General features: G+C 70.1%; 107 protein-coding genes, 1 pseudogene and 1 riboswitch (2 of these 109 cut by a window edge). Of the genes and pseudogenes, 52 read left to right on the top strand and 56 right to left on the bottom strand.

What is annotated here, in order from left to right; translation table 11 throughout:
* Window positions 1-53: the 5' end (the start) of a 3-phosphoshikimate 1-carboxyvinyltransferase gene (gene aroA / locus ALI22I_RS35095; RefSeq protein ID WP_077009833.1), read on the bottom strand. The gene continues 1,243 nt to the left of window position 1, outside the view; the window shows 53 of its 1,296 coding nt (coding positions 1-53); its start codon is at window positions 51-53; the stop codon falls past the left edge of the window.
* Between the two features lie 99 nt (window positions 54-152).
* On the opposite strand from aroA, the gene ALI22I_RS35090 reads away from it, so the two are divergent.
* Both ALI22I_RS35090 and ALI22I_RS35085 read left to right on the top strand, forming a co-directional pair.
* Window positions 153-914: an SOS response-associated peptidase gene (locus ALI22I_RS35090; protein ID WP_077009832.1), complete on the top strand. Its 762-nt coding sequence runs from the start codon at window positions 153-155 to the stop codon at window positions 912-914.
* Window positions 911-1,534, top strand: a complete 624-nt coding sequence (locus ALI22I_RS35085; protein ID WP_077009831.1) for an alpha/beta hydrolase family protein — start codon at window positions 911-913, stop codon at window positions 1,532-1,534. The genes ALI22I_RS35090 and ALI22I_RS35085 overlap by 4 nt, the downstream gene beginning before the upstream one ends.
* A 48-nt stretch (window positions 1,535-1,582) precedes the next feature.
* Here ALI22I_RS35085 and ybaK read toward each other — a convergent pair whose 3' ends face one another.
* Window positions 1,583-2,059 carry a Cys-tRNA(Pro) deacylase gene (gene ybaK / locus ALI22I_RS35080; protein WP_077009830.1) on the bottom strand — a complete coding sequence of 159 codons (477 nt, stop codon included), beginning with the start codon at window positions 2,057-2,059 and terminating at the stop codon, window positions 1,583-1,585.
* Between the two features lie 227 nt (window positions 2,060-2,286).
* On the opposite strand from ybaK, the gene ALI22I_RS35075 reads away from it, so the two are divergent.
* Together ALI22I_RS35075 and rsrA are read left to right on the top strand one after the other, a co-directional pair.
* Complete coding sequence (locus ALI22I_RS35075; RefSeq protein WP_077009829.1) at window positions 2,287-2,910, top strand: sigma-70 family RNA polymerase sigma factor; 624 nt, start codon at window positions 2,287-2,289, stop codon at window positions 2,908-2,910.
* Entirely contained in the window at window positions 2,910-3,206 is a 297-nt protein-coding gene (rsrA, locus tag ALI22I_RS35070) for a mycothiol system anti-sigma-R factor (RefSeq protein WP_077009828.1), read from the top strand. Before ALI22I_RS35075 ends, rsrA begins: the two co-directional genes overlap by 1 nt.
* A gap of 63 nt (window positions 3,207-3,269) precedes the next feature.
* Here rsrA and ALI22I_RS55740 read toward each other — a convergent pair whose 3' ends face one another.
* A complete protein-coding gene (locus ALI22I_RS55740; protein WP_096498094.1) occupies window positions 3,270-3,344 on the bottom strand; it encodes a 50S ribosomal protein bL37 in 75 nt (24 codons plus the stop codon).
* A gap of 107 nt (window positions 3,345-3,451) precedes the next feature.
* Between ALI22I_RS55740 and ALI22I_RS35065 the strand changes: the two genes are divergently transcribed.
* Together ALI22I_RS35065 and ALI22I_RS35060 are read left to right on the top strand one after the other, a co-directional pair.
* A complete protein-coding gene (locus tag ALI22I_RS35065; RefSeq protein WP_077009827.1) occupies window positions 3,452-3,667 on the top strand; it encodes a biotin/lipoyl-binding carrier protein in 216 nt (71 codons plus the stop codon).
* Window positions 3,668-5,146, top strand: a complete 1,479-nt coding sequence (locus ALI22I_RS35060; protein ID WP_077009826.1) for a PAS domain-containing sensor histidine kinase — start codon at window positions 3,668-3,670, stop codon at window positions 5,144-5,146.
* Between the two features lie 131 nt (window positions 5,147-5,277).
* Here ALI22I_RS35060 and ALI22I_RS35055 read toward each other — a convergent pair whose 3' ends face one another.
* Window positions 5,278-5,532, bottom strand: coding sequence for a WhiB family transcriptional regulator (locus ALI22I_RS35055; RefSeq protein ID WP_077009825.1), 255 nt, complete (start codon window positions 5,530-5,532; stop codon window positions 5,278-5,280).
* A gap of 226 nt (window positions 5,533-5,758) precedes the next feature.
* Window positions 5,759-6,703 carry a diacylglycerol/lipid kinase family protein gene (locus tag ALI22I_RS35050; protein WP_077009824.1) on the bottom strand — a complete coding sequence of 315 codons (945 nt, stop codon included), beginning with the start codon at window positions 6,701-6,703 and terminating at the stop codon, window positions 5,759-5,761.
* 268 nt (window positions 6,704-6,971) lie between these two features.
* On the opposite strand from ALI22I_RS35050, the gene ALI22I_RS35045 reads away from it, so the two are divergent.
* From ALI22I_RS35045 to ALI22I_RS35035, 3 genes are all read left to right on the top strand, one after another.
* Complete coding sequence (locus tag ALI22I_RS35045; protein WP_077009823.1) at window positions 6,972-7,373, top strand: hypothetical protein; 402 nt, start codon at window positions 6,972-6,974, stop codon at window positions 7,371-7,373.
* A gap of 149 nt (window positions 7,374-7,522) precedes the next feature.
* Complete coding sequence (locus tag ALI22I_RS35040) at window positions 7,523-8,269, top strand: S1 family peptidase (RefSeq protein WP_077009822.1); 747 nt, start codon at window positions 7,523-7,525, stop codon at window positions 8,267-8,269.
* A 204-nt stretch (window positions 8,270-8,473) separates the two neighbouring features.
* Window positions 8,474-9,280, top strand: a complete 807-nt coding sequence (locus ALI22I_RS35035) for an SAM-dependent methyltransferase (protein WP_077009821.1) — start codon at window positions 8,474-8,476, stop codon at window positions 9,278-9,280.
* Window positions 9,281-9,289: 9 nt separating this feature from the next.
* Here the strand turns inward: ALI22I_RS35035 and ALI22I_RS35030 are convergent, their stop codons facing one another.
* The gene (locus ALI22I_RS35030) at window positions 9,290-9,508 is read right to left on the bottom strand and encodes a hypothetical protein (protein ID WP_143532597.1); all 219 of its coding nucleotides are present in this window, start codon (window positions 9,506-9,508) and stop codon (window positions 9,290-9,292) included.
* A gap of 154 nt (window positions 9,509-9,662) precedes the next feature.
* Between ALI22I_RS35030 and ALI22I_RS35025 the strand changes: the two genes are divergently transcribed.
* Window positions 9,663-10,199 (top strand): DUF4328 domain-containing protein, encoded by a 537-nt coding sequence (locus ALI22I_RS35025; RefSeq protein WP_077009819.1) that lies wholly within the window; start codon window positions 9,663-9,665, stop codon window positions 10,197-10,199.
* Here the strand turns inward: ALI22I_RS35025 and ALI22I_RS35020 are convergent.
* Window positions 10,156-10,611, bottom strand: coding sequence for a MarR family winged helix-turn-helix transcriptional regulator (locus ALI22I_RS35020; protein WP_077009818.1), 456 nt, complete (start codon window positions 10,609-10,611; stop codon window positions 10,156-10,158). The genes ALI22I_RS35025 and ALI22I_RS35020 overlap by 44 nt on opposite strands.
* Window positions 10,612-10,681: 70 nt before the next feature.
* Between ALI22I_RS35020 and ALI22I_RS35015 the strand changes: the two genes are divergently transcribed.
* Complete coding sequence (locus tag ALI22I_RS35015; RefSeq protein ID WP_077009817.1) at window positions 10,682-11,179, top strand: hypothetical protein; 498 nt, start codon at window positions 10,682-10,684, stop codon at window positions 11,177-11,179.
* Here the strand turns inward: ALI22I_RS35015 and ALI22I_RS35010 are convergent.
* The 3 genes from ALI22I_RS35010 to sodN form a co-directional block, all read right to left on the bottom strand.
* A complete protein-coding gene (locus ALI22I_RS35010; protein ID WP_077009816.1) occupies window positions 11,154-11,642 on the bottom strand; it encodes a GNAT family N-acetyltransferase in 489 nt (162 codons plus the stop codon). The two genes, ALI22I_RS35015 and ALI22I_RS35010, sit on opposite strands and share 26 nt — an antisense overlap.
* Window positions 11,632-12,237: a histidine phosphatase family protein gene (locus ALI22I_RS35005; protein WP_077009815.1), complete on the bottom strand. Its 606-nt coding sequence runs from the start codon at window positions 12,235-12,237 to the stop codon at window positions 11,632-11,634. The genes ALI22I_RS35010 and ALI22I_RS35005 overlap by 11 nt, the downstream gene beginning before the upstream one ends.
* A 239-nt stretch (window positions 12,238-12,476) precedes the next feature.
* Complete coding sequence (gene sodN / locus ALI22I_RS35000; RefSeq protein ID WP_077009814.1) at window positions 12,477-12,896, bottom strand: superoxide dismutase, Ni; 420 nt, start codon at window positions 12,894-12,896, stop codon at window positions 12,477-12,479.
* Between the two features lie 78 nt (window positions 12,897-12,974).
* Here sodN and ALI22I_RS34995 point away from each other — a divergent pair, with 78 nt between their 5' ends.
* Window positions 12,975-13,289, top strand: a complete 315-nt coding sequence (locus ALI22I_RS34995; protein ID WP_274523026.1) for a S24 family peptidase — start codon at window positions 12,975-12,977, stop codon at window positions 13,287-13,289.
* Here the strand turns inward: ALI22I_RS34995 and ALI22I_RS34990 are convergent.
* Window positions 13,286-13,879, bottom strand: coding sequence for a dTDP-4-dehydrorhamnose 3,5-epimerase family protein (locus tag ALI22I_RS34990; protein WP_077010156.1), 594 nt, complete (start codon window positions 13,877-13,879; stop codon window positions 13,286-13,288). The genes ALI22I_RS34995 and ALI22I_RS34990 overlap by 4 nt on opposite strands.
* Before the next feature lie 287 nt (window positions 13,880-14,166).
* On the opposite strand from ALI22I_RS34990, the gene ALI22I_RS34985 reads away from it, so the two are divergent.
* From ALI22I_RS34985 to ALI22I_RS34970, 4 genes are all read left to right on the top strand, one after another.
* On the top strand, window positions 14,167-15,354 hold the full coding sequence (locus ALI22I_RS34985) for an NAD(P)-dependent malic enzyme (RefSeq protein WP_077009813.1): 1,188 nt from the start codon (window positions 14,167-14,169) through the stop codon (window positions 15,352-15,354).
* Between the two features lie 241 nt (window positions 15,355-15,595).
* On the top strand, window positions 15,596-18,874 hold the full coding sequence (locus tag ALI22I_RS34980) for a sensor domain-containing protein (protein WP_077009812.1): 3,279 nt from the start codon (window positions 15,596-15,598) through the stop codon (window positions 18,872-18,874).
* A gap of 49 nt (window positions 18,875-18,923) precedes the next feature.
* Window positions 18,924-19,385, top strand: a complete 462-nt coding sequence (locus tag ALI22I_RS34975; RefSeq protein ID WP_077009811.1) for a YbaB/EbfC family nucleoid-associated protein — start codon at window positions 18,924-18,926, stop codon at window positions 19,383-19,385.
* Window positions 19,382-20,098 (top strand): hypothetical protein, encoded by a 717-nt coding sequence (locus ALI22I_RS34970; RefSeq protein WP_077009810.1) that lies wholly within the window; start codon window positions 19,382-19,384, stop codon window positions 20,096-20,098. Before ALI22I_RS34975 ends, ALI22I_RS34970 begins: the two co-directional genes overlap by 4 nt.
* Before the next feature lie 10 nt (window positions 20,099-20,108).
* Here ALI22I_RS34970 and ALI22I_RS34965 read toward each other — a convergent pair whose 3' ends face one another.
* Window positions 20,109-20,855 carry a hypothetical protein gene (locus tag ALI22I_RS34965; protein ID WP_179118463.1) on the bottom strand — a complete coding sequence of 249 codons (747 nt, stop codon included), beginning with the start codon at window positions 20,853-20,855 and terminating at the stop codon, window positions 20,109-20,111.
* 95 nt (window positions 20,856-20,950) lie between these two features.
* Window positions 20,951-22,507: a bis-aminopropyl spermidine synthase family protein gene (locus tag ALI22I_RS34960; RefSeq protein WP_143532595.1), complete on the bottom strand. Its 1,557-nt coding sequence runs from the start codon at window positions 22,505-22,507 to the stop codon at window positions 20,951-20,953.
* Window positions 22,508-22,609: 102 nt separating this feature from the next.
* Here ALI22I_RS34960 and ALI22I_RS34955 point away from each other — a divergent pair, with 102 nt between their 5' ends.
* The 4 genes from ALI22I_RS34955 to ALI22I_RS34940 are packed head-to-tail and all read left to right on the top strand — an operon-like array spanning window position 22,610 to window position 25,929.
* Window positions 22,610-23,659, top strand: coding sequence for an ABC transporter ATP-binding protein (locus ALI22I_RS34955; RefSeq protein WP_077009807.1), 1,050 nt, complete (start codon window positions 22,610-22,612; stop codon window positions 23,657-23,659).
* Between the two features lie 49 nt (window positions 23,660-23,708).
* Complete coding sequence (locus ALI22I_RS34950; RefSeq protein ID WP_179118480.1) at window positions 23,709-24,311, top strand: ABC transporter permease subunit; 603 nt, start codon at window positions 23,709-23,711, stop codon at window positions 24,309-24,311.
* The gene (locus tag ALI22I_RS34945; RefSeq protein WP_443216997.1) at window positions 24,311-25,048 is read left to right on the top strand and encodes an ABC transporter permease; all 738 of its coding nucleotides are present in this window, start codon (window positions 24,311-24,313) and stop codon (window positions 25,046-25,048) included. Before ALI22I_RS34950 ends, ALI22I_RS34945 begins: the two co-directional genes overlap by 1 nt.
* Window positions 25,045-25,929 (top strand): ABC transporter substrate-binding protein, encoded by an 885-nt coding sequence (locus tag ALI22I_RS34940; protein ID WP_077009805.1) that lies wholly within the window; start codon window positions 25,045-25,047, stop codon window positions 25,927-25,929. Before ALI22I_RS34945 ends, ALI22I_RS34940 begins: the two co-directional genes overlap by 4 nt.
* A 98-nt stretch (window positions 25,930-26,027) precedes the next feature.
* Here ALI22I_RS34940 and ALI22I_RS51455 read toward each other — a convergent pair whose 3' ends face one another.
* Entirely contained in the window at window positions 26,028-26,204 is a 177-nt protein-coding gene (locus tag ALI22I_RS51455; protein WP_179118462.1) for a hypothetical protein, read from the bottom strand.
* Between the two features lie 8 nt (window positions 26,205-26,212).
* On the bottom strand, window positions 26,213-26,992 hold the full coding sequence (locus tag ALI22I_RS34935; protein ID WP_077010154.1) for an IclR family transcriptional regulator: 780 nt from the start codon (window positions 26,990-26,992) through the stop codon (window positions 26,213-26,215).
* Between the two features lie 45 nt (window positions 26,993-27,037).
* On the opposite strand from ALI22I_RS34935, the gene ALI22I_RS34930 reads away from it, so the two are divergent.
* The 7 genes from ALI22I_RS34930 (at window position 27,038) to hutI (ending at window position 35,384) form a co-directional block, all read left to right on the top strand.
* Window positions 27,038-27,517, top strand: coding sequence for a SigE family RNA polymerase sigma factor (locus tag ALI22I_RS34930; protein WP_077009804.1), 480 nt, complete (start codon window positions 27,038-27,040; stop codon window positions 27,515-27,517).
* Window positions 27,517-28,581, top strand: a complete 1,065-nt coding sequence (locus tag ALI22I_RS34925; RefSeq protein WP_077009803.1) for a hypothetical protein — start codon at window positions 27,517-27,519, stop codon at window positions 28,579-28,581. Before ALI22I_RS34930 ends, ALI22I_RS34925 begins: the two co-directional genes overlap by 1 nt.
* 64 nt (window positions 28,582-28,645) lie before the next feature.
* Window positions 28,646-30,151, top strand: coding sequence for a histidine ammonia-lyase (gene hutH / locus ALI22I_RS34920; RefSeq protein WP_077009802.1), 1,506 nt, complete (start codon window positions 28,646-28,648; stop codon window positions 30,149-30,151).
* Window positions 30,151-31,800, top strand: a complete 1,650-nt coding sequence (gene hutU / locus ALI22I_RS34915; protein WP_077009801.1) for a urocanate hydratase — start codon at window positions 30,151-30,153, stop codon at window positions 31,798-31,800. The genes hutH and hutU overlap by 1 nt, the downstream gene beginning before the upstream one ends.
* Window positions 31,793-32,971, top strand: coding sequence for an allantoate amidohydrolase (locus tag ALI22I_RS34910; RefSeq protein ID WP_077009800.1), 1,179 nt, complete (start codon window positions 31,793-31,795; stop codon window positions 32,969-32,971). Before hutU ends, ALI22I_RS34910 begins: the two co-directional genes overlap by 8 nt.
* Complete coding sequence (locus ALI22I_RS34905; protein ID WP_077009799.1) at window positions 32,968-34,239, top strand: formimidoylglutamate deiminase; 1,272 nt, start codon at window positions 32,968-32,970, stop codon at window positions 34,237-34,239. Before ALI22I_RS34910 ends, ALI22I_RS34905 begins: the two co-directional genes overlap by 4 nt.
* Window positions 34,236-35,384 carry an imidazolonepropionase gene (gene hutI / locus ALI22I_RS34900; RefSeq protein ID WP_077009798.1) on the top strand — a complete coding sequence of 383 codons (1,149 nt, stop codon included), beginning with the start codon at window positions 34,236-34,238 and terminating at the stop codon, window positions 35,382-35,384. The genes ALI22I_RS34905 and hutI overlap by 4 nt, the downstream gene beginning before the upstream one ends.
* Here the strand turns inward: hutI and ALI22I_RS34895 are convergent.
* Entirely contained in the window at window positions 35,344-36,231 is an 888-nt protein-coding gene (locus tag ALI22I_RS34895) for a dihydrodipicolinate synthase family protein (RefSeq protein WP_077010153.1), read from the bottom strand. The genes hutI and ALI22I_RS34895 overlap by 41 nt on opposite strands.
* 71 nt (window positions 36,232-36,302) lie before the next feature.
* Between ALI22I_RS34895 and ALI22I_RS34890 the strand changes: the two genes are divergently transcribed.
* Window positions 36,303-37,199: a LysR family transcriptional regulator gene (locus tag ALI22I_RS34890; RefSeq protein WP_077009797.1), complete on the top strand. Its 897-nt coding sequence runs from the start codon at window positions 36,303-36,305 to the stop codon at window positions 37,197-37,199.
* A 65-nt stretch (window positions 37,200-37,264) separates the two neighbouring features.
* A complete protein-coding gene (locus tag ALI22I_RS51450; protein ID WP_179118441.1) occupies window positions 37,265-37,435 on the top strand; it encodes a hypothetical protein in 171 nt (56 codons plus the stop codon).
* Here ALI22I_RS51450 and ALI22I_RS34885 read toward each other — a convergent pair.
* Window positions 37,425-37,862, bottom strand: a complete 438-nt coding sequence (locus tag ALI22I_RS34885; protein ID WP_077009796.1) for a hypothetical protein — start codon at window positions 37,860-37,862, stop codon at window positions 37,425-37,427. The two genes, ALI22I_RS51450 and ALI22I_RS34885, sit on opposite strands and share 11 nt — an antisense overlap.
* Entirely contained in the window at window positions 37,859-39,280 is a 1,422-nt protein-coding gene (locus ALI22I_RS34880; protein WP_143532594.1) for an O-antigen ligase family protein, read from the bottom strand. The genes ALI22I_RS34885 and ALI22I_RS34880 overlap by 4 nt, the downstream gene beginning before the upstream one ends.
* Before the next feature lie 204 nt (window positions 39,281-39,484).
* On the opposite strand from ALI22I_RS34880, the gene ALI22I_RS34875 reads away from it, so the two are divergent.
* Window positions 39,485-40,477, top strand: a complete 993-nt coding sequence (locus tag ALI22I_RS34875; RefSeq protein ID WP_077009794.1) for an aldo/keto reductase — start codon at window positions 39,485-39,487, stop codon at window positions 40,475-40,477.
* A 106-nt stretch (window positions 40,478-40,583) separates the two neighbouring features.
* Here ALI22I_RS34875 and ALI22I_RS34870 read toward each other — a convergent pair whose 3' ends face one another.
* Together ALI22I_RS34870 and ALI22I_RS34865 are read right to left on the bottom strand one after the other, a co-directional pair.
* The gene (locus tag ALI22I_RS34870) at window positions 40,584-40,763 is read right to left on the bottom strand and encodes a DUF6104 family protein (RefSeq protein WP_077009793.1); all 180 of its coding nucleotides are present in this window, start codon (window positions 40,761-40,763) and stop codon (window positions 40,584-40,586) included.
* Between the two features lie 99 nt (window positions 40,764-40,862).
* Window positions 40,863-44,534 carry a multifunctional oxoglutarate decarboxylase/oxoglutarate dehydrogenase thiamine pyrophosphate-binding subunit/dihydrolipoyllysine-residue succinyltransferase subunit gene (locus ALI22I_RS34865; RefSeq protein WP_077009792.1) on the bottom strand — a complete coding sequence of 1,224 codons (3,672 nt, stop codon included), beginning with the start codon at window positions 44,532-44,534 and terminating at the stop codon, window positions 40,863-40,865.
* Between the two features lie 375 nt (window positions 44,535-44,909).
* On the opposite strand from ALI22I_RS34865, the gene ALI22I_RS34860 reads away from it, so the two are divergent.
* Window positions 44,910-45,290, top strand: a complete 381-nt coding sequence (locus ALI22I_RS34860; RefSeq protein ID WP_202971141.1) for an ArsR/SmtB family transcription factor — start codon at window positions 44,910-44,912, stop codon at window positions 45,288-45,290.
* A complete protein-coding gene (locus tag ALI22I_RS34855) occupies window positions 45,287-45,772 on the top strand; it encodes an SRPBCC family protein (RefSeq protein WP_077009791.1) in 486 nt (161 codons plus the stop codon). Before ALI22I_RS34860 ends, ALI22I_RS34855 begins: the two co-directional genes overlap by 4 nt.
* A 114-nt stretch (window positions 45,773-45,886) precedes the next feature.
* On the opposite strand, the gene ALI22I_RS34850 is transcribed toward ALI22I_RS34855, so the two are convergent.
* From ALI22I_RS34850 to ald, 5 genes are all read right to left on the bottom strand, one after another.
* Complete coding sequence (locus ALI22I_RS34850) at window positions 45,887-49,633, bottom strand: ABC transporter ATP-binding protein (protein WP_077009790.1); 3,747 nt, start codon at window positions 49,631-49,633, stop codon at window positions 45,887-45,889.
* A 106-nt stretch (window positions 49,634-49,739) separates the two neighbouring features.
* Window positions 49,740-50,618: an ABC transporter permease subunit gene (locus ALI22I_RS34845; protein WP_077010151.1), complete on the bottom strand. Its 879-nt coding sequence runs from the start codon at window positions 50,616-50,618 to the stop codon at window positions 49,740-49,742.
* Window positions 50,618-51,853 carry an ABC transporter ATP-binding protein gene (locus ALI22I_RS34840; protein WP_077009789.1) on the bottom strand — a complete coding sequence of 412 codons (1,236 nt, stop codon included), beginning with the start codon at window positions 51,851-51,853 and terminating at the stop codon, window positions 50,618-50,620. The genes ALI22I_RS34845 and ALI22I_RS34840 overlap by 1 nt, the downstream gene beginning before the upstream one ends.
* Window positions 51,854-51,903: 50 nt before the next feature.
* Window positions 51,904-52,278: a hypothetical protein gene (locus tag ALI22I_RS34835; protein ID WP_077009788.1), complete on the bottom strand. Its 375-nt coding sequence runs from the start codon at window positions 52,276-52,278 to the stop codon at window positions 51,904-51,906.
* A gap of 590 nt (window positions 52,279-52,868) precedes the next feature.
* The gene (gene ald / locus ALI22I_RS34825) at window positions 52,869-53,975 is read right to left on the bottom strand and encodes an alanine dehydrogenase (RefSeq protein ID WP_077009786.1); all 1,107 of its coding nucleotides are present in this window, start codon (window positions 53,973-53,975) and stop codon (window positions 52,869-52,871) included.
* Between the two features lie 194 nt (window positions 53,976-54,169).
* A riboswitch (glycine riboswitch) is annotated at window positions 54,170-54,264 on the top strand.
* Between the two features lie 137 nt (window positions 54,265-54,401).
* Here ald and gcvH point away from each other — a divergent pair.
* Window positions 54,402-54,782: a glycine cleavage system protein GcvH gene (gene gcvH, locus ALI22I_RS34820; protein ID WP_077009785.1), complete on the top strand. Its 381-nt coding sequence runs from the start codon at window positions 54,402-54,404 to the stop codon at window positions 54,780-54,782.
* Between the two features lie 4 nt (window positions 54,783-54,786).
* Complete coding sequence (locus ALI22I_RS34815; protein WP_077009784.1) at window positions 54,787-56,151, top strand: L-serine ammonia-lyase; 1,365 nt, start codon at window positions 54,787-54,789, stop codon at window positions 56,149-56,151.
* Window positions 56,152-56,270: 119 nt separating this feature from the next.
* On the opposite strand, the gene ALI22I_RS34810 is transcribed toward ALI22I_RS34815, so the two are convergent.
* The 5 genes from ALI22I_RS34810 to ALI22I_RS34790 all read right to left on the bottom strand — a co-directional run bounded on the left by ALI22I_RS34810 (window position 56,271) and on the right by ALI22I_RS34790 (window position 59,526).
* The gene (locus ALI22I_RS34810; RefSeq protein ID WP_077009783.1) at window positions 56,271-56,756 is read right to left on the bottom strand and encodes a glutathione peroxidase; all 486 of its coding nucleotides are present in this window, start codon (window positions 56,754-56,756) and stop codon (window positions 56,271-56,273) included.
* Window positions 56,753-57,067, bottom strand: a complete 315-nt coding sequence (locus tag ALI22I_RS34805) for a winged helix-turn-helix domain-containing protein (protein WP_077009782.1) — start codon at window positions 57,065-57,067, stop codon at window positions 56,753-56,755. The genes ALI22I_RS34810 and ALI22I_RS34805 overlap by 4 nt, the downstream gene beginning before the upstream one ends.
* Window positions 57,060-57,827, bottom strand: coding sequence for a hypothetical protein (locus ALI22I_RS34800; RefSeq protein ID WP_077009781.1), 768 nt, complete (start codon window positions 57,825-57,827; stop codon window positions 57,060-57,062). Before ALI22I_RS34800 ends, ALI22I_RS34805 begins: the two co-directional genes overlap by 8 nt.
* 355 nt (window positions 57,828-58,182) lie before the next feature.
* On the bottom strand, window positions 58,183-58,536 hold the full coding sequence (locus ALI22I_RS34795; protein WP_077009780.1) for an SSI family serine proteinase inhibitor: 354 nt from the start codon (window positions 58,534-58,536) through the stop codon (window positions 58,183-58,185).
* A 117-nt stretch (window positions 58,537-58,653) separates the two neighbouring features.
* Window positions 58,654-59,526 (bottom strand): SGNH/GDSL hydrolase family protein, encoded by an 873-nt coding sequence (locus ALI22I_RS34790; RefSeq protein ID WP_077009779.1) that lies wholly within the window; start codon window positions 59,524-59,526, stop codon window positions 58,654-58,656.
* Between the two features lie 103 nt (window positions 59,527-59,629).
* Between ALI22I_RS34790 and ALI22I_RS34785 the strand changes: the two genes are divergently transcribed.
* Window positions 59,630-60,913 (top strand): MFS transporter, encoded by a 1,284-nt coding sequence (locus ALI22I_RS34785; RefSeq protein WP_077009778.1) that lies wholly within the window; start codon window positions 59,630-59,632, stop codon window positions 60,911-60,913.
* A 38-nt stretch (window positions 60,914-60,951) separates the two neighbouring features.
* On the opposite strand, the gene rdmE is transcribed toward ALI22I_RS34785, so the two are convergent.
* From rdmE to ALI22I_RS34770, 3 genes are all read right to left on the bottom strand, one after another.
* Window positions 60,952-62,490 carry an aklavinone 12-hydroxylase RdmE gene (gene rdmE / locus ALI22I_RS34780; protein WP_077009777.1) on the bottom strand — a complete coding sequence of 513 codons (1,539 nt, stop codon included), beginning with the start codon at window positions 62,488-62,490 and terminating at the stop codon, window positions 60,952-60,954.
* Window positions 62,491-62,520: 30 nt separating this feature from the next.
* Window positions 62,521-63,537, bottom strand: a complete 1,017-nt coding sequence (locus tag ALI22I_RS34775; RefSeq protein ID WP_077009776.1) for a Gfo/Idh/MocA family oxidoreductase — start codon at window positions 63,535-63,537, stop codon at window positions 62,521-62,523.
* A gap of 284 nt (window positions 63,538-63,821) precedes the next feature.
* Complete coding sequence (locus ALI22I_RS34770; RefSeq protein ID WP_077009775.1) at window positions 63,822-64,322, bottom strand: hypothetical protein; 501 nt, start codon at window positions 64,320-64,322, stop codon at window positions 63,822-63,824.
* 199 nt (window positions 64,323-64,521) lie between these two features.
* On the opposite strand from ALI22I_RS34770, the gene ALI22I_RS34765 reads away from it, so the two are divergent.
* The 4 genes and pseudogenes from ALI22I_RS34765 to ALI22I_RS55735 all read left to right on the top strand — a co-directional run.
* Window positions 64,522-65,649, top strand: a complete 1,128-nt coding sequence (locus ALI22I_RS34765; protein WP_077009774.1) for a sensor histidine kinase — start codon at window positions 64,522-64,524, stop codon at window positions 65,647-65,649.
* The gene (locus tag ALI22I_RS34760; protein WP_077009773.1) at window positions 65,646-66,293 is read left to right on the top strand and encodes a response regulator; all 648 of its coding nucleotides are present in this window, start codon (window positions 65,646-65,648) and stop codon (window positions 66,291-66,293) included. The genes ALI22I_RS34765 and ALI22I_RS34760 overlap by 4 nt, the downstream gene beginning before the upstream one ends.
* A gap of 63 nt (window positions 66,294-66,356) precedes the next feature.
* Window positions 66,357-67,031 (top strand): alpha/beta hydrolase, encoded by a 675-nt coding sequence (locus tag ALI22I_RS34755; RefSeq protein ID WP_077009772.1) that lies wholly within the window; start codon window positions 66,357-66,359, stop codon window positions 67,029-67,031.
* Window positions 67,028-67,861 (top strand): annotated as a pseudogene (locus ALI22I_RS55735) (acyltransferase family protein); the annotation flags it as partial. The gene ALI22I_RS34755 and the pseudogene ALI22I_RS55735, both read left to right, overlap by 4 nt.
* A 42-nt stretch (window positions 67,862-67,903) precedes the next feature.
* Here ALI22I_RS55735 and ALI22I_RS34745 read toward each other — a convergent pair.
* Both ALI22I_RS34745 and ALI22I_RS34740 read right to left on the bottom strand, forming a co-directional pair.
* Window positions 67,904-69,985: a phospholipase A2 gene (locus ALI22I_RS34745; protein ID WP_238598731.1), complete on the bottom strand. Its 2,082-nt coding sequence runs from the start codon at window positions 69,983-69,985 to the stop codon at window positions 67,904-67,906.
* A gap of 144 nt (window positions 69,986-70,129) precedes the next feature.
* Window positions 70,130-70,723, bottom strand: a complete 594-nt coding sequence (locus tag ALI22I_RS34740; protein WP_238598730.1) for an SACE_7040 family transcriptional regulator — start codon at window positions 70,721-70,723, stop codon at window positions 70,130-70,132.
* A gap of 190 nt (window positions 70,724-70,913) precedes the next feature.
* On the opposite strand from ALI22I_RS34740, the gene ALI22I_RS34735 reads away from it, so the two are divergent.
* From ALI22I_RS34735 to ALI22I_RS34720, 4 genes are all read left to right on the top strand, one after another.
* Window positions 70,914-71,702 (top strand): SGNH/GDSL hydrolase family protein, encoded by a 789-nt coding sequence (locus tag ALI22I_RS34735; protein WP_077009768.1) that lies wholly within the window; start codon window positions 70,914-70,916, stop codon window positions 71,700-71,702.
* 110 nt (window positions 71,703-71,812) lie between these two features.
* A complete protein-coding gene (locus tag ALI22I_RS34730; protein ID WP_077009767.1) occupies window positions 71,813-73,417 on the top strand; it encodes a carboxyl transferase domain-containing protein in 1,605 nt (534 codons plus the stop codon).
* A gap of 35 nt (window positions 73,418-73,452) precedes the next feature.
* The gene (locus ALI22I_RS34725) at window positions 73,453-75,369 is read left to right on the top strand and encodes an acetyl/propionyl/methylcrotonyl-CoA carboxylase subunit alpha (protein WP_077010150.1); all 1,917 of its coding nucleotides are present in this window, start codon (window positions 73,453-73,455) and stop codon (window positions 75,367-75,369) included.
* A gap of 3 nt (window positions 75,370-75,372) precedes the next feature.
* The gene (locus tag ALI22I_RS34720) at window positions 75,373-76,527 is read left to right on the top strand and encodes an acyl-CoA dehydrogenase family protein (RefSeq protein ID WP_077009766.1); all 1,155 of its coding nucleotides are present in this window, start codon (window positions 75,373-75,375) and stop codon (window positions 76,525-76,527) included.
* A 218-nt stretch (window positions 76,528-76,745) separates the two neighbouring features.
* On the opposite strand, the gene ALI22I_RS34715 is transcribed toward ALI22I_RS34720, so the two are convergent.
* Window positions 76,746-77,501 carry a crotonase/enoyl-CoA hydratase family protein gene (locus tag ALI22I_RS34715; RefSeq protein ID WP_077009765.1) on the bottom strand — a complete coding sequence of 252 codons (756 nt, stop codon included), beginning with the start codon at window positions 77,499-77,501 and terminating at the stop codon, window positions 76,746-76,748.
* Window positions 77,498-79,090: an acyl-CoA dehydrogenase family protein gene (locus ALI22I_RS34710; RefSeq protein ID WP_077009764.1), complete on the bottom strand. Its 1,593-nt coding sequence runs from the start codon at window positions 79,088-79,090 to the stop codon at window positions 77,498-77,500. Before ALI22I_RS34710 ends, ALI22I_RS34715 begins: the two co-directional genes overlap by 4 nt.
* An 88-nt stretch (window positions 79,091-79,178) precedes the next feature.
* Here ALI22I_RS34710 and ALI22I_RS34705 point away from each other — a divergent pair, with 88 nt between their 5' ends.
* The gene (locus tag ALI22I_RS34705; protein ID WP_077009763.1) at window positions 79,179-80,540 is read left to right on the top strand and encodes an FAD-binding oxidoreductase; all 1,362 of its coding nucleotides are present in this window, start codon (window positions 79,179-79,181) and stop codon (window positions 80,538-80,540) included.
* Between the two features lie 14 nt (window positions 80,541-80,554).
* On the top strand, window positions 80,555-81,790 hold the full coding sequence (locus tag ALI22I_RS34700) for a class I SAM-dependent methyltransferase (RefSeq protein ID WP_077009762.1): 1,236 nt from the start codon (window positions 80,555-80,557) through the stop codon (window positions 81,788-81,790).
* Between the two features lie 194 nt (window positions 81,791-81,984).
* Here the strand turns inward: ALI22I_RS34700 and ALI22I_RS34695 are convergent, their stop codons facing one another.
* From ALI22I_RS34695 to ALI22I_RS34675, 6 genes are all read right to left on the bottom strand, one after another.
* Window positions 81,985-82,821 carry a S1C family serine protease gene (locus ALI22I_RS34695; RefSeq protein WP_077009761.1) on the bottom strand — a complete coding sequence of 279 codons (837 nt, stop codon included), beginning with the start codon at window positions 82,819-82,821 and terminating at the stop codon, window positions 81,985-81,987.
* Between the two features lie 45 nt (window positions 82,822-82,866).
* Entirely contained in the window at window positions 82,867-84,984 is a 2,118-nt protein-coding gene (locus ALI22I_RS34690) for a putative bifunctional diguanylate cyclase/phosphodiesterase (protein WP_179118461.1), read from the bottom strand.
* Between the two features lie 299 nt (window positions 84,985-85,283).
* On the bottom strand, window positions 85,284-85,451 hold the full coding sequence (locus tag ALI22I_RS51445) for a hypothetical protein (protein ID WP_179118460.1): 168 nt from the start codon (window positions 85,449-85,451) through the stop codon (window positions 85,284-85,286).
* Window positions 85,452-86,192: 741 nt separating this feature from the next.
* Entirely contained in the window at window positions 86,193-86,960 is a 768-nt protein-coding gene (locus ALI22I_RS34685) for an ESX secretion-associated protein EspG (protein WP_077009759.1), read from the bottom strand.
* Window positions 86,957-88,603: a PPE domain-containing protein gene (locus ALI22I_RS34680; protein WP_083752229.1), complete on the bottom strand. Its 1,647-nt coding sequence runs from the start codon at window positions 88,601-88,603 to the stop codon at window positions 86,957-86,959. The genes ALI22I_RS34685 and ALI22I_RS34680 overlap by 4 nt, the downstream gene beginning before the upstream one ends.
* A 14-nt stretch (window positions 88,604-88,617) precedes the next feature.
* Complete coding sequence (locus ALI22I_RS34675) at window positions 88,618-88,965, bottom strand: hypothetical protein (protein WP_238598729.1); 348 nt, start codon at window positions 88,963-88,965, stop codon at window positions 88,618-88,620.
* 226 nt (window positions 88,966-89,191) lie between these two features.
* Here ALI22I_RS34675 and ALI22I_RS34670 point away from each other — a divergent pair, with 226 nt between their 5' ends.
* The gene (locus tag ALI22I_RS34670) at window positions 89,192-91,921 is read left to right on the top strand and encodes an AfsR/SARP family transcriptional regulator (RefSeq protein ID WP_077009756.1); all 2,730 of its coding nucleotides are present in this window, start codon (window positions 89,192-89,194) and stop codon (window positions 91,919-91,921) included.
* Window positions 91,922-92,131: 210 nt separating this feature from the next.
* Here the strand turns inward: ALI22I_RS34670 and ALI22I_RS34665 are convergent, their stop codons facing one another.
* Window positions 92,132-93,787 carry an FAD-binding dehydrogenase gene (locus ALI22I_RS34665; protein WP_077009755.1) on the bottom strand — a complete coding sequence of 552 codons (1,656 nt, stop codon included), beginning with the start codon at window positions 93,785-93,787 and terminating at the stop codon, window positions 92,132-92,134.
* A 71-nt stretch (window positions 93,788-93,858) separates the two neighbouring features.
* On the opposite strand from ALI22I_RS34665, the gene ALI22I_RS34660 reads away from it, so the two are divergent.
* Complete coding sequence (locus tag ALI22I_RS34660; protein ID WP_083752278.1) at window positions 93,859-94,332, top strand: cupin domain-containing protein; 474 nt, start codon at window positions 93,859-93,861, stop codon at window positions 94,330-94,332.
* Window positions 94,333-94,621: 289 nt separating this feature from the next.
* On the opposite strand, the gene ALI22I_RS34655 is transcribed toward ALI22I_RS34660, so the two are convergent.
* The gene (locus ALI22I_RS34655) at window positions 94,622-95,452 is read right to left on the bottom strand and encodes a hypothetical protein (protein ID WP_179118459.1); all 831 of its coding nucleotides are present in this window, start codon (window positions 95,450-95,452) and stop codon (window positions 94,622-94,624) included.
* A 216-nt stretch (window positions 95,453-95,668) separates the two neighbouring features.
* Here ALI22I_RS34655 and ALI22I_RS34650 point away from each other — a divergent pair, with 216 nt between their 5' ends.
* The gene (locus ALI22I_RS34650) at window positions 95,669-98,953 is read left to right on the top strand and encodes a S8 family serine peptidase (RefSeq protein WP_077009752.1); all 3,285 of its coding nucleotides are present in this window, start codon (window positions 95,669-95,671) and stop codon (window positions 98,951-98,953) included.
* Between the two features lie 90 nt (window positions 98,954-99,043).
* Here ALI22I_RS34650 and ALI22I_RS34645 read toward each other — a convergent pair whose 3' ends face one another.
* From ALI22I_RS34645 to ALI22I_RS51440, 7 genes are all read right to left on the bottom strand, one after another.
* On the bottom strand, window positions 99,044-100,414 hold the full coding sequence (locus ALI22I_RS34645; RefSeq protein WP_077010149.1) for an AAA family ATPase: 1,371 nt from the start codon (window positions 100,412-100,414) through the stop codon (window positions 99,044-99,046).
* A 111-nt stretch (window positions 100,415-100,525) separates the two neighbouring features.
* The gene (locus ALI22I_RS34640; protein WP_143532593.1) at window positions 100,526-100,984 is read right to left on the bottom strand and encodes a hypothetical protein; all 459 of its coding nucleotides are present in this window, start codon (window positions 100,982-100,984) and stop codon (window positions 100,526-100,528) included.
* A 73-nt stretch (window positions 100,985-101,057) separates the two neighbouring features.
* Window positions 101,058-102,185 carry a mechanosensitive ion channel family protein gene (locus ALI22I_RS34635; RefSeq protein ID WP_077009750.1) on the bottom strand — a complete coding sequence of 376 codons (1,128 nt, stop codon included), beginning with the start codon at window positions 102,183-102,185 and terminating at the stop codon, window positions 101,058-101,060.
* 388 nt (window positions 102,186-102,573) lie between these two features.
* The gene (locus ALI22I_RS34630; protein ID WP_083752227.1) at window positions 102,574-103,905 is read right to left on the bottom strand and encodes a DUF4153 domain-containing protein; all 1,332 of its coding nucleotides are present in this window, start codon (window positions 103,903-103,905) and stop codon (window positions 102,574-102,576) included.
* Window positions 103,906-104,205: 300 nt separating this feature from the next.
* Window positions 104,206-105,273, bottom strand: coding sequence for a HAMP domain-containing sensor histidine kinase (locus ALI22I_RS34625; RefSeq protein WP_077009749.1), 1,068 nt, complete (start codon window positions 105,271-105,273; stop codon window positions 104,206-104,208).
* Window positions 105,270-105,944, bottom strand: a complete 675-nt coding sequence (locus ALI22I_RS34620) for a response regulator transcription factor (RefSeq protein WP_077009748.1) — start codon at window positions 105,942-105,944, stop codon at window positions 105,270-105,272. Before ALI22I_RS34620 ends, ALI22I_RS34625 begins: the two co-directional genes overlap by 4 nt.
* Before the next feature lie 120 nt (window positions 105,945-106,064).
* Window positions 106,065-106,208: a hypothetical protein gene (locus ALI22I_RS51440; protein WP_179118458.1), complete on the bottom strand. Its 144-nt coding sequence runs from the start codon at window positions 106,206-106,208 to the stop codon at window positions 106,065-106,067.
* A gap of 22 nt (window positions 106,209-106,230) precedes the next feature.
* Here ALI22I_RS51440 and recD2 point away from each other — a divergent pair, with 22 nt between their 5' ends.
* Window positions 106,231-108,396, top strand: a complete 2,166-nt coding sequence (gene recD2 / locus ALI22I_RS34615) for an SF1B family DNA helicase RecD2 (protein WP_077009747.1) — start codon at window positions 106,231-106,233, stop codon at window positions 108,394-108,396.
* 4 nt (window positions 108,397-108,400) lie between these two features.
* Here recD2 and ALI22I_RS34610 read toward each other — a convergent pair whose 3' ends face one another.
* The gene (locus ALI22I_RS34610; RefSeq protein WP_077009746.1) at window positions 108,401-108,616 is read right to left on the bottom strand and encodes a hypothetical protein; all 216 of its coding nucleotides are present in this window, start codon (window positions 108,614-108,616) and stop codon (window positions 108,401-108,403) included.
* Between the two features lie 131 nt (window positions 108,617-108,747).
* On the opposite strand from ALI22I_RS34610, the gene ALI22I_RS34605 reads away from it, so the two are divergent.
* Window positions 108,748-109,605 carry a helix-turn-helix domain-containing protein gene (locus ALI22I_RS34605; RefSeq protein WP_238598727.1) on the top strand — a complete coding sequence of 286 codons (858 nt, stop codon included), beginning with the start codon at window positions 108,748-108,750 and terminating at the stop codon, window positions 109,603-109,605.
* Between the two features lie 19 nt (window positions 109,606-109,624).
* Complete coding sequence (locus ALI22I_RS34600) at window positions 109,625-109,813, top strand: DUF397 domain-containing protein (protein WP_077009744.1); 189 nt, start codon at window positions 109,625-109,627, stop codon at window positions 109,811-109,813.
* Here the strand turns inward: ALI22I_RS34600 and ALI22I_RS34595 are convergent.
* Window positions 109,810-110,622, bottom strand: a complete 813-nt coding sequence (locus tag ALI22I_RS34595) for a MerR family transcriptional regulator (protein ID WP_238598726.1) — start codon at window positions 110,620-110,622, stop codon at window positions 109,810-109,812. The genes ALI22I_RS34600 and ALI22I_RS34595 overlap by 4 nt on opposite strands.
* A gap of 265 nt (window positions 110,623-110,887) precedes the next feature.
* The gene (locus ALI22I_RS34590) at window positions 110,888-111,130 is read right to left on the bottom strand and encodes a DUF2630 family protein (RefSeq protein WP_077009742.1); all 243 of its coding nucleotides are present in this window, start codon (window positions 111,128-111,130) and stop codon (window positions 110,888-110,890) included.
* A 152-nt stretch (window positions 111,131-111,282) separates the two neighbouring features.
* Between ALI22I_RS34590 and ALI22I_RS34585 the strand changes: the two genes are divergently transcribed.
* The gene (locus ALI22I_RS34585; protein ID WP_077009741.1) at window positions 111,283-113,055 is read left to right on the top strand and encodes a M14 family zinc carboxypeptidase; all 1,773 of its coding nucleotides are present in this window, start codon (window positions 111,283-111,285) and stop codon (window positions 113,053-113,055) included.
* Window positions 113,056-113,269: 214 nt separating this feature from the next.
* Here the strand turns inward: ALI22I_RS34585 and ALI22I_RS34580 are convergent, their stop codons facing one another.
* Window positions 113,270-113,475, bottom strand: the 3' portion of a protein-coding gene (locus ALI22I_RS34580; RefSeq protein WP_077009740.1) for a glycosyl hydrolase family 18 protein. It continues 1,417 nt past the right edge of the window; the window shows 206 of its 1,623 coding nt (coding positions 1,418-1,623); its start codon lies beyond the right edge, outside the window; its stop codon occupies window positions 113,270-113,272.

The raw sequence follows: 113,475 nt of genomic DNA, 5'->3' as shown, positions 1-113,475 counted from the left end.
ACCGTCGCGTGCACGGGGCCGTCGGCGGTGGGAGCGGACCACTGCTGAGTCATGGCTCGATGATTCCGCATCGGGTGTGCGACAGCTCGCACCGGGCATTACGACGTGCGACGATGGCCATTCGGAACAGAGATCGGCAGAGGGGAAGAGTTGTGTGCGGCAGGTACGCCTCCACGAAGAACCCCGCCCTGCTGGCGGCGGAGTTCGACGCGGTGGACGCCACCGAGGGTGACGCCCCCAGCCCGGACTACAACGTCGCGCCCACCAAGCCGGTGTTGGCCGTCGTCGAGCGCCACCCGCGTGACGACGAGGGAAACCCCGACCCGGACACCACCGAGCGCAGCGTCCGCGTGATGCGCTGGGGCCTGGTGCCGCACTGGGCCAAGGACCTGTCCGGCGCCGCGAAGATGATCAACGCGCGGGCGGAGAGCGTGCTGGAGAAGCCCGCCTACCGCGACTCGGCGGCCAAGCGCCGGTGCATCGTCCCGGCCTCCGGCTGGTACGAGTGGCAGCCGGGCGAGGGCCGCAAGCAGCCGTACTTCATCAACCCCGGTGACGATTCCAGCATCGCGATGGCCGGCATCTGGTCGGTGTGGTGGCAGCAGGAGGGCGACGAGCGCAAGCCGATCATCACCTGCGCCGTGCTGACCACGGACGCGATCGGCGAGATGACCTCCGTGCACCACCGGATGCCGCTGGTGCTGCCGAAGGACCGCTGGGCGGCGTGGCTCGACCCGGACAACGCCGACCCGAAGGACCTGCTCGCGCCCGACCTCGACCTGGTCAACGCGCTGGAGCTGCGCCCGGTGTCGATGAAGGTCAACAGCATCAAGAACAACGACCCGTCCCTGATGGACGCGGTTCGCCTGGGGGAATCCGAGAAACCGGAGCCCACCTTGTTCGAGTTGAAATGACCTCGCGCCTGGTCGACACCCCGTACGGGCCGGCGCGGGCCGAGTTGCACTGCGCCGCCGAGGGCCGGGCGGTGCTGCTGCTCGGGCACGGCGCCGGTGGCGGGATCGCCGCGCCGGACCTGGTGGCGGCGACCCGTGCGGCGGTGGACGCCGGCGTGCACGTGGCGCTGGTCGAGCAGCCCTACCGGGTGGCAGGCCGCCGCGCGCCCGCGCCCGCCAAGCAGCTTGACGCGGCGTGGCTCGCGGTGGTGGACGAGCTGGGTACCCGCTGGTTCGACGACCTGCCGATGGTGTTCGGCGGCCGGTCGTCCGGCGCACGGGTGGCGTGCCGGACGGCGTCCGAGGGCCAGGCGGTGGCGGTGCTGTGCCTGGCGTTCCCGGTGCACCCGCCGGGCAAGCCGGAGAAGTCCCGGATGTCGGAGCTGGACGACGTCGAGGTCCCGGTCCTGGTGGTGCAGGGCGAGAACGACCCGTTCGGCCGACCCGACCCGGCGCACCACCGGCACCACCGGGACGTCGTGCTGCTGCCCGGCGACCACAACCTCAAGGCCGACGTGGACGCGGTGGGCCGCACGGTCGGCGAGTGGCTGGCCCGCGTGCTGCGGCCCCTCGAAGTCTGAGACACGACCACAGCCAACGGAGAACCGGCTCGTGGCGTCCGACCGCGCTCAGGCCGAGATCGGCGCGACGACGCCCTGCGTCAGCCTGACCAGGTCTTCGGGCGCGATCTCGACTTCCAGCCCACGCCGTCCGGCCGAGCAGTAGATGGTCGCGAAGCCCTCGGCGGATGCGTCCAACACCACCGGCAGCCGCTTCTTCTGCCCCAACGGCGAGATACCGCCCGCCACGTACCCGGTGGCCCGCTCCGCACCCGCGACGTCGGCCATCTTCGCCTTCTTCCCGCCCACGGCGGCGGCCAACGCCTTCAGGTCCAACTGCCCCGTGACCGGCACCACACCGACCGCCAGCTTCCCGTCCACGTCCGCGACCAGCGTTTTGAACACGCGTTCCGGCGCGATCCCGAGCGCTTCCGCGGCCTCCAGCCCGTACGACTCGTGGCGGGGATCGTGCTCGTACGCGTGCAGCGTGTACGCCACCTTCTGCTTGTCCAGCAACGCGGTGGCGGGCGTCCCACGTCCGGCCATGATCGCGCACCTTAGTGCAGGAACCGTGGGCGGGAATGTGCGGCGGGCTTGTCGCGTTGGTGCCGAACGTGGCTACCGAGGTGATGGATCAGCAGGTCAGCAGGACGGTCAAGGCTCGACCGCCGCGTGGCTCGGCTCACTGCCGTCCCGGCGACCGCCGCGTATCCTCGACTGCGTCCCAGACAGTTCCGTCCGCCGCGCTCACCAGCCGGTGGGAAGGGAGCGCGGTGCCAGCCACCCGAACGCAGGTCACGCCGACTGACGAGACAACGGCCGAACGCGCGGCGCGGTTCGAGCGCGACGCGATGCCGATGCTCGACCAGTTGTACTCGGCGGCCCTGCGGATGACCCGCAACCCTGCCGACGCCGAGGACCTGGTCCAAGAGACTTACCTCAAGGCATACGCCGCCTTCGCGTCCTTCTCGGCGGGCACGAACCTCAAGGCCTGGCTGTACCGCATCCTCACCAACACCTACATCAACGGCTACCGCAAGAAGCAGCGCCAGCCGATCCAGCAGCCGACGGACGAGATCACCGACTGGCAGTTGGCGCAGGCGGAGAGCCACACCTCGACCGGTCTGCGGTCGGCCGAGGTCGAGGCGATGGACCGGTTGCCGGATTCAGACGTCAAACAAGCCTTGCAGCGGCTGCCCGAGGAGTTCCGGATCGCGGTCTACCTCGCGGACGTGGAGGGCTTCGCGTACAAGGAGATCGCAGACATCATGGGCACCCCCATCGGCACCGTGATGTCCCGGTTGCACCGGGGCCGCAGGCAGCTTCGGGACCAGTTGGCGGACACCGCGCGCGAGCGCGGCTTCCTCCGCGACGGTCAGCAGGAGGTGGCGGGCTGATGAGCTGCGGGAAACCTCACGAAACGGACTGCTCCGAGGTACTGGCCGAGGTGTACCTGTTCCTCGACCACGAGTGCGACGAGAAGCGGCAGCACCTGCTCAAGACCCACCTGGAGGAGTGCCACCCGTGCCTGGAGCAGTACGGCATCGAGGAGCACCTGAAGGACCTGCTGGCCCGCAAGTGCGGCGGTGAGCACGCACCCGAGGAGCTCAAGCAGCGGCTGCGCGCGCGGCTCTACCAGACCACGGTCGAGGTCGAGATCCGCACGACGGCGCCCGAGACGTCGAGCACCTGACGCCGGAAAGTCGAAGGGCCCCGGAGCGTGTGCTCCGGGGCCCTTCGCACGCCGTGAAGTCGATCAGGCGTTGGGGCGCTTCCCGTGGTTGGCGCCACCCTTCTTGCGGTCGCGGCGCTTGCGGGCACGCTTCGACATGGGGTTCTCCTAGTGCTCGAACTACCTGACCACAGTGTGTCACGCGGTCACCTGGCCATGGCACCGGGTCTGAATCGTGGTTGGATGGGCCCGGACTAAGGAGGACCATGGCCGAGGAAATCCGGGCGGAGATCGTGGCGAACGTGGCCCAGATCGCCGTCAAAGAGGGTGACGAGGTCACGCACGAGACCACCCTCGTGGTGCTGGAGAGCATGAAGATGGAGATCCCGGTCCTCCCCGAGAGCGCCGGCAGGATCACCCGCATCGCCGTGTCCACCGGGGACGTGGTCCAAGAGGGCGACCTCATCGCGGTGGTGGAGTAGCTGTCCACGCTCACCGATCTGCTCGCCGAGCACACCAAGCTCTCCGGAGCCGCCGTCGACCACCTGCAACTGGTGGTCGCGGAGTGGCAGTTGCTCTCCGACCTCAGCTTCGCCGACTTCCTGATGTGGGTGCCGCTGGACGACACCACGTTCCTGTGCGTCGCCCAGGCCCGGCCGACGACCGCGCCGACGGCCCACCCCGAGGACGTCGTCGGCAGCATGGTCGACGTCGAGGAGCACCCCCAGTTGCGCCGGGCCATCACCGAGTCGCGGATCTGCCGCGAGGAGGACCCGCGCTGGCACCTGGGCGTGCCGGTCCGCCGTGAGGCGATTCCGGTCAAGCGGCACGACGAGGTCATCGCGGTGCTCAGCCGCAACACCAACCTGGCCGTGCCGCGCGTGCCCAGCCCGCTGGAGATCTCCTACCTGGGCAGCGCCGCCGACCTGTGCCAGATGATCTCCGACGGCACGTTCCCGACCACCGAGCCGTCCCCGGACGTGCACACCAGCCCGCGCGTCGGTGACGGCCTGATCCGGCTGGACGCCTCCGGCGCGGTGGTGTTCGCCAGCCCCAACGCGCTGAGCGCCTACCACCGCATGGGCCACGCGTCCGACCTGGTCGGCGTGCACCTGGCCCCGCTCACCCGGTCCCTGATCGGCGACCCGTTCGACGCCACCGAGGTCGCGCAGCGCATCCGGGCGGCACTGGACGGCCAGCCGAGCATGCGCATCGAGGCCGAGTCGCGTCGTGGCGCGGCGGTGCTGTTCCGCGCCCTGCCGCTGCGGCCGCGGGGCAGTGCGGCGGGCGCGCTCGTGCTCTGCCGGGACGTCACCGAGGTCCGCCGCCGCGACCGCGCCCTCATGTCCAAGGACGCGACGATCCGCGAGATCCACCACCGGGTGAAGAACAACCTCCAGACCGTGGCCGCGCTGCTGCGCCTGCAGAGCCGCCGGACCAGCAGCGAGGAAGCGCGCGAGGCGCTGGCCGAGTCGGTCCGCCGGGTGACGTCGATCGCCTTGGTGCACGAGACGCTGTCCATGTCGGTGGACGAGCGGGTGGACCTCGACGACGTCGTGGACAAGGTCATCCCGATGATGTCCGACGTCGCCGCCACCGAATCGCAGGTCGTGGTGCGCCGCGACGGGAAGTTCGGCATCGTGCCGGCCGAGCTCGCCACCCCGCTGGTGATGGTGCTGACCGAACTCGTGCAGAACGCGTTCGAGCACGCGTATGCGGCGGGCCAGCGCGGTGAGGTCGTCGTGCACTCCGAGCGCTCGGCGAAGTGGCTGGACGTGGTGATCTCGGACGACGGCCGCGGCCTGCCGCCGGGGTTCTCGCTGGAGCGCACCGACCGGCTCGGACTGCAGATCGTTCGAACGCTCGTCGAATCCGAACTCAGAGGCTCGTTGAGCTTGCGGCGCCGGCCCCGAGGCGGTACAGAGGCGGTCCTGCGCGTACCGCTCAGAGCGCGGCGTTAGACTGCTCCCGTGCACACGTGACGACCTGCCTCAGCGGAGTCACGTGGTCATGCGGGAGGGTGTGCAACGAAAGACGAAAGGCCCGACACCTGGCACGGTGTCGGGCCTTTCGTTTGTGCTCTGTGTGGCACTCAGGCGTTGGTGCGAGCCCGGGTGCGGGCGTTGCGACGCTTCAGGGCGCGACGCTCGTCTTCGCTCATCCCGCCCCACACACCGGCGTCCTGGCCGCTCTCCAACGCCCACGCGAGGCAGTCGGAGACGACGGGGCAACGGCGGCAGACGGTCTTCGCCTCGGCGATCTGCAAGAGCGCAGGACCGCTGTTCCCCACGGGGAAGAACAGCTCGGGGTCCTCGTCGCGGCAGATCGCGCGGTGGCGCCAGTCCATTGGAACTACTCCTCAGCTAGGCGCGCGCGAAGGCGCGCCACTCGTCAGCGGTCGGTTTTGGGGTGCTTGTGAATGCTTTCACGAACGGCGGGGATGTCAAGGGTTTAGCACCAACCCGGTGAGTGAACTCACCCGAAAGATCGACTAAGTTCACCTGGGGTTTCACTGAGGGGTGTCACACCAGGTTGCAAGATCGCGGACAGGTACCGAGCCGGTTACACCATGGTTACACAGCTACGGTCAGTGCACCCGGCACAGATGTGAACTCCACTTCGGTGCAGGCACCGAGCAGGTCCCCGTCCACCTGGAGGTTGACGGGGTCCGGACTCGTCACCCGAACGAACTCAACGTCGTCGCGCCGGAGCAGGTTCCCTCCTTTGGGGTTCCCGTCCGTGGCCAAAAGATGCGTGACGTAGCGAAGAACTGTCGGCAATCCCATCCCGTGCAGCGCGAACAAGCCCAGACCGCCGTCGAACGAGGTGCTCGGGTTGAGTCGGATGGCCTTGTCACCGAGGTACGTCCACGGGTCGGTGTTCGAGACGAACGCCAGCCGCACGTCCTCGAACGCCGGCTCGCCGGGGATCTGCACGGTGAGCGCGGACGGCCGCCTGCGTTCGGTGAAGTAGCTGGTCAACGCGGTGCGCACGTACAGGCCGGGCGAAGCCTGGCGGCCCTTGGCGCGCTGCTCCTCGACGCCCGCGACCACGTCGGCGTCCCAGCCGACGCCCGCGTTGAAGGTGAACCAGCGGTCGTGGTCGGTGCCCCAGCCCGTGGACGCCACGTGACCGAGGCTGACCTTGCGGCTGGTGCCGTGCTCGATGGCCTGGAGCAGGCGGTAGGTGGCCTCGACCGGGTCGCGCGGCAGACCGAGCGCGCCCGCGAACACGTTCGCCGACCCGCCGGGCACCACGCCGAGCATGGGCAGGCCCGGCTGCGCGCCCTCGCGCAGCACACCGTTGACCACCTCGTTCACGGTGCCGTCGCCGCCGTGGGCCACGACCAGGTCGTACCCGTCCACGACGGCACGCGCGGCGGCGTTCGCCGCGTGCCCGCGGTAGTCCGTCTCGACGATGTCGAGCTTCACATCACTGGCCAGCGCGTGCGCCAGCACGTCCCGGCCGGCAGGCGTGGTCGCCGTCGCCTGCGGGTTGACCACCAGAAGTGCGCGCACTACTGAAGGGTAAGACAGTGCGTGACCTCGGACAGGTCGCACGTCACCCGGTAGGCGGGTCCAGAACGCACGAAAGTGGTCCACGTCTCCTTTCCACGTCCCGTTGCCGTGAGTCTCGCGACAAGTGCACCCCGACCCGACCGCCGGCTCGCCGAAGACTTCCTTTGATCATCGCTCGTGCGGCGGCCAAAAGGGACACGCCAACCGGGTGGCCTACGATGCGTGACGAGTACGCACCGTGAGGAAAGGCCCAGCTGAGAGGTACGGCGTGTCGACGCAGAGCAAGGTCCCACCGGCGGTCCGGGCAGCCGGCGCGCTCACCGCGTTGCAGGGCTTGGCCGGATTGGCCTTCGCGGTCGCGCTGGTGGTGCGGTCGTTCAGCGCGGAGAACTCCGGTGCGGTGCTCGGCGAGGCCGCCTACTTCGTGGTGCTGTCGGCCGGTGTGGTCGCGGCGGGGGGCGGTCTGGTGCTCGGCAAGCACTGGGGGCGGACGCCGGCGGTGGTCGTGCAGCTCCTCCTGCTGGGTGTCGCCTGGTACATGTACGGGCCGTCCGGTCGCCAGCTGTGGGGCGGGCTGCTGGGCGTGTACGTCGTGGGCACGCTCGTGCTGCTGTTCACGAATCCGGTGCGCCGGTGGGCGTTGGGCGTGGACGAGGACGACGACGCCTGAGTCGGGCGCCTGATCGTCGGTAGGGCATTCGGTCGCCGACCATCGTCTGGGTGTTCGCCGACTAACGGAGGGTGCACAGCGTCACTCCAACAGGTGACGCTGTGGGTGGTGAATTCACCACTCCCTGCGTTCGTTGAGGTGACAACTCCATGCGATTCACTCGCGCCCTGTCCGCGGTGGTCGGAGCCACTACCGCGCTGCTGTCGGCGTTCGCGCTGACCGCGTTCGCGCCGACGGCCTCCGCTCAAGAGACCGACATCCAGCCGTTCATCATCGGCGGCGGCACGGCGACCAACGCCCCGTGGGCGGCCCGCCTGTTCCGCAACGGCCAGCAGAACTGCTCGGCCACCATCATCGCCCCGACCTGGATCCTGACCGCGCAGCACTGCGTGGCCGGCTCGGGCACGTACACCTTCCGGGTCGGCAGCCTCGACCAGACCACCGGCGGCACCCTGGTCACCGCCACCCAGATCATCCAGCACCCGTCGGTCGACCTGGCGCTGGCGCGGATCGACCGCTCGGTGTCGGGGACCTACGCGCCGCTCGGCACCACCAGCGCCGTGGCGGTCAACCAGACCGTGCAGCTCTACGGCTGGGGCGCCACCTGCACCAACCAGTCGGAGATCAACTGCCAGTCCCGCTACCTGAAGTACGCCGACACCCGCGTCACGTCGGTCAACGGGCGGGACTACCGCGGCGGCATCGCCATCTCGGTGACCCGCGTCAACGGAATCGCGGCGGGCGGCGACTCGGGTGGTCCGATGTTCGCCACCAGCCCGGTCGACGGTCGCCGCTACCAGGTCGGCGTGGCGTCCACCAGTGACCGCGCGACCCGGTCGAACTACACCGCCGTGACCCGTTACCGCGATTGGATCCGCTCCTACGCCGGAGTGTGACCGAACTCCCCGGCCGAGGGGGCTGACGAACCTCACCCCCTGCGCCGCCCCCTCGGCCGGGGTACCGCGGTTTGAATTTTGGGTCACTCACCAGTCACAATCACCCAGCGTGTTCACATTTGGCGGATGGACACGAACGGAGTAGCCAGCTACGGTCTGGCAGGCGTTCACGCCGCTCCGGGTGCAGGCAGGGTGAGGTGCGCAGTGCAGAACCCCCCGAGGTGGGTGTCGACCAACGGTGATGTCGAGCGCCCCAACGTGGCCCGGCTGTTCGACTACTACCTCGGCGGTGCGCACAACTTCGCGGTCGACCGGGAGTTCGCCGAGCAGTCGATGAAGCACATCCCGACCGCCGCGATGGTCCAGCACACCCGCGCGTTCCTGCGCCGGGCCGTGCGCCTGTGCGTGGCGGACGGGATCCGCCAGTTCCTCGACCTCGGCTCCGGCATCCCGACCGCGGGCAACGTGCACGAGGTCGCCCAGCAGGCCGACCCGACGTGCCGCGTGGTGTACGTGGACAACGAGCCCGCCACCGTCGCGCACAGCCGCACCATGCTGCGCGACAACCCGGGCGCCGCCATCGCCGACGCCGACATCCGGGACGTGGACGCGGTGCTGGCCACCCCCGAGGTGCGCGGCCTGCTCGACCTGTCCCGGCCGGTCGCCGTGCTGATGGTCGCGATCCTGCCGTACATCGCCGACCACGACCGCCCGGTCGAACTGGTCGCCCGCTACCGCGACGCGATCGTCGACGGCAGCTACCTGGTGATCAGCCACCTGACCGGCGACGAGCAGCCGGAGATGGTGCAGAAGCTGGTCGGCGTGGCCGCCGAGACGTTGACGCCGATCGTGGCGCGGTCCAAGACGGACGTCGAGACCATGCTCGGCGGGTTCGACCTGGTCGAGCCCGGCCTGGTGCTGGCGACGTCCTGGCGCGGTGAGGACGAGCCGGAGACCGGTGCGGAGGCAGTGGCCTACGGCGCGGTCGGCGTGAAACGTCCGAACGGCTGATTTCGCAGGTCACAGGGGCGGTCTAGGATTCGGCAACCGCATTCGCGGTGGTTCTTGCGGGGGGATCACCATGACTTGTCCGAACTGCGGCACGCCCATCTTGTCCGGTGTGTCGACCTGTAGAAGTTGCGGTATCACGCTGACGCAGCCGTCCGGGTCGGTGTACGAGGCCCCACCGGTGACCCGGGTGTCACCGGTCATGCCGAACATGCCCGCCATGCCTTCCATGCCGGACATGGCGCCCGTGACGCAGCCGCCGCACGGGCCAACGCCCGGTTACGGCCCGCCGCCGGGTTACGCACCTCAGGGTTACGCGTTGCCTCAGGGTTATGGGCCTCAGGTGTATGGGCCGCCGGCGTATCCGTCGGGCTACGGGCCGCCGATGCCGCAGCGGTGGCACAACGTCTCGGAGTTGCGGCTGCTCCTGATCATCCTGCTGGGCATCGACACGGTGTTGGCGTCGCTGATGATGGTCTCGCAGCCGGCGAGTCTCGGGTTCTTCCTGCTGTTCATCGCGACGGCCGTGGTGCTGGTGATCTGGCTCTACCGCGCGCGGCGCAATGCGTTGGGGGGCAAGCACCAGTTCTCGCCGGGGTGGGAGATCGGCGGCTGGTTCATCCCGTTCGCCAGCTGTTACATCCCGGTGCGGGTGGTGCTGGACATCGGCTGGGCGGGCGCGCCGGTGGGGCGTCGGGCGACGGTGACCGTGCCGGTCGCCGTGTGGTGGACGGCCTGGGTGCTGGCGCTCCCGACCGGTTTCCAGAAGACGAGCACCGACACGTCGTTCTACATCGGCTTCAGTCTGGGATCGACCTGGGCGAGCGCGCTGTGCCTCGCCGTGGCCGCCGCCGCGCTCGCCGTGGTCGTGCACCGGATCACGGTCGACCAGGAGCGCGCGGCGGGGTATCGCCCGCGCTGAGCAGTCGGGTCTGCTCCTTCAACACATCGACCGTGCGGACGACCCAGTCCGCGATGACCTGTTGTTCCTGCGGGCTGTAGCGCGCGACGACCTCGTCCATCGCCGCGCTCAGCCCCGCGAAGACCTGCCCGAACGCGCCGGGGATCGTGCTGATCACCACGCGCCTGCGGTCACCGGGATCGGGTTCGCGCCGCACCAGGCCCGCGCGTTCGAGTCGGTCGGCGACGCCGGTGACCGCGCCGGGCGTCAGGTTGATCTCCTTGGCCAGTTCGCCCGCCGACATCGGGCCCTTGCCGGCGATGAGCGCGAGTGCGCGCTGGTCGACCGCCGTCACGCCCAGGCGCGCGCCGACGGCCTCGTGGAACGCGACCACCGCCGTGCTCAGCTCACGTCCGAAGTCCCGCCCGTCCATGCACTCACTTTACCTCGGTCGATATTTCAGTACACTGAACTAAAAGGTTTGGTGACTGAGGGGGTTGTGGATGTCGGAGTTTCGGTTGGCGCTGGAGGTGCCGCGCTGGGCCGGGCGGTTCTACCTGCGGCACTGGGTGTTGATCGTCGGGTTGTCGCTGGTCGCGTCCGTGCAGCGGCTCGTGGTGGTGAACTGGACCGACGCGGTGCCGGGCGGGGTGGCGTTCGCCTCGGAGGTCGTCGTGATGGCCGCACGGGTGGTGCTGGTCGTCGCGATCTGGCGGTTGGCGACTCGTGGTGAGCGGCTGAGGTGGGCGAACGCTCGCGCCTTCGCGGCGCGGCACTGGCCGAGCCTGCTGTGGCAGGGCGTGCTGCTGGCGGCGGCGGTCGTGGTGTTCGACTTCGGGGCCGAGCAGGTCGTGGGCGGCCTGTTCCCCGAGACGGCGCGGCAGACCTACCTGGCCGTGCTGCTGTTCGTGAAGAACCCGACCGTCATCGCGTTCACGTTCGTGTGGTGGGTCGGGTTGATCCGGCAGGCCGCCGTCAGCCGTCCTGTCCCAGTCGGGTGAGGGAGTCGTCGGTGAGGCGGAAGACGGTCCACTCGTCCATCGGCAGCGCGCCGAGCGACTTGTAGAAGCCGATCGCGGGGGCGTTCCAGTCGAGCACCGACCACTCCAGCCGCGCGTAGCCGCGGGCGACGCACTCCTGCGCGAGAGCTCGCAGCAGCGCCAGGCCGAGGCCGCTGCCGCGTTGCGAGGGCTGGACGTAGAGGTCTTCGAGGTAGATGCCGTGGGTACCGCGCCAGGTGGAGAAGTTGAGGAACCACAAGGCCATGCCGACGACCCGACCGTCCACTTCGGCCACATGGCCGAACAGGGCGGGGGAGGGGCGGAACAGCGCGTCGTGCAGCTGCTCGGCGGTCAGGTGGCACTCGTGCCGGGCGCGTTCGTACTCGGCCAGTTCTTCGACCAGCCCGACGACGGCCGGCACGTCGTCCTCGCGGATGCGGCGAACGTGAGGATCAGTCGACATCGAAATCCCAGGCCGGGACGTTCAGCCGGCGCACCTGCGGGTCGCCGCGCTCGTCACCGAGCACCGTCGTGCCCGCCGGGTCCAGTCCGAAGTGGACACCTTCGCTCGGCGGCAGGTTCAGCCAGGTGGCGATCAGCACGCGGCTGAAGTGCCCGTGCCCGACCAGCACCACGTCACCGCTCATCAACGCGTGCCGTGCGCGCTCCAGCACCTTGGCCGCGCGCGCGTGCACCTCGTCGTGCGTCTCACCGTTCGGCACCGCGTGGCTCCAGACCGTCCAGCCCGGGTCGGTCTCCCGGATCTGCGGCGTGGTCAGGCCCTCGTAGTCGCCGTAGTTCCACTCCCCGAGCTCTTCGGTCCGCTCGACATCGTGCAACCCCGCCAGCTCAGCCGTCCGCCAAGCCCGCTGCCGAGGACTGGCAAGCACCAACGCCGGCGGCCGATCAGTCCCGCGCAGCCGAGCCAACACGGCCCCCGCGCGCCGAGCCTGCTGCACACCGGTCTCGGTCAACGGAATATCCGTCACCCCGGTATGCCGCCCACTCTCGGACCACTCGGTTTGACCGTGCCGGAGCAGGTAGACGTGTGAGATCACGGTTTCGATGGTAGTGCCGACCCGATCGAACTCCCGGCCGGTAGCCCGAACCGATGTGTGTGAACCGTCGCACTGTGCGGCCGGATCACCTTTGGCGAGTGCCGAACAGGGATGTGCTTATTGCAGCAATTGACCAATGTCGAACGATTTGCCGGATCGCCGAACGGAAAACTCCGTACGCAAAACGGCGCTGACCAGCCGAAAGGAATCCGCTGGTCAGCGCCGGTTCAAGCAGGTGATCAGGCCGCGGCCTTGGTCTCCCAGAAGATCTTGTCGATCTGGGCGATCAGGTCGAGCAGTTCCTGGCCCTTGGCCGGGTCCATCGTCCCCTTCGTGCCGGAGGCGCCGGCGGCCTTGGTGGCGCGGTTGAAGAGGTCGTGGAGTTCGGGGTACTTCTCGAAGTGCGGCGGCTTGAAGTAGTCGGTCCACAGCACCCAGAGGTGGTGCTTGACGAGCTCGCTGCGCTGCTCCTTGATCAGCACCGCCCTGGCGCGGAACTCGGGGTCCTCGTTCGCCTGGTACTTCTCCTGGACCGCCTTGACCGACTCAGCCTCGATCCGGGCCTGAGCCGGGTCGTACACACCGCACGGGAGGTCGCAGTGCGCGGTGGCCTCCAGAAGTGGGCGGCGGAGTGAACGGATGCGCGACAGAAGTCGCATCTTTCCTCCCTGACAGTGGATGCTCCGACGTGACGAACCCTACTCCGGGGCTTCGGCGTGAGCAGGTGGAGGTGATCGTTGGCACGGCCGCAAGCCAACCCGTTGCCGCTGGTTCGGGTGGTCGGACCCTCGATGGTGCCGACGCTCAGGACCGGTGACGTGGTGTTGGTCAACTACGGGAAGCCGCCGGAGTCGAACGATCTTGTGCTGGTCAGGTGGCCGGCCAGGCCGGATCAGCTGTCGGTCAAGCGGGCCGTCCGGCGGGACGGCGGGGGCTGGCACGTGGAGGGCGACAACCCGTTCGCCTCCACCGACTCCCGCACGTTGGGCGCCGCCGAGGTGCTGGGGGTGATCAGGGTCCGGGTCTGGCCGCGGCCGAGGTGGTTCCGCTAGGAACGCAGCTTCGCGTACCAGGCCACGCACTCGTCGTACGACGGCAGCAGGCCGGAGTCCCGGGCTTCCTCGAACGTCGGCGCGGCGGCGTCCTTCGGTGACAACACCGGCGTCACGTCCGCGGGCCACGGCAGGTCCAGCGACAGCGGGTGCAGCCCCCGCTCCGCCTTCGGGTTGAACCCCTCCGAGCACAGGTACGACGCGACCGTGCCGTCCTCCAGCGCCATCAGCGCGTGCCCCAACCCCTCGGCCAGGTACGTGGCGTTGAACGCCTCCGCCGACAGCTCCACCGCCTCCCACTCGCCGAACGTCGGCGAACCCACGCGCAGGTCGACCACCACGTCCAGCATCCGCCCGCGCGCGCAGTGCACGTACTTGGCCTGTCCCGGCGGCGTGTCGGCGAAGTGCACCCCGCGCACCACGCCCCGCTTGGACTCGCTGTGGTTGGTCTGGGCGACGCGCAGCGGGTGGCCGACGGCTTCGGCGAACACCGACCCCTGGAACGGCGCCACGAACAAACCGCGGTCATCGGGGAACACCGAAGGGGTGAACTCGAAAGCACCGGAAATTTTCAGCTCACGAACCTGCATGGTGCACACCCTAGAACGCGCTCGCTCTTGACCGATCCTGCCTGCGGAAACTGACCGGTCGGTGCAGAAAACCGGACGTACGTTCTGTGAAACCGCCTCTGACCTGCGGAAAAACTGTGATCCCCACCGCAGACAGCCGCCGGCGACACTGCCATGCTTGCCCGCACACCATCCCAGGGTCGCCGCGCAGACCGCGCGGCCGAGCCCACAGCCAGGCCCCGTCGACCCGCGTGACAACGCCGGTCCCGGTGCGCCGCAGGTATCGCGCACCGCAGGAGGGACTTTCCGTGACCGCATTGAACGACCCGCCCCACACGGCCACCGAATTGAGCGACGAAGAGATCTTCCGCGCACACGAGGGCGGCAAGCTCGCCATCGGCGCGACCGCGTCCCTGGCCGACCCGCGTGCGCTGGCCATCGCCTACACGCCCGGCGTGGCCAGGGTCAGCCGGGCCATCGCCGACGACCCGAGCCTCGCCGCCAAGTACACCTGGGCGCACCGGCTGGTCGCGGTGGTCAGCGACGGCACCGCCGTGCTGGGCCTGGGCGACATCGGCCCGAGCGCGTCGCTGCCGGTGATGGAGGGCAAGGCGGCGCTGTTCAAGACCTTCGGCGGCCTGGACTCCATCCCGCTGGTGCTGAACACCACGGACGTGGACGAGATCGTGGAGACGCTGGTCCGGCTGCGCCCGTCGTTCGGCGCGGTCAACCTGGAGGACGTCGCCGCGCCGCGCTGCTTCGAGCTGGAGGCCCGGCTCATCGAGGCGCTGGACGTGCCGGTCATGCACGACGACCAGCACGGCACGGCGGTCGTGGTGCTGGCCGCCCTGCGCGGTGCGAACACCGTCCTCGGCAAGGACGTCAAGAACCAGCGCGCGGTCATCTCCGGCGCCGGTGCGGCCGGTGTGGCCTGCGCGAAGATCCTGCTGGCCGCCGGCATCGGCGAGGTCACCGTGGTCGACTCGCGCGGCATCGTGCACGTCGGCAGGGACGGGCTGAACCCGGTGAAGGCCGAGCTGGCCGAGATCACCAACGGCAGCGGCCTGCGCGGGGGTATCGCCGAGGCGCTGCGCGGCGCGGACGTGTTCGTCGGCGTCTCGTCGTCCCGGGTGCCGGAAGAGCTGATCGCGAGCATGGCCGGCGACTCGATCGTGTTCGCGCTGTCCAACCCCGACCCCGAGGTGCACCCGGAGGTGGCCGGACGGCACGCCGCCGTGGTCGCCACCGGGCGCAGCGACTTCCCCAACCAGATCAACAACGTCCTCGCGTTCCCCGGCATCTTCCGCGGCGCGCTGGACGCGGGCGCGAAGAAGATCACCGAGGGCATGAAGCTCGCCGCCGCGGAGGCCATCGCCGCGGTCGCCTCGGAGGACCTCGCGGTCGACCGGATCGTGCCCAGCGCCCTCGACCCGCGGGTCGGGCCGGAAGTGGCGGCCGCTGTGGCCTTGGCAGCTCGTCAAGACGGAGTAGCCTGACCTCTGTCGGAGTTGGGAGAGCTCCGGCCGCATCCGTCCGTACCCGTCCTCAGGCAACGAAACCGCTAACGTGTTGTTTCGTTAGCCCGTTGAGGGGTGGGCGATGACGCTCCGAAGCGATACCGTCCCTCTCCTCGGGTGAATATTGCCCGTGGAGAGGGACGCCCCTGTAGGAGTAGGGGTCCGCTATCGGGTGCGGTCGGGCCGGTCATCCCTGCCGTAGACACGGGAAGGTGGGACCGTGCCCAAGCGGGTGGGACGCGCTCCAGTGGTGCTAGACCCTGCGCGTCCGCAGAACGGCGAGGTGGCGCTGGCCGGTATCGCGCTGCCCGACGCGGCCTCGCTGCTGTGCGACCGCAAGGGCGTGGTCATGCAGGCCAATTCCGCCGCGGTGACGTTGACGAAAGCCAAGTCCGCCGACGACCTGATCGGCAGATCCCTCGGCGAGTTGCTGCTCGGCAGCGCCGACGACCTCCGCCTGCACCAGGCCGACGGCTCGTTGCTGCCGGTCCGCGTGGTGCGCACCCAGGTCCCCGGCACCGGTCTGCACGCCGTGCTCATGGTCGACGTCTCCGACCTGGCCCAGGCCGCCGAAGACCTGCGTGACGAGCAGCGAAGGCTGCGCACCGTGCAGCGGGTCGCCCAGATCGGCTCGTGGGAGTACGACCCGGACACCGGCGTCACGGTGTGGTCGGAGTCGCACTACGAGATGCTGGGCATGCGGCCCGGCGAGGTCGTCCCCGGCGCGCAGGCCGTGCTCGACATCGTCCACCCCGACGACTACGAGATGGTCGCCAGTTACTGGGCGAACCGCGAACTCGACGGCAACCCGATCGACATCGTCTACCGCATCACCCGGCCGGACGGGCAGCTGCGCTGGATCCGCGGGGTGGCCGAGGCCAAGCTCAGATCGGACGGCCGGACCCAGTTCATCACCGGCTACATCCGCGATATCACCGACCAGCTGCGCTCCGACCTCGCGCTGGAGACCGAGCGCGCCCGGCTGCTGGAGGCGCAGCGCATCGCGCGCATGGGCAGCTGGAGCTACGAGATCGCGTCCGGCGCCGTGCACCGCAGCGAGGTGCTGTTGGAGATGTACGCCGAGATCGGCGTCGTCCCGGACGACAACCTGCTGTGCGGCGTGCACCCGGAGGACCGGGCCGCGGTGGGTGACCTGCGGCGACGGCTCCTGCACGCCACCGTCGGCACAGCTGACGATCAGACGGATGTCGGCAGCGCCGACAGTCGGACAGTTGTCCGCAGCGCCGACGACCGGGCGGACGACGGTGGCAACGCCAAGGAAGGCCGGACACTAGAGGCCGAGGTGCGCAGCGAGTTCGGTGACCGCGTCTACGTGTGCCGGGCGCGGGCCGAGTTCGAGGGCGGCGAGGTCAGCCGGCTGCACGGCACCATCCAGGACGTCACCGAGGCCCGCGCGCTGGAACGGCAGCTGCGCGACGACCGCCGCCGGCTCGCCGACGCGCAGAAGGCCGCGCAGCTCGGCGTCTGGGAGTGGAACCTCCAGACCGGCGACGTGGTGTGGTCGGACATGCTGACCGCCCTGTTCGGCGTGCCGCGCGACGAGGCCACCCGCTACCAGACCTACCTCGACCTGGTGCACCCCGAGGACCGCGCCTGGGTGGACGACCTGTGGCAGCAGCTGGCGACCGAAGAGGTGCCGATCCAGCTGGAGCACCGGATCGTGCGCCGTGACGGCAAGGTGCGCGTGTTCCGCAGCTACGGCGTGGTGGTCAAGGGCCCGGACGGTCGCCCGCTCGCGGTCGGCACCGCGCAGGACATCACCGAGCAGCGCGCCGCCGAGACCAGGATGAAAAGGTCCAGCCAGCGCTTCGCCGACCTGGTGTCGTTGACGCCGGTCGGCATCGGCTTGTTCGACGAGGGCGAGCAGCTGGTCGACGCCAACGACGCGCTGTGCGACCTGCTCGGCATGGACCTGGAGCAGCTGCGCGGCATGACCGCGAGTCAGCTCACCCACCCGGACGACAGCGGCAACCCGCTGCCGTCGATCAGCAGCATGTCCGCGTCGGACGCCGAGCGCACGCACAAGATCCCGCAGCGCATCCTGGTCCGCCGCGACGGCGTGCAGGTGTACTGCGAGCTGCACATCGCGCTGTCCGTGCAGGACGACGGCCGCCGGTTCTGGCTGATCGTGTTCCAGGACATCACCGAGCGCCGCCGCGCCGCCGAGGCGTTGCGCCACCAGGCCACCCACGACGAGCTGACCGGCCTGCCGAACCGGGCGCTGGTCAAGGAGATGCTGGGCGGCCTGCTGGAGTCGCCGGACCGGTCGAAGGTCGCGGTGCTGTTCTGCGATATCGACAACTTCAAGCGGGTCAACGACTCGCTGGGCCACGACGCGGGTGACGAGCTGCTGGTGGCGTTGGCGCGGCGGCTGGAAGGCGGTCTGCCGGAGGGCTGCACGGCGGCCCGGCTGTCCGGCGACGAGTACGTGATCATCTGCGAGAACATCGACAAGGTCGGCGGCGTGGACGCGCTGGCCACGAAGGTCGCGGGTCTGCTGCGGACCGCGGTGCCGGTGCACGGGCAGCTGGTCCGGGTGTCGGCGTCGATCGGCGCGGCCGTGCCGAACGGCTCCCGCGCCACCGGCAACGACCTGCTGCGGTTCGCCGACGCGGCGATGTTCGAGGCGAAGCGGTCCGGCGCGGGCCGGGTGTCGTTGGCCAGCGCGGCGCTGATCGCGTCCGCCGACCGCCAGGTGCACCTGGAAGGCCAGCTGCGGGAGGCGTTGCAGCACGACGGCCTCACCCTGCACTTCCAGCCGGTGGTCGGCGTGGACGGCGTGGTGCAGACCGCGGAGGCGCTGGTGCGCTGGCCGCACCCGGACCGGGGCCTGCTGCCGCCGGACATCTTCCTGCCCGTGGCCGAGCAGGGCGACCTGCTGCGCGAGCTGGACCGGTGGGTGCTGCGGACGGCGTTGAAGGAAGCTTCGACCTGGCCCGAACCGGGCGGTCAGCCGGTGTCGGTCGCGGTGAACCTGGCCGGTCTGGTGCCGGGCGACCCGGAGTTCGTGGACATCGTGGCCGACGCGATCGCCGAGGCGGGCATCCCGTGGGACCGCGTGGTGCTGGAGCTGGTGGAGACCGCGCTGGTGGACCTGCCGTCGCGGGTGCGCCAGACCATGGGTGAGCTGGTGGACCGGGGTATCCGGTTCGCGGTGGACGACTTCGGCACCGGCTACTCGTCGCTGGCCCGGCTCAAGGACCTCCCGGCGCAGATCATCAAGGTGGACCGGCGGTTCGTCTCCGGTGTGGGCAACGACTCGTCCGACTTCGCCGTCGCGAAGGCCGTGGTCGACATGTCCCGCGCGATGGGCCGCAAGTGCGTGGCGGAAGGCGTGGAGACCGCGACGCAGTTCCACGTGCTGCGCGGTGTCGGCGTCGACGCCTACCAGGGCTGGCTGTTCTCACGCCCGGTGCCGCCGAAGGAATTCCGCGCGGTGCTGGCACTTGGTCCGTTACACATCCCCCGCGCCGGCTGATCCGAGATACTCCTGTCCCGATGGATGTCGCAACAATGGTGACCATCCGGTGAACCCGGAACGGATGATCGCCGACCTCGAAGCAAGAGCCCGGGACCTCACCCGGCGGTCGCGCGAGATGCGGGACCGGATCCGGCGCGCGGCGGCCACGCAGCAGTCGCCGGACGGCGTGGTGACGGCGACCGTCGCGTCCAACGGGTCGTTGCAGCACATCGAGTTCTCACCGGGCGCCGCGGCGTTCTCGCACGTGGAGCTGAGCGAAGTCGTGATGGCCACGGTGCGGCGCGCGCAGGCGCAGGCCGCGCGGCAGGTGGCGTCGATCGTCGAGCCCCAGTTCGGCGGCACCGCGGCGATGGACTTCCTTACCGGCTCCATGCCGCCGGCGGAACCGGAGAAACCCGCGCGGCCCGTTGCGCCCGTGACTGTGCACTCCGGGGATTCGGACCTGCCGCTGCCGCGGAGCTTGTGGGCGCCGGATGACGAGCCCGACACCGGGACGGCGGCTCGGTGACCGGGTTCCAGGTGCTGGACTTGGCGGCGGACTCGGATTCGGGCTCAGTGGCGAGCACGCCGCGAGAGCCGGACACGCTTGAGGCGGATCTCGGCGTGCTGAGCGCGGACCTGGACCCGTTGGGGCTGCTGACCACGGCCGGGCTCGGGTGGCTGACCGAGCACGTCGACTTCCTGCGCGAGCCGCTGGACTGGTTGGCGGGTCACGGCGACCGGTTCGAGGACGCCGTCGCCACCTGGAAGCAGGTCGCCACGACGTTGGGCGGCATCGCGCGGCGACGTGCGGGCGGTGGACGGCTCGCCGTGGAGATGGCGGCGATGAGCCTGATGTGCCTCGACGTCGCGTCGCACGTCGCCGCGGCAGGCCGGATCAACGCGGCGATCCAGGGCGTGTTCCGCGACCTGATCGCGATGTTCGTGTGGGAGGTCGTGCGCAACGCCACCATCGCACTCGCGGCGGTGGAGATCAGCTCGGGCACCTCGCTGTCGGCGTTCGCGGCTTGGGCGGTCGAACGCGGCGCGGTCGTGCTCGACCGGATCACCGGGCAGCTGGTGGCGCTCGTCGGTGTGATGGCGCGAATCCTGAGCGCGCTGAAGGCCTTGTTCGGCAAGGCACGCGACATGCTCAAGGCCATCACCCGCTTCGGCGAGGACAGCGGGCCGCAGCCGGTCCGAGCGACGTTCCAGCGCCGGACCGGCTACCTCGACGACTGAGCCGCGCCGATCAACCCCACTGGCCCTGAGGCGGCGGGCCGGGAACCTGAGGCGGAGGTGGACCGGCCATCTGCGGCGGCATCTTCGGTTTCGCACCGCGCATCGCACGACCCACCGGCGGCAACGCGGCGACAAGACCCGCGATGAGCCACAACGGCAGCGCGATCACCGGCATCACCCCGAAGACGGGCGGGAGGTCCGAGATGCCGGCGAGCAGCGACCCGTAGTGCACCGCGGCCAGCAGCGAGATCAGGACCAGCGCCCAGCGCACACCGGGCACCCGGCACATGAGCAGCACGACGAGGATCAGCGCCAGCGACGGCAGCACGAACGAGATCGCTTGGAAGAGTTCGAAATTCCGGAGGAGGGAGCCGGAGAACGGCGGCATGAGCAGTCCGCGCGAGAAGGTGAACACCATCGAAGGGCCGACGACGAGCGAGATCGCGCCGAGGAAGGCGATGAGCACACCCGGCAGGTACAGCAGAGCCGCCACGATGGCCATCGCCTTGCTCGGCGGGCGCGGTCCGCCGGGGTGGGCCTGGCCGGGATACGGCGGTTGACCGGGATACGGCGGTTGACCGGGGTACGGCGGCTGGCCGGGATACGGCGGCTGGGGGTACGGCGGCTGGCCGGGGTGTTGCTGCTGGCCCGGGTACGGCTGCCCCGGGTAGAGCGGCTGGCCCTGGTACTGCTGCCGAGCCGGTGGTTGTTGACCGGGGTTGGGCTGCTGCGGCCAGCCGCCGTCGGGTTGGTTCATGAGCGCGCCTCCAGATTCGAGCGCAAGTTACCGCCGACAGCGGCCGGGACGCCGGACTTCGGCGGAATTCCGGCTGAATCCCGCCGTTTCCGCCGCTATTGAGACGCCGACGCCCGGATCAACGGCAGCAGCGCGGCGATCCGGTGCCGCGGCAAGTCGATCAGCCTCAGCTCCAGGTCGTCGTGATCACCGATCCGCTCCCGCGCCTCCCGCTTGGTCAACGCGCCGTGCGTCGCGGTGACCAACGCCTCGCGCCACACGTTCCCGAGCTTGCCGTGCGCGCGCATCAGCACCTCCCGCACGGCCAACCCGCCGACGTCCAACGTGCCCGCCAACACCTGGTCGGCCACCACCACGCAGTGCTTGCCGTCCGGAGTGGACCGCAGGAACCGCAGCGCGAACCTGGTGTCCACCAACGACCTCAGCCCTTGCTGACCCGCCCCGGAAGCCACGTCCGGGTGGTTGTTCGGCACGAGCGCCGCCATCCGACCCGGCGAGCACGCCAGCAACGTCCGCAGCAACCACGGCCCCGGATCACCGGACAGGTCCACCGCCAACGACGCCGCGCCCTTGCCGATCGGGTCGGCCCACCCCGGCGCACGCGGCTTCGGCGGCGGCGAGGACTCCGGCCTCGGCGCGAGGTCCACCAAGGCCGCCAACGCCGTCGAACCCGGCCCGGACGCCTCCACGGACTGCGGCCCGTGCGTGTAGATGGCGGTTTTCGCCGCCGCCGCGGGCGAGACCGAACGGCGGGACGTGGGCCGGCACACGTACAGGTCGGCCGCGCTGCCGATGGCCTGCGCGCCGTCGAACCGGTGGAACGCGGGCAGGATCGCCTCGAACACCAACCCCAGCCGCTGCAACTCCTGCTGCACCTTCAGCCCCAGCGCGGGCGTCCGGTCGCTGAACCCGTACGCCAGCAGCACCCGCCCGCGACCCATGTCGGCCAGGCACTCGATCGCCCGCCCGGCGAACAACGCGATGCCCTCCGGCGTGTAGGGCGGGTCGCTGAACACCAGGTCCGCCGACTCCAGGAGAGCGGGCGGCAGGCCGAACCGGAAGTCCGCGTGCACCGTCCGCACCGGCCACCCGCGTTCCTCGGCGCGCACCGAGATGTACTCCAGCAGCCGGTCGTCCACATCCACCACGACGACCTCGACGTCCGGGTTCACCGCGCACACCGCGAGTGACGTCAGGTCGTGGTCGCCCAGGCACAGCAGGGTCCGCCCGGCCAGGTCGTAGGTCGTGTTCAACCACAGCGCGCGCTTCAACGCCGTCTCCGCCGTCGCCTGCACGTGGTCCAGCGCGGACAACGGCGGCGGCACGTCCGCGATGTCGGCCAGGATCGACCGCAGGTGCGCGGTGTGCCGCGACACCAGCGCGTCCACCGGGTCGACCAGGTCGTCACCGGCGCCGAACTCCGCGTAGTCGGCGGCTTTGGCAGGTGCGAGCCGGAACCGGTCCCCGCTGGACTCCAGGTCGTCGCCGACCGCGGTCAGCAGTTCCTGCACGGTGCGCCTGGGCACGGCGGGAAGCCGGACCAACTCGGCCAAGGTGTGCCAGTCACCGGCCAGCAGATCGAGCACGCGCCGCAGCTTGCGGGCGTGCGGACCGCGTTCGGCCAGGAGAGCGCGCACTAGTTCGGTTGCCACAAACGGAGCAGCGTACTGACCGGATGCTGAAACGCTGTGCCACGGTCGGGCTAACGGGCTAGTGTCGATCGACGTTTGATCCCATCGGCAGGAGGACCACGGGTGATCGAGTTCCGCGACGTGACCAAGCGGTTCGACGACGGGACCACCGCGGTGAACGGCCTGAACCTCGTGGTCGAGGCGGGCACGATCACGGTTTTCGTCGGCCCTTCCGGGTGCGGTAAGACCACGTCCCTGCGCATGGTGAACCGGATGATCGACCCCACCTCGGGCACCGTGCTGGTGGACGGCGAGGACGTGCTGGGCGTGGACCCGCCGACATTGCGGCGCGGCATCGGGTACGTCATCCAGCAGGCGGGCCTGTTCCCGCACCGGACCGTGCTGGACAACGTCGCCACTGTGCCGTTGCTCACCGGCTGGACCCGGCGCAAGGCCAGGCAGCGCGCCGCCGAACTGTTGGAACTCGTCGGCCTGCCCGCCGAACTCGGTCGTCGCTACCCGGTGCAGCTGTCCGGCGGCCAGCAGCAGCGCGTGGGCGTGGCGCGGGCGTTGGCCGCGGACCCGCCGGTGTTGTTGATGGACGAGCCGTTCAGCGCGGTCGACCCGGTGGTGCGGGAAGGCCTTCAGGACGAGCTGCTGCGGCTGCAAGCCGAGCTGGACAAGACCATCGTGTTCGTCACGCACGACATCGACGAGGCCATCCGCATCGGCGAGAAGGTCGCGGTGATGCGCACCGGCGGCGTGCTGGCCCAGTACGCACCGCCCGCCGAACTGCTGACCCGGCCCGCGGACGACTTCGTGGCCGGCTTCGTCGGCAAGGACCGCGGCTACCGCAGCTTGTCCTTTGTGGACTCATCGGGCGTCGAGGTGGCCGAGGTCGCGACGATCGCCGAGGGCTCCGCGTTCGAGTCCACTTCGGACTGGCGGTTGGTGGTGGACGCGGACAAACGCCCGCAGGGCTGGGTCGCGCCGGACGCCTCGGTCGTGCCCGGCGGCTCGCTGTACGAGGTGGGCGCGCCGATCCGGGGCGCGCTGGACTCCGCGCTGTCCTCGCCGTCCGGACTGGGTGTCGTAGTCGATGCCGAGGGACGGCTGGCCGGCGTGGTCACGGCACGGCAGGTGCTGGACGTGATCGAGAGCCGCCGTGGGTGACATCGCGAAGTACCTGAGCGACGCCGGCACCAGGGCGGCGCTGCTGGACATGCTGCTCGACCACGTCTACCTGTCGTTGGTGCCGCTGGTCGTGTCGGTGGTGCTGGCGATCGTGCTCGGCCTGCTGTGCCACCGGTTCCGCCAGTTCAACGCGACCCTGATCGGGTTGTCGAACATCGTCTACACGATCCCGTCGCTGGCGCTGTTCGCGATCATCCCGGCGCTCATCGGCACCAGGGTGCTCGACCCGCTGAACGTGATCATCGCGTTGACCGTCTACACCACCGCGCTGCTGGTCCGGCCGGTCGCCGAAGCCCTGGCCGCCGTGCCCGCGCACGTGACCGCCGCCGCCACCGCGATGGGCTTCCGGCCGCTGCGCCGGTTCCTGACCGTGGAACTGCCGCTGTCCGTACCGGTGCTCGCGGCGGGGGTGCGGGTCGGTTCGGTGAGCAACATCAGCCTGGTCAGCGTGGGCGCGCTGATCGGCACCGGCGGTCTGGGCACGCTGTTCACCGACGGCTTCCGCCAGCGCTACCTGGCGCCGATCATCATCGGCATCGTGCTGACCCTCGTGTTGGCGCTCGTGGTCGACCTGCTGCTGGTGCTGCTGCGCAACCGGCTGACGCCGTGGGCCCGGGTGGTGAAGCCGTGATCTTCGCGGACGCCCTCGCCTGGCTGCTGGACCCGGTGAACTGGTCCGGCGGCAAGTCGATCCCGACACGGGTCGGCATCCACCTCCTCTACTGCCTCGGTGCCGTCCTCGGTGCTTCGCTGATCGCCGTGCCGCTAGGCCTGTACGTCGGCCACACCGGCCGCGGTGGCGTGGTGCTGGTCGGCGGCAGCAACGCGTTGCGGGCGTTGCCGACGTTGGGGCTGGTCACGTTCCTGTACCTGATCGCGGGCGGCGGCACGGTCGGCGTGCTCATCGGCCTGATCGTGCTGGCCGTGCCGCCGATCCTGGCCGGCGCCTACGCGGGCGTCCAGGACGTGGACCGGGGCGTGGTGGACGCCGCGCGCGGCATGGGCATGACCGGGGCGCAGCGGCTGTGGCGGGTCGAGGTGCCCAACGCGTTGCCGCTGCTCGTCGGCGGTCTGCGCAACGCCACGCTCCAGGTCGTCGCCACCGCGTCCGTGGCGGCCTACGTGGGTATCGAGACGTTGGGCCGTCCTCTGCTGGACGGCCTGCGGGTGTTGGACTACGGGCAGTTCGTCGGCGGCGCGATCCTGATCGCGCTGCTCGCGGTCGTGCTGGACGGCGTCCTCGCGGGCGTCGGCCGACTGGTCGTGCCCGCGGGCCTGCGGCTGACGGCCCGATCCCGGTCGAGAAGGACACCGCCGAGGCGCCGGGAAATGCCGGTGCCCGTCGAATCTGGAGGAAGCACGGCATGAAGCGCACGTTGGCCGTCATCGTCGCAGCGACTGCCCTGGTCGTCTCCGCGTGCGGGTCCAAGGAGGACCTGAGCGGAGCCGGCCAGCAGGCCGCGTCGGGTGAGGTCGTGGTCGGTTCGGCCGACTTCACCGAGAACAAGATCCTGGCCGAGATCTACGCCGCCGCGTTGAAGACGACCGGCGCCACCGTGTCCCTGCGGCACGGCGTCGGCGCGCGAGAGCTGATCGTGCAGGCATTGCAGGACAAGTCGCTCGGTGTGGTGCCGGAGTACACGGGCAACCTGCTCAACTACTTCGACAAGACCAACACCACCACGGAGGCGGAGGAGGTCTACACGGCGTTGAAGTCCAAGGCGCCGGCGGGCCTGGAGGTGCTGGAGAAGTCGGACGCGGAGGACAAGGACGTCCTGGTGGTCACCAAGGCGACCGCGGACGGCGGCGTGAAGTCGATCGCCGACCTCGGTTCGGGCAAGTACGTGCTCGGTGCGGCCGGTGAGTGGGCGCAGCGCTGGCAGACCAAGATCAACGAGCTGTACGGCGTGACGTTCACCGAGATCAAGACCACCGACGCGGGCGGCCCGATCACCGTGGACGCACTGAAGAACGGCACCGTCCAGGTGATCAACCTCTACACGACCTCCGCCGACATCAAGGCGAACGGTTTCGTGGAGCTCGAAGACCCGAAGACCATGTACCCGGCCCAGAACATCGTGCCGCTACTGCGCTCGGACGCCGTGGACGCCAAGGGCAAGGAAGCCCTGAACAAGGTCTCCGCCGCACTCACCACCGAGAACCTGGCCGACCTCGTCAAGCGCGTCGACGTCGACAAGGAGACCGCGGCCAACGTGGCAGCGGACTTCCTGAAGACCGTCTCCCTCTAGTTCCCGCACTCACGGCCCGGCTCCTGTTGGGGCCGGGCCGCTGTGCTGTTCGGAACGACGCGTCGAGGTCACTCCTCGTCGAGGACCGCGTCGATCTCCTAGTCGGTCACGTCGGTGACATCGAGGTGGTTGAGCAGCTTCGCCAGCCGCGGGTCGGTCTTCACGCTCGCGCGGTGGAGCTGGTACAACGTGTTGCCGTAGCAGCCGCCTTCGACCTCAGCGAGGCGTGCCTCAAGCGCGAGGATGCGACGTTCGAGCGTCTGCAAAGAAGCCATGCGACAGCCTAGGCCGGTAACCCGCGCCCGCCGATCCGAGTGGTCAGCTCGTCGGCCGCACGGCGGATCTCCGCCGCCAGCTCCGGCCACGTCTCGCCGCACTCCACCTCGCACACGTGCCGGAACGTCACCGTGATCGCCGCGATCGGCCGCTCGCCGTGATCGAAAACCGGCGCCGCCACCGAAGCGAACCCGGCCGTCACGTAACCGTCCTCCACCGCCCACCCACGCCGCCGCTCCACCGCCAACAACCGCCGCAACGCCGGCAGGTTCCGCGGCCCCCGCCCGGTCCGGTCCACAAACGAACCCGGCAACAACGCCCGCACCTGCGCCGCCGGCAACCGCCCCAACATCGCCCGCCCCGACGCGGTCAAATGCGCGGGCAGCCGCACCCCCACATCCGACACGATCGTGGTCGGCTGCCGAGGCTGCTCCCGCACCAGGTACAACGCCTCCGAACCGTGCAGCACCCCCAGGTGAGCGGTCCGACCGACGGAATCCACCAACCGCCGCAGCACCGGCCGCGCCAACCGCTCCAACGGGTCGTGCCGCAGGTACGCCGACCCGAGCTCGAACGCCGCCACACCCAGCCCGTAGCGTCGCTCCTCGGGGAAGTGCGTCGCGAACCCGGCCGCCGCCAGCTCCGCCAGCAGGTGGTACGTCGTGGACCTGGGCAGGGACAGCTCACGCGCCACCGCCGCCGCCGACAGCGGACCGGGCCTGCTGGCCAGCAGGCGCAGCACCGCGAGCCCTCGGCGCAACGCCGGCACGTCGCTGCTGCCTCCCACGAAAGCCATTCTCAACAAAACCGCGGCAAAGCGCATTGGAGGGTTATGACGACCAGCTTCGAGGACTTCGCCACCGGGCAGGTCACCCCGCTGCTGCGCTACGCCACCGTGCTGACCGGTGACCCGCACCTCGCCCAGGACGTCGTCCAGGAATGCCTGCTCAGAGCCCAACAGCGCTGGACACGCATCACCCAGGTCGACATGCCCGCCGCCTACCTGAAGAGGATGGTCACCAACGAGTACCTGAGCTGGCGCCGCCGCTGGAAGCCGCACACACCGCTGCACGACGTCGACCCGCCGAGCCCGGACCCGTCCGGTCTCTACGACGAGCGCGAAGCGATGCTCCAGCGCATCGACAAGCTCCCGCGCAAGCAGAAGGCCTGCGTCGTGCTCCGCTACTACGAGGGCTACGACGACCTCGAAATCGCCGAGACCCTGAACTGCTCCCAGGTCACGGTCCGCAGCCACATCTCCCGCGCGCTGGCCACGCTGCGCGCGAACGACCGGGTGAAGGAGGCACTGTGATGGACACCGAACGCCTGATCAGGGACGCGCTACAACTGCGTGCCGAGCAAGCCCCGCCGGAGGGCAACGTCCTGGCCGCGCTGTACCGGCCCAAGAGGAGCCGCAAGCCGCTGTTCCTCGCCATCACCGCGGCCACCGCCGCCGCGGCCGTCGCCGTCGTCGCCACCACGGTCGGCCGCCCGAGCGCCGAGGCCCCACCCGCCGGTCAGAGCACCACCATCCCGACCACGTCCGCACCCGCATCCACCACCACTACGCAGAACGGCACCTTCCGCTACAGCCCGACGTGGCTGCCCGACGGTCAGACCGAGCGGAACCGGTACGTCGGCGCGGACGGAGGGGTGCAACGCGTCTGGAAGCACCGCAGCAAGCAGGTCGACGCGTCGACGTTCGAGATGTTCGTCGTCCTGACACCCGGCGAGATGCAGGAGAGGCTGCGCCAGGAGCTGGCGAACGCGCCGGCCGCCGACCGCGTGACGATCAACGGCACGCCGGCCGTGATCAGGGACCCGTCGGCGGTCATGGCGCCCAAGTCCGGCGACACCCGACCGCCGAGCCAACCGGACGGGACCCCGCCGGACGCGGAGGTGATCCTCAACCCGGAGCCGGGCCTCTACCTCTCACTGACCCTGTGGAACGAGCCGGACGCACGCGCTTTCGCGCTGCGGATCGCCGAGTCGCTGCGGCCGGACACGACGCCGCTCCGCGCGCCGGTGTCCGTCGGCGACGCGGTCGCCTACCAGGCCCGTGCGGATGGCAACGGCGGTTGGCTCGTGTCCACGAGCGGTGAGATCGGCGGTGTCGGCTACGGGGCGAACCTGAGCACCTACATCGACCCCCCGATCGGCAACCCCGGCGTGGCGCCGGTCGCGGTCACCGCCCGCGGCGTGCCCGCCGAGTACCTCGGGCAGCTGAACGGCTACCTGCGCGTCGACTTGGGCCCGCAGCTGCACCTGCTGGTCGTGGGCTCCGGCCCGGGCACCGCGTCGGTGGAGGCGCTGATCGCCGCGGCCGAGGCGATCGAGATCGAGCCGAACCCGGACATGTCCTGGACGGCCATCTGAAATACCAGACACGATCGGCGTACCCCGGGTCGTGCGGACCCGGCTGCCGGGTTGAGATGAGCACATGCAGCAACCCGTGCAGCTGGGTCCGAAACCCCTGACCCGCGAGGACGTCCACGCCGTGGCCCGAGGCGACGCGCGCGTGGAGATCTCGGAGGCGGCCCGCGAGGCGGTCACCACCGCTCGGGCGCACATCGAACGCCTGGCCACGGCCGAGAAGCCCACCTACGGCGTCTCCACCGGGTTCGGTGCGCTGGCGGTCCGGCACATCCCGCCGGACCGCCGAGCCGCTCTCCAGCAGTCCCTGGTCCGCTCGCACGCGGCCGGCGCGGGCCCCGAGGTCGAACGCGAGGTCGTCCGCGCCCTGGTCCTGCTCCGCCTCAAGACCCTGACCAGCGGTCACACCGGTATCCGGCTGGAGACGGCCGAGACGATGGCCGCGATGCTCAACGCCGGCATCACCCCGGTCGTGCACGAGTTCGGCTCGCTCGGCTGCTCGGGCGATCTCGCGCCGCTGTCCGCCGCCGCCCTGGCCCTCACCGGTGAAGGCAACGTCCGCGACGCCGACCACAACCTGGTCCCCGCGGCACAGGCCCTCGCCAAGGCCGGTCTCCAGCCCGTCCGCCTGGCCGAGAAAGAGGGCTTGGCGCTGATCAACGGCACCGACGGCATGCTCGGCATGTTGATCCTGGCCGTGCAGGACCTGCACTACCTGCTGGACGTCGCCGACCTGACCGCCGCGATGAGCGTGGAAGCCCTCCTCGGCACCGACCGGGTCTTCGCCGCCGACCTGCAAGCCCTGCGCCCGCACCCCGGCCAGGGCCGGTCCGCCCAGCGCATGGCCGAGATCCTGCGTGATTCCGAGATCATGGACAGCCACCGCGGCCCGGACTGCACCCGTGTCCAGGACGCCTACTCGCTGCGCTGCTCACCGCAGGTCCACGGCGCCGCGCGCGACACCGTCGCCTACGCCGAGACCGTCGCCGATCGCGAGCTGGCCTCGTCCATCGACAACCCGGTGGTGCTGGCCGACGGCCGGGTCGAGTCCAACGGCAACTTCCACGGCGCCCCGATCGCCTACGTGCTGGACTTCCTGGCCATCCCGACCGCTGACGTGGCGAGCATCGCCGAACGCCGCACGGACCGGATGCTCGACGTGAACCGCTCGCACGGCCTGCCGCCGTTCCTCGCCCACGACCCGGGCGTCGACTCCGGCCACATGATCGCCCAGTACACCCAGGCCGCGATCGTCAGCGAGTTGAAGCGCCTGGCCGTGCCCGCGTCGGTCGACTCCATCCCGAGCAGCGCGATGCAGGAGGACCACGTCTCCATGGGCTGGTCCGCCGCCCGCAAGCTGCGCCAGTCCGTGGACGGCCTGCGCAAGGTCCTCGCGATCGAGTTGTTGACCGCCGCCCGCGCCCTGGACCTGCGCAAACCGCTCAACCCCGCCCCCGCGACGGCAGCGGCCGTCGCCAAGCTGCGCGAGTACGTCGAGGGCCCCGGCCCGGACCGACACCTCGCGCCCGAGATCGCCGCCGCCGAAGAACTGATCCGGAACGGAGCCCTCTGATGGTGCGTGCCGCCCGAGGAACCGACCTCACCGCCCGCAGCTGGTCGACCGAGGCCGCCTTGCGGATGTTCCACAACAACCTCGACCCCGACGTGGCGGAGCGCCCCGAAGACCTGGTCGTCTACGGCGGCACCGGCAAGGCCGCCCGCGACTGGCCGAGCTTCCACGCGATCAGCCGTGAACTCGCGAACCTCGCCGACGACGAGACCCTGCTCGTCCAGTCCGGGCGCCCGGTCGGCGTCATGCGCACCCACGAGTGGGCCCCGCGCGTGCTCATCGCGAACTCCAACCTCGTGCCGGACTGGGCCAACTGGCCCGAGTTCCGCCGCCTCGAAGCCGAGGGCCTGACCATGTACGGCCAGATGACGGCCGGTTCGTGGATCTACATCGGCACCCAGGGCATCCTCCAGGGCACCTACGAGACGTTCGCCGCCGTGGCCAACAAGCGCTTCAACGGCACCCTGCGCGGCACGCTGACCGTCACGGCCGGCCTCGGCGGCATGGGTGGCGCGCAGCCGCTCGCCGTCACCATGAACGAGGGCGTCGCGCTGTGCATCGAGGTCGACCCGCAGCGCGCTCGCCGCCGCGTCGAGACCCGCTACCTGGACGAGGTCGCCGACGACATCGACGACGCGATCGCCCGCGTGCTCAAAGCCAAGGCCGAAGGCCGGGCGCTGTCCGTGGGCCTGATCGGCAACGCCGCCGACGTGCTGCCCGAGCTGCTGCGCCGCGAGGTGCCGGTGGACATCGTCACCGACCAGACCTCCGCGCACGACCCGCTGGCGTACTGCCCGAAGGGCGTGCCGGTCGAGGACTGGCCGGACTACGCCGCCGCCAAGCCGGACGAGTTCACCGACCGCGCCCGCGAGTCGATGGCCGACCACGTCGAGGCCATGGTGGGCTTCATGGACCGCGGTGCCGAGGTCTTCGACTACGGCAACTCGATCCGCGGTGAGGCCAAGCTGGGCGGCTACGACCGCGCGTTCGACTTCCCCGGCTTCGTCCCCGCCTACATCCGGCCGCTGTTCTGCGAGGGCAAGGGCCCGTTCCGCTGGGCCGCGCTGTCCGGTGACCCGGCCGACATCGCCAAGACCGACCAGGCCATCCTCGAACTCTTCCCGGACAACGAGCAGCTGGCGCGCTGGATCAAGATGGCGGGCGAACGCGTCGAGTTCCAGGGCCTGCCCGCCCGCATCTGCTGGCTCGGCTACGGCGAGCGGCACCTGGCCGGCCTCAAGTTCAACGAGATGGTGGCGTCCGGCGAGCTGTCCGCGCCGATCGTCATCGGCCGCGACCACCTGGACTGCGGTTCGGTCGCGTCGCCGTACCGGGAGACCGAGGCGATGGCCGACGGCTCGGACGCCATCGCCGACTGGCCGCTGCTGAACGCCCTGGTCAACACCGCGTCAGGCGCCACCTGGGTGTCGCTGCACCACGGCGGTGGCGTCGGTATCGGCCGGTCCATCCACGCCGGTCAGGTGACGGTCGCCGACGGCACACCGCTGGCGGCGCAGAAGATCGAACGGGTGCTGACCAACGACCCCGCCATGGGCGTCATCCGCCACGTCGACGCCGGGTACCAGCGGGCGGTCGACGTCGCCGCGGAGAGGAACGTCCCCATCCCGATGAGCGCCGACTCCGATGACTGACCTCGCGGACATCGCCGACGTCGGCCGCGACCCCAGACGCGGCGGCTACTCGCGGCACGGCTTCGACCCGGTCGAACGCGAACTGCGCGAGTGGTTCGTGGAGGAGGCGGAGCGGCGCGATCTCGACGTCTACCCCGACCGCAACGGCAACATCTGGGCGTGGTGGGGGGAGCCGGGGCGGGACGCCGTGATCACCGGCAGCCACCTCGACTCGGTGCCCGGCGGCGGCGCGTTCGACGGTCCGCTGGGCGTGGTCTCGGCGCTGCAAGCGGTGGACTTGTTGCGCGCGCAGGGTTTCCGGCCGTCGAAGCCGCTGGCGATCGTGGTGTTCGTGGAGGAGGAGGGCGGACGTTTCGGCGTGGCCTGCCTCGGGTCCCGCCTGATGACCGGCGCGATCACCCCGGAAGCCGCGTGCAAGCTGGTCGACGCCGAGGGGATCACCTTCGGCGAGGCCGCCCACGCCGCGGGCTTCGACCCGTTGCGGATGGGGCGGGACGACCGAGCCCTGACGTCCATTGGCGCTTTCGTCGAGCTGCACGTCGAGCAAGGGCGGGGCCTGGACGTCCCGATCGGTTTGGCGAGTTCGATCCTGGCGCACGGCCGGTGGCGGTACACGTTCACCGGTGAGGGCAACCACGCCGGCGCGACCCTCATCGAGGACCGCCGCGACCCGATGCTGCCCGCCGCGCAGATGGTGCTGGCCGCGCGCCGTACGGCCACCCACGGCGCCCGCGCGACCGTCGGCCGACTCGTCCCGAACCCCGGCGGCACCAACGTCATCGCCTCGTCCGTGGACGTCTGGCTGGACGCGCGGGCCGACGACGAACAGCGCACCCGTGAGGTGGTCGAGCGGATCACGACGGCGGCTCGTGCGGCGGCGGCCGAGGAGGGCTGTTCCGTCCGAGTGACGGAGGAGAGTTGGGGCGGGACCGTGTTCTTCGATCCCAGTCTCATCTCCCACATCCGAAGTGCCCTCGGTGAGAACACCCCGACCCTGCCCACCGGGGCCGGTCACGACGCCGGAATCCTCGCCGCGCACGTGCCGACCGCCATGCTGTTCGTGCGCAACCCGACCGGGATCAGCCACGCGCCGGAGGAGTTCGCCGAGGCGGACGACTGCGCGGCGGGCGTGGTGGCGTTGGCGACGACCTTGGAGCACTTGACCCGATGAAGAGCTTCTGGTGCGAGCGGGCGTGGTTGCCGGACGGGATCGCGTCCCGGGTGCTGGTGCGGGTGGACAAGGGCGTCATCACCTCGGTGTCTACTGTGGACACCATTCCGCTGGCCGTGGAACGGCTCTACGGCTTGGTGTTCCCCGGGTTCGCCAACGCGCACTCGCACGCGTTCCACCGGGCGTTGCGCGGACGCACGCACGCGGACGGCGGCACGTTCTGGACGTGGCGTGACCGGATGTACGCGGCGGCGGAGCGGCTCACGCCCGACTCGTACCTCCGGTTGGCCACGGCCGTGTACGCGGAGATGGCCGTGGCCGGGGTGACGGCGGTGGGGGAGTTCCACTACCTGCACAACGGCGGGAACGAGATGGCGGAGGCCCTGCGGCAGGCCGCCCGTGACGCCGGGATCAGGCTCACCCTGTTGGACGCTTGCTATCTGGCGGGTGGGATCGACCAACCCGTGCGGGGGGTGCAGGAGCGGTTCTCGGACGGGACCGGGGACAGGTGGCTCGACAGGGTCGCTGAGCTGCGCGATGACGAGAACACGAGGATCGGCGCGGCGATCCACTCGGTGCGCGCTGTGCCACGTGAAACGTTGTCGCTGGTAGCGGGCGCGTTCCCCGATCGGCCGCTGCACGTCCACCTGTCGGAGCAACCGGCCGAGAACGAGGCGTGCTTGGAGTCGTACGGGCTGACGCCGACCGAGTTGCTGGCCGAAGCCGGCGCCCTGACGCCCCGGACGACGGCCGTGCACGGGACGCACTTGTCTGCAAAGGACATCGGGCTGCTGGGTTCGACGCGGACCGGGGTGTGCTTCTGCCCGACGACGGAGGCCGACCTGGCGGACGGGATCGGTCCGGCGCGGGAGTTGGCGAACGCCGGGTCGCCGTTGTCGTTGGGCAGTGACCAGCACGCCGTGCTCGATCCGCTGTTGGAGGCGCGCGCTCTGGAGCACAACGAGCGGTTGCGCACGGGACAACGCGGTCGCTTCACACCGGTCGAACTCGTTGCCGCGCTGACGAATCACGCGGCGATCGGGTGGCCGGAGGCGGGCCGGATCGCGGTCGGCTCACCGGCCGATTTCGTATCCGTTCGGGTGAATTCGGTGCGGACCACCGGGGCTGAGCCCGAGCAGGTCGTGTTGGCCGCCACGGCGTCCGACGTGGCTGTCGTCGTGGCCGGCGGGAAGGTCGTGGCACGTGACGGCGTCCACGAACAGTTGGGCGACGTCGCGCGGCTGCTGACTGGAGTACTGCTGCCATGACCAGCACGCTCATCACCGGTATCGGTGAGTTGACCACCAACGATCCCGGACTCGGTCGGCTCACCGATGCCGCGCTCGTCTTCACCGACGGCCGGGTCGAGTGGGTCGGGTCCGCGTCGTCCGCGCCGGATGCGGATTCGCGGGTCGATGTGGAGGGGCGGGCCGTCCTGCCTGGGTGGGTGGACAGCCACACCCACCTGCTGTTCGCGGGTGACCGGACCGCCGAGTTCGAAGCCCGCATGGCCGGTCAGGCTTATGCGGCGGGCGGTATCGCGGTCACCGTCGGCGCTACGCGGGCGGCGTCGGACGAGGAGCTTGCGGCGAACCTGCGTCGGCACGTTGCCGAAGCCGTTGCCCAGGGCACCACGACGATCGAGACCAAGACCGGTTACGGGCTCACTGTCGAAGACGAAGTGCGGTCTGCCCGTATCGCCGCTGGGCACGCCGATGAGGTCACCTTTCTGGGCGCGCACCTGGTGCCGCCGGGGGCTGATCCGGACTCGTATGTGTCGTTGGTGATCGGCGACATGCTCGACGCGGTCGCGCCGCACGTCCGGTGGGCGGACGTGTTCTGCGAGCAGGGCGCGTTCGACGAGGACCAGTCGCGGGCCGTGCTCGAAGCCGCTCAGGCCAAGGGGCTGGGGCTGCGGGTGCACGGCAACCAGTTGGGCGAAGGGCCGGGTGTTCGGCTGGCAGTGGAGTTGGGCGCGGCGAGCGTCGACCACTGCACGTACCTGTCCGACGCCGACATCGATGCGTTGGCGGACTCGTCCACCGTCGCCACCCTGCTCCCGGCGTGCGACCTGTCGACCCGCCAGTCGCTGCCGCCGGCCCGTCAACTGCTGGACGCGGGTGCGACGGTTGCCCTGGCCAGCAACTGCAACCCAGGCAGCTCGTACACGACCTCGATGGCCTACTGCATCACCACCGCCGTTCTCCAGATGCGCATGACCATCGAGGAAGCCGTCACCGCCGCGACTTTGAACGGCGCGAAAGCGTTGGGGCGCACCGATGTCGGCCACCTGTCACCGGGCGCGAGGGCCGACATTCACGTCCTGAACGCCCCATCAACCACCCACCTGGCTTATCGGCCGGGTGTGCCGCTCACCCACGCTGTGTGGCGAGCGGGCGTGCGACAGCGGTGACGGCGTCAAGGGCGGTCTTGGTCGTGTGCGGGTGAGCCGGTAGTAGTGGGAGTCGGACGTCCGGGGTGGGGATTTGGCCTTGGGCGTGCAGGACGGCCTTGATCACGGTGGGGTTGGGCTCGGCGAACAGTGCGGTCGACAGGGCGGCGAGTCGGCCGCCCATGAGGCGGGCCGTGGTGGTGTCGCCGGTGTGCCAGGCCTCGATCAGCCGGACGAACCCGCCGGTGGCCAGGTGTGCGGAGGCCAGGATGCCGCCGTGCGCGCCGAGCGCCAGCAGCGGCGAGATGAACGTGTCGTCGCCGCCGAGGATCGCCAGGTCGGACGGTTGGGCGAACAGGGCGATGGTGTCGGCGTTGATCCCGCCCGGCGAGTACTTCAGGCCCATCACACCGGGCACGGCGGCCAGGCGGTGCAAGGTGGCGGCGGACAGGTACTGGCCGGTTCGGTGGGGGATGTCGTAGACGACCAGTGGGACCGGGCTCTCGGCGGCCAGACGGGTGAAGTAGGCGAGTACGCCCTCCTCACCTGGGCGTACGAACGGTGGCACGACGGTCAGTGCGGCCACCACCTCCGGGCGGTCGGCCAGTGCGTCCAGGGCCTGTGCGGTGTTCGCGCCGACCAACAACTGCGCGTGGCGTTCGTGGCAGACGCGGCTGGTCACGTCCATCACCGCTTGCTGTTCTGCCGTGGTGAGGGAGGAGGGCTCGGCTGTGGTGCCCAGGGCTACCAGGCCGCGTGCGCCGGCGTCCAAGGCCTGGTGGGCGATGGTTTCCAGGGCGTCCAGGGCTACCGCACCGGACCGGTCGAACGGGGTGATCAACGGGACGTACAAACCGGAGAGGGTCATGGATCGCACTCTGCCCGCGCGATCGGTGAAGGACCAGTTCACTTTTCTCAACAGAACCGTAAGCTGAACTGATGCTCGACGTTCGACGCCTCCGCCTGCTGCGAGACCTGGCGCACCTGGGCACCATCGCGGCAGTCGCCCAGGCCCACGCCTACACGCCGTCGGCCGTGTCGCAGCAGCTCGCGGCGCTGCAACGGGAAGCGGGCGTCCCGCTGCTGGAGCACACCGGTCGGAGCGTCAGCCTCACGCCCGCCGGCGCGGCGCTCGTCCAGCACACCGAGACCATCCTCGCCGCCCTGGAAGCCGCGACCGCCACGTTGGCCGCCGCACGCACGGGACTGTCCGGAACGGTTCGCATCGGCGCGTTCCCGAGCGCGGTGCCGACGTTGTTGCCGGCGGCGCTGGTCGCGTTGGGGCGCGATCACCCGGCGCTCGACCTCATGGTCACCGAGTTGGATCCGATCGACATGCCCGACGCGCTGCGCGACGGTCGGCTCGACGTGGCGCTGTGGCACGACTACGACATCGCGCCCGTCGAACCCGACCCCGGTGTGGATTCGGTGCGGCTGCTGGACGAGACGGTGTTCCTGGCCGTGCCCGATGACGGGTGGGCCGAAGCGGGCGATCCGATCGGCGGTGCACGGCAGGCGGCTTGGATCGTCGGCAGTCCCGGCACGCTCTGCCACACCGTGGCGATGCGGGTCTGCCAGGCTTCGGGCTTCACGCCGAGGGTGCGTCACCACGCCGACGACTTCACCGCCGTTCTCGCCTTGGTCGCAGCCGGTCAAGGCGTGGCACTGGTGCCGGAACTCGGCGTGACGAACCCGGATGTCCGGCTGCTCCCGCTCGGCGTCCGCCGACGCACGCGCATCGCCTACCGGCGGGGTGCAGGCAGCCATCCGGCCGTGGCGGCGTGTGTTGCCGCGTTGGAGACCTCCACCAACGCCTACCTGGCTCCTCACTCTTGAGAGTGAGACGGAAGACCGCTGGTGCGAGCGATCAGTTCCGGCGACGGAATCCGCAGGATTGCGGCATGAGAACAGTCAGTCGACCGGCGTTCATCGCCGCCCCGCTGCTCGTCCTGGCCTACGGGGTCATCCGGATCATCGACGGGTTCGACGAGTTCGGGTTGGCGGTTCCGGGGCCCGGTGACGGGGCGGGACCCACCTGGTCGGCGGGCCCACCCCGTTGCCTCACGGGTTGACGATCGCGATCTCGCGCTCGTCGATGACCTGGCCGCCGCTCATGTTGGCGGAGGCGAAGGCGATGCCTGCCCGGAACGCGTGGTCCTCGGCGTGCAGGTTGATCGTGATCGTCTGAGGACTACCGGTGCACGTGTACTGCGCGTAGCCGTAGCCCTTCGCGATGCCGGGGCCGACGCGCTGGGTGACTCTGAGGTTGACGTAGTTCGCCCAGTTGACCGGGCAGACCACCGACACGTCGACGCTGATGGCCGCACCGCGGGCCAGTCGTTGAGCAGGTGACTGGACCTGGAGTGCCGGCTGGGACGGGGACTGGGCGCTGACGTCGGCCGCGGAAGGCAGCACGGACGCGAACACCGCGCCCGCGACCACGGCGAGGACGGCGAGGACCTTCGCCGGGCCGACGGTCCGGAACGAGGGAAGCTTCACGGATTCTCCTTTGCATCAGTTGTGGGGACTGCGGCTGCTTCCACGGGTGTTTCGGCAGCGGGTGGGGGAGCTGTGTGGTCGCGGGCCGGCGGTGCGGCCAGGCCGGCGAGCAGCCCGGCGGTCAGGACGATCACGGGCAGGTGCCACAGGAAGTCGAAGCCGCTGTGCACGAGCAGCACGACCAGTGCGGCGGCGGCACCGGCCCACAGCGGCCGTGAGGCGTCCGCCCGACCGCGCCAGACCGTGACGGCCAACGCCACCAGCACCAGCAGCAGGAGGCCCAGGCCGATCGCGCCCAGTTCGACCAGCACCTGGAGGTATTCGTTGTGCACGTACCGCATGACGCGGGCCTCGCCGGTGGGCCCGGTGAACACGAACCACCCGCGACCCGGTCCCGTGCCCGCCCACGGCTGCGCGGCGACGTGGTCCAGTGCCGCCCGCGTCGCGCCGCTGCGGTCCGGTGAACTCGTCGAGATCCGGCCTTCGAGCAGCGTGGTGAGGTCACGGCGGTAGACGACGAGCCCGCCGACGACGGTGGCGGCGAACCCGACCACCACGGCGAACAGCCGGAACACCGCGCCCGCCCGGCTCAGGCCGAGAGTGACCGCCAGACCGACGACGAGCCCGAGCACCGCCAGCCCGGTGTTGGCGGGTTCGGCGACCGGGAACGACGGCATGAGCGTGCCGAAGGCGATCAACGCGCCCAGGCCGGCCGGACCGGCGTGCCGCAGGGTCGGGCGGACACCGGCGAACACGGCCAGCGCCACCAAGCCCGCGAGCAGGGCCAGCAGACCGGCCCGGCTGAGCGTCGCGCCGACACCGATCAGCAGCGCGTACACCGCACCAGCCAGCGGCAACGAATGCGGCCGTGTGATGTTCAGGGCGATCGCCAGGACGGCGAGCGCGGCGAGCAACGCGGCGGCGGCGTTCGGGTAGGTGAGGGTCGATGCTGCGCGGGTCAGGCCATCGGCGACCATGGACCACGACGGGATGCGCCACACGACGGCGGCCCAGCCGGTCAGCGCCACCAGCACGCCGACGCCGACGACCACCGAGGCGCACAGCTCCCGTTGCCCCGCGTCCGCGCGTTGGGCCACGAGTGCCGCCGCGGCCAGGCAGCCGACGGCCGCGACAGTGGGCAGGGCGTTGGAGAAGGTGCCGTTCAGGATCGCCCGCAGGACGGCCCACGCGGCGAACCCGGCGCACGCAAGCGGCAGGATTCCCAGGCTGACCGGACGGCTGCGCAAGGCCAGGACCAGGGCTGACCCGACCAGTGCGGCGGTGAAGAGGCGTCCGGGCAGGTAGTAGCCGCCCTGGGCGACGACGGCGGCGGCGATCGCGGCGAGGAGGAGCAGCACGCCGTGCGGAAGAGAGACCCCGTCCGGTGCCACGACACGGTCGTGCGCAACTCCCCCCATGCAAGCCCTCCCCGGCTTCGAACCTGCCTGAGCAGGGTCGGGCGGATCTTAACCGCGGATCCCGTTGCCACGGAGCGGTTTGACGCGAACACGTCCTTAACAGCGGGCTTTGCCGTTGACCTGCCACCAGCCCTCGGCGACCCGTCAACCGACCACCGGATCAAGGTTGGCCGAACAGGGTCGAGTTGAGGCAGGGTGGTCGGTATGGAGTACACGCAGCTCGGCCGTTCCGGCCTGTCCGTGTCCCGTCTGTGCCTGGGGACGATGAACTTCGGGCCGGAGACGTCCGAGGACGACAGTCACAAGATCATGGACCGCGCCCACGAGCACGGCATCAACTTCTTCGACACCGCTGACGTGTACGGGTGGCAGCGGGGAGAGGGCATCACCGAGCAGATCATCGGCCGGTGGTTCGCGCAGGGCGGCGGGCGGCGGGAGAAGACCGTGCTCGCCACCAAGCTGTACGGCGACATGGGGGACTGGCCGAACGAGAAGCGGCTGTCCGCGCTGCACATCCGGCGGGCCGCGGACGCGTCGCTGAAGCGGTTGCAGACCGACTACATCGACCTGTTCCAGATGCACCACGTGGACCGCGACACCCCGTGGGACGAGATCTGGGAGGCCTTCTCCGTGCTGCGGCAGCAGGGGAAGGTGATCTACTTCGGCTCGTCCAACTTCGCCGGCTGGCACATCGCCCAGGCGCAGGAGGCCGCCCGCACCCGCCACTTCCTCGGCCTGGTCAGCGAGCAGTCGATCTACAACCTGGTCAACCGCTTCGCGGAACTGGAAGTACTACCCGCCGCACGGTACTACGGCGTCGGCGTCATCCCGTGGTCCCCCCTGGGCGGTGGCCTGCTCGGCGGCGTCCTGCGCAAGCAACGCGAGGGCGGCGCGGTCCGCGGCACGTCCGGCCGCAGCCTCCAGTCCCTGGAGAAGCACCGGGACGCCATCGAGGCGTACGAGAAACTGGCCGCCGACCTCGGCGAGGACCCGGCCCACGTCGGCGTGGCCTGGCTCCTGCACCAGAACGGCGTCACCGCCCCGATCATCGGCCCCCGCACCCAGGACCAGCTCGACGGCTCACTCCGGTCCACCGAGATCAAGCTCGACGCCGACACCCTGGCCAAGCTCGACGACCTCTTCCCCGCCCCCGGCCCCAACGGCAGCAACCCCGCCCCGGAGGCCTACGCCTGGTAGAGGAACCGCCATTGAGCGCGAGACGGGGCAACCTGAACTGGACGTTCGGGTTGCCCCGTCTGCGCACTGGGGAGCAGCAGGCGCGCTCAGCGCGGCCGGTGGCCGGTCAGTCGTCGAGGTCGTCCTCGTCACGCGCCAGGTAGGTGGCCAGGCGTTCGACGGCGGTCTCGAAGTCGGGGTTGGCGTCGACGAACGCGCGGAGCTTGTCGGCCAGCCAGGCGAAGGTCACCTCCTCCTCGCCTCGGCGGGATTCCAGTTCCTCGATGCCACGATCGGTGAAGTACACGGTCTTTCCTCCACGAACACGAACACGAACTCGAACAGGAAACGGCCGAGCCGCCGACACCCGGAGGTCTCGACGGCTCGGCGAACCCGACGGGTCTGTCTACTCGAACGCCTTCGCGATCAGCTCGCGCTGCTCGACCTCGTGCACCTTGGACGACCCCGCCGAAGGCGCGGCCATCGGGCGACGCGAGACGCGCTTCACGGCGAACCGCGAGGGCAGCAGCTCGGGCAGGGCCAGACCGAAGAACGGCCACGCGCCCTGGTTCGCCGGCTCCTCCTGGACCCAGCGGACCTCGGTGGCGTTCGGGTAGCGGTCCAGCGCCTCGGTCAGCTTGCGCGCCGGCACCGGGTAGAGCTGCTCGACGCGCACCACCGCGACGTCCTTCTCGGCCCGCTTCTCCTGCTCCGCGGCCAGCTCGTAGTAGATCTTGCCGCTGCACAGCAGAACCTTGGTCACCGCGTTCGGGTCGACACCGGTCACGTCGTCGATCACCGACTGGAACCGGTCCTCCACGAAGTTCTCGACCGGGCTGACCGCGGTCTTCAGGCGGAGCATCGACTTGGGGGTGAACACCACCAGCGGGCGGTTCACGCCGTCCAGCGCGTGCCGGCGCAGCAGGTGGAAGTAGTTCGCCGGCGTGGACGGCACCGCGATCGTCATCGAGCCCTCGGCGCACAGCTGGAGGAACCGCTCGATGCGGCCGGAGGTGTGGTCCGGGCCCTGGCCCTCGTGGCCGTGCGGCAGCAGCAGCACGACGTCGGAGACCTGGCCCCACTTCGCCTCACCGGACGAGATGAACTCGTCGATGATCGGCTGCGCGCCGTTGACGAAGTCGCCGAACTGCGCCTCCCACAGCACCAGCGCGTCCGGGTTGGCCACCGAGTAGCCGTACTCGAAGCCCAGCGCCGCGAACTCCGACAGCACCGAGTCGTAGACCATGAACTTGCCCTGGTCGTCGGCCAGGTTCTGCAGCGGCGTGTACTCGGAGCCCTTCTTGCGGTCCACCAGGGTGGCGTGCCGCTGCACGAACGTGCCGCGCCGCGAGTCCTGGCCCGCCAGGCGGACCGTGCGGCCCTCCAGCACCAGCGACCCGAACGCCAGCAGCTCGGCGAACGCCCAGTCGATGCCGCCCTCGCGGGCCATCTTGGCGCGCCGCTCCAGCACCGGCTTGACCCGCGGGTGCGGGGTGAAGCCCTCGGGCAGGTCCACGTGCGCGTCGGCGATCTTCTCGATGATCGACCGGTCGACGCCGGTGGGCAGCTTGGCCGGGACCTGCTGCTCCTGCTCGATCGACGGCGAGGTCTTGATCGGGTGCTTCTCCAGCTCCCGGACCTCGTTGAACACGTGCTCCAGCTGCGAGGAGAAGTCCTGCAACGCCTTCTCGGCCTCTTCGACGGAGATGTCGCCGCGACCGATCAGGGACTCGGTGTAGGTCTTGCGGACCGAGCGCTTCGTGTCGATCACGTCGTACATCGCCGGCTGCGTCATCGAGGGGTCGTCGCCCTCGTTGTGGCCGCGACGGCGGTAGCAGACCATGTCGATCACGACGTCCTTGTTGAACGCCTGCCGGTAGTCCACCGCCAGCTTCGCGACCCAGTAGCACGCCTCCGGGTCGTCGCCGTTGACGTGGAACACCGGCGCGCCGATCATCTTCGCCACGTCGGTCGAGTACTTCGACGAGCGCGAGTGCTCGGGCGCGGTGGTGAAGCCGACCTGGTTGTTGACCACCACGTGCACCGTGCCGCCGGTGCGGTAACCGCGCACCAGCGCCAGGTTCAGCGTCTCGGCGACCACGCCCTGGCCCGCGAACGCGGCGTCGCCGTGCATCGCGACCGGCAGCACGGAGAAGCCCTCGCCACCCTTGTCGAGGATGTCCTGCTTGGCCCGGACGATGCCTTCCAGCACCGGGTCCACGGCCTCCAGGTGCGACGGGTTCGCGGTCAGCGACACCTTGGTCTCGCCGTCGCCGAACATCCGGAAGTACTTGCCCTCGGCGCCCAGGTGGTACTTCACGTCACCGGAGCCGTGCGCCTGGCCGGGGTCGAGGTTGCCCTCGAACTCGCGGAAGATCTGCGAGATCGGCTTGCCGACGATGTTCGCCAGCACGTTCAGCCGGCCGCGGTGCGGCATGCCGATGACGACCTCGTCGATCTCGTGCTCGGCGGCCTTGTCCAGCACCGCGTCCAGCAGCGGGATGACCGTCTCGCCGCCTTCGAGCGAGAACCGCTTCTGGCCGACGTACTTGGTCTGCAGGAAGGTCTCGAACGCCTCGGCGGCGTTGAGCTTCGACAGGATGTACTTCTGCACGGTGGCCGGCGGCTTGTCGTGCGGCACCTCCACGCGCTCCTGGATCCAGAGGCGTTCCTCCGGGTCGAGGATGTGCATGTACTCGACGCCGACGGTGCGGCAGTACGAGTTGCGCAGCACGCCCAGGATGTCGCGCAGCCGCATCCGCTCCTGGCCCGCGAACCCGCCGACCGGGAACTCCCGGTCCAGGTCCCACAGGGTCAGGCCGTGCGACAGGACGTCGAGGTCCTGGTGGCTGCGCTGGCGGTAGTTCAGCGGGTCCGTGTCGGCCATCAGGTGGCCGCGGGTGCGGAACGCGTCGATCAGCTCGATGACGCGGGCGGTCTTGTCGACCGCGCCCTCGGGGATGTCGGCGACCCAGCGGATCGGCTCGTACGGCAGCCGCAGCGACGTGAAGACGTCGTCGTAGAAGTCGTCCTCGCCCAGCAGCAGCTGGTGGATGCGGCGCAGGAACTCGCCGGACTCCGCGCCCTGGATGACGCGGTGGTCGTAGGTGGAGGTCAGCGTGATGACCTTGCTGACGCCCATGTCGGTCAGGGCCTGCTCGCTGGTGCCCTGGAAGTGCGCCGGGTACTCCATCGCGCCGACACCGATGATCGTGCCCTGGCCAGCCTGCAGGCGCGGCACCGAGTGGTTGGTGCCGATCGTGCCGGGGTTGGTCAGCGAGATCGTGGTGCCGGAGAAGTCCTCGGTGGTCAACGAGCCCGTCCGCGCCTTGCGGATCAGGTCCTCGTAGGCCTGCCAGAACTGCGTGAACGTCATGTTCTCGCAGCCCTTGATCGAGGCCACGACCAGCGTGCGCGAGCCGTCCTTGCCGGGCAGGTCGATCGCCAGGCCGAAGTTCACGTGCTCGGGGGTGACCACGAACGGCTTGCCGTCGACGGCGGCGTAGTGCCGGTTCATGTTCGGGTACGCCTGGAGCGCACGGACCACCGCGTAGCCGATCAGGTGGGTGAAGGAAACCTTCCCACCGCGGGTGCGCTTGAGGTGGTTGTTGATCACGATGCGGTTGTCGGCCAGCAGCTTCGCGGGCACGGCACGCACGCTCGTCGCGGTCGGAACGGAGAGCGACAGCTCCATGTTCTTCGCGATGGCGGCGGAAGCGCCTCGGAGTTGCTTCTGCTCCTCGCCCTGCGCCGGCTGCACCGGTGCGGCCTTGGCGGCCTGGGCGGGCGCGGGCTTGCTCGTGGGCTTCTGGGCCGGCGCCTGGGACTTCGGCTGCTGCGCGGGCGCCGGTGTGGCGGGCGCTTGCTTGACCGGAGCCGGCTTGGTGGCGGTCGTGGTGCCGTTCTCCGCGGCCGTCGCGGCCCCGTTGCCAGACCGCTGCGTCGACGACTTGTAGTCGGCGAAGAAGTCGTGCCAGGCCGGGTCTACCGACGACGGGTCGGCGAGGAACTGCTCGTACATCTCCTCGACCAGCCACTCATTCGGGCCGAACTGTGAAGCAGGACTGCTGCTGGACACGGCTGGCGCTCGCCTCTATCCATCTCGCTCTTGGTAATGACTCACTCATGGTCAGGCTAGTCCCCCGTCTGGTGCAGTTCACACACAGGAGGTGCCGGGCGGCGAGTGTTCTCTCACAGGATCGATCAGGGCATCGGTCCTGTTATGGGTGCTTGAGCATGACTTGAGGTTAAGCCCGTCACATGTCTCGTTTGGCCACGACTTGGAGTAGGTGTGCGCACTGTTGCGGTGATCTCGGTGTGAGGGTGTTCAGTGGACTGAACCCGGAGCTCTCGTGGAGCTCCTGTGGCACTCTGACCTGCATGTTCAACCTTAGGGTTGACTTGACTGGCCAGACTTCGTATGTTGTGTTCAACCGAACGGTTGATTAAGGAGATGGTGGTGGACGACCAGCTGTCGCGGGTGTTCTCGGCCCTGGCCGACCCGATCCGGCGCGACATGGTGGCGCGGCTGGCGGTGGGTGACGCGACCGTGAACGAGCTGGCCGAGCCCTACTCCGTGACCGTGCAGGCCGTGTCGAAGCACCTCAAGGTCCTGGAGGACGCCGGGCTCGTCAGCCGCAGCAAGCAGGCGCAGCGGCGGCCCGTCCACCTCGAAGCGGAGGTGTTCGACCTGATGACGAAGTGGATCGAGCGCTACCGGCAGGAGGCGGAACAGCGCTACCAGCGACTGGACGCCGTGCTAGCCGAGATGGCGGTCGAGGACACGGACCCAGCGAGTAACCGAGTGCCCAGAGTTCGAGGAGAAGCATCATGACCACGACCACGCACCCCGAGACCACCATCAGCGCCGACCCGGCCGTGCCGACCATCCACATCACCCGCGAGTTCGACGCCCCGGTCGACGCGGTGTTCCGCGCGCACACCGACCCCGAGCTGGTGGTCAAGTGGCTGGGCCCGCGTTCGGTGACCATGCGGGTCGACCGGTGGGACGCGACGACCGGCGGGGCATACCGGTACATGCACACCCACGGTGGCGAGGAGTACCGGTTCTACGGCTCGTTCCACGAGGTGCGGCCGAGTGAGCGGATCGTGCAGACGTTCACGTTCGAGGGCTACCCGGACGGTGTGGCGCTGGAGACGCTGACGTTCGAGGACCTGGGCGGCGGACGGACGCGCCTGCACACGGTCAGCGTGTTCGAGACGACCGAGGCCCGCGACATGGCGATGGCCAGCGGCATGGAGACCGGCGTCGTCGAGGGCTACGAGCAGCTGGACGAGCTGCTCGCCGAGGCCTGAACCCACCACTCCGCCCCGCACGCCTCACCGGCTGCGGGGCTGCCTCGTGCGCGCACACGCCTGACCCGGCCGCAGCGCGCTGTTGGAAACCTGAGGCCGGGTCGACCTTCCGGATCAGTGGGTGGCGGTGAGTTCGGTTGTGCCCAGGTCCGCGCCGTGGGACCAGAGGCGGGCGTAGTGGCCGTTTGCTTCCAGCAGTTCGGTGTGGGTGCCCTGTTCGACGATCCGGCCTTCGGACAGGACGATGATCCGGTCGGCGCGTGCGGCGGTGGCCAGGCGGTGGGCTACTACGAAGGTGGTTCGGGCGCCGGCTAGGTGGTCGCTCGCTTCCAGGACCGCTGACTCGGTGGCCGGGTCCAGTGCGGCGGTGGCTTCGTCCAGTAGGAGCAGGGCGGGTTGGACCAGTTCGGCGCGGGCCAGGGCTACCAGTTGGCGTTGTCCGGCGGAGAGGGCTTGTCCGCGTTCGCCTACCTGTTGGTGGAAGGCGGCGGGCAGGGCGGCGACGATCGGTAGGGCGCCGACTGCGCGGACGGCGGCTTCGATCTCGGCTCGGGTGGCGTCCGGGTTAGCGTATGCGACGTTCTCCGCGATGTCGCCGCCGAACAGGTGGGCCTCCTGCGGGACGATGCCCAGGCGCTGGCGGAGCGCCGACAGGTCGTAGTCGCGGACGTCCACGCCGTCGATCAAGACCGTGCCCTCGGTGGCGTCGTAGAACCGCGCTACCAGCTTGACCAGCGTCGATTTGCCCGCACCGGTCGCGCCTACCAGCGCCACGGTCTCGCCGGGCGAGACATGCAGGGAGATCCGCTCGACGGCCGGCCGGGTGGTGCCCTGGTAGGCGAAGGTCACGTCGCGCAGTTCCACCTCGCCGCGCAGCGCCGTCACGGGCACCGGGTCGTCGGCAGGGGGGACGGTGGTGGGTGTTCGGAGCAGGTCGCCGATTCGACTCAGGCCGACCCTGGCCTGCTGGTAGCCGTCGAACACGCCGGACAGTTGGTACAGCGGCGAGAAGAACAGGCCCAGGTACAGCACGAACGCCAGCAGCACGCCGGGTGACAGGGTGCCGTCCGCCACCCGGTACGCGCCGACCACGAGAATCCCGGCCTGCGCCACGCCCGACAGCAGGGCGAGGAACGGGAAGTAGGTGGCGATGTAGCGCTGGGCCCGGATGCGGGACCGGCGGTAGGCGTTGCTGCGTTCGGCGAACGCCTCCGCCGAACGCGCCTCCCGCGTGTAGGCCTGGGAGACGCGCAGGCCCGAGACGTTCTCCTGGAGGTCGGCGTTGACGGCGCTGATGCGTTCCCGCGCCTCCCCGTACGCGGCGGACGACAGGCGTTGGAAGATCACTGTCGCCACCAGCAGGACCGGCAGCACGCTCAACGCCACCAGCGCCAGGCCCGGATCGGTGACCACCAGCGCCACCGCGATCCCGGCCACGGTCAGCACGCTGATCACGAACGTGGTCAGGCCGGTCTGGAGGAAGCTGGACAGGGCGTCCACGTCCGTGGTCATCCGGGTCATGATCCGGCCGGCCATCTCGCGCTCGTAGTAGTCCAGCCCGAGTCGTTGCAGGTGGGCGTAGCTGCGCACGCGCAGCAGGTACAGCAGGCGCTCGCCGATCTTCGAGGTCACCACCGTGCCGGCCGCTGCGGAGGCCCAGCCCAACAGTACGAGCGTGAAGCTGATCGCGACCGCCGTCCACAGCCAGCCGATCTCGCCGCCGACCACGCCCCGGTCGATGCCCAGGCGCACCAGGTTCGGCGAGGTGACCGCGAGCGCCGTGTCGACCAGCAGGAGACCGGCCACGCCGAGCATCGCCCAGCGGACCGGGCGCAGCAGGGTGCGCAGGCGGAAGCCGGGGTCGGGCGCGCGTGGGTCCTCGCCGTTGAGGACGGGCACGTCCAGTGCGGGCGGCAGGGCGTGGACCCGCGCCATGAGTTCGGGGGTCGGTGGGGTGCCACCGAGCAGTGCCGACGTGGTGCCGCCGCCGCCACTGCTCCGCGACACCTTCGTGGTGCCGACGGCCCGGTTCGCCGCGCGCACGGCCAGTTCGTCCTCGTCGGACTCCGGCCACAGGTCGGGGGTCGTGCCGTCCGGTCCCGGTTCGAGCCGGGCGTCGGCACGGGGAGCGACCTGTTCGATCGCCTCACCGGGGCCGGCCAGGAGTTCGCGGTAGAGGCGGCAGCGCTTGTGCAGCTCGGCGTGCGTGCCGACGTCGACCACGCGGCCCGCGTCGAGCACGGCGATGCGGTCGGCCAGCGTCAACGACGAGCGCCGGTGCGCGATCAGCAACGTGGTGCGCTCGGCCGTCACGGTGGCCAGCGTGCGGTGGATCGCGGCCTCGGTCGCGGTGTCCACGGCCGATGTCGCGTCGTCCAGCACGAGCACCCTCGGGTCCGACAGCAGCGCACGGGCCAGGGCGACGCGCTGGCGTTGACCGCCGGACAGCGTCAGGCCGCGCTCGCCGACGACCGTGTCGTAACCGTTCGGCAGCGCCTCGATGAACCCGTGCGCCTCGGCGGCCCGTGCCGCCGCACGCACCTGCTCGTCGGAGGCGTCCGGCAGGCCGTAGGCGATGTTCGCCCGCACGGTGTCGGAGAACAGGAACGCCTCCTCGAACACCGTTCCCACGGTCTGCCGCAACGACGACAGCCGCAGCTCCCGCACATCCACACCGCCGACGGACACCGCGCCCTCGTGCACGTCGTAGAACCGGGGCAACAGCAGCGACACCGTCGATTTGCCCGATCCGGCCGTGCCGACGATGGCCAGCGTCTCGCCCGGCTCGACCCGCAGCGACACCCCGGACAGCACCGGGTCGCTGCGCGTGTACCCGAAGCTCACGTCCCGCAGCTCCACCGCCACCGGACCGGGCGGGACGTCGCGGTCGCCGTCCACCACGTCCGGCTGCGAGTCGATCAGCTCGTACACCCGCTCCACACCCGCACGGGCCAGCTGGGCGGTCACCATCAGGCTCGACAGCAGCCGGGTCGGGCCGACCAGCGTCGCCACGTAGGTGGAGAACGCCAGGAAGGTGCCCAACGTCACCTCGCCGCGCACCGCCATCCAACCGCCCAGCGCGAGCACCGCGACCTGCCCCAGGTACGGCAGGGCGGTCAACGTCGCCGACGGGCGCGCGGTCAGCCGTGCCGCGCGCATCCGTTCGGCGAACAGCAGCTTGGCCCGCGACTCCAGCCGGGTGACCTCGCGCGCCTCCTGCCCGAAGCCCTTGACCACGCGCACGCCGGTGACGGTCTCCTCGACCTGCTGCGCCACGTCCGCCGCGCGTTGCTGCGCCGACCAGGTGGCCGGGAACAGCGTCAGCCTGCTGCGGGCCGCGACCACGCCGACGGCGGGCACGATCACCAGGGCGATCACGGTCAGCAGCGGTGACAGCCAGAACATCGCCACCAGCGCGGCCACCGCGAACACGACCGTGCCGAAGGCCAGCGGTGTCATCGACAGCAGGCTGTTGACCAGCTGGAGGTCGGTGATCGAGCGGGACACCACCTGCCCGGTGCGCAACGCGTCCTGCTTCGGCCCGTCCAACCGCTGCACCGCGCCGAACACCGCCTGGCGCAGGTCGTGCTGCACGTCCACGGCGAGGCGCCCGCCCAGGAACCGGCGCACGAACGCGGTGCCGAAGGTCAGCAGTTCCAACCCGACCAGCGCGACCGCGAGCCACGTGAGGCGATCCGTGCGGCCCGCGATGGCGTCGTCCACGGCGACCTTGATCAGCAACGGGCTGACGGCTTGCAACCCGACACCCACGACGGCGGCCAACACGGACCACACCACCAGTGCACGGTGTTTCCAGCACGCGGTGGCAAGTCTGCGAATCCAGCCGTCGGAAGTAGTCACGCATCCAACATAGGTCGGACCACCGACGGTTTTGGTGTGCTTGATGTGATGAAGGCCGCCCCCCAAGCACGGGGACGGCCTTCATCACACTTTCAAGATCACGCGTTTAGGTGATGTCCTTGCGCTGAGTGGTGGCCCAGCCACCGAGGAAGAACAGCGCCGTCCACGCCAGGAAGATCAGGCCGCTCAGCCACCAGTCGAACGCGCCCAGCGCGCCCGCGATGGCCCGCAGCCCGTCCACCAGGTCGTCCGGCACCACGCCGGCGTTCGCCAGGAACAGCGACGACGCCACCGAACCGGTCAGGCCGTTCACCGCGCCGTTGGGCAGGAAGCCGATGATCTCCGGCAGACCCTGCGAGGCCAGCACCAGCTGGATGCCGTTCTCCACGATCAGCACGTAGAGCAGCAGCACCACGGTGGTGCCCACGACGCTGGTCATCAGTGCGCCGACACCGACACCGAACATGGTCATCAGGATCGACGCCAGCACGCCGACCGCGGCCAGCGCGAGCCACCCCGCCGGGTCCGGCAGCGCGCCGGCGTCCGAGGTGAGCGCGATGCCGATGCTCACCGAAGCCACGATCGCGATGCCGAAGATCGCGCCCCACACGATGTAGACGATCATCTTCGCGGCCATCGCGGAGACCCTGGTCGGCGCGGTGAGGAACGTGGTGGTGATGGTCTTGCGGTTGATCTCGTTCGAGATCGCCAGCCCGCCGAAGATCATCGGGAAGATGGTGGCCACGTTGATGCTGCGGGCCATCCCGAACAGCGACATCTGCCACTGCGTCGGGTCCTCCACCCCGAGCAAGAGGGCCAGTTCTTCGGCCTCGTCGCTGCTCATGAACTCCGAGACGCTGGTGAAGATGGCGCCGGTGCCCAACGCCCAGCCGAACGCGAGCAGCACGGTCGGGATCATCAGGCCCCACCACAGACCGGTGGTGGTGGTCTTGCGGAACTCCGCCTTGATCAGGTTTCCCAGCATCACGCACCGCCCCCGAGTCCGCCCTGGCCCTGCTGCTGACCGTACGGGTTGTCCTGCGGCGGTTGCTGGGTGCCCGGCGGTGGTGGTTGGTAGCCCTGCGGAGGCTGTTGGTACTGCTGCTGCTGGTAGTCCTGCGGCGGCTGCTGATAGCCAGGCTGCTGATACCCGGGCTGCTGGAACGGCTGCGACGGGGTCTGGTAGCCCGGTTGCTGCTGGTAGCCGGGCTGCTGGTAGCCGGGCTGTTGGTAACCCGGCTGTTGGTAACCCGGCTGCGGGTAGCCGCCCTGCGGCTGCCCGTACGGGTCCGGGCCCATCTTCTGGCCCGGCGCCGCGAACTGGCCGTTGGTGAGCTGGAAGAACAGCCGCTCCAGGTCGACCTTCTCCTCCTGGATGCCGTAGATCGACACGCCCGCCTTCAACGCGGTGTCCGCGACCTGCTTGGCCTCCACGCCGGTGACCGCGATCCGGCCGTCCGGCAGCTGCTCGATGCCGTTGATCCCGTCCTCGCGCAGCGCCGCGACCAGCGCGCCGATATCGGACGGCTGCACGAGCACCCGGCCCTGCTGCTGGTCGCGCAGGTGGTCGAGCGGCCCGTAGTACATGGTCTGACCGCGGCTGATGATGACCACCTGGTCGACGGTCTGCTCGATCTCGGCCAGCAGGTGGCTGGAGATCAGCACGGTCCGGCCGCTGCGCGCGTAGGACTGCAGGAACGTCCGCAGCCACGCGATGCCCTCCGGGTCCAGCCCGTTGGACGGCTCGTCGAGCACCAGGATCTGCGGGTCGCCGAGCAGCGCGGTGGCCAGGGCCAGCCGCTGCTTCATGCCCAGCGAGTACCCGCCGGCCTTGCGATCGCCCGCCGCGCCGAGCCCGACGAGTTGCAGCACCTGGTCGGCGCGCGAGTCCGGCACGCCGATCGCGGCGGCGTAGACCCGCAGGTGGTTGCGGGCGGTGCGCTTGGGGTGGAAACCCTGCGCCTCCAGCACCGCGCCGACCACCCGGGCCGGGTTGCCGAGTTGGTTGAACGGCCTGCCGTTGATCAGTCCGATGCCCGCGGTCGGGGTCACCAGGCCGAGCAGCATGCGCAGCGTCGTCGTCTTGCCCGCCCCGTTGGGACCGAGGAAGCCGGTCACCGAACCGGGTTCCACCGTGAAGCTGAGATTCTGCACCGCTGCCACCGGACCGAACTGCTTGGTCAAGTTCTGCACCACGATGCGGCCAGTGCCGTCGTGCACGCGCGTCCCTCCCGAGTACTCCTATCGGGGGTCATCCTGCCCTAGGCAGGTCACTCGGGGAGGGCGTGTCGCGGTTTCGATCGCACCACCGGTATCTCGGTCGTCACCTCGGCGTCGTTGGGACGGCGCAGTTGGCGCAGGGGACGGCGGCGTTCGCGGTGCGGCAGGCCGTCGCCGATGAGGTGCTGGTGGGCCATCGTCCACACCTGGCACGGCCACTTCTTGTGCCGCAGGATGCCGGGGCACGCGCCGCAGCGGCCGTCGGGATCGGGCTGGTGCACGGTCAACAGCAGGCGCCATCCGTCGGCCAGGCGGTGGATCTCGGAGCGCGCGAGCGGCAGCAGGGCGTCCGCCTCACCGCGTTCGGCGATCTCGTCCAGCAACGCCAGCCGGCGCAGTACTGCCGCCCGCAGTGCCTCGTCCACGCGGGCTCACATCCTGTCGGCGGCTTGGTCCAGCAGTCGGTGCAACCTGCGTGTCTGTGTGACTGACATCACAGCCGACTCGCCGGGTGGCGCGACCAGCAGAACTCGGTCGTTCTCGACGAGCACGGTCATCGACCGGTCCCGCCCGAACGGGTCGTGGCAGTCGATCCAACCCTGAGGTTCAGCCATTGCGCTCCGATCGCCGGGTGGCGCGGCAGCACGCCGCGCGAACGGACGACCCCGCTGCGTAGCTGCGGAGTTCCCGTCTTGTGCATCGGCCGGAGGACGTCGTGACTTACCCGTTACGACGGGAATTCACTCTTTCGCTTGAGGCCGCCCACACTCCGTTGCCTGCCGGCGAGGAAATGTTGGCCCGGATCGGTGGGGTGGCTGGGCACGGCAGCCTTTGTCCGGCTAAGATTGGTAGCGCGGCCCGCTCCCAGTGACCCCCAGGCTGGTTGAGCGGGCCGTCTTTATTGCCGAAGGGCCCCGCTCACGTGCTGTGAGCGGGGCCTTTTCGCTGTGTTGGATGGCCGCTGCTCCGCAGCCGGGGAAGTCCGCGACCTCGCGTAGAGGGTCCGTGCGACGGCTCAGAGGTCGAGCGGGGTGTGGGTCAGGCCGTGCGCCTCCGCCACCGGCAGGTTGGTCAGCAGGCCGTCGTGCACGTTCAGACCCAGCGCCAGCGACGCGTCCGCGTGCAGCGCCGCCTGCCAGCCCTGTTCGGCCAGCGCCACGGCGTACGGCAGGGTCACGTTGGTCAGCGCGTAGGTGGAGGTGCGCGGCACCGCGCCCGGCATGTTCGCGACGCAGTAGAAGACCGAGTCGTGCACCTGGTAGGTCGGGTCGGCGTGCGTGGTCGGCCGTGAGTCGGCGAAGCAGCCGCCCTGGTCGATCGCGATGTCCACCAGCACCGAGCCGGGCTTCATGTCCCCCACGAGCTGGTTGCTGACCAGCTTCGGCGCCTTCGCACCGGGCACCAGCACCGCGCCGATCACCAGATCGGCCTCGCGGACGGCCTGCTCGACCGAGTACCGGTTGGACGTCACGGTGCGCAGGCGGCCCTGGTAGAGGGCGTCGATGTGGCGCAGCCGGTCCACGTTGGTGTCCAGGATCTGCACGTCCGCGCCCATGCCGACGGCGATCGCGGCCGCGTTCAGGCCCGCCACGCCGCCGCCGATGACGACGACACGCGCCGGGTGCACACCGGGCACCCCGCCGGGCAGCACGCCGCGGCCACCGGAGGGCTTCATCAGCGCGAACGCGCCCACCTGCGGCGCGAGGCGGCCCGCGACCTCGGACATCGGCGCCAGCAGCGGCAGCGCGCCGTTCGCGGTCTGCACGGTCTCGTAGGCGATCGCGGTGGTGCCGGAGTCCAGCAGCGCCTGCGTCAGCGGCCGGTCGGCGGCCAGGTGGAGGTAGGTGAACAGGACCTGGTCCCGGCGCAGCCGCGGGTACTCCTCGGCGATGGGCTCCTTGACCTTGAGCACCAGCTCGCCCTCGGCCCACACGTCGTCCGCGGTGGCCAGGACCTTCGCGCCGGCGGCCAGGTACTCCTCGTCGGTGATGGCCGAACCGAGGCCCGCACCGGCCTCGACGAGCACGTCGTGACCGCGTTGCGTCAGCTCGTGGGCGCCCGCCGGGGTCAGCGCGACGCGGTACTCGTGGTTCTTGATCTCACGGGGGACTGCGATCCGCACGGTGGGCTCCTTCAGCCGTTGTTACACCAAAGGTCCGGTACGGGGGTTTCGGTGTCATCGTCCTGCGGGCACTAACGACCAGGGGTCGTGTTGTGCTGTGTGAACAAGTCCGGCGGTCCGTTGACACCCGTCCGCGTGGGGACCTAGCGTTCGCGGAACCAACTGAACAACGGCCGCGGCGCGCTGTCAGCGCCGGAACCCGCGCGGGAGAGACCTCGGTGTTCGTGCCGAGGCGCCGAAGGAGCAAGTACCCCGCACACTCTCAGGCAGCGAGAACCGCTCGGGTGAGGCGACTCTGGAAAGCGTGCTTCGGCGCGCACCCACGGTGCAAGCCGGGTGGATCGACGTCTCAGCCGTCGCCCCGGCGAAGCTCTCAGGTCCCAGGACAGAGTGGGGATCCGGACCTCGCCATTAGGGAGCGCTGTCGTGACTTTTCCGGACAACCTGCTGTACACGCCCGAGCACGAGTGGGTGGACTGGGCGCCGGGTACCCAGGAGCCCGTGGCGATCGGCATCACCTCGTACGCGGCGGAGGCGTTGGGCGACATCGTGTTCGTGGAGCTGCCCGAGCTCGGCGCCGTCGTCAAGTCCGGCGACGTGTGCGGCGAGCTGGAGTCGACCAAGTCGGTGAGCGACCTGTACGCGCCGGTCAGCGGCGAGGTGGTGGCGGTCAACGAGCTGGCCGTCAACGACCCGGCGTTGATCAACAACGACCCGTACGGCCAGGGGTGGCTGTTCAAGGTGGTCGTCACCGACGCGACCGGGTTGTTGACCGCCGCGAAGTACGCGGAACTGACCGGGGACTGACGTCGTGGCGATCAGCGTGTTCGACCTGTTCTCCGTCGGGATCGGACCGTCCAGTTCGCACACCGTGGGTCCGATGCGGGCGGCGACGATGTTCGCCGCCCGGCTGCGGCCCGTGGTGGAGTCGGTCGACCGGGTGCACGTGGAGCTGTTCGGGTCGCTCGGTGCGACCGGTCACGGGCACGGCAGTCCCAAGGCGGTGCTGCTCGGGTTGGAAGGGCACCGGCCGGAGGACGTCGATCCGGCGCAGGCCGAGCTTCGGGTGGCGGAGATCCGTGCCACCGGGCGGTTGCGGTTGGGCGGCGTGCGGGAGATCGCGTTCACCGAGGACCCCGATCTGGTCATGCACCGGCGGAAGTCGCTGCCGTTGCACCCCAATGGGATGAGCTTCGCCGCCTACTCGGGTGACGCTCTGGTCGATTCGGCGGTGTACTACTCGGTCGGCGGCGGGTTCGTGGTGGACGAGACGGCCACCGGGACCGACCGGATCAAGGCCGACGAGACGCCACTCCCGCACCCGTTCCTGACCGGCGACGAGCTGCTGGCGCGTACTCGGGAGACCGGGTTGTCGATCAGCGACGTGATGCTGGCCAACGAGCAGTCGTGGCGATCGGAAGCCGAGGTGCGGTCGGGTCTGCTGCACATCTGGGACGTCATGCAGCGGTGCGTCGAACGCGGCTGCACGGAGTCCGGTGTGCTGCCGGGCGGGTTGAAGGTCCGCCGGCGTGCCGCCGAGATGCGCGGGCGGCTGGCCGCCGAGCACTACGCCACCGACCCGTTGCGGGTGATGGACTGGGTGACGCTGTTCGCGCTGGCGGTGAACGAGGAGAACGCCGCCGGCGGCCGGGTGGTGACCGCGCCGACCAACGGCGCGGCCGGGATCGTGCCCGCGGTGCTGCACTACTACACCCGGTTCGTGCCGGGCGCGTCCGACGACGGGGTGGTGCGGTTCCTGTTGACGGCGGGCGCGGTCGGCGTGCTGTTCAAGGAGAACGCGTCGATCTCGGGCGCCGAGGTCGGCTGCCAGGGCGAGGTCGGCTCGGCCTGCTCCATGGCAGCGGGCGGGCTGGCCGAGGTGATGGGCGGGACGCCGGAGCAGGTGGAGAACGCGGCCGAGATCGCCATGGAACACAACCTCGGTCTGACCTGCGACCCGATCGGCGGGTTGGTGCAGATCCCGTGCATCGAGCGCAACGCGTTGGCGTCGATCAAGGCCATCACGGCGGCACGGATGGCGTTGCGCGGTGACGGTTCGCACTTCGTGTCCCTGGACAAGGTCATCAAGACCATGCGTGAGACCGGCAAGGACATGAAGAGCAAGTACAAGGAAACGGCACGCGGCGGCCTGGCGGTGAACGTCATCGAGTGCTGAACGGGGTGGGAGGTGGTCCCGGGGTTGGGCCACCTCCCGCGTCGGTCGGGGGTAGATCGGGTGGGTCACTCTGCGCGCTCGGGTGCCGTCGGTGGTGGGGAGCCGGTGAACCGGAGGAGCTAGGGGAGCACGGACTCGATCGCCTTGACGACGGTGTCGTCCTCCGGCTCGGTGGTCGGTCGGAACCGGGCCACTACCTCGCCGGTCGGGGCGATCAGGAACTTCTCGAAGTTCCACTGGACGTCGCCGGCCGTGCCGTCGACGTCGGCGAACTCGGTCAGCTCCGCGTAGAGCGGGTGCCGGGACGGGCCGTTGACGTCGATCTTCTCGAACATCGGGAACGTCACACCGTAGGTGGTCGAGCAGAAGGTCGCGATCTCCTCCGCCGTGCCCGGCTCCTGCCCGGCGAACTGGTTGCACGGGAACCCGACCACGGAGAACCCCTGTGCCGCGTACCGCTCCTGGAGTCGCTCCAAGCCCTTGTACTGCGGCGTCAGCCCGCACTTGGACGCGACGTTCACCACCAGCAGTGCCTTGCCCGCCAACGTGCCCAGGTTCGACGGCTCGCCGGCCAAGGTGTGCACGGGGATCTCGTGGATGCTCATGCCTCCGAGGCTACGTGCCGTTCCACCAGCGCCCGCAAGGCCTTCATCTCCACGGCCAGCGCGGCACGGCCCGGTTCCGTCACACTCACCCAGGTCCGAGGTCGTTTCCCGTCGTAACCCTTCTCCACCGCCACCAGCCCGGCCTGCTCCAGCACCGCGATGTGCCGCGACAGGTTTCCGGCAGTCAACTCCAAAGTGGACCGCAGGTAGCCGAACTCGACCCGCTTCGCCTCGGCCGCGACGGTCAGGATGCCCAGCCGGTGCCTCTGGTGCACTACGTCGTCCAGCGACGCGGTCGGGTGATCAGCCACGCCGCAAGCCCACCAGACCGCCGACGACGAGCGCAAATCCCGGCAGCATCACCACGCTGCCCAGAGACCACGCGGTGGCGGGCGTCAACGTCAGCGGCGTGAAGGCGGCGGACAAGCACAGGGCGACGAGGTAGGCCGCGGTGATCGTGGTGAACCGGGTGCTGCGCTCCACGGCCGCCAACACCACCAGGCCGAGGCCGATCGCGATGAACTGGCCGATCGCGCTCTGGGCGTACTGGAGCACCGCCGTGCCCAGCACGGCCGCCGTCAACGTCAGGACGCGTGGTGCTCGCCAGCGCCACAGCACCGTGGCCGCCGCGATCACGATCGCACCGATGCCGGTGGCCGGACCTTGACCCCAGAAGCCGATCGCGGTCCTGGGCAGCAACCAGATCAGGCCCATGCTGACCAGGGGTGAGCCGAGGCCGATTGCCAACGCGCCGAGGTAGCCCCTGGTGGACGTCTCGATGCCGACCCGCGCCCCGCGCCTGTGGTACCACCACGCGGTGGCGAGCGCGCCCACCAGCAGCACGACCGGCCAGTACAGGCCGAGCAGCAATGGGTGCCGCACTTCGGTGTGCGCGCCGAGCACCGACAGCGGGTTCCACTCCACCTGCCGCACGACCGGGTTCGACGGCGCGTACAGCGGTATCGCCAGGAACGACGCGATGCCGAAGAACAGCAGCGGGAACGGGTAGGCGTGCCGATCCTCCCGCGCCCGACGGCGTAACTCCGCCAGATCCCCCAACAGGTCTGTCATGCAGCCAGGTTTGCAGTGCAAAGCAGCTGCGTCAACCGGGCAGGAAATCACCCGGATGAATCCTTCAAGCGGTTCGCGCGGGGAGTGAAGCGGCTTATCTGAAACGCAGCGTGCCGATATTAAAGATCGGATCACTCGGATGGGTCAGGCCGGAGTGCCTGACGGTAAGGGTATTCGCAGATCCTTGCTGCGACCGCATTTCACGAATGTGAAGATTGTTGACGATTACCGTCCGGAGTCCCTACGGTCAGCCCAGAGGTCCGAGGACCTTCGCAGAAACCCCGTAGAGGGGTCCACGACTTCGGCGGCGGTGTCGTGAGCCCCTCTACGGGTGTCTCGCCGAGGCCGTGCCGCATCAGAAGTCGAACACCGGGCCGGTCTCCGCGTGCATCACGCACGAGTTCGGGAACGTCGCCTCGAACGTGCGCGACTCGCCCCGCCACCTGCCGGACGCAGTCACCCGCACCGGGTCGTACTCCAGCGTGCACAGGCCCTGGCCGTTCGACAGGCCTTCGATCTGGCCGTCCACTTCGGACAGCGCGAGGCAGGCCTGGTCGGCTTTGGGGTGCAGACCGCCGGTCGGCTCGCAGGTCAGGCTGACCAGTTGGACCTCTTCGTCGCGCACCACGGTGAGCACGAAGCTCGACTCCGGTGCGGAGAAGACCGGGACCAAAGCGGCCATCGCCGCGAACAGGGGGAGTGGTGCCATGCTTCCCAGGCTGGCCGCCTGGCACCACTCGCTCCAGCGAACTCACCGGATCGTGTGGTCCCCACGGGGGTGGTTTACGGACCGGCACTCTCCTGGACGGCTGCTGGACGGCTGCTCTTAGACGGCTGCCACGACCAGGTCCGCGACCGCCCGCATGCCGGCGGCGTTGGGGTGCACCGGGAACGCGGGCGCGGTCGGCACCAGGCCCTCCACCCACTTCACGCCCGGCAGCTGGCACACGTCCCGGCCGAGGCTGCTCGGGTACGGGTCGACGAACGTCGCCCCCGCCGCACCGGCCCGCGCGCCCAGCATCCCGTTCAGCTTGCGCTGGGTGGCGTCCAGGTACGGCACGTCGCCCACCGAGATCGGCACCACCGGCCAGCACCCGTGCGACGGCGGCAGGATGCGCAAGTAGGCCACTACGACGACGTGGGCCTCGGGCGCGCGCTGCGCGATGCCTTGCAGCACCGCCGCGACCTTGGGCGCCAGGGCGTCGATCCGCGCGGCCAGCCGATCCGTGCCGCCGGCCGTGTAACGCCTGGTGCAGGGGTTGCCGAACGGGTCGAGCACGCTGTCCTGGGCGCAGGTCAGGATGATGTCGGAGAACCCGATGTCGTTGCCGCCGATGGTGACGGTGACCAGGTCGGTGTCCGGGGTCAGCGCGTCGAGCTGCGGCGGGTTCGGGCCGAACAGCACGTCCTGCGGCGCGGTCATGTCCACCGTGGTGGCGCCGCCGCAGGTGACGTCGGTGAGCTTCGTGCCGAGGCGTTCGGCGACCAGGGACGCGTAGTTCCTGGTCGACCGGAAGCAGCCGAGCGGGTCGGTGCGCTGGTGCGGGATGAACGGACCGGAGGCGTAGGAGTCGCCGAGCGCGACGTAGTTCCCGTACGCCGGGGTTCCGGGTGTCGCGGCGGCAGCGGTGGTGGTGGCGGTGGCGGGCACCAGCAACGCCGCGGCGAGAGTGAGTACCGCGGGCAGGCGGAGGGTCATCGTCGACCTCATTACTCGCGAGTAGGCAGGGACTTACGGATAGTGTCTGTGAGGTATCTCACTGTCAAGGCCCGCATCTCAGGGGACGGGCCAGGGTGGGTGGATGGCATCCGAGGTGCGCCGGGTGGCGTTAGCCAGTTCCGCGGGCAACGCGGTGGAGTTGTACGACTTCCTGCTCTACGGCACCGCCTCGGCGCTGGTGTTCGACAAGTTGTTCTTCCCCTCCTTCGACCCGCGCATCGGCACGCTGCTGGCGTTCGCCACGTTCGGCGCGGGGTTCCTGGCCCGGCCGTTGGGCGGGGTGGTGATCGGGCACTTCGGCGACCGCATCGGCCGGCGGTCGATGCTGGTGCTGACGTTGACCGCGACCGGTGTGTGCACGGCGGCGATCGGGTTGCTGCCGACGTACTCGTCGATCGGGTTGGCCGCGCCGCTGCTGTTGGTGTTGCTGCGGTTGGTGCAGGGGTTCTTCCTCGGTGGTGAGCAGGGTGGCGCGACCCTGATGGCGGTCGAGCACGCGCCGGCGGGGCGGACCGGTTGGTACGGCAGCTGGACGTTCCTCGGGTCCCCGATCGGGCTGCTGCTGGCCAACGGCGCGATGGCGGCGTCGACCGCGGTGTCCGGGGACGCGTTCCTCGGCTGGGGCTGGCGGGTGCCGTTCCTGTTCAGCCTGGTGCTGGTGGGCGTCGGGCTTTACGTGCGGCTGTCTGTGGAGGAGAGCCCGGTGTTCCGCGAGGCGCGGGCCACGGCGGGCGCGGTCCGGTTGCCGCTGGTCGTGGTGCTGCGGGACTCGTGGAGGCGGGTGCTGCTCGGCGCCGGTGTGAACCTCGGGTTCAACATGTTCATCTTCGTCGTGGCCACGTTCGCGGTGTCGTACGGGACGAAGCAGCTCGGGATGGCGCGCGGGACGTTGCTGAACGCCGGGCTGATCGGGGCGTTCACCCAGGCGGTGGCGATCCTGGTGTTCGCGCGGCTGTCCGACCGGATCGGGCGGCTGCCGGTGATGCTGGGCGGGGCGGCGTTCCTCGGCGTGTTCGCGTTCCCGCTGTTCTGGCTGCTGGAGACGCGGTCACCGGGGTTGGTGGTGCTGGCGATGGTGCTGGCGTTCACGGGCTCCGCCGCGATCTTCGGCCCGATGCCCGCCTACTACGCCGAGCTGTTCGGCACGCGGGTGCGGTACAGCGGGGTGTCGTTGAGCTACCAGCTGGGCGCGGTCCTGGGCGGCGGCTTGTCCCCGGTCGTGGCGACGTGGCTGCTGGGAGCCACGCCGACGCACGACTCGTGGCCGATCTCGTTGTACCTGATCGCCGGCGCCCTGATGAGCGCGACGTGCCTGCTGGCGATCGGTGAAACCCTCCGCCGCTCGGCCGAGGTCACGACGCGTTAGTGGCGTCAGCTGTCGTCGTTCACGCGGGTGACCCTGGATCAGTGGGCCAGCAGTGTTGCCACCACGTCGGCGATGCGGTTCGCGGGATCGCTCACCGTTTCGGTAGTGCGCCAGGCGATCACGCCGTCGGGGCGGATCAGGCTCGCGCCCTGCTGGCCGATGCCGTAGCGCTTGGCCAGGTCACCGGTCGGGTCCTGCAAAGTCGGGATCTCCACCGACGTGACGTCGGCCGCCGCCCAGACCGGGTTCAGGGTGAGCAACGTCCAGGTGCCGAACAGGTCCAAAGTGGATTTGGAAGTGCCCTGGTGCTCCACCACCACGTGCGGTGCGCGGAAGCCCGGTCGGCCGCTGGGGTCGGCGGGGTTCTCCATCGGGGCCGGGTCGGCGTCGTCGATCAGGACCGCGTTCGAACGGCAGCGGTAGCCGAGGGTCAGGTGCAGGTGGTCGACCTCGTCGGGCACGTCGGGGCCCGCCAGTTGCGGGGCGAACCGCTGCACGTAGTTGGCGAACGACCCGTCGACCACCAGCTTCCCGTACGGCCGCCGTTCGGCCTCGTAGCTGTCCAGCAGGCCCTCGCCGGCCTCGCCCTTCAGCACCGCCGCCAGCTTCCACGCGATGTCGAACCCGTCGCCGATCGCCGTGTTGCCGCCCAGACCACCCGTCGGCGGCGTCACCTTCGCCGCGTCACCGACCAGGAACACCCGCCCGGCCCGGAACCGGTCGCTCAGCCACGCGGCCATCTCCCACCGCGTGATCTCCAGGATCTCCGGCTCCAGGTCCGGCACGTCCGTCGCGATCCGCAGCAACTCGACGCACCGCCGCGGCGGGTAGTCCGCCGCCGACTCCCGCGCCGGGTCGTACTCGACCGTCAACACGTTGCGCCGCTCGGTGTTCGTCGCCACGAGCGTGCCGGTGAAGGCCTGGTTCCGCAGGTAGTACAGGGTGAGCTTGTCCGGGACGATGTGCGAGGACATGTCGGCGTCGAACACCACCCCGATGTGGTGCGACAGCTCTCCGGGCCCTTGCCGCCCGATCTCCACCCACTCGCGCACCACGCCGCGGTGCCCGTCGGCGCCGATCACGTAGTCCGCCCGCACGGTGTACTCGCGCCCGGCCGACCGGACCCGTGCCGTCACCCCGTCGGCGTCCTGCGCCAACGCCACCAACTCGGTCTCGAACAGCACCTCCGCGCCCAGCTCACGTGCCCGCCGCAGCAGCACCGGTTCGACGTGGTCCTGGCTGGCCATGCCGGAACGTTCGGGGCTGAGCGCGGTGTCCCACTCGTCGTCCTCGTGCATGATCGTGTGGAACACCCGGCCGCGCAGGCTCTCCGCGACCTTGATCACCAGTCCGCCGTCGAGACCCGCGCTGCCCGCCAGCACCTCGTCCGCGACCCCGGCCCGGCGCAGTAACTCCATCGTCCGGTGCGTCTGCCCGGTCGCCTTCGGGTGCGGTGACGTCCCTCTGTGCTTCGAGATCCCCAGCACCTCGATGCCCTGCTGCGCGAGGAACAACGTGGCGGACAACCCGCCGAGCCCCGCACCGACCACCAGTACTCGTACGCGCTTGTCTCCCATGGTTAAGAATCTTAGTAGCTAAGAGACTCTCTAGACAAGGGAGACGGTGCTCCCGGTTCGCGCCGACTCGAACGCCGCTTCCAAGACCTCCAGCCCGGTGACCGCGTCGGCCACCGGAACGGGCGCCTGACCAGCCGCGATGGCGGCGTAGAAGGCCTGGTACGTCCCCGGCTCGGTGCGCACGGCCTCCGAGCCGAGCACGCCCCACCGGTCCTGCGGGTCCTCGCCCCAGCCCTCGCCGCCGGGCACCACGCCCGCCTTCAGCGCCTCCTCCTGAGGGTCCATCCCGTACTTCACGAACGCCGACCGGTTGCCCAGCACGCGGAAGCGCGGCCCGAGTGACGCCACCAACGCCGACGCCCACAGGTGCGACACCGTGCCGGACGGGTGGGTCAGCGCCAGGAACGCGTCGTCGTGCGCCTGGGCACCCGGCCGCAGCGCCCGCACCTCCGCGTACACGCTCGTCGGCCGCCCGAACAACGCCACCGCCTGGTCCACCAGGTGGGTGCCCAGGTCGAACACGATGCTGCCCAGGTCGGCCGGGTCGCCGGACTCCTTCCAGCCGTCCTTCACCTCCGGCCGCCACCGCTCGAACCGCGACTCGAACCGGTGCACGTCGCCCAACGCGCCCTCACCGACCAGCCGCGCCACCGTGCGGAAATCGCCGTCCCAGCGCCGGTTGTGGAACGGCGCGAGCAGCAGCCCGCGTGACGTCGCCAGGTCGGCCAACTCGCGCGCCTCGGCAGCCGACGCCGCGAACGGCTTGTCCACCACGGCGTTCAGTCCGTGCTCCAACGCGGTACGGGCGTGCGCGGCGTGGAACCGGTTCGGCGTGGTCACCACGACCAGGTCGAACTCGTCGGCCCGCCGCCACACCTCGTCCACCGACGCGATCAGCTCCGCCTCGGGGTACCGCGACGCCACTTCCGCCCGCCGTTCGGGATTGCCGGTGACGACCGCCGACAAGGTCAGGCCGGGCGTGGTGGACAGGAACGGTGCGTGGAACGCGGCTCCGCCGAGCCCGTAACCGATCAGTGCGGTGCGCATGCCGGAACCCTAAGCGCCCCTCGCGCCGGGTTATCCATGGTCCGCGCTGTCCATCCACAGCCAAGCCCTCGACCACTGCGAACCGCCGGCCCAGCCGGCAAGATCAAAGCAGGGGTCCCCTTGGCGGGGACCCCTGCGAAGCGAGCAACCCCCGAAGCCGGGGGACCGGGCTGGAAGCCGGCCGTGATGCGGGTGAACTCCCAGCCCGGCTGGGTGATGCCGCGGCAATTCGGCGCCACTGGCCAGACGCCACTGGCCAGACGTGACTGGCCAGACGCGTCTGACTAGTCCTCCAGCGCGGCGGAGATCCACGGGGTCACGGGCAGGTCGCGCGTCTCGCACTCCGCGGCCAGCTTCACCGTCCACCGCAGCGCTTGCAGCACCACCGTGGCCAGTTCCTGCGGCCGGCCGTTGGCCAGCGCGATCTCGATCTGCTCGGCCGCCGCCTCCTGGTCGCCGTGCACCTCGGCGAGCAGTGTGCGGATCGCGGTGCGGACCGGCGGGTCGGCGTCGTCGATCGGCACCTCCTGGCCGTCCTCGTCGAAGACCTGCATCTTCACCGGTGTCGCGCCGCCCGAGCCGAGGGCGGCGACCATCGCGCTGCACTCGGAGAAGAGCAGGAGCACCAGCTCCCGGATCTCCTCGTTCCCCTCGGGCGAGCCGCTGAGGTAGCCGGTGACCAGGTCGACCGCGACAGCGTCCTCCCCGACCTTGGCGGCGGCCAGGGCCTCGGCGGCCACGGCCTGGAGCCGTGACCAGCGATCCGGATCTTGCTGCGGGTGCATTCAGCCATCTTCCAACACGGAGTAGGGGCGCACAGCTCTACAGCTCTGTCGTATTGCCTACCCGGTGGTGTTCGCCTGCCGCAACGGCTTGTCCGGGTGGGGGACTCTCGGGTATGGGTGCTCCGGGCGTCCGTGCTACCCGGGTATGACAGCCCGTAGGGGCATGTGCCGGTACGGCCCGACGCCTAGCATCGGGCCCGTGATCCGCACTCTCCTCCAGGTCGTGCTGCTCCGCGACCGCACGCGGGTCTTCGACGGCTTCCGCTACCGCCGGGTGTTGAACGCGTTGGTGCTGGTCTACGGCCTGATCATGGCGATCGGGATCAGCCAGGAGTACGTCGACTCCGAGGAGCCGGACGGCTGGTGGCCGCTGCTGTTCGCGATCTACGGCGGCAGCTTCGTGTTGATGCTGCACTCCACGCTCGCCGCCTGGCGGCTGGCCACGGCGGGTCTGCTGGTCACGCGGATGCTGATGGCATCCGAACCCGACCTCCTCGGCCTGTGGCCGCTGACCTGGTACATCCCGGTGCTGTTGGCGGTCGGGATGATCCACAGCGGCCGGGTGGCGCTGGTCGTCGGTCTGGTCACCGCCGGGATGGTGGTCCTGATCACCGGGTCGGGCTGGACCGAGTACCTGGTGCCGACGATCGGCATCCTGCTTCTCGTGCTCCTGCTCGGGTACGCGTTCGGCGCGCGCGGGCGTGCTGAGCAGCGGTTCCACTCCGAACGGGACGAGAAGGCGGCGCTGGTCGAACGCGCCCGGATCGCCCGCGAGATGCACGACGTGGTCGCGCACCACATGTCGTTGGTCGTGGTCCGGTGCGAGACCGCGCCCTACCGGATCACGGACCTGTCCGAGGCGGGCCGACGCGAGTTCGCCGAGCTGGGCGCGGCGGCACGGGCCGCGATCACCGACATGCAGCAGCTGCTGGGCGTGCTGCGGGCCGAGGACCAGCGGGCCGACCGGACGCCGCAGCCGGGGTTGGCCGACATCAGGGCGCTGCACGCGGACGCGTCGGTCACCGAGGCCGAGGTGCCGGAGGCGGTCGGCCTGACCGCGTACCGGATCGTGCAGGAGGCGCTGACGAACGCCGGTCGGCACGCGCCGGGCGCGACGACGTCGGTGACCGTGGAGCTGGTGGACGGACAGCTGCGGGTCCTGGTGCGGAACACGGCCGGCGGGCCGTCGCTGGGCGGTGGCGGTGGGCACGGGCTCAGGGGTATGCGGGAACGGGTGGCGGTGCACGGCGGTTCGATGACCGCCGAGCCCACCCCGGACGGGGGTTTCGAGGTGTTTGCCAAGATTCCGGTGGGGGTGCGGCGGTGATCCGGGTGTTGGTGGCGGACGACCAGGAGATGGTGCGGGAGGGGTTCTCGGCGCTGCTGGACGCCCAGTCGGACATCACCGTGGTCGGGTCCGCCGGTGACGGTGTCGCGGCCGTCAGCGGGGTGCGCCGGCTGCGGCCGGACGTGGTGCTGATGGACGTGCGGATGCCGGAGATGGACGGGCTGACCGCGACCCGGCTGCTGGCCGACGACCCGGTCAAGGTGCTCGTGCTGACCACGTTCGACCTGGACGACTACGTGTACGAGGCGTTGCGGGCGGGTGCGAGCGGGTTCCTGCTCAAGCACGCGCCCGCGAGCGAGTTGCTGGCCGCGGTGCGGGTGGTGGCGCGGGGCGAGGCGTTGCTGGCGCCCTCGGTGACCAAGCGGCTGATCGAGGACTTCGTGAAGTCGCAGCCGGTGCGGGTGGTGAAACCGGCCGCGTTGGGCGCGTTGACCGAGCGGGAGACCGAGGTGCTGCGGTTGATCGCGCAGGGGCTGTCCAACGGCGAGATCGCCGGGCACCTGGTGCTGGCCGAGCAGACGGTGAAGACCCACGTCAGCCGCGTGTTGATGAAGCTCGGACTGCGCGACCGGGCCCAGGCGGTGATCGCGGCCTACGAGTCCGGTCTGGTGGTACCGGGGTAGGGCTCCAAGATCGGCACTACGGGGTGACGATCCGGCGGACGTGGTCTTCCTAGTTTCGGTGCCATGCCGAAGAAGATCGCCTTGGTGGCCGCGCTGCTGGTGCTGGTCACGCCGAGTGGCGACCCGCCCGCGTTCACGCCCCGGATCGAGGTGCACGGGGACCTGGCGCGTGCCGCCCACGTCGCGGTGGTCGTGCCGGGGTCCGATGTGGACGATCAGCGGTTCGGGGCGACGGTCGGGCGGATGGCCCGTGACCTGCACGCGTCCGTCGGCCGGGACGACGTCGCCGTGGTCGCGTGGATGGGCTACCGGACGCCGTCCGGGCTCGGCGTGGACGCGGCGAGCGGGCGGTTGGCGCGGGCCGGTGCGGTCGCGCTCGGCGAGTACGTGCGAACGTTGCCCGGTCACGTGCACCTGATGTGCCACAGCTACGGGTCGGTGGTGTGCGCGCTGGCCCAGCCGCCCGTCGATGACGTGGTGTTCCTCGGCTCACCCGGAGTGCGGGTGGATTCGGTCGACGCGGGTGCGCGGGTGTGGGCGGCGCGCGGTGGTCGCGATTGGACCCGGTGGGTGCCGTCGGTGCGGCTCGGGGACCTGGGGCACGGGACGGACCCGGTCGACCCGGCGTTCGGGGCTCGGGTGTTCGACGTCGGTGATGCCAAGCACGACGAGTACTTCCGGGAGGGCACGCCGTCGTTGCGCGCTCTCGGCCGGATCGCGGTGGGGGAGGGGCCATGACGCGGGACCCGGTTATCGACGCGACGCGGGCGATCGCGATCGGCGGGGTGGTGTTGGGGCACTGGCTGGTGACGGCCGTGGTGCTGACCGGTGACGGGCTGGTGGTGGACAGCCCGCTGCGGTGGATGCCCGAGTTGGCGCCGGTCAGCTGGGTGCTCCAGACGTTGGGGCTGTTCTTCTTCACCGGGGGGTTCGGGGCCGCCCGATCGGGTACGCCCTGGTGGCGGCGGGTGCGCAAGCTCGTTCTGCCGGTGGCGGTGCTGCTGGGGTTGTGGGCTGCGGTCCTTTTCGGACTGTCGATGCGTGGCTTGCCGCAGCAGACGGTGCTGACGGTCGGCTACCTCGTCGTCACGCCGTTGTGGTTCCTCGCCGTTTACGTCGTGCTGGCGGCGTTCACGCCGCTGCTGCTGCGGCTGGGGTGGTGGGGCGTGGTGATCCCGGTGGTGTTGGTGGCGTTGGACGTCGGCTGGGTGAACGTGGTCGCGGTGTGGTGGGCGCCGTGGCAGGTGGGTGTGCTCCTCGCCCAACGCGGGCATGCCCAAAGAGGACAGCACCGTTCGTGGGGTGCGGCGCTGTTCGTGGCGGGTGCCGGGGCGTTCGCCCTGCTCCTGCGCGCCGGTTATCCGGCCAGCGCGGTCGGGGTGCCGGGCGCGGCGGAGTCGAACCTGTCGCCGCCGTCGGCCGCCGCCCTCGCGTTGGCCTTGGCGCAGGTCGGGCTGGTGCTGCTGATCCGGCCGTCGTTCCAGGCCAAGGCGTTGAACGCGCGGGCGTTGCCGATCTTCCTGGTGCACCAGAGCGCGTTGCTGGTGGTGACGTTGGTGGGCTCGGTGTTCGGTTCGCTGCGCGGTCTGCACACGCCGCCGTCGGACGCGCTATGGGTGTTGGAGCGCGGGACGTGGCTGCCGGTGTTCGGTTGTGCGTGCCTGGTACTGCTTCGGTATCGCCGCGAGCAGCGCGGCGGCGATCGTCGCGCCGTGCAGGACGACCATCGCGCCGGTGGGCTCCAGCACCAGCAGCGGCGGGACGCAGGCCAGCGCGGTGAGCAGCCAGGGACGGCGGCCGTGGCAGGTGCCGGCGTGTGCGGTGTGCAGCAGGTACCAGCCGAGCAGCAGGTGGATGAGGTTCTGCAGCGGATCGACCTTGAACACCAGCAGGGTGCCCGCGGCGCCCGCGAAACCGGTCACCACGAACCCGAGCACGCCCAGCACGCCGTAGCCGGCGCCGAGCGTGACGGCGAGCCGGGTGCGGTGGGTCTCCCTGGTGCGGGAGGGGCTGAGCGCGGCGTTGCGCTCGAAGCGGTGGAACACCAGCAGGACCGGCAGGAGCAGCAGCACCAGCACGGTCAGCCAGCGGGGGCGGGTGGCGACCCAGTCGAACGCGGCGGGCGCGTCCAGCAGGCCGAGCACGCCGATCACGGCGGCCAGCACGGTGAGGTAGCCGAGGTAGACGGTCATGGGCGCGGAGCGGGCGTACTCGACGACCCGCCACTGGCGGTGGCCGGCGAGCCAGCCCGTGACGCGCGGTCGGAGCAGCAGGACCAGGCTGATCTGGGCCAGGCCGAGCACCAGCAGGCACACCGTGGGCGGGCTGAGGTTCGAGCTCCCCTCGCCGGGCAGCGTCATCATCGTGCGCGGGTAGCCGCCGAACGTGATCAGCGCGAGTAGCACCGGGACGGCGGTGAGGGCGAGGGCGCCGAGCACCTTGCGCGAGATGCGGTGCAGGCTGCCGTCGGCGTAGTGGAAGCCCAATTGCTGGAGCAGGAGCGCGCCCAGCACCAGGTTGAGGTAGCCGCCGGTGCGCCAGTGCAGGCTGATCCGCAACGCGTCCACCACGATCATGACGGCGACCAGCGCGACCGGCGTGACCAGGCGGGCGTGGCGGTGCAGCCAGGCCATGACCGGGGTGGCGGCCACCGCGACCAGGTAGAGGCCGAGGAACCACAGCGGGTACGCGATCAGCCGGCCGAACATCTCGACGCGGGACTTGTCCACGTCGAGCAGTTCCAGGGGCAGCGGCAGGACCAGCCACGCCAGCACGAACGCCAGGACCGGGCGGAGCAGCCACGAGATGCGGGCGGACAGGTAGCGGCCGTAGCCGCCGTGGTCGGCCTGCACGGCGTGCCAGCTGGTGAGGTTCGCGTGGCCGCCCGCGAAGTAGAACACCGGTATGGCCTGCAGGGCCCAGGTGAGCAGCCACAGCCAGTTCGCGCTCACGCCCGCCCAGTGCAGCACGGTGAGCAGGGACTGGCTCAGGACCACCAGGCCGAGCGCGGCCAGCCGCAGGAAGGTGGCGTAACGGTCGTTGGTGACCCGTGGTCGCGGTGTGTCGGAGGGTTCGGGCTCCCGGTCACCTTCCTTGCGGCGGGGCAGCCCGGGCAGCCGGGCGAGCAGCAGGAAGACCACGACGGCGCTGCCGAAGCCCCAGGCGAGCACCGGTTCGTGGCCCGGCGGGCCCCAGCGCTGCCGCCAGGAGTTGAACTCCAGGCCGGCGGCGTAGAGCTGCGCGGTGGCGTGGCAGCGGGTGCCGTGGCCGCGCGGGTTGATATCGCACTGGGCGTGCATGTCGCGGGCGAGGCGGGCGTCCAGGACCTTGCGGGCTTCCTGGTTGAGCGGACGGCCCTTGTGCTCGGCGTACCGCAGCAGGTCGTAACCCAGGTCGTGCGCCCTGCAGCCGGGCCCGAAGTCCCACTCCGTGTCGCCGGCCGGTCCCGAACAGCCACCGGCCGGGTCGATCGCGCGCTTGGTCCCGTCCGGTGTGGTGACCACCACCGGCTTCCGGTTGGTCACCTCGTTGAAATCCGCCGGGAACTCGACCAGCGGGTTGACCGCGGACGGGTTGGCCATCGCCTCGACCGCCCTGGCGGCGGTCGCGATGTCACCGGTGAGCGGTGTGGTGTCGGTGGCGCCCGCAGGCCGGGACGCGATCACCCCGCACACGAAAACGGCCAGTGCCACCAGCACGAACCTGAACCAGGCCGGTAAGCGGGCAAGCAACCGAAGCCCCGGCCATCCCCCGGTGGTGTTCACTGCCACGTCACCCATTGATAGCCGAGGGTACGGACGACCCACCCCCGACCGCCAGCCATCCCCACCCCAGAGTCAAACACCCACCCGCGGGTACGGAAGCGCTCCGGAGAGCGACGCCAGGGCCATCTGTGACAGCAGGGTGGCCATCTGGTCGCGGTCCAGGTGCGCGCTGTGCGGCGTGGAGTTGATCAAACCGAAGACGGCGTGCGCGGCGGCACGGGCGGTCGGCTCCTCCACTTCGGGCGAGGTCTTGCGGATCATCTCCACCCACACCTCGACGTAACGGCGTTGGAGCGCTCGCACCCGCCGCCGGTCGGGATCGGTCAGGTTTGCGAGGTTCCGAATCTGCACGGTGATCAACGCCGGATCGTCCAACGCGAAGTCGACGTGCCACCTGATGAGTTCGCGCAGCGCGTGCGCCGGGTCGGTCGACGCCGCCACCCGGCGCTGCCCGCCCTCCAGCAGTCGTTCGCTGATGGACGTCAGCATCTCGCCCAGCATGGCGTCCTTGCTGCGGAAGTGCCGGTACAGCGCCGGTCCGGAAATCCCCACCGCCGCGCCGATGTCGTCGATGCCGACGCCGTGGAAACCGTGCCGGGCGAACAGTTCGGCGGCGGCGGACAGGATCTGCTCCCGGCGGGTTTGCTTGGCTGGCTCGTCTGGCACGCCGCCCATCTTAAACGGCCGGCCCAGTGCACGTAAACGGGCGTTAACCTGCTGGCCGTCAGAAGATCACCAATTGCATCGGAAACACGTTGTTAACTCTTGACCCACTCTATTTATTTGGCGCTACTTGCTGGTAACTCTTGTTGTGCCCCGCATCACACCCTGCGTTGTTTCCCTCCGGGAGGCTCCGATGCGCCTTGTCCGAATCCTGTCCAGCGCGGCGCTGGCATTCGCCGCGTCACTGGCACTCGTCGTGCCGGCCGAAGCCGCCGCCGCCAACTACGTCGCGCTCGGCGACTCCTACTCCTCCGGAACGGGCACCGGCTCGTACTACAGCGATTCCGGCAGCTGCAAGCGCAGCCAGTACAGCTACCCCGCCCTCTGGGCCGCCTCGCACGCGCCCGCGTCGTTCAAGTTCGTGGCCTGCTCCGGCGCCCGGACCGGTGACGTGCTCGCCAACCAGGTCAGCGCGCTGGCCGCGAGCACGTCCCTGGTCAGCATCTCGGTCGGCGGGAACGACGCCGGCTTCACCGACGTGATCACCACCTGTACGTTCGGGTCCGACCAGGACTGCGTCAACCGGGTCAACCAGGCCAAGGCCTACGCCACCGGCACCCTGCCCGGCCTGCTGGACAACGTCTACACGCAGATCCGCAACCGCGCGCCGTCCGCCACGGTCGTCGTGCTCGGCTACCCGCGCCTGTACAAGGTGCCGGGCAGCTGCTCGGTCGGCCTGAGCGACACCAAGCGCTCGGCGATCAACTCCGCCGCCGACACCCTGCACCAGGTCATCTCCGCGCGGGCGGGCGCGAAGGCGTTCTCCTACCGCGACCTGCGCACGGCGTTCGTCGGGCACGAGATCTGCTCGTCGGACTGGTGGCTGAACAGCCTGTCCTGGCCGGTCGAGGAGTCCTACCACCCCAACCGCAACGGCCAGCGCCTCGGCTACCTGCCGCAGCTCACCGCCGTCACGGGCTGACGTCCACGGTCTGAAGGGGGCCGTGCGCACGGCCCCCTTCGCCTTGTGAACCGGAGTTAACAGGCGCTAACATCTCCTCAGGTTAACGACTGCTAACCGCGAGGAGCCCGATGGACGCCCCGGTGCTGCGCAGCACGGCCGACAAGTCGGCCGACGCCTTCCGGCGCTACCACGACGAGCACGCCCGGCTCGTGCACGACCTGCGCGCCAAACTCCGCAAGGCCGCCCGAGGCGGCCCGGAGAAGGCACGCACCCGGCACGTGGAGCGCGGCAAGCTGCTGCCCCGTGACCGGGTGGACACGCTGCTCGACCCCGGCTCGCCGTTCCTCGAACTCTCCCCGCTGGCCGCCGACGGCATGTACGGCGACGAGGCGCCCGCCGCCGGCGTCATCACGGGTGTCGGCCGCGTCTCCGGCCGCGAGGTCGTGGTCGTGGCCAACGACGCCACCGTCAAGGGCGGCACCTACTACCCGTTGACGGTCAAGAAGCACCTGCGCGCCCAAGAGGTGGCGTTGCAGAACCACCTGCCGTGCGTCTACCTGGTGGACTCCGGCGGCGCGTTCCTCCCGAAGCAGGACGAGGTCTTCCCGGACCGCGAGCACTTCGGCCGGATCTTCTTCAACCAGGCCACCATGTCCAGTCGGGGCATCCCGCAGATCGCGGCCGTGCTCGGGTCGTGCACGGCGGGCGGCGCGTACGTGCCCGCGATGTCGGACGAAGCGGTGATCGTGCGCGGCCAGGGCACGATCTTCCTCGGCGGCCCGCCGCTGGTGAAGGCCGCGACGGGTGAGGTCGTCACGGCCGAGGAGCTGGGCGGCGGCGAGCTGCACTCGCGCACGTCCGGCGTCACCGACCACCTGGCCGAGGACGACCCGCACGCGCTGCGGATCGTGCGCTCGATCGTCAGCACGCTGGGCCCGCGTCTGCCGAGGCCCTGGCAGGTCGAGCCGACCGTGGAGCCCGCCGTCGACCCCGCCGAGCTGTACGGGGTGGTGCCGACGGACAGCCGCACCCCCTACGACGTGCGCGAGGTGATCGCGCGGGTGGTGGACGGCAGCCGGTTCCAGGAGTTCAAGAAGGAGTACGGCGCGACGCTGGTCACCGGGTTCGCCCGGATCCACGGTCACCCGGTCGGCATCGTGGCCAACAACGGGGTGCTGTTCGGCGAGTCGGCGTTGAAGGGCGCGCACTTCATCCAGCTGTGCGACCAGCGCAGCGTGCCGCTGGTGTTCCTGCAGAACATCAGCGGGTTCATGGTGGGCCGCGAGTACGAGGCGGCGGGCATCGCCAAGCACGGCGCGAAGATGGTGACGGCGGTGGCGTGCGCGCGGGTGCCGAAGTTCACCGTGGTCATCGGCGGGTCGTTCGGCGCGGGCAACTACTCCATGTGCGGGCGGGCGTACTCGCCCCGGTTCCTGTGGATGTGGCCCAACGCGCGGATCTCCGTGATGGGTGGTGAGCAGGCCGCCTCGGTGTTGGCGACGGTGCGGCGCGACCAGCTCGGCGACGCGTGGTCGCTTGAAGAGGAAGAGGCGTTCAAGGCGCCGATCCGGCAGCAGTACGAGGACCAGGGCAACCCGTACTACTCCACGGCGCGGCTGTGGGACGACGGCGTGATCGACCCCCTCGACACCCGGATGGTGCTGGGCCTGGCGTTGTCCACGGCGGCTAACGCCCCGATCGAGCCGGTTTCCTACGGCGTCTTCCGGATGTGACGGGGATGTTCAACAGCGAGATGTTTCGCCAAGAGATGTTCGACAGCGTTCTGGTGGCCAACCGCGGTGAGATCGCGGTGCGCGTGATCCGCGCGTTGCGGCGGTTCGGGATTCGGTCGGTGGCCGTCTACAGCGACGCGGACGTGGACGCGCTGCACGTGCGGCAGGCCGACGTGGCGGTGCGGATCGGGCCGGCGTCGGCGCGGGAGAGCTACCTGTCGGTGGAGCGGATCGTCGAGGCCGCGTTGTCTACGGGGGCGCAGGCCGTGCACCCCGGTTACGGGTTCCTGGCCGAGAACGCCGAGTTCGCACGGGCGTGCGAGAAGGCCGGGCTGGTGTTCATCGGGCCGCCCGCCGAGGCGATCGAGGCGATGGGCGACAAGATCCGCGCCAAGCTGACCGTCGCGGCGGCCGGTGTGCCGGTGGTGCCGGGGCGGACCGAGGTCGGGATGACGGACGACGACCTGGTGTCCGCCGCCGCGGAGATCGGGTTCCCGGTGCTGCTGAAGCCGTCCGCCGGTGGTGGCGGCAAGGGTATGCGGCTGGTGGAGTCGCCCGCGGGATTGCGGGACGCGATCGAGTCGGCACGGCGGGAGGCGCGCGGGTCGTTCGGTGACGACGCGTTGCTGATCGAACGGTACGTCGGCAACCCGCGGCACATCGAGATCCAGGTGCTGGCCGACGCGCACGGCGGGGTGGTGCACCTCGGCGAGCGGGAGTGCAGCCTCCAGCGGCGACACCAGAAGATCATCGAGGAGGCGCCGTCGCCGCTGGTTTCCGAGGCCATGCGGGAGGCCATGGGCACGGCGGCCGTCGAGGCGGCGAAGGCGGTCGGGTACGTCGGCGCCGGGACGGTCGAGTTCATCGTGGACGGCGCGTCCGGCGACTACTACTTCATGGAGATGAACACCCGACTCCAGGTCGAGCACCCGGTCACCGAGCTGGTGACGGGCGTCGACCTGGTCGAGTGGCAGCTCCGGGTGGCGGCCGGTGAACCCCTCGGCTTCACGAGCGTGACGTTGTCCGGGCACGCCGTGGAGGCCCGGGTCTACGCCGAGGACCCGGCGCGTGGGTTCCTGCCGACCGGTGGCACGGTGCTGGCGCTGCACGAGCCGTCGGACGTGCGGGTGGACTCGGCGCTGCGGGTCGGGTTGACCGTGGGCAGCGATTACGACCCGATGTTGGCCAAGGTGATCGCGCACGGGTCGTCGCGGGCGGAGGCGTTGCGCCGGTTGGACTCCGCTTTGGGGCGGATGGTCGTGCTCGGCGTGACGACGAACATCCCGTTCCTGCGGGCGTTGCTGGCGGACCCCGACGTGCGTGCGGGTGCGTTGGACACCGGGTTGGTGGAGCGCAAGCTGGAGTCGTTGGTGCGGCACGACGTGCCGGACGAGGTACTGGCGGCGGCGGCGTTGGAGCGGCAGCTCGCGGTGCGCGGTGACGACCCGTGGGAGTGGTCCGGCGGGTGGCGGATCGGCGAGCACGCGTGGACCAAGTGGCTGATCGACGGTGTCGAAGTCCGGGTGCGTGGTGACGAGGTGTCGGTCGATGGCCGGGAACCGTTGCGGTTGCGGGCTTTTCTCGACGGTTCGGCGCTCGTGGTCGGCGGTCGGCGGTACGCGATGGCCCGGTCCGGTGACGTGCTGTGGCTGGGTGCGGACGGGCACGCGTGGGCGTTGACCGAGACCCTGCCGTCGGAGGTGTCGTCGTCGGCGGTGGCGGGCAGGGGTGGTCCGGTAACCAGCCCGATGCCCGGCACGGTGCTCGTGGTGCGTGCCGCGCAGGGCGAGCACGTGACCGCCGGCCAGGCGTTGTTCGTGGTCGAAGCGATGAAGATGGAGCACACCGTCACCTCACCCGTGGACGGCGTGCTCGCCGAAGTGCGGGTCCAGGCGGGCCAACAGGTCGCGCTGGACCAACCCCTAGCCGTCGTCGTGTCCCACCAGGAGTGAGCGATGTTGGACTTCCGCCTTGACGAGGAATACGAGGCCCTGCGCAAGACCGTGCAGGAGTTCGCGCGCGAGGAGGTCGCGCCGGTCATCGGCGGGTTCTACGAGCGCGAGGAGTTCCCGTACGGGATCGTCGCCAAGATGGGGCGGATGGGCCTGTTCGGGCTGCCGTTCCCGGAGGAGTTCGGCGGGATGGGCGGCGACTACTTCGCGTTGTGCCTGGCGTTGGAGGAGTTGGCGCGGGTCGACTCGTCGGTGGCGATCACGCTGGAGGCCGGGGTGTCGCTGGGCGCGATGCCGCTGTTCCGGTTCGGCTCGGCCGAGCAGAAGGCCGAGTGGCTGCCCCGGCTGTGCTCTGGCTCGTCGCTGGGGGCGTTCGGGTTGACGGAGCCCGGTAGCGGGTCGGACGCCGGTGCTCTGCGCACGACCGCGCGGCTGGACGGTGGCGAGTGGGTGATCAACGGGACCAAGGCGTTCATCACCAATTCGGGTACGGATATCACCGGATTGGTGACGGTGGCGGCGGTGACCGGGCGGCGGGAGGACGGTCGCCCGGAGATCTCGGCGATCATCGTGCCCGCCGGGACGCCCGGTTTCTCGGTGTCGCGCAAGTACTCCAAGGTCGGCTGGAACGCTTCGGACACCCGCGAGCTGTCGTTCCAGGACTGCCGGGTGCCTGTCGCGAACCTCGTCGGCGAGCAGGGGCGCGGGTACGCGCAGTTCCTCCAGACTCTGGACGAGGGACGCGTCGCCATCGCCGCCATCGGCGTCGGCCTCGCGCAGGGATGCGTGGACGAGTGCCTGCGGTACGCCGGGGAGCGGGAGGCGTTCGGCCACAAGATCGGCTCGTACCAGGCGATCCAGTTCAAGATCGCCGAGATGGAGGCCCGCACGCACACCGCCCGCCTGGCCTACTACCAGGCAGCGGCGAAGATGCTGCGCGGCGAGCCCTTCAAGCGCGAAGCCGCCATCGCCAAGCTCGTGTCGTCCGAGGCGGCCATGGACAACGCCCGCGAAGCCACCCAGATCTTCGGCGGCTACGGCTTCATGAACGAGTACCCCGTCGGCCGCTTCTACCGCGACGCCAAGATCCTCGAAATCGGCGAGGGCACCAGCGAGGTCCAAAAAATCCTGATCGCCCGCGACCTAGGCCTCCACTAACCCGCGTGTCCAACGCTCGGAACGCGCGTGTCCAACGTTCAGAACGCGCGTGTCCAACGTTCGGAACGCGCGTGTCCAACGTTCGGAACGGGCGAGTTGAACGCTCAGGACTTCGCACGCCCGTTCTGAACGTTCAACTCGGGTGTTCTGGACGTTGGACACGCCTGTTCTGGACGTTGGACACGCGCGGTCGGAACGTAGGACACGCGCGTGTGGGGTCAGAAGTGGCCGTGGCGGCCTTCGCCGGAGCGGAAGCGGTGGAGGCCCTTTTCGACCTCGTTGAGAGAGGTCAGGCCGTGGGTTAGTTCGTTGGTCAGGGCGTCCTGCTCGGGGAGGTCTTCTTGTTCCAGGAGGGAGAGGCGGTCCTCGCGTAGGCAGATCTGGGGGAAGGCGGCTAGTTCGAGGGCTAGGGCCTCGGCGGCGGTGCGGGAGGTGCCGGGCGGGACGAGGCGGTTCACCAGGCCGATGTGGAGGGCCTCGTCGGCTTGGACGGGGCGGCCGGTCAGGATCAGGTCCATGGCGCGGGACGCGCCGATCAGCCGGGGCAACCGCACGGTGCCGCCGTCGATCAGCGGCACGCCCCACCGTCGGCAGAACACCCCGAACACGGCGTCCTCGTCGGCCACCCGAAGGTCGCACCACAGAGCCAACTCCAGCCCACCCGCCACCGCGTGCCCGGACACCGCCGCGATCACCGGCTTGGACAGGCGTAGCCGGGTCGGGCCCATCGGGCCGGACGGGGACGTGGGGTCGTTGCTGCGGGCCGTACCGAGAGCCTTCAGGTCCGCACCCGAGCAGAAGGTGCCGCCTTCCCCGTGCAGCACGGCCACCGCCGCCGTCGGGTCCTCGTCGAACTCCCGGAACACCTCGGTCAACGTGTGCGCGGTCGGCCCGTCCACCGCGTTGCGCACGGCCGGCCGGTTCAGCAGCACGGTGAACACCGGCCCGGACCGCTCCACCCGTACCGAACTCACAGCTTCGGCAGCCCCCGTTCCACGATCGCACCGAAGTCCACCCCGCGCGGCAGCGTGCCGAACGCCACGCCCCAGTCACCGGACAGCCGGGACGCGCAGAACGCGTCCGCCACCGCCGGGTGCCCGTGCCGCACGAGCAACGACCCCTGGAACACCAACGCCATCCGCTCCACCAGTCTGCGCGCCCGCAGTTCGAGGTCATCGAGATCGGTCAGCTCATCCTTGATCCCGTCGACCGCCGCGTCCAGCCGCCGATCGGCGCCGCGTGCCGCGTCCAACTCGGAGAAGAACTCCTCCACGGCCTCCGGCGAACGCCCGAGCGCACGCAACGCGTCCAACGCGGCGACGTTGCCCGACCCCTCCCAGATGGACGACAACGGCGACTCGCGGAACATCCGCGGCATCCCCGAGTCCTCGATGTACCCGTTCCCGCCCAGGCACTCCAACGCCTCGGCCGCGTGCACCGGAGCCCGCTTGCACACCCAGTACTTCGTCACCGCCAGCCCCAGCCGGCTGCGGTTCCCGGCCAGCCACAGCGCCACCGTGGTCGCCGCCTCCGACTCCACCGCCAGGTCGGCCAGCACGTTGCGCATCGCGGGCTGGTCGACCAGGTACTCCCCGAACGCCTTGCGGTGCGCCGCGTGGTGCGTGGCCTGCGTCAGCCCGAACCGCATCCCGGCCGCCGACATCAGCACGCAGTCCAGCCGGGTCCGGTTGACCATCTCGATGATGGTCCGCACGCCCCGGCCCTCCTCGCCGACCAGCCAGCCGACCGCGCCGTCGTACTCCACCTCGGACGACGCGTTGGACTTGTTGCCCAGCTTGTCCTTGAGCCGTTGCAGGAACATCGCGTTGCGCGTTCCGTCCGGCAGCACGCGCGGCACCACGAAGCACGACAGGCCGCCCGGCGCCTGCGCCAGGGTCAGGAACAGGTCGCACATCGGCGCCGAGGTGAACCACTTGTGCCCGGTCAACAGGTAGTGGTCACCCCGTGGCACGGCGCGCGTGGTGTTCGCCCGAACGTCCGAGCCGCCCTGCTTCTCGGTCATCGACATGCCCGCGAGAAGCCCGCGCTTCGACGACGGCGCGCGCAACCCGAAGTCGTACTCGCGGGACGCCAGCAGCGGCTCGAACCGCTCGGCCAACGCGGGCGTATGGCGCAACGCGGGCACGGCCGCGTAGGTCATCGAGATCGGGCACCCGTGCCCGGCCTCGGCCTGGATCCAGACGAAGAACTTGGCCGCGCGGGCGACGTGCGCGCCCGGCCGGTCGTCCCGCCACGGCGCCGCGTGCAGGCCGTTCGACACCGCGGTCCGCATCAGCTCGTGCCAGGCGGGGTGGAACTCGACCTCGTCGATCCGGTGCCCGTACCGGTCGTGGGTGTGCAGCACGGGTGGGTGCGCGTTGGCCTGCCGGCCGAGGGCCTGGACGTGCGCGGTGCCCGCGAGCACGCCGAGCGAGCGCAGCTCCGGTTCGGCCCACTCCGCCCCGCCGCGGTGCAACCCGTCCAGCAGCACCGGGTCGGCGGAAACGTCGTGGCCTTCCATCGGCGGGACCTGGTTGGTCACCTCGTGAGTGGTGTGGGTCATAGTCCTGGAGGGTACTACCCGTCGGTAACTTCGAGACCGGTGAAATTTAGGCGTGCTGATCAAGCTTCGGCGGCCTAACGTCGTCCCGGTGAGCGATCACCCTCGGCGGAGCCGCGTATCGGAGCACAGTCAGGCGGTGGCCGCGCTGCGCGGTCAGTACGCGGCGATTCCGGCGGGCGCACCCGTGCGCCTGGCCAAGTCGACGTCGAACCTGTTCAGGTTCCGCGCCGACCAGTCCGGTGGGCTGGACGTCGCCCGGTTCGACCAGGTGCTGTCGGTCGACCCCGCCGCACGAACCGCGCAGGTACAGGGCATGACGACCTACGAGCACCTGGTGGACGCCACCCTGCCGCACGGCCTGATGCCCCTGGTCGTGCCGCAGCTCAAGACGATCACCCTGGGCGGCGCGGTGGCCGGCCTCGGCATCGAGTCCAGCTCGTTCCGCAACGGCCTCCCGCACGAGTCCGTGCGCGAACTGGAGGTGATGACCGGTGACGGCGAGGTCGTTGTCGTCGGCCCGGAGGACGATCTGTTTCGCGGATTCCCGAACTCCTACGGCACGCTCGGCTACGCGTTGCGGCTGGAGATCGAACTCGAACCGGTGAAGCCGTTCGTGCGGCTGCGGCACGTGCCGTTCGGTGACGCGGCGCAGTGCGCCGAGGTGATCTCCGCGGTCTGTGCCGAGGGCGCCTACCAGGGGGAGCCGGTCGACTTCGTGGACGGCACGGTGTTCTCCGGCGGAGAGCAGTACCTGACGCTGGCGAACTGGGCCGACACCGCGCCGTGGACGTCGGACTACACCGGCAACCACATCTACTACCGGTCCATCCAGGAGCGGCGCACCGACTACCTGACCGTGCGGGACTACCTGTGGCGGTGGGACACCGACTGGTTCTGGTGCTCGCGCGCGTTCGGCGTGCAGCACCCGGTGGTGCGCCGGCTGATCCCCAAGCGGTACCTGCGGTCGGACGTCTACCGCAAGGTCGTGGCGTGGGACCGGCGGCACAAGCTGTCGGACCGGTTGAACAAGGCGGTGCAGGAGCCGGTGATCCAGGACGTGGAGATCCCGGTGGACCGGCTCGCCGAGTTCCTGGACTTCTTCCACCGGGAGATCGGCATCAGCCCGGTGTGGCTGTGCCCCGTGCGGTTGAAGGACCGCACGGGTGGCTGGCCGCTCTACCCGATGGACGCGGAGGTGCTGTACGTCAACGTCGGCTTCTGGTCGACGGTGTCGCTGCGGCCCGACGAGGAGCTGGGCAGCCGGAACCGGCTGATCGAGGACAAGGTCACCGAGCTGGGTGGGCACAAGTCGCTGTACTCCGACTCGTACTACGGCGAGGAGGAGTTCTGGGACAACTACAACGGCCCGACGTACCAGGACCTGAAGAAGCGGTACGACCCGGCGGGCCGGCTGCCCGATTTGTACGCCAAGTGTGTTCTCCGTAGGTGAAGGGAGCCGGGGTCATGCGGTTGGCGGAGGTGTTCCAGCGGGCGGTCGGAGGAGACGCGTCCGTGCGGTTCAGTGCGTACGACGGCAGCAAGGCTGGGCCGGCCGACGCGGATGTAGGCATCGAGGTGCGCACACCGGAGGCGTTGTCGTACCTGGCATCGGCGCCGGGTGAGCTGGGGTTGGCCCGCGCGTACGTGACCGGGCACCTGGAGATCATCGGCGACGTGTACGGGGCGTTGACGCACCTGTCCGAGATGTCGCTGAGGGAGGTGCCCTGGGGCGAGCGGTTGGAGTTGTTGGCGACTCTCGGGCGTACCCGGCTGGCTACGCGGGTGGAGGTGCCGCCGCAGGAGCGCCGGTTGCGCGGTCTGCGGCACTCGAAGGCGCGTGACCGCGAGGCGATCGCGCACCACTACGACGTGTCGAACACGTTCTACGAGTGGATCCTCGGGCCGTCGATGGCCTACACGTGCGCGGTGTACCCCACCGCGGAGTCCACTCTGGAGCAGGCGCAGTTCGCCAAGCACGACCTGGTGGCGCGCAAGCTCGGCCTCAAGCCGGGGATGCGGCTGCTGGACGTGGGCTGCGGCTGGGGCGGGATGGTCATGCACGCCGCGCGCGAGTACGGCGTGAAGGCGCTGGGCGTGACGCTGTCGCGCAACCAGGCGGAGTGGGCGCAGAAGGCCATCGTCGAGGCCGGGCTGTCCGAGCTGGCCGAGGTGCGCTACCTGGACTACCGCGACGTGCGGGAGGACGGGTTCGACGCGGTCAGCTCGATCGGCCTGACCGAGCACATCGGCAAGGCGAAGCTGCCCGCGTACTTCCGCGCCCTGTACCGGAAGGTGCGGCCCGGTGGGCGGATGCTCAACCACTGCATCACCCGGCCGGACAACCGGCACCCGGCGCGGACCGGCGGGTTCATCGACCGGTACGTGTTCCCGGACGGCGAGCTGGTCGGGCCGGGGCACATCGTGTCGCTGATGCACGACACCGGGTTCGAGGTGCGGCACGAGGAGAACCTGCGCGAGCACTACGCCATGACGTTGGCGGCGTGGTGCGCCAACCTCGACAAGCACTGGGACGAGGCGGTCTCCGAGGTGGGGCTGGGTCGGGCCAGGGTGTGGCGGCTGTACCTGGCCGCGTCCCGGCTCGGGTTCGAGCGCAACAACATCCAGCTGCACCAGGTGCTGGGCGTGAAGTTGGACGGCACCACGTCGGGGATGCCGTTGCGCCCCGAGTGGTTGAGCTGATCCTGGTGAGGGTGGCGTGGCCGTCGGTCACGCCACCCGGAACCGGAGCCTGGTGCGGGCCAGTGCGAACCCGGCGAGTTCGCCGCCGGCCTCGATGAAGTACGCCTCGCGCCCCGGTTCGGTGTCCCATCCCGCGCACGAACCTGCCGGCCCTTTCGCGGGCCGGCACGGTTGCGAGGGATATTCGAGGGGTATCAGCCCAACTGGCCGATGATCTGCTGCACCTGGTTGGACGGGATGGCGAAGCCGATGCCCACGCTGCCCGCCTCACCGCTCTCCGACGCGGGCGAGTAGATCGCCGAGTTGATGCCGACGACCTGGCCGGCCGAGTTGATCAGCGGCCCGCCCGAGTTGCCCGGGTTGATCGACGCGTCCGTCTGGATGGCCTGGTAGCTGACCGCCGACGAGCCACGACGTCCGGTCGACGTGCCGGGCACGGTCACCGTGCGGTCCAACGCGCTGACGATCCCCGACGTGACGGTGCCCTGGAGGCCTTCCGGCGAGCCGATCGCCACCACCTGGTCACCCACCTTCACCTGGTCGGAGTCGCCGAACTTGGCCGGCGTCAGCCCGCTCACCCCGGACGCCTGCACCAGCGCCAGGTCGCTGGACGGGTCCGTCCCCACGACGGTGGCGTCCACGGTCCGCCCGTCGCTCAGCGTCACCGTCACCTGCTGCGCGCCCGCCACCACGTGGTTGTTGGTCAGGATCCGACCGTCCGCGGTCAGCACCACGCCGGAACCGACGCCCTGCCCCTGCGCCGACACCACGTTCACCTGCACCACGCTCGGCAGCACGCTCGCCGCGATCGCCGAAACATCCGAAGTGGACGAGGCGTTCAGCGCGACCGGACTGCTGACCGCCGTCACCGAAGCGTCCGGCGCGTTCAGCGCGCCGACCACCCCACCGGTGACCCCGCCGAACAACGCGGCGGCCAGCGCCGCCGCCGTCACGACCGTGCCCGTGCGCCGCCGCCAGAACGGCGCCCGCTCCTCCAACGACCCGCGCAACGCGGTGAAGTCCTGTGTCATGACCCCAGACTCGCCCCGGACCCTATGAACAGCCTGAGCGTCCCGTCAGGACTTGCCAAGAATCGCGGAAACCTCGTCGAACGCCAGCAGCGACGACCCGTACAGCGGCCCCTGCGCCCCGGTCACACCCAGCTCCACCAGCCGCCGCGCCTCGAACCCGGTCCGCACACCCGCCGCATAGAGAGGAATGCCCAACGTCCGCGCCCACGTGAGCAGCGCCACGGCCGCGCTCTTCTCGACCCGATTGGCGCGCTCGCCCAACCCCTGCACCGGTGAACCCTGGAACTTCATCCCGGTCAACGGGATGCGCCGCCACCGCTCCACCGGCACGTTGCCGCCACCCATCCGGTCGAGCACCAGCCGCACACCGTGCTCGGCCAGGAACGTCAACTCGTCCACCTGGTCGTCGCTGATCAGCACGGGCAGCTGCTCGCCCAGTTCGAACTGCAGCAGCCGCGCCGGCAGGCCGCTCTCCCGCAACGCCCGCCGCACGGTCGCCACCAGCTCCGGCTCCTGGCACTGCCGGGCGCTCAGGTCCATGCTCAGCACCGGCGCGGCTTCGCCGAACTCCGCGTACCACCGACCGGCGTCGGCACACGCCTGCTCGATCGCCCACTTGCCCAGCCGCACCGCCATGCCGGTGGCCGTGGACAGCGACACCAGCGTCTGCGGGTCGAACAGGCCCTCGGTCGGGTGGTCCCAGAGCAACCGCGCCTCGACGGCGAGCAGCGTGCCGTCCTCAAGTGAGCGAACGGGCTCGTAGTGGACCTGGAAATCGCCCTGCTCCAGCCCGCCGGAGATGGACGCGGCCAACCGCATCCGGGACCGTTCCCGCTGGTCCCGGCCCTGGTCGTAGAGCGCCCACTGGGCTTTGCCGTCGTCCTTGGCCCACCGCACGGTCAGGTCGACGCGCCGCAGCAGTTCGGCCGCGTCCGCGCCGCGCGCGGGCTGGACCACGATGCCGACGCTGGCGGTGACGCCGATGCCGTCGTCATCGACCCACACCGGTTCGGCGAGCCGGTCGACGACCTCCTCGGCGAGCGCCACCACGGTCGGCACGTCGGCCGGGTCGCGGATCAGCACGCCGAACTCGTCCGGCCCGATCCGGGCGCACAGCCCGATCCCGTCGAACACCGACCGCAGGTGCCGGGCGACGGCGGTGAGGATCATGTTGCCGACCTCGTGCCCGTACGCGTCGTTGACCACCCGGAACCCGTCGAGGTCGAACACGACCAGCGCGAGCGTCGCCGGGCCCTGGGAGCCGACCGCGTTCTCCAGCCAGCCGACGAACTGCGTGCGGTTGGCCAAGCCCGTCTGCACGTCGTTCAGGCTTTGCCTGAGCAGCTGCGACTGGAGAGCACGGACCTCGTCCATGCTCTCGACCATCGTCACGTAGTAGGCGGGCTCACCGTCGTCGTCCCGCAAAAGGGCCAGCGCGATGAGCACGTCGACGATGTCGCCGTCGGCCCGCACCAGCCGCGTCTCCACGCGCACGTGCTCGTGGCCGGCCATCAACTGGTTGGCGGTCCGCGAGATCACCGCGCGCTCGTCGGGGTGGACCAGGTCGCGGCTCACCGACCCGATCAACTCCTCGACGGTGCGGTCCAGCATGCCCAGCAAGGCGTCGTTGCAGTCGAGGATCACGCCGTTCACGTCGGACACCGCGATGCCCAGCGCCGAGGTCTGGAACACGGCGCGGAACTTCGCCTCACCCGCCCGTACCGCCGCTTCGGCCGATCGGGCGGCCCGCAGCGCCTCGGCCCGGTGGTGCTCCTGCTCGTCCAGCGTGCGCTTGAGCAGGCCGTCGCTGAACCCGGCGGCGAGCGCGCCGAGCACGGCCATCAGGCGTCGGGGCTCGTCGGGCAGGTCGAAATCGGTGAGCAGGTGTTCGCCGACGAACGCGAGCGTCCGCTCCAACGTCTCGGCGGACACCAGGCCGTGCCCGATCAGCCCACGACCGACCTGTTGTGCGGCGGACGTCTGCCCGTCAGGCCGGACCGCCGCGCACAGGTCAGCGGTGAACCCGGCGAGCAGCTCCTCCAGGCCGGCGACCGCGTCGGCCGGGACGGTGGGGGCGATGGCCGCGGCCCAACGGCGCGCGAAGCCGGCCCGGGCTGCCCCGGGTTCGTCACCGAGCCCCGCCACACCTGCCTGTTCGCCCATCTTCATTCAGCTCTGCGGGCCAATCGTCGAGGGTCACCGTGGTTGTCGACGTGTCGCGCGAGAGCAGATCACCGCGATACGCCGATGTGCGCATTTCCGGCCCATTGTCACTCGAATGGTGTAAGGGTGGACCGTCGGTCCCATTCAGCTTACTTGCCCTCGACGGGCAAACGGCAAGGCGATCAAGACTTCCTGGGCCACATGAGGGGTCGATCGGACTGTTGATCGGACCGTCGGTCGGACCGGGGGAGGCGAAGTGCCCCGATCCGACCGACCCCGTTACCCACCCTGGGCCGGGTTCAGGCGAGAAACTCCCGGTTGGGCTGGTTGTCGGGGGCGTAACGCAGTCCGTTGACCGTGCTCATCACCACGTCGATGTGCCGCTGTTGCAAGGTAGACCGGCCCGCATCGGCCGCGCCGCCCCAGCCGGAGACGACGCGCGCCAGCAGGGCGGTCAGGGCGACCACGCTTCTCGTGGTGAGCCTGCCGGTCGGTGCGGTCGAACAGCCCGGAATTGTCGTACCCCGCCAGTAAAATGAAAGCAGGGGTCCCCTGGCGGGTACCCCTGCGAAGCGTTCCGACAGGGCCCCGATCTGCGCCGGTCGGGCTTCCGGGTGCGTCTCCGAACCGTCGTTGGGGCCGCCGATCCCGGGAAGTCAACAGGCACGTCAGTACCTTCCGTAGCGGGGGGAAACGCCGACGCGCCAACGATGTTGAGGGAGACGCGCGAGGGGGTCGGCGGAGTGGTGTGCGGGGGCATCGTCAACGGGGGTTCGACGGGTGTCCAAATCGCGGACTGCCTTGGCCGGACGGTGTCGTGCGCGCATACGATCGACGTGCGGCGCGCAGGTCGAGTGGTTGGGTCACGTCCCGAGCATGGCAACGCCCCACACCCCACTCAACCCAGTCCACCGTTCGGGAACCCTTGCGCGACCCCACCCCAACTCACACGTCCCGAGCGTTCAACTCACCCGTTCCGAACGTTGGACACGCGCGTTCTGAACGTTGGACACGCGCGTTCTGAACGTTGGACACGCGCGTGAGTCGTACGTTCGGGTCGCGAGAGTCGAACGCTCAGGTCGGGTGAGTTCAACACTCAGGACGGGGTACGCGGGTCCTGAGTGTTGAATTCGGGGGTCTTGAGTGTTGAATTCGGGGGTCTTGAGCGTTCGACTCTCGGGGTCTGGGGGTTCGACTCTCGGGTGTTGTCAGGAGACGGTGGAGAGGACTGAGGCGATTCGGGTGGCGATGCGGTCGTTGTCGGTTGGGGCGAGGCTGAGCCAGCCGTCTTCGTGGACCATCAGGTACCGGCCCTGGTGGGTGTCGAACCACGTGATCAGGGCGCCGGCGCGCTCACGGCGGTAGCCGCCGCCGACCATGACGCCGAACTGGCCGCCCGCGACCCGGCTGGTGGCCAGCTCGCTGACCACCGTCGCGTCCTCACGCGACAACCCCGCCTTCTGCAACGCCTCCCGCTCGTCCAGCTCGCCGCCGCTGCCCCACGGGTCGTCCTCGTCGTCGTCCGGCTGCTCGTCCTGCAACGCCACGGCCGCGTTCAACGTCTCCAGTCGCAGAGACAACGCGCTGCCCGGCCCCGCCGACCCGTCCGGCAGCACCTCGACGATCGACCGCGCCAACGCCGTCGGCCGGATCTCCAGCACGCCGATCGAGCCGCTGTCGATCACCGCCAACGCACCGCGCTCACCGTTGGACACGGCCACCGCACGCACCGCGCGGTCCACGTGGGCGACCGCGTCGACCGCCACCTCGTGGTTGCCGAGCAGCCGGAGCAGCCCCAGCAGCCGGGGGTCGGGCTCGCCGTACGCGGCGAGCACCTCCTCCCGCAAACGCTTGCGCTCCTCCTCGGTGGAGCCCTGGCTGGGCACGTCCAACGGGTACGGCAGCCGTCCCAGGTCGAGGTGGTGCCACAGCACGTCCAGCTCACGCGGGGTGAGCACGAACTCCGGCTCGATCACTGCGAGTCGCCCTTCTTGCGCGGCTTCGCGCCACCGATCACCGACGGCGGCAGGTTCTCGCCCGGCACGTCGAAGATGTCCTCACCGCGGATGTACGCCGCGGCCCGGTGCTCCTTGTCCTCGCCCTGCTGACCACCCGCGGGCGCGCCGCCACCCATCGGTGCGCCGCCCATCGGGGCCCCCGCCGCGCCCGCGCCACCGGGACCGAAACCACCGGCCTGCATCGGGCCACGCGCACCGGGGCCGACCACGCCGGTCGAACCACCGGCGGACATCGAGCCACCGCCACCACCGGACCCCGTGGGGCCGAAGCCACCGGCGCCGCCACCGCCGCCGAACCCACCCGGAGGCATGCCACCACCGGGCATCCGCCCAGCGCCGGCACCACCGCCCGCACCACCGCCGCCACCGCCACCCGCACCGCCACCACCGGGCGTGCCGGTCACGGGAGGCGTGCCTGGGCTGCCGGCCGGGATGTAGTTCGGCGGCCGCACGCCGGGCGGCAGGGTGCCACCGCCCTGGCGCGGCACGGCGTTCGGGTTGGCCGGCTGGTACGGCGGCACGTAACCACTGCTGCCGGGCGGGTTGTACCCGCCGCCGGGAGGGTTGTAGTTACCACCGGAAGGGGTGTAACCGGTGTTGGACGGCGTGTACGGGTTCGCCACCGGCACCTGAGCCGCCGCGGCGGCGGCCGTGGTGCCCTCGGGCCGGTACATCGGAGTCGCCGGAGTCGTCGGCGCCGCACTGCCGCTCGTGTACGTGCCGCCGCCACCGGAGTACGAACCGGAAGTACCGGTCGGGGACGAAGCCGGCGAGTACGAAGCCGCCGCCGGCGTGTACGCGGCCGGCTGCGCGGGCGTCATCTGCTGCCCCGCCTGCGCCTGCGTCCGCTCCATCGGCTGCCCCGCCTGCGACATCTGCGCCGGCTGGGCCTGCTGCGTCACGTAGCCCGAAGGCTTGGTCGCGGCGTCCCCACCGCCACCACCGGCGCTGTCCGCCACGCCGGCCAACGTGGTGGTGGCCGTCGCGCGCATCATCGCGACCTGCGGCTCTTCGGTGCGGCCGGTGACCGGGTTGAACGGCGCGGTGAACTGCGGTGTGGTCTGGTCGACCGCCTGCGACTCCCGCTCCATCGTGCCCATGACCGTGACGGCGTGCTCGTGCAACGCCCGCGCGTGGTCGTTGGCCGCCTGCACGTCGGCGGCGGAACTGGCCAACCCGGAGATGCCGCCCGCGGTGAACGCCCCGGTGGCCTGGTCCCAGTTGAACTCGACCGGCGCCGGCATGCTGGCCCGGGCGTTCTCCATGATCTGGCTCTCGTCCTGCACCCGCTTGCCGACCTCGACCGCGGTCTCGGCGGTGTGCGTGACCCACTCGGCCAGCCGCTTGATCGCCAGCCGCGCCGCGTCCGCCGCGTCACCGGTCCACCCGGACTCGCTGACCGCCACCCGCTCGTTGATCAGCCGCGCGGACTCGGTCAGCTCGGTGCCGAACTGGCCCCACTCGGAGCCGATCTCACCGGTCTGGCCGGGGTCGTTGTTGTTGTGCACCGCCTCGTACAACTCGCGGTGCGACCGGGACGCCCAGTTCTGGGTGTCGGTCAGGACCAGGTCGATCTCGCGGTCGTCTTGCTGCATCGCCATCGTCCCCAGCCCTCTCAGTTCCCGCTCAGCCTGGTCAGCTCGGCGCCGTGCTCCTCGTCGATCGCGGTGAAGTTGCGGATCGCGTTCTGCACCGAGTCGTGCGTCTGCTGCAGGACCTCGCGGTAGGCGGTCATCACGGCCACGAACGACCGCGGGTCGCCGTCCGCGCGCGCCTCGAACTTCTGCGCCAACCTGTCGCCGACGGGGTTCGCGCCGATCGGCGCGGGGCGGGCGAGCCGGCCGGCGCGCTCCAGCCACGAGTCCACCTGGTCGATCTGCTCCAGGAGCATCTTGCGCAGTTCTTCGCCGGTGGCGGGATCGAGCGACACCCGCCCGGAGTTGACGGTCTCCGAGAGTGCCACGACCTGACCGTTCACGGTCGGGACCTCCTGGGGCGGGGCCACTTCATCCCCGGATTCGGCGATGTACATCGGGTATCCCTCGCGAAGGCAGCCTGCTGGACGAAACCCACGTTCCCGGTGTGCTCCAACGCCCGGCCAACGTCACCCCAACGCGGCCCTCCGGTCAGCGACGACGACTGTGCGAAACTCTTCGACTACACGGTGACAATGCCGAAAGGTCTTCAGGATGCGGGTGAACCTGCTTGGCCCCGTTGAGCTGGTTTCCGCAGGTGGTGACACTGTCCGGCTGGGCGCGGCCAAGCGGCGGACGGTCCTGGCGGCCCTCGCGCTGGAACTGAACCGGGTGGTGTCCGGTGACCGACTCCTGGATCTGGTGTGGGACGGATCACCCCCGCCGCAGGCGAAAGCCGCCCTTCAAGGACATATCGCCCAACTCCGCAAGGTCCTGACCGACGGTGTAGCGCTTGTCACCCGTGCCCCCGGTTACGTGCTGACCGGCGAACGGGCGCGGGTGGACGTGTTCCGGTTCGAGGACCTGTTGGCCACCGCACGTGACGCCACCGACGAAGAGGCCGCGAAGCTGCTCCAGGACGCGCTGGCGTTGTGGCGGGGGCCGGTGCTGGCCGACGTGCCGGGCGACCACCTGCGGGAGGCGGTGTCCGCGCGGCTGGAGGAGCTGCGGCTGGTGGCCGTGCAGGAGTTGGCGACCCGGCTGTCGCGGCTGGACCGGGCGGCCGAGGCGGTGTCCGGGCTGCGTGACGCGGTGGACGCCAACCCGCTGCGCGAGGCGTTGGTGTCACGGCTGGTGCTGGCCCTGCACTGGACCGGGCGGCAGGCCGAGGCGTTGGCGTTGTTCCACCGGACGCGGGAACGGCTGGCCGACGAGCTGGGCGTGGACCCCGGGCCGGAGCTGCGTGACGCCTACCAGACCGTGCTGGCCGGCGACACCGCGCCTTCGACGCCGGTGGACCACGCGCCCGCGCAGTTGCCGCGCGAGCACCGCGGGTTCGTCGGCCGGGAGATGGAGCTGTCGGACCTCGGTGCGAGCCTGAGCGGGCAGGACTCGGCGATCGGGCTGCTGGTCGGCCCGGCCGGGGTGGGCAAGACGGCGCTGGCGCTGCGTTGGGCGCACAGGGTGGCCGGTGACTTCCCGGACGGACAGCTGTTCGTGAACCTGCGCGGGTTCGACGAGACCGAGCCGCTGGACCCGCGGACGGCGTTGATCGGGTTCCTGCGGGCGTTGGGGCTGACCGATTCGCAGATCGCGGTGGACCTGGAGGGCCAGGCCGCGCAGTACCGGTCGCTGCTGGCCGGACGCCGGGTGCTGGTGTTCCTGGACAACGCCCGGTCGGCCGAGCAGGTCCGGCCGCTGCTGCCGGGGTCGGCGCGGTGCCTGGTGCTGGTGACGAGCCGGCACCGGTTGGACGACCTGGTCGTCATGGAGGGCGCGTCCTCGCTGCACGTGCCGACGTTGCCGGAGGAGAGCGCCGAGCACCTGTTGGCGGCGCTGCTCGGACGTCAGCGCATCGAGCAGGAGCCGGACGCGGTGGCCGAGCTGGCGGAGCTGTGCGACCGGCTGCCGTTGGCGTTGCGGATCGCGGGCGCGCGGTTGGCGTCACGGCCGCGGTGGACGATCCAGTCGCTGGTGGACGAGCTGCGTGACGAGCAGGGGCGGCTGTCGGCGTTGTCGCTGCCCGAGGCGGGACGCGGGGTGCACGCGGCGTTGGCGGTGAGCTACCGGGAGCTGCCCGAAGGTGCGGCGCGGCTGTTCAGGCGGCTCGGGCTGCACCTCGGCACGGAACTGGACAGCTACACGGCGGCGGCGTTGCTGGAGATCAACGTGGTCAGCGCGCGCACCCACCTGCGCACGTTGGCCTACGCGAACCTGCTGCACGAGTCGACGCCGGACCGGTACTCGCGGCACGACCTGGTGCGGCTGTTCACCCACCACCTGGCGGCCACCGAGTCCGAAGTGGACAACCAGATGGCCACTCACCGGTTGCTGGACTACTACCTGCACGTGGCGGACCATGCGCGGGCGCACCTGTCCGACCACGTCCGGCCGTTCGGGCCGGCCGAGCACCGGCCGGCGTCGTTCCCGGAGCTGTCGTCGCACGCGGCGGCGTTGGACTGGTTCACGTTGGAAGAGGCGAACCTGGGGCTGGCGCTGGACATCGCGTTGAACGGTGGGCAGCGGGAGCGGACTTGGCAGCTGGCGTTGTGCCTGGACGCGTTCCACTTCCGGCGTGGCAACCGGCTGGACCGGTTGACGTTGTGCCGGATCGGGCTGGCCGCGGCGCATGACCTGGGTGACCGGCACGCGGAGGCGACGTTCCTGCTGCGGTTGGGGTCCACGCTGGCGGATCTGGAGCGGATCGACGAGGCGATCGAGGCGTGCACGCGGGCGGCGTCGTTGGCCGACGGTGATCGGCACCTGGAGCTGGCGGCGTTGGCGAACCTGGGTTACTGCTTGATGGCCGACGACCAGCTGGACCGGGCGCAGGCGACGATCCTGGAGGCGCTGGAGGTGGCGCGGGAGGTCGGGGACAACCGGTCGCAGGCGAGCATCCAGAACAACCTGGCCAACGTGCTGCTGCGCAAGCACCAGCCGGAGGAGGCCCTGCGCCACGCCACCGAAGCCCTGAGCCTGTTCCCGTCCGCGCCGTCCAAGGCCCACACCGCGACCCTGCACACCGTGGGCACGGCGTCGCAGCAACTGGGCCGTGCCGACGAGGCCTTGGAGTCGTACCGCGCCGGCTTGGCGCTGGCCACCCGCCTCGGCGACCGTTACCAAGAGGCCTTGTGCCACCGCGCGATCGGCGACGTCCTGGAGCAATCGGAAGGCCCAGCCGCCGCAAGACCGCACTGGCTGGCCGCCCTGCAGCTCTACCACGACCTCCGCCTGGCCGACGCCGACGACCTCGCCCGCAAACTCGACGTCACCACCTACCCCTGACCCCGAACGCTCAACTCGGGTATCCCGAACGTTGGACACGCGCGTTCCCAACGTTGGACACGCGCGTTCTGAACGTTGGACACGCGCGTTCTGAACGTTGGACACGCGCGTTCTGAACGTTGGACACGCGCGTTCTGAACGTTGGACACGCGGGCGTGTCCTACGTTCGGAACAGGTGAGTTGAACGTTCAGGACAGGCGTGGGGTGGGGTTAGCGGGTGGCGTTGGCGGCGGCTCGGCCGGCTACTCGGCCGGAGAAGATGCAGCCGCCCAGGAAGGTGCCCTCCAGGGCTCGGTAGCCGTGGACGCCGCCGCCGCCGAAGCCGGAGGCCTCGCCTGCGGCGTAGACGCCGTCCAGGGGGGTGCCGTCGTGCTTCAGGACTCGGGCGGAGAGGTCGGTGTGCAGGCCGCCCAGGGTTTTGCGGGTCAGGATGGAGAGGCGGACGGCGATCAGGGGGCCGGCCTTCGGGTCCAGCAGGGGGTGCGGCTCGACCACGCGGATCAGCTTGTCGGTGATGAACTTGCGGGCCTCGCGCATGGCGTTGATCTGCATGTCCTTGCCGAGGCCGGAGATCACCTGGCGGTCGCGTTCCACGATGGTGCGGTGCAGGGCGTCGGCGTCGATCATCGACGTGCCGGTCAGCTTGTTCATGCCGGCCGCCAGCTCCGCCGCCGTGCGGCCGAAGATGAACTCCTCGGACCGCTTCGCGAACTCCTCCACCGGCGCGACGGCACCGGGCAGCGCGCGCTTCAGCACCGCCTTGACGTCCTTGCCGGTCAGGTCGGGGTTCTGCTCCGACCCGGACAGCGCGAACTCCTTGCCGATGATGCGCTGGTTGAGCACGAACCACGAGTAGCCGTGCCCGGTCTTCACGATGTGCTCCAACGAGCCCAGCGCGTCGAAGCCGGGGAACAGCGGGATCGGCAGCCGCTGCCCGGTGGCGTCCAGCCACAGCGACGACGGTCCGGGCAGGATGCGGATGCCGTGCCTGCCCCAGATCGGGGCGTAGTTGGCGATGCCCTCCGGGTAGTGCCACATGCGGTCTTCGTTGATGATCTCGCCGCCCGAGTCCTGGACGACCTTCAGCATCTTGCCGTCGACGTGGTCGGGCACGCCGGACAGCATGTGCTCGGGCGGCGTCCCCAGGCGCGACGGCCAGTTGCGGCGCACCATCTCGTGGTTGGCGCCGATACCGCCGGAGGTGACGATGACCGCCTGCGCGCGCAGTTCGAAGTCACCGGCGACGGTGCGCGAGCTGGGTTCGCCCCGGCCGACCGTGCTGGGCTCCAGCACGGAACCGCGCACGCCGTCCACCGCACCACCGGTCGTGGTCAGCTCGGTGACGCGGTGCCGGAACTTCAGCTGCACGAGCCCGCGCGCCACGCCCTCGCGCACCCGCCGCTCGAACGGCGCCACGATGCCGGGCCCGGTGCCCCAGGTGACGTGGAAGCGCGGCACGGAGTTGCCGTGACCGTTGGCCAGGTACCCGCCGCGCTCGGCCCACTGCACGAGCGGGAACCAGCGCACGCCCATCGCGTGCAGCCAGGACCGCTTCTCGCCCGCCGCGAAGTTCACGTACGCCTCGGCCCACTGACGCGGCCAGTGGTCGCAGTCCCGGTCGAACGCGGCCGAGCCCAGCCAGTCCTGCAAGGCGAGGTCCGCCGAGTCCTTCACCTTCAGCCGCCGCTGCTCCGGGCTGTCGACCAGGAACAACCCGCCGAACGACCAGAACGCCTGGCCGCCGAGTGCGGCCTCGGGTTCCTGGTCCACCAGGATGACCTTGCGTCCGGCGTCGACCAGCTCGGCAGTGGCGACGAGACCCGCCAGGCCGGCGCCGACGACGATGACATCCGCGTCATGTGCCATCGGGCGAGTCTAGATCGAACTGCACGTCCGGACGAGACTTGAATAAATTTCACCTTAGGAGGTTGGTCACGGTGTCGTACACGGGCGACGTCGGCGAGGTCAGCGCGGTGTGGCGGCCGGTGGCGGAGGTGCCGACCATCGACCGGCCGCTGACCCAGGCCAGGTTGGTCGGCACCGGCGACGTCACGCGCAAGCAGTTCGGATTGTTCGAGTGGCGGATGGAGCCGCACGCGGGTGGCCCGGCCGCGCACTTCCACAAGACGTTCTCGGAGTCGTTCTACGTGATCTCGGGGACGGTCCGGTTGTTCAACGGCGAGACGTGGGTGAACGCGGTCGCGGGCGATTTCCTGTACGTGCCGGAGGGCGGTGTGCACGCTTTCCGCAACGACGCCGACGAGCCCGCGTCGATGTTGATCCTGTTCGCACCCGCGCCGCCGCGCGAGGAGTACTTCCGGGAACTGGCGGAGATCGGCGAATCCGGGCGGCAGCTCAGCCCGCAGGAGTGGACCGAGCTGTACGCCCGGCACGACCAGTACATGGTCTGAGCTGCCGCTATAGCCAGATCAGCCAAGTCGGCCAGGTTAGTGGCCGTCGGCCGTTCGGTGGGGGGAACCGTTCGGCCGACGGCGGTCGGGCGTGCGTGGGCGCACCTGCAACGTCTCGGGGAGAGGTGCCGCGCGGGGCCTGGGGGGAGGTGCCCTGCGGGACCGACGTCCGGTGCGGCGTCCACGTGCCGACTATTAGGTGAACGGACGGGTTCTGATAGGTGTTCCCCGGATGGCTCTGAGGTGTCGGGTATCACTACGGAGTGTCACCACGCAACCCGACCGGCGGTCAGGCGTCACCGCGCAGCTCGGTCATCCGGGCCTCGGCGCCCGCGAGTTTGTCCCGCGCGGTGTCGGCACGGCGCTTGGCCTTCGACAGCTGGACCGCCGCCTCCTGCTCGGCCTGCTGGGCCCGACGCAGCTCGGCGCGCAGCGCGGCGCTGTGCTCCTCGCGTTCGGCCAACGCCTGCTCGGCCTCGGTGACGGCCTTGTCCGCCTTCTTCACGTCGGCCTGCGCGGCGCTGATGTCGTCCCGCGCCCGCGCCAGCTGCCGCTCCCGCCGCTGCTCACGGCGCGGGGCCAAGTCGTCGGGCACCGGCACGGCGGTCTCGCTCAACGGACCGAACCCGGACTGCTCGACCGGCTTCACCAGCCGCCCGGCCCGGATGCGCGCGGCCAGCACCGCGTCCGCCAGCGCCGCGTTCAACGTGGTGCGCACCTGCTGCACGGCGTCCGGTCCGAGCGGTTGGCCCCCGTGACTGGCCAGCACCTCGACCCGCCGCACGAGGGCGTTCAGCACGGCCCGCCGACGTGCCCCCAACTGCCGCAGCGCCCCACCGCGCAACTCCTCCTGCGCGGTGCGCAGTTCGTCGCCCAGTGTCATCGCCTCGGCCAGGTCGGACGCGTCGTCGCGGGCCAGCCGGTTGAGCGCCCACGCCGACATGGTCGGCTTGCGCAGCGCCGAGATCTGCTTGGCCAACGCCTTGTCGCCGTGCTCGGCGGCCAGCCGGGCGTGGGCGTCCCTGGCCGCGACGAACTCCGCCGGCGGCAGGGCGTACAGCTCGTCGGCGATCCGGTCGATCGGTGCGGTGTCCACGATGCCGACCAGTGTGCTCGCCATCGCGTTGATGTGCGATTTGTTACGGATTTCCCACGCTTCCGGGCGCTTCACCGTTGACAGTGTTTGACATTCCGGCCGGTCGGCTCTTGACTGGAGTAGTCGCGCCCGTTCCGTTATGGTGCGGCACTTTCCGCGCGTTCGCGCAATACACCGTTCAGTCCCATGTGGACTCACGGGTTGGGCTGTTCGTCTGATTGTCACCCGGTGGTCGGGGGGATGTGCTTGCGCAATCTTTCCGCCACGAAGGGTTGTGCCGTGATCAACTCAGGAAGCCGGTGGAGACACCGCACCAGTGCGGCCTTACTGGCCGCCGTGCTGGGCACCACTGGGTTCGGCTTCGCCGCCGGGTCGGCCGTCGCGCAGGAGGCGCCGACCGCGCCCGCGCCCGCCGACAAGCAGCTCGACAAGCAGGACCTGGAGCAGATCGCCGAGGCCGAGAAGACCGGTCAGGCGAACGTCACTCTCCTGGTCGCCGCCGAAGAGGGCAAGCTGGACACCGCCGCCAACGACCTCAAGGCGCTCGGCGGCGTGGTCGAGTCCACCGAGCGTGACGTCGACTACCTCAAGGTCTCGGTACCGCGGGACAAGGCCGAGCAGGCCGCCAAGCTCGCGTCCGTGAACGCGGTGGACGTGGACGGCCTGGTCGCCCTGGACGACCCGCGCCCCGACGGCATGGGCAGCCCGCTGCCGCAGCCGGCACCGGGCGCGAAGACGCCCAAGAAGAACCCGTACATGCCGACGCAGGACACCAAGGCGGCGCAGTTCACCGACGAGCACCCCCAGTGGGACGGCCGCGGCACGACGATCGCCATCATGGACACCGGCATCGACCTGGACCACCCGGCGCTGGCGACCACCTCGACCGGTGAGCGCAAGATCGTCGACTGGTACAACGCCAACGCCACCAACTCCGGTGACGGCACCTGGCTCCAGGTCTCCGGCCGCTACAACGGCGCGTTCACCGCCGGCGGCGCGACCTACACCGCGCCCGCCACCGGCGGCCCGTTCAGCTTCGGCCTGTTCCGCGAGACCGCGGGCGACTTCGGCCTGGGCAACAGCGAGACCGGCGGTGACATCAACCGCGACGGTGACCGCACGGACGCCTTCGGCGTGCTGCAGGACATCACCACCAAGGAAGTCCGCGTGGACGTGGACGGTGACGGCGACTTCACCGACCAGACCGCGATGATCGACTACAAGTACAAGAAGGACGTCGGCCACTTCGGCGTCGACAACCCGGCCACCCCGGTGCTGGACACCGTGGCGTTCGTGGTGCAGACCGACAAGTCGATCTACGACGCCGCCGGCACCGCGTGGGTCAACCTCGGCATCTCGGCCGCCGCGCACGGCTCGCACGTCGCGGGCATCACCGCGGCGAACAAGATGTTCGGCGGCAAGATGGCCGGCGCCGCTCCCGGCGCGAAGCTGATGGCGGTCAAGGTCTGCCTCTCGACCCCGTCGTGCACCAACAGCGGTCTGATCGACGGCCTGCTGTACGCGGCGCGCAACGGCGCCGACGTCATCAACATCTCCATCGGCGGCCTGCCGGCGCTCAACGACGGCAACAACGCGCGTGCGGAGCTCTACAACCGCACCATCGCCGAGTACAACGTGCAGGTGTTCATCTCCGCGGGCAACAGCGGCGCGGGCGCGAACACCGTCGGCGACCCGTCGGTCTCCACGGACGCGGTGAGCGTCGGCTCGTACATCACCAAGGACACCTGGCTGGCCAACTACGGTTCGGTGACCGCGCAGCGCGAGGGCCTGCACGGTTTCTCCTCTCGCGGTCCGCGTGAGGACGGCGGGTTCAAGCCGAACATCGTCGCGCCCGGCTCGGCGGTCTCCACCACGCCGCAGTGGCAGCAGCCCGGTCCGCTGGCGGGCACCTTCGCCCTGCCCGCGGGCTACGGGATGTTCAACGGCACCTCGATGGCCGCACCGCAGGCCACCGGCGCCGCCGCACTGCTCGTCAGCGCGTACAAGGCCGAGCACAACGGCGAGCGCCCGCCGGTCGCGGCGCTGCGCAACGCGATCCAGTCCAGCACCAAGTGGGTCTCCACGCTCCAGGCCTACGAGCAGGGCGCGGGTCTGTTCGACACCAAGCACGCGTGGGAGCACCTGGACGAGCACCCGGAGACGCAGGCGGTCAGCACCTCGGTGACCGTGAACACCGCGCTGTCCGGCCTGCTGGCCACCCCGAACACCGGTGTCGGCATCCACGACCGCGAGGGCGTCGTCGTGGGCAAGGAGTACGTGCGCACGTACACCCTGACCCGCACCACGGGCCCGAACACCAACCAGCAGTTCATGGTGAACTGGCAGGGCAACGACGGCACGTTCAAGTCCAAGTCCCTGGTCAGCCTGCCGCTGAACACGCCGGTGAAGTTCGACGTCAAGGTCAAGCCGACCACGGCGGGCGCGCACTCGGCCGTGTTGAAGCTGGACAACCCGGCCACCACCGGCCTGGACGTGTTCACGCTCAACACCGTGTTCGCGGCCGACGAGTTCACCACGGCGGGCAAGTTCGCGGTGACCAAGACCGGCACGATCCCGCGCAACCAGTCGAAGAGCTTCTTCGTGAAGGTGCCCGTGGGCGCCAGCGCGCTGAAGATCGACATGGTGGCCGGCGGCGCCGAGGCCGGTAAGGGCCAGGTCCGGTTCCTGCGCTACGACCCGTACGGCGTGCCGTTCGACGTCACGTCCTCGACCAACTGCTACAACCCCGACGCGGGCGCCGGTTGCACCAACGGCACGCCGACCAGCCGCACGGTCAGCAACCCGCTGCCGGGCGTGTGGGAGATCGTGGTCGAGGCGCGGCGCACCTCGGACGCCGACGCGGCCCCGTTCTCGGTGACCGCGTCCGTGCTGGGCACGACGGTCAGCCCGAACCCGGACACCATCCCGTCGGCCACGATCGGCACGCCGATCAGCCGCGAGTACGCGGTGACCAACTCGCTGGCGGCGTTCAACGGCCGGCTCGTGGGCGGCTCGCTTGCCAGCGCCCGGATCGCGCGCCCGACCATCGCCGACGCGACGGTCCAGGCGTACGACCTGGTCGTGGCGCCGGGCTCGACGTCGCTGCGCGCGACGATCGGCAAGACCAGTGACGTCTCCGCCGACCTCGACCTGTTCGTCTACAACTGCACCTCCGGCACCTGCGTGCTGGCCGGTCAGCAGGCGGACGGCGACTCGGAGGAGTCGGTGACCATCAACAACCCGGTCGCCGGCGCGTGGCAGGTCCGGGTGGACGGCTACGAGGTGCCCTCGGGCACCACGGAGTACGACTACGTCGACGTGTTCACCGCTCCGGGCCTCGGCACGGTCGCGGTGACCGACGCCGACGCCGAACGCGTCGCCGGTGCGACGTGGACGGTCCCCGGCACGGTGACCGCAGCCGGTGCAGCCGGTGCCGGTCGGGTGCTGCGCGGTGAGCTGACCGTGCAGACCGCGGAAGGCGCGATCGTCGGCCGCAGCTCGGTGATCATCCAGAACGTGGCCTGACGCAACAACGCCACGACGCCACACAGACCTCAGGGCCACTCACGCGCTCGACGCGGGGGTGGCCCTGAGCCTTTATCTCCTCTGCTGTCCTTACGCCGCAACGGTGAGCGAGGACTTGTAGGGCCGCACGACGGCCTTGATGAACGCGTCCAGCTTCTCGTCGGCCCGTTCCAGGTTGATGTCGTCGTACTCGTTGTCGATCCGGTGCACCCGGGCCTTCAGCGACCCGATGCGGTCGAGTTGGCGGTCGCCGTCGTCGGAGGCGTAGAGCGAGTTCGCCGCCGTGCTCGGCAGCTGGTGGTCGTCGGACGGGCTGATCACTATGTCCTGCCCCACGATCGCCAGCTTCGGCGGCTGCGCACGGCGCTCCAGGCGTGCCGACCGGGTCGCGGCGGACGCGGACACGTGGATCACCTGCGCCGCGGCCAGCACCTCGTCGCCGAACACCTGGAACGCGGCGGCCAGGTCGGACCGGGCGAACTCCACCAGCGTGATGCGGCTGTGGCCGCGGTTCTCCCACACCTTGTTGGACAACGACCGCAGCGCCGGCTCCAGGTCCCGCTCGTCCCGCACGTGGAACGCGCCGCCCGCGTGCGCGGTGAACCCCTCGCCGCGCGTCCCTTCGAGGGCGATCTGCCGGTGCACGTGGTCGTGGAAGGCGAACGGGTAGTCGGTGAACTCGTCGACCTGGAACCGCAGCGCGCGCAGCTTCGCCGCCAGGTGCCGGCGCACCGTCGACTTCCCGACCCCCGGCTGCCCGGTGATGAACACGACCGACGCGGAGTGCCGGAACGCGACGTGCCGCACCAGCGACGCGGTCACGTCGTCGTCCAGCCGGTACTTCGCCCGCACGCCATGGGTTCTGGCGCACGCCCGCGCCACGCTGTCACCGGGCCGGAGGACCTCTTCGGCCAGCACCGACTCCAGCGGCACGGCCTGCGTCCACGCCTGGTCGAAGCCGCCTTGGAAGACCTGCGCCGGCTCGGGGCCGTTGAGCCGGGACGGCCGGTCGCGGCTGCCGTCCCGGTGGTTGATCACCACGCTGTCGCGCTCGCCGCTGAAGATGTGGAACGACAGGCCGTTGGTGTTGTGGGACCGGTCGACCCGGACCTCGATACCGCGCGCGGCCAGTTCGGCGGCGGCCACGATGCCCTCGTGGCTCTCCCTGGTGACGATCCGGATCTCGCCGCGGCGGTTGATCGCCTCCCACGCCTGCTGGATGCGGGTCAGCTGCTCGTTGCCGGCCGCCGGGGTCAGGTTGGGCACCAACGCGTGCAACCGCCGCACCCCCTTGTCCTGGGACGCGTGGAGGATCGCGGACAAGTAGTTGCGGCGGTTGACCTTCTGGGACGACGCGTCGGGCATCCGTCTGCGCGCCCGTAACGCGCGCACGCCCGCCACCACCGCCGTGACGAGCAAACCGCTCGTGACCGAGACCGCCAGTTGCAGAGACCAGTGCATCGCCAACACCCCTCACCCCTGGAACCGCCGGTGGAGCGGAGGCGCTTGCACCGTGCTGGACGGGCAATACCCGTCCGGTCGCACGGTGAAACCGGAGATGCTGGGCTGTTGCTAAGGAGTGGGGTCGCCGTAGGACAGGGGTTCGTCCACGTCGGCCTGGCGGACGCCTTCGGCGGAGGCCGCGCGTTCGGCCAACGCGATCGGCACGGACACCCGGACGTAGCCGATCGTGGCGTCGGACGCCTCTACGGTCGCGCCCAGTCGTTGCAGGTCCGCGACCGTTCGTTCGGTCGCGCCGGGCTCGGTGGCGATGGTCAGCACGACCGACGTCGCGCCGGCGCGTTCGGCCTGTGCCAGGACGTCCTTGCCGTGCGGGCTGAGCTTGGGGGACACCTGGACCTCCGAGGTCGCCGAAGCCGGACCCGTGAGCACGTGCGGGGACGCGGTCACCTCCGCGCCGGTCTGCTGTGCGCCGGTCTGCTGTGCGCCGCTCTGCTGCGCGGCTTGCCCGCAGCCCGCCGTTCCCAGCGCCACCGCCCCGAGCACCGCCGCCACCACCAGTCTTCGCATGCGCCCTCCCGGCCACGATCCTCCTCCCCAGGACGGACCAGGAGGCGCTTTCGGTTGCCTCAGCTGTGGTGTCTCAGTTGTGGTCGGGGCCGCTGAACGCCTGCACGCGTTCCTGGCCGTCCGCGCTCTCACCGAACACGCGGTTGTCGGACGACCCGTTCGCCGGCTGCACCGACGCCTGACCGTTGGCTCGGGGCAGGTCACGCACCCGGATCTGCGGCAGCGCGCCCGCGTGGTGCGACCGCAGCCAGCCGACCAGGTGCTCGCGCGCCACGCACCGCAGGTCCCACAGCCGCCCGGCGTCCGACGCGCTCACCAGTGCCCGAATCCGCACGAACGACCCGACCGCGTCCGTCACCTGGAGCACGCACACCCGGCCGTCCCACAGGTCGCTGCTCTCCAGCGCGTTCCGCAGCTCGTGGCGCATGTCCTCGACCGGCACCGTCCAGTCGAGGTCCAGCTCCACCGTGCCGAGGAGCGCCGACTGGGTCCGGGTCCAGTTCTGGAACGGCTTGCCGAGGAAGTAGGAGGTGGGCAGGATCAGGCGCCGGTCGTCCCACAGGTGCACGACCACGTAGGTGAGGGTGATGTCCTCGATCCGGCCCCACTCGTTCTCCACGACCACCACGTCGTCCAGCCTGAGGGCGTCGCTGAACGCGATCTGCACGCCGGCGAACACGTTGCCCAGCAACGACTGCGCCGCCAGCGCGGCGATGGCGCCGATGACACCGGCCGACGCCAGGATGCTCGCCCCGGCGGCACGGGCGCCGGGGAACGTCATCAGCACCGCGGCTGCCGCCAGGATGCTCACCACGACCACGGTGACCCGTCGGACCAGCGTGATCTGCGTGTGCACGCGGCGGGCGTGCCGGTTGTCCGACACGTCGATCTTGATGCGAGCCAGCGTCGCGTCCTCGATCACCACCAGCAGTGAGGCGAGCAGCCACGCGCCGGCCAGGATCAGCGCTATACCCGTGACGTGCAGCGCGACCGGCCGCCAGTCGCCCCGCGCCACCACACCCAACGAGAACTGCACGGCCACCAACACCGCCACGGCCAGCGCAGGCCGGTGCGCGTACCGGGCGAGCCCGGCGAACAACGCCGACCGCCGGCCGATGCGGCTGACCACCCGGTGGACGAGCGTGACGGCGATCAGTGCGACCAGCAGCGAGCCGGCGAACGTGAGGACGGCTGCAAGCACGGACGGGCACCTCCTCGTGCGGGGACGTTCCAGTCCCCGTACCCACGAATGGAGCAGTTCAGCCCACCTTCCCCCTCTTCCCCGCCAATTGCGACATTCCCCACCCCTCACCCCACCCGCCCACCCCATCCCCGTGAGCCGAACTCCGAGGCCCCGAGAGTCGAACGCTCAGGCCCCGTGAGTTCAACACTCAGAACACGCGAGCCCAGCCTCCACACCCACCTCTCCGTCCTGAGCGTTCGACTCTCGCGACCCGAACGTACGACTCACGCGCGTGTCCAACGCCCAGAACGCGCGTGTCCAACGTTCGGAACAGGCGAGTTGAACGCTCAGAACGTGGTTGGCTGGCGCGCTGACCTGCTGCGACACCCGCGCCGCGCCTACTGCGTCACCGCCTACACGCGCCGAGGTTGAGACCGGCGAGGGTGGCGCGGGCCTCTTGGCGGCCGAGGTTCCACTCGCGCCAGTCGTCAGGCTCGACGCGGCGGAACGCCAGGGCGCAGTCGCGCAGGTCGGGCGGGAGTGAGGCGAGGGCCGGTAGGGCGTCGTCGGAGAGCCGGCCGAGGTACCAGATGTCGATCTTCTGGGTCTCGTGCCAGCGGTCGATGTTGCGTTCGGCGATGAACCGGTCGGGGTTGAGCGCGGCCAGTCCGACCAGGGTGGCGAACCCCGTGCCCACGACGGCGCGGGCCAGCCACCCGGCTTCCAGCCGCACGCCCGCGGCGAGGACCAGCAGGTAGATCACGCCCAGCCACAGTTCGCAGGCGGAAACGAGGACGCGGAGCACGGTGAAGCCGTACGCCTGCTGGTAGAGCCACATGCGGGTGAGGGCGGAGGCGACGATCACCAGCGTGAGCCCGCTGAGTGCGCCCAGGAGGCCGCGCAGCCACTTGCGGTCGGTGGCTGAGTCGAGGTGGGCACGGCGGGCGACGATGGCGATGACGCCCAGGGTGAGCACGGTGACGGCGAGCAGTTGCCAGAAGCCGTTGCGGGCGTGGTCGGCGTAGGTGAGGTCGGCGGTGGTGATGACGTGCTCGTCGCCCGCGAAGAGGGTGTTGATCTGGACCGCCACGAAGGTGGCGAAGAGGAGTACCAACGCGCCTACGGGGAGCATCCAGTCACGTCGTGCGACCGTGCGGTCGAGAACGGCGGCGCTCTCCAGATTCACCGGTGAGACCCGGAGGTAGCACGCGCCGACCGTGCACAGGCCGACTGCCAGGAACAGGATGATCGGCTGGCCCGACGATTCGTCGGGGACGACCGAGCCGAGCAGGTCGGCGAACGCGGCGTCGGCGCCGGCCAGCAGTGGGACGAAGACCACCAGCAGGCCGGCGGTGGCGAGGACGGGGCGCGTCATCGGTGGGGCGCCGCGTTCCTTGACACCGCGTGCCAGCCACGGCAGGGCCCTTACCGCGGACACCGGCACTGCTCCCGCGCCCAACGCGAGGCCGGTCGCCGTCCGCCCTCCGACGACCGCGAGTGACGCGGCGGCGCAGCCGGCGATCGCGCTGAGCACGAAGAGCCATTCGGCCGCGACGAACGCGCCGACGGCGAACAGCGCGACGGAGAGGACCGCCCACGCCGGTCTGACTTTGCGCAGGAGCGCGAAGACGACGACGGCGGTGAGGGACCAGCCCAGGCCGGGTTTGTCGAGAGGGAGGAGAACGGCCGCCCCGATTCCGGCTGCGGTGCCGGTGAGCAGTACGCGGTTGGGGGTCATCGGGTCTTGCCTCCAGGGCGTGCGCCATCGCCCGCCGAGTGTGCGGCGGTTCGTGGCTGTGTGGGATTGGTGTGGCTGAGTGCGCGTGTTCTGAGCGTTGAACTCGGGTGTTCTGAGCGTTGGACACGCGTGTTCTGGATGTTGGACACGCGTGTTCTGAGCGTTGGACACGCGTGTTCTGGATGTTGGACACGCGTGGGTGGTGTGGTGGTGGGGCGGAATTGTCGGTGGTCGGTGGTTGAATTGAATTCGGGGTTCCCCTTGGGCGGGGACCTCTGCTGCGCTGTGCCTTCGCGTGGGTCAGGTTGCGGCGCGGCGGCTGGTGGTGGCTGAGCTGGTGGGGGTCGGGCCGGCGGTGGTGGCGGGGATGGTGGCCCGGATTCGGCAGCCTGGGCCGTCGACGACGGCGATGGTGCCGCCGTGCAGGTCGACGACCCAGCGGGCGATGTTGAGGCCCAGGCCGGTGCCGCCGCCGGCGGCTCGTTCACCTCGGGTGAAGCGTTCGAAAACCCGTACCCGGTCCTGTGGCGCGATTCCCGGGCCGTCGTCCGCGACCTCCAGCACCAGATTCGCGTTCACCGAAGCCGAAATCCGCACCTCGCCACCGGCCGGGCCGTGTCGGGCGGCGTTGTCCAACAGGTTCGCGACCACCTGGGCCAGCCGGGCCTCATCGGCATGAACCGTCGCGTCGGGCGGCGAGACGTCGATGGTGAACCGCACCCCTCGAGCGGCCACCGAGGCTTCCGCCACGACCTCCTCCAACAACGGCGCCAAAGCGAAATCCGCCTTGTCCAACCGGTGCGCCCCCGCGTCTATCCGCGACAGGTCCAGCAATTCGGTCACCAGCCGGCCCAGCCGCTCGGTCTGCGCCAACGCCGTCCGCATGGTCGCCGCATCGGGCTGCGCGACCCCGTCCACCACGTTCTCCAGCACGTTCTGCAAAGCGGTGATCGGCGTCCGCAGTTCGTGCGACACGTTCGCGATCAACTCGCGCCGCTGCTGGTCCGCCGCACCCAGGTCGTCCGCCATCTGGTTGAACGCCTCGGCCAACTCGCCGACCTCGTCCCGGGCCGTCGCCCGCACCCGCCGGCTGTAGTCACCGGCCCGCATCGCCCGCACCGCCGCCGTCATCTCCCGCAACGGCCTGGTCATCCCGTGCGCGAGGATCTGCGACGTCACCAGCACGATCGCGATCGTCCCGAACGTCGTGCCCGGCGCCAGCCACCCGATCCGGTACCAGAAGTACGCGAACCCGGACGCCATCGCCGACACCAGCAAGATCCCGAGCTTCAACTTGATCGACCGCACCGGGTCCAACGGGCGCGGCAGCAGTTCGACCGTGGTCTCGAACGCCGTCCGCAGGCTCACCTGGGCACCTCCAAGGCGTAGCCGATGCCGTGCACGGTCCGGATCAGGTCCGTCCCCAGCTTCCGCCGCAACGCCTTGATGTGGCTGTCCACCGTCCGCGTCCCCGTCCCGTCGGACCACCCCCACACCTCGCTCAACAACCGCTCCCGCGACTGCACGGCACGCGGACGTTCGGCCAGGTGCACCAACAGTTCGAACTCGGTCGGCGTCAGGTGCGCCTCAGACCCACCACGCATGACCCGTCGTTCCTCCAGATCGATCTCCAGATCCGCCACGGTGATCCGAGCCGACGCGGCCGACGCCGCCCGCTCCACCCGGCGCAACAACGCGTGCACCCGAGCGGCCAACTCGCGGATCGAGAACGGCTTGGTCAGGTAGTCGTCCGCCCCGACCGCGAGCCCCACCAGCAGATCCGTCTCGTCACCGCGTGCGGTCAGCATGAGCACCGGCACCGGCCGGTCGGCCTGAATCCGCCGGCACACCTCCAGCCCGTCGAACCCCGGCAGCATCACGTCCAGCACCACGAGGTCCGGCCGGATGTCGCGGGCACGCCTGACGGCGGACGGCCCGTCGTGCGCCAACTCCACCTCGAACCCCTCGGCGCGCAACCGTGCGGCCACGGACTCGGCGATGGTCAGGTCGTCCTCGACCACCAGAACCCGGCGTGTCATGCGACCGACTCTATGTGCGAGCTGTGGAGGTGGCCGCCGTGACTTGTGAACGTCCTGTGGAGACCCCGAACCGCGCGGTTCACCGGTCCCCGTCCGGCGAGGTCGCGTTGTCGGCCGCCGTCAGAAGCCGGGGGTGAGGCGCGCTTCGACCGCGGCGCGGTCCCGGGCGTCCACCGTGGGCCGCTCCTCGTCGCGGCCGAACGGCCGAATCTGGGAGCGCTCCCAGTCGTCACCTGCTTTGCTGGGCCGCGGGCGGGACGTCACAGAGACGGCTTAGGGTGACCCGGTGGCTGATGCGGTCCTGGAAGCGGTGCTGGAGCGGATCACGTTCGCCAATGAGGAGACCGGCTACACGGTGGCCCGCGTCGACACCGGGCGCGGCGGGGAACTGGTGACGGTGGTCGGGTCGTTGCTCGGCGCGCAGCCCGGCGAGTCGATCCGGATGCGCGGGCGGTGGGGGTCGCACCCGCAGTACGGCAAGCAGTTCCACGTGGACGACTACACGACCGTGCTGCCCGCCACCATCCAGGGCATCCGGCGTTACCTCGGATCGGGCCTGATCAAGGGCATCGGGCCGGTGCTGGCCGACCGGATCGTCACCCATTTCGGTGTCGACGCGCTGGACGTGATCGAGAACGAGCCGCAGCGCCTGATCGAGGTGCCCAAGCTCGGCCCGAAGCGCACCAAGCTGATCTCCGCCGCGTGGGAGGAGCAGAAGGCCATCAAGGAGGTCATGGTCTTCCTCCAAGGCGTCGGCGTGTCGACGTCGTTGGCCGTGCGCATCTACAAGCAGTACGACGACAAGGCGATCGACGTCGTCCGCCAGGAGCCCTACCGCCTGGCCAACGACGTCTGGGGCATCGGGTTCCGCACCGCCGACGTGATCGCGAAGGCCGTCGGCATCCCGCACGACAGCCCGCAACGGGTGAAGGCCGGGCTCCAGTTCACGCTGTCCGAGGCCACCGGCGACGGCAACTGCTACCTGCCCGAGAACGAACTCATCGGTGACGCGATCAAGATCCTCCAGGTCGACGCGGGCCTGGTCATCGAGTGCCTGGCCGAGCTGGTCGCGGAGGAGGGCGTGGTCCGCGAGATCATGCCGGACGGCGAGCCCGGCATCTACCTGGTCGCGTTCCACCGGGCCGAGATCTCGCTGGCCAACCAGCTGTTGCGGCTGCTCAAGACCGGTGACGAGCGGATGCCCGCGTTCCAGAAGGTCGATTGGGAACGCGCGTTCGCGTGGCTGGGCGCGTCACTGGAGGACAAGCAGCGTGACGCCGTCCAACTCGCGCTGACCAGCAAGGTCGCCGTGCTGACGGGTGGGCCGGGGTGCGGCAAGAGCTTCACCGTGCGGTCGATCGTGAAGCTGGCCGTGGCCAAGGGGGCGAAGGTCGTGCTGGCCGCGCCCACCGGCCGGGCGGCCAAGCGGCTGACCGAGCTGACCGGGCACGAGGCCCGCACGGTGCACCGGCTGCTGGAGCTGAAGCCGGGCGGTGACGCCGCCTACGACCGCGACCGGCCGCTCGACGCGGACCTGGTCGTGGTGGACGAGGCGTCGATGCTCGACCTGCTGCTGGCGAACAAGCTGGTCAAGGCCGTCGCGCCCGGTGCGCACCTGCTGTTGGTCGGTGACGTCGACCAGTTGCCGTCCGTCGGCGCCGGTGAGGTGCTGCGGGACGTGCTGTCCGAGCGGAGTCCCATCCCGAACGTCCGGCTCACGCACATCTTCCGGCAGGCGCAGCAGTCCGGCGTGGTGACCAACGCGCACCGGATCAACAACGGCGATTACCCGATCGTGCAAGGGATGCCGGACTTCTTCCTGTTCCCGGTGGAGGAGGCCGAGGAGGCGGCGACGTTGGTGGTCGACGTCGTCGCCAACCGCATCCCCCGCAAGTTCGGCCTGAAGCCGCGCACCGACGTGCAGGTACTCGCCCCCATGCACCGGGGAGCGGCGGGCGCGGGCGGGCTGAACGCGTTGTTGCAGGAGGCGCTGACACCGTCCAAACAGGACATGCCGGAACGTCGGTTCGGCGGGCGGGTGTTCCGGGTGGGCGACAAGGTCACCCAGATGCGCAACAACTACGACAAGAACGTCTTCAACGGCACGCTCGGTGTGGTGACGGACATCGACCTGGTGGAGCAGAAGCTGACCGTGCGGACGGATGAGGACGAGGACGTCGACTACGAGTTCGGCGAGCTGGACGAGCTGACGCACGCGTATGCCATGACGATCCACCGTTCGCAGGGCAGCGAGTACCCGTGCGTGGTCATCCCGCTCACGACGAGCTCGTGGATGATGCTCCAGCGGAACTTGTTGTACACGGCGGTGACGCGGGCGAAGAAGCTGGTGGTGCTGGTCGGATCGCGCAAGGCGATCGGACAGGCGGTCCGCACCGTGGGCGCGGGACGTCGGCACACGGCGCTGGACCACCGGCTGGCTCAGCTGCTCTGAGACTTCAGCTGCTCTGGAGCATGCCTTCGTCCAACGCCGCCCGGTCGGCCGCTTCGGCGAACGCGGTGCGGAAGTCGGCGATCTCCGTGCCGCCGAGCTTGATCACGTGACCGTTGGTGTCCCAGATCTCCACCATGCCGGCACTGACCGCGATCGAGCACACGGACGGCTGGTCGTGGTTGTCCGTGCACCGCACCAGCCACTCCCGCTTGCTCTCCATGGTGTCCCCTTTCGAGTGGTTCGAAGTCTGCTGAGGCCCGTTCCGACCGGCCTGATTGCTAGCCTGGACTGAGTCAGGTCTCCACGCAACTGCTGCACAGCAATTGACACGATCGGATGATCCCGATGCCCATGACGCCGACTGTTCGGCTCAAGTTCCTGTCGATCTACATGCGCGAGGCGCGTGAGCGTGCGGGCGTTGAGCCGAAAGAGGTCGCCAAACTCCTCGGCCGCGACACCACACGTGTCACGAAGATGGAGAAGGGTCGAGAGGGCCTGACCCCCGGCGACGCCAAGATGCTCCTCGACCGCTACGACGTGCACACCGAGGAGCAGAAGCTGGAGATCATGGAACTGGCGCGAACCCGCTCGCAACGCGGGCGCTGGGCCAACCACCGGGCGATCGTGCCGCTCCAGCAACGCGCTTACCTCGACTTCGAGCAGGACTCGAACGTCATCCAGCACTACGGCATGGAGATGATCCCCGGCCTGTTGCAGACCGAGGACTACATGCGGACCGCACTGGGCAACCACTTCAAGATCGACTCACCGGAGGTGGTCGAGGACGTGGTGGCCACCCGGTTGGAGCGGCAGGAGATCTTGTTCCGCCAGGTGCCCGCGACAGCCGGCTTCGTGCTGAGCGAGAGCTGCCTGCGCAGGTCGTTCGGCCGCAACGCGGTCATGCACGAGCAGATGATCCACCTGGACAAGCTCGCGCGACGACGGAACGTCCGCATCCAGGTCCTCCCCTTCGACGCACCGGTCAGCGGCGGTGTCCCGTTCAGCTTCACCATCCTGCGGATTCCGGCTCCGACGAGCGCGCCGCCGCTGGAGATGGTCTACGTCGAGAATCTGCACGACGCCGACTACCTCGACGGCGCTAACGAGGTCGCCGACTACACAGACCTGTGGAGCAGCCTTACGGCCGACGCTCTGAACCTGGAACAATCGAGGAAGTTCATCCAAAGCGTGGCTGATCACTACGCCTGATCCGAGAGGTGATCCCCGCATGACTCCGGACTTCTCCGCCGCCACCTTCAAGACCTCCAGCCGCACTGACGGCACCGGGACGTGCGTCGAAGTGGCCGTGGTGCCGGGGTTTGCGGCCGTGCGGGACACGAAGTTCCGCGCGGGTGGGCATGTTGCCGTCCCCGCGCGGTCGTTCGCGGCGTTCCTGCGGGCGGTCGCGGCCCGCTAGCGCATCGGGAACGCGACGTCGCAGACCTCGTCTTCAGGGCCCGCGCTGTCGAAGTCCGTGAAGTAGATCTCGCGCGGTGAATCGTGGATCGTGAACCCGTTCTCCTTGATCCACACCGCGACGGCGTCGTAGGCCGACAGGATCTGCGGGAACACCACCTGAGCCTTCGTCAGCCGCACGTACGCCTCCCGGTGCGCCGGTTCGATCCGCGCCGCCACACCGCTCGGCGGCCCGTCCGTGCCCACCGGGAAACAGGCCTCCACCGGTCCGTCGCTCTCGTCGTTCACCTCACCGTGGTAGACGTAGAACGGCGCGGCCGACGTGCCGCCGTAGCCCTCGGCCGCCCGGAGCAGCCTGCCCATCGAGTCGCCGATCCACTCCTCCAGCGCCGGCTGGAGCAGGTGCCGCTGCTCGGTCAGAACCACCTGTTCGGGCACTTCACGCTGCTTGACCTCGTACATGTCCAACAATCCCTTTCCTCCGGACAACACGACGCGGAGGTGGGCGGCCAGACCGCGTTGCACGGCCATCCGGTGCTCGACCTCGGCCCAGTAGTCGGCCACCAGCCGAGCCCGGTCGTCCTCGGGCGCGGCGACGATCCTCGCCACCACGGCCAGCGGCATGTCGAGCCTGCGCAACAGCGCGACCAGGCGTGCCCCGGCCAACTGCTCCTCCCGGTAACGCCGGTAGCCGTTGCCCGAGTCGATCTCGGCCGGCCGTAGCAACCCCTGTCGCTCGTACAGCCGCAACGCCTTCACCGACAGCCGCGACCGGCGGGCGAACTCGCCGATGCCCAGTAGCCGTGCCACCCCCGCATCCTCCATGCCGACGACCTTGCGGGCTGCCCCAAGGGACGGGTCAAGCGGCGCGTCCCGCCAAACGGGGTCACCGCGTCGAACGCCTGCGAAGCCGACCCCGGTGTGGGCAGAATCCTCAGGTCACAGGCGTTGTGGGGGCTCATGAGCGATAATGGGCCAAGCCTGCTGACCGGCCTGGTGAGCGCCGAGGCGGCAGTGGCTTTCCAACGGCTTTCCCGCCTGCCCGGTCTCCCAGTCGGCCGCGGCGGTGGTGCGGCTACTGGCGGTAACCCTCCACGGTGCGGGGGTCACGGGCCTCGGCGCCGTCCGGGTCCATGCCCGCCGCCCGGCGTGCCCGGCGTTGGCGCAGCAGGTCCCACGTCTGGTCCAGGGCCACTTCGAGGTCCCGCAGCCGCCGGGCGTCACCGTCGCTGAGGCCCTCGCCGATGCGCGAGCCCTCCAGCCGGTGCTCTTCCTCCACCAGTTGCGTTATGCGCGCGACTAGTTCTTCGTCCGTCACGACTCCTCCTCCATCCGGACCAAGATCCGGGGTACCTCACGAGTATCCGTCAAAACCCGAGGCCGTAACGGGTGAGGTATGGCCGGTTGGCGGGTGTTGCGGGCGGCTTCCGTGGCCCATCCTCCGATTCACCCTGCCTAGGAGGAACAACTGTGAAGTCGAGGAGACGCTCCCTGCTGGCACTGGCGATAGCCGGTGTCGCGGCGGCCGCCGTGGTCACCGGGGGCACCCCCGGCACCGCCGGTCCCGCCCCCGAGGTCGCCGCGGTGCAAGCCGGGCCGACCTACGTCTACAAGGTCCACGCGCCGCTCGGCGCCGCCGCCCAGAACCTGCTCGGGCGCGGCTTCGACGTGCTGGAGGACCGGGACGGTGACTACCTGTTCGTGCTCGGCGACGCCACCACCGGCCAAGGCCTCAAGCAGGCCGGGTTCACCGCCGTCATCGACGAGGTGCTGCCCGCACCGGAGTGGCAGCCGCCCGCCAAGAAGTCGCAGTCGCCCACGTTCGAGGCGGCCGACATCAACGAGACGTACTACGGCGGCTACCGCACCATCAACGCCCACTGGTCGCACCTCGACCTGGTCGGGCAGCAGTACCCGGCCCTGACCACGCTGGTCGACTACGGCGACTCGTGGCGCAAGACCCAGGGTTCGGGTGGGTACGACCTGCGCGCCATCTGCATCACCAAGAAGAACGCCGGCGACTGCGCGCTGAGCCCGACCGCGCCGAAGCCCCGGTTCTTCGTGATGGGTCAGCTGCACGCCCGCGAGCTCACCACCGGTGACATGGCGTGGCGCTGGATCGACCACCTGACCACCGGTTACGGCGTCGACGCGGAGGTCACCGCGCTGCTGGACACCACCGAGGTGTGGGTCGTGCCGATCGCCAACCCGGACGGCGTGAACATCGTGCAGCAGGGCGGCAACTCGCCGCGCTACCAGCGCAAGAACGCCAACACCACCAACGGCTCGAACTGCTCCGGCACGTCGTCGTCGCAGGTCGGCGTCGACCTCAACCGCAACACCGACTCGCACTGGGGCGGCGCGGGCACGTCGACCGACCCGTGCGCCCAGACCTACAAGGGCCCGTCGGCGAACTCCGAGGTCGAGACGCGGTCGCTGCAGTCGTTGTGGCGCAACCTCTACCGCGACCGCCGCGGCACCGGCACGACCGACGCCGCGCCCGCCGACACGACCGGTGTCGTGGTGTCCATGCACAGCTACTCGAACCTGATCCTGTTCCCGTGGGGCTGGACCACGGCCTCCAAGGCGGGCAACGACGCGTCGCTGCGCGGGATGGCGGCGGACCTGGCGTCGCTGGCCGGTGGCTGGCAGTACGGGCAGCCGGGCGAGGTGCTGTACAACGCGGCCGGCGCGACGGACGACTGGGTGTACGACGACCTGGGCGTGGCGTCGTTCGTGTGGGAGGTCGGGCCTTCGTCCGGTACCTGCTCCGGGTTCTTCCCGGCGTTCTCGTGCCAGACGTCGACGTTCTGGCCGAAGGTCAAGCCGATGCTGATGTACGCGGCGAAGAAGGCGACCAACCCGTACGGCGGCGGCGGTGGCAACCCGCCGGTCGGGTGCGCGAAGGCCACCAACGACACCGACGTGGCGATCCCGGACAACGGCGCCGCGGTGACCAGCACCATCACCATCGCCGGGTGTGCGGGCAACGCTTCGTCGTCGTCGCAGGTCGAGGTGCACATCGTGCACACCTACCGGGGTGACCTGGTGATCGACCTCGTCGCGCCGGACGGCACGGCGTACCGGTTGAAGGCGTCGGGCAACGACTCAGCCGACAACATCGACACCACGTACACCGCGAACGTCTCCTCGGAGGCCCGCAACGGCGCCTGGACGCTCCGCGTCCAAGACGTCGCCTCCGCGGACACCGGCCGCATCAACTCCTGGAGCCTGACCGTCTAATCCCGTCCTGAACGTCGAACTCGGCATACCTGAACGTAGGACACACCGCGCCTGAACGTAGGACACACGCGCGTGTCCAACGTTCAGAACGCGCGTGTCCAACGTTGGGAACGGGCATGTCCAACGTTCGGAACAGGTGAGTTGAACGTTCGGGTGGACGGGGAAGGGCCCTGCGGGCAGGTGTCCGCAGGGCCCTTCGGGGTGGTGCGTGGGGTTACTTGAGGCCGTTGCCCATGGCGGTGATGAGTTCGCCGTTGGTGGTGTCGCCGTCGAGGGCCCAGAAGAAGGCGCCGCCGAGGCCCTGGTTCTTGGTGTAGGTCATCTTGCCGCCGACGGTGGCCGGGGTGTCGTAGCTCCACCACTGGTTGCCGCAGTGGGCGTAGGCCGTGCCCGCGACGGTGCCGGTGGCCGGGCACTTGG

Origin of the sequence: Saccharothrix sp. ALI-22-I (genome assembly GCF_001984175.1) — a bacterium.
In the GTDB taxonomy this organism is placed as follows: domain Bacteria; phylum Actinomycetota; class Actinomycetes; order Mycobacteriales; family Pseudonocardiaceae; genus Actinosynnema.
This window is presented reverse-complemented; position numbering and strand designations above follow the sequence as displayed.

Bases quoted from the DNA above. Each gene is read 5' to 3' on its own strand.
- ALI22I_RS35085 (WP_077009831.1), top strand. From the start codon at position 911: ATGACCTCGCGCCTGGTCGACACCCCGTACGGGCCGGCGCGGGCCGAG.
- ybaK (WP_077009830.1), bottom strand. From the start codon at position 2,059: ATGGCCGGACGTGGGACGCCCGCCACCGCGTTGCTGGACAAGCAGAAG.
- rsrA (WP_077009828.1), top strand. From the start codon at position 2,910: ATGAGCTGCGGGAAACCTCACGAAACGGACTGCTCCGAGGTACTGGCC.
- ALI22I_RS35065 (WP_077009827.1), top strand. From the start codon at position 3,452: ATGGCCGAGGAAATCCGGGCGGAGATCGTGGCGAACGTGGCCCAGATC.
- ALI22I_RS35055 (WP_077009825.1), bottom strand. From the start codon at position 5,532: ATGGACTGGCGCCACCGCGCGATCTGCCGCGACGAGGACCCCGAGCTG.
- ALI22I_RS35040 (WP_077009822.1), top strand. From the start codon at position 7,523: ATGCGATTCACTCGCGCCCTGTCCGCGGTGGTCGGAGCCACTACCGCG.
- ALI22I_RS35030 (WP_143532597.1), bottom strand. From the start codon at position 9,508: ATGGAAGGCATGGCGGGCATGTTCGGCATGACCGGTGACACCCGGGTC.
- ALI22I_RS35025 (WP_077009819.1), top strand. From the start codon at position 9,663: ATGCCGCAGCGGTGGCACAACGTCTCGGAGTTGCGGCTGCTCCTGATC.
- ALI22I_RS35020 (WP_077009818.1), bottom strand. From the start codon at position 10,611: ATGGACGGGCGGGACTTCGGACGTGAGCTGAGCACGGCGGTGGTCGCG.
- ALI22I_RS35015 (WP_077009817.1), top strand. From the start codon at position 10,682: ATGTCGGAGTTTCGGTTGGCGCTGGAGGTGCCGCGCTGGGCCGGGCGG.
- ALI22I_RS35010 (WP_077009816.1), bottom strand. From the start codon at position 11,642: ATGTCGACTGATCCTCACGTTCGCCGCATCCGCGAGGACGACGTGCCG.
- sodN (WP_077009814.1), bottom strand. From the start codon at position 12,896: ATGCGACTTCTGTCGCGCATCCGTTCACTCCGCCGCCCACTTCTGGAG.
- ALI22I_RS34990 (WP_077010156.1), bottom strand. From the start codon at position 13,879: ATGCAGGTTCGTGAGCTGAAAATTTCCGGTGCTTTCGAGTTCACCCCT.
- ALI22I_RS34965 (WP_179118463.1), bottom strand. From the start codon at position 20,855: ATGAACCAACCCGACGGCGGCTGGCCGCAGCAGCCCAACCCCGGTCAA.
- ALI22I_RS34950 (WP_179118480.1), top strand. From the start codon at position 23,709: ATGCTGCTCGACCACGTCTACCTGTCGTTGGTGCCGCTGGTCGTGTCG.
- ALI22I_RS34940 (WP_077009805.1), top strand. From the start codon at position 25,045: ATGAAGCGCACGTTGGCCGTCATCGTCGCAGCGACTGCCCTGGTCGTC.
- ALI22I_RS51455 (WP_179118462.1), bottom strand. From the start codon at position 26,204: ATGGCTTCTTTGCAGACGCTCGAACGTCGCATCCTCGCGCTTGAGGCA.
- ALI22I_RS34930 (WP_077009804.1), top strand. From the start codon at position 27,038: ATGACGACCAGCTTCGAGGACTTCGCCACCGGGCAGGTCACCCCGCTG.
- ALI22I_RS34925 (WP_077009803.1), top strand. From the start codon at position 27,517: ATGGACACCGAACGCCTGATCAGGGACGCGCTACAACTGCGTGCCGAG.
- hutH (WP_077009802.1), top strand. From the start codon at position 28,646: ATGCAGCAACCCGTGCAGCTGGGTCCGAAACCCCTGACCCGCGAGGAC.
- hutU (WP_077009801.1), top strand. From the start codon at position 30,151: ATGGTGCGTGCCGCCCGAGGAACCGACCTCACCGCCCGCAGCTGGTCG.
- ALI22I_RS34910 (WP_077009800.1), top strand. From the start codon at position 31,793: ATGACTGACCTCGCGGACATCGCCGACGTCGGCCGCGACCCCAGACGC.
- ALI22I_RS34905 (WP_077009799.1), top strand. From the start codon at position 32,968: ATGAAGAGCTTCTGGTGCGAGCGGGCGTGGTTGCCGGACGGGATCGCG.
- hutI (WP_077009798.1), top strand. From the start codon at position 34,236: ATGACCAGCACGCTCATCACCGGTATCGGTGAGTTGACCACCAACGAT.
- ALI22I_RS34895 (WP_077010153.1), bottom strand. From the start codon at position 36,231: ATGACCCTCTCCGGTTTGTACGTCCCGTTGATCACCCCGTTCGACCGG.
- ALI22I_RS34890 (WP_077009797.1), top strand. From the start codon at position 36,303: ATGCTCGACGTTCGACGCCTCCGCCTGCTGCGAGACCTGGCGCACCTG.
- ALI22I_RS51450 (WP_179118441.1), top strand. From the start codon at position 37,265: ATGAGAACAGTCAGTCGACCGGCGTTCATCGCCGCCCCGCTGCTCGTC.
- ALI22I_RS34880 (WP_143532594.1), bottom strand. From the start codon at position 39,280: ATGGGGGGAGTTGCGCACGACCGTGTCGTGGCACCGGACGGGGTCTCT.
- ALI22I_RS34875 (WP_077009794.1), top strand. From the start codon at position 39,485: ATGGAGTACACGCAGCTCGGCCGTTCCGGCCTGTCCGTGTCCCGTCTG.
- ALI22I_RS34860 (WP_202971141.1), top strand. From the start codon at position 44,910: ATGGTGGTGGACGACCAGCTGTCGCGGGTGTTCTCGGCCCTGGCCGAC.
- ALI22I_RS34855 (WP_077009791.1), top strand. From the start codon at position 45,287: ATGACCACGACCACGCACCCCGAGACCACCATCAGCGCCGACCCGGCC.
- ALI22I_RS34845 (WP_077010151.1), bottom strand. From the start codon at position 50,618: ATGCTGGGAAACCTGATCAAGGCGGAGTTCCGCAAGACCACCACCACC.
- ALI22I_RS34810 (WP_077009783.1), bottom strand. From the start codon at position 56,756: ATGAGCATCCACGAGATCCCCGTGCACACCTTGGCCGGCGAGCCGTCG.
- ALI22I_RS34800 (WP_077009781.1), bottom strand. From the start codon at position 57,827: ATGACAGACCTGTTGGGGGATCTGGCGGAGTTACGCCGTCGGGCGCGG.
- ALI22I_RS34795 (WP_077009780.1), bottom strand. From the start codon at position 58,536: ATGGCACCACTCCCCCTGTTCGCGGCGATGGCCGCTTTGGTCCCGGTC.
- ALI22I_RS34790 (WP_077009779.1), bottom strand. From the start codon at position 59,526: ATGACCCTCCGCCTGCCCGCGGTACTCACTCTCGCCGCGGCGTTGCTG.
- ALI22I_RS34785 (WP_077009778.1), top strand. From the start codon at position 59,630: ATGGCATCCGAGGTGCGCCGGGTGGCGTTAGCCAGTTCCGCGGGCAAC.
- rdmE (WP_077009777.1), bottom strand. From the start codon at position 62,490: ATGGGAGACAAGCGCGTACGAGTACTGGTGGTCGGTGCGGGGCTCGGC.
- ALI22I_RS34775 (WP_077009776.1), bottom strand. From the start codon at position 63,537: ATGCGCACCGCACTGATCGGTTACGGGCTCGGCGGAGCCGCGTTCCAC.
- ALI22I_RS34770 (WP_077009775.1), bottom strand. From the start codon at position 64,322: ATGCACCCGCAGCAAGATCCGGATCGCTGGTCACGGCTCCAGGCCGTG.
- ALI22I_RS34755 (WP_077009772.1), top strand. From the start codon at position 66,357: ATGCCGAAGAAGATCGCCTTGGTGGCCGCGCTGCTGGTGCTGGTCACG.
- ALI22I_RS34735 (WP_077009768.1), top strand. From the start codon at position 70,914: ATGCGCCTTGTCCGAATCCTGTCCAGCGCGGCGCTGGCATTCGCCGCG.
- ALI22I_RS34730 (WP_077009767.1), top strand. From the start codon at position 71,813: ATGGACGCCCCGGTGCTGCGCAGCACGGCCGACAAGTCGGCCGACGCC.
- ALI22I_RS34725 (WP_077010150.1), top strand. From the start codon at position 73,453: ATGTTCGACAGCGTTCTGGTGGCCAACCGCGGTGAGATCGCGGTGCGC.
- ALI22I_RS34720 (WP_077009766.1), top strand. From the start codon at position 75,373: ATGTTGGACTTCCGCCTTGACGAGGAATACGAGGCCCTGCGCAAGACC.
- ALI22I_RS34710 (WP_077009764.1), bottom strand. From the start codon at position 79,090: ATGACCCACACCACTCACGAGGTGACCAACCAGGTCCCGCCGATGGAA.
- ALI22I_RS34700 (WP_077009762.1), top strand. From the start codon at position 80,555: ATGCGGTTGGCGGAGGTGTTCCAGCGGGCGGTCGGAGGAGACGCGTCC.
- ALI22I_RS34695 (WP_077009761.1), bottom strand. From the start codon at position 82,821: ATGACACAGGACTTCACCGCGTTGCGCGGGTCGTTGGAGGAGCGGGCG.
- ALI22I_RS34690 (WP_179118461.1), bottom strand. From the start codon at position 84,984: ATGGGCGAACAGGCAGGTGTGGCGGGGCTCGGTGACGAACCCGGGGCA.
- ALI22I_RS34680 (WP_083752229.1), bottom strand. From the start codon at position 88,603: ATGGCGATGCAGCAAGACGACCGCGAGATCGACCTGGTCCTGACCGAC.
- ALI22I_RS34670 (WP_077009756.1), top strand. From the start codon at position 89,192: ATGCGGGTGAACCTGCTTGGCCCCGTTGAGCTGGTTTCCGCAGGTGGT.
- ALI22I_RS34665 (WP_077009755.1), bottom strand. From the start codon at position 93,787: ATGGCACATGACGCGGATGTCATCGTCGTCGGCGCCGGCCTGGCGGGT.
- ALI22I_RS34655 (WP_179118459.1), bottom strand. From the start codon at position 95,452: ATGGCGAGCACACTGGTCGGCATCGTGGACACCGCACCGATCGACCGG.
- ALI22I_RS34650 (WP_077009752.1), top strand. From the start codon at position 95,669: ATGTGCTTGCGCAATCTTTCCGCCACGAAGGGTTGTGCCGTGATCAAC.
- ALI22I_RS34645 (WP_077010149.1), bottom strand. From the start codon at position 100,414: ATGCACTGGTCTCTGCAACTGGCGGTCTCGGTCACGAGCGGTTTGCTC.
- ALI22I_RS34640 (WP_143532593.1), bottom strand. From the start codon at position 100,984: ATGCGAAGACTGGTGGTGGCGGCGGTGCTCGGGGCGGTGGCGCTGGGA.
- ALI22I_RS34630 (WP_083752227.1), bottom strand. From the start codon at position 103,905: ATGACCCCCAACCGCGTACTGCTCACCGGCACCGCAGCCGGAATCGGG.
- ALI22I_RS34620 (WP_077009748.1), bottom strand. From the start codon at position 105,944: ATGACACGCCGGGTTCTGGTGGTCGAGGACGACCTGACCATCGCCGAG.
- ALI22I_RS34610 (WP_077009746.1), bottom strand. From the start codon at position 108,616: ATGGAGAGCAAGCGGGAGTGGCTGGTGCGGTGCACGGACAACCACGAC.
- ALI22I_RS34605 (WP_238598727.1), top strand. From the start codon at position 108,748: ATGACGCCGACTGTTCGGCTCAAGTTCCTGTCGATCTACATGCGCGAG.
- ALI22I_RS34600 (WP_077009744.1), top strand. From the start codon at position 109,625: ATGACTCCGGACTTCTCCGCCGCCACCTTCAAGACCTCCAGCCGCACT.